106 protein-coding genes and 1 pseudogene (1 of these 107 running past the window's edge) are annotated in these 115343 nt (G+C 45.2%); 45 read left to right on the top strand and 62 right to left on the bottom strand.

Annotated elements, in window-relative coordinates; translation table 11 throughout:
* Positions 1 to 157: 157 nt before the first annotated feature.
* Positions 158 to 1290, top strand: a pseudogene (locus ZX61_RS16695) (helix-turn-helix domain-containing protein); the annotation flags it as partial.
* 273 nt (positions 1291 to 1563) lie between these two features.
* Here the strand turns inward: ZX61_RS16695 and ZX61_RS16700 are convergent.
* The 8 genes from ZX61_RS16700 to ZX61_RS16735 form a co-directional block, all read right to left on the bottom strand.
* Positions 1564 to 2364 (bottom strand): hypothetical protein, encoded by an 801-nt coding sequence (locus tag ZX61_RS16700; RefSeq protein WP_049845737.1) that lies wholly within the window; start codon positions 2362 to 2364, stop codon positions 1564 to 1566.
* Positions 2365 to 2412: 48 nt separating this feature from the next.
* Positions 2413 to 2880 (bottom strand): hypothetical protein, encoded by a 468-nt coding sequence (locus ZX61_RS16705; protein WP_049845738.1) that lies wholly within the window; start codon positions 2878 to 2880, stop codon positions 2413 to 2415.
* A gap of 12 nt (positions 2881 to 2892) precedes the next feature.
* Positions 2893 to 3813, bottom strand: a complete 921-nt coding sequence (locus ZX61_RS16710) for a patatin-like phospholipase family protein (protein WP_049845739.1) — start codon at positions 3811 to 3813, stop codon at positions 2893 to 2895.
* A gap of 251 nt (positions 3814 to 4064) precedes the next feature.
* On the bottom strand, positions 4065 to 4760 hold the full coding sequence (locus tag ZX61_RS16715) for a VC0807 family protein (protein ID WP_049845740.1): 696 nt from the start codon (positions 4758 to 4760) through the stop codon (positions 4065 to 4067).
* Positions 4761 to 4955: 195 nt separating this feature from the next.
* Positions 4956 to 5429 (bottom strand): PaaI family thioesterase, encoded by a 474-nt coding sequence (locus ZX61_RS16720; protein ID WP_049845741.1) that lies wholly within the window; start codon positions 5427 to 5429, stop codon positions 4956 to 4958.
* Between the two features lie 191 nt (positions 5430 to 5620).
* Positions 5621 to 6877 (bottom strand): PTS ascorbate transporter subunit IIC, encoded by a 1257-nt coding sequence (locus tag ZX61_RS16725; protein ID WP_049845742.1) that lies wholly within the window; start codon positions 6875 to 6877, stop codon positions 5621 to 5623.
* Positions 6878 to 6886: 9 nt separating this feature from the next.
* The gene (locus tag ZX61_RS16730; RefSeq protein ID WP_049845743.1) at positions 6887 to 7174 is read right to left on the bottom strand and encodes a PTS sugar transporter subunit IIB; all 288 of its coding nucleotides are present in this window, start codon (positions 7172 to 7174) and stop codon (positions 6887 to 6889) included.
* A 56-nt stretch (positions 7175 to 7230) separates the two neighbouring features.
* Positions 7231 to 7674 (bottom strand): PTS sugar transporter subunit IIA, encoded by a 444-nt coding sequence (locus tag ZX61_RS16735; RefSeq protein ID WP_049845744.1) that lies wholly within the window; start codon positions 7672 to 7674, stop codon positions 7231 to 7233.
* Positions 7675 to 7923: 249 nt separating this feature from the next.
* Here ZX61_RS16735 and ZX61_RS16740 point away from each other — a divergent pair, with 249 nt between their 5' ends.
* Positions 7924 to 8952 carry a LacI family DNA-binding transcriptional regulator gene (locus ZX61_RS16740; RefSeq protein ID WP_004744112.1) on the top strand — a complete coding sequence of 343 codons (1029 nt, stop codon included), beginning with the start codon at positions 7924 to 7926 and terminating at the stop codon, positions 8950 to 8952.
* A 10-nt stretch (positions 8953 to 8962) separates the two neighbouring features.
* Here ZX61_RS16740 and ZX61_RS16745 read toward each other — a convergent pair whose 3' ends face one another.
* Positions 8963 to 9856 carry a LysR family transcriptional regulator gene (locus ZX61_RS16745; protein WP_049845745.1) on the bottom strand — a complete coding sequence of 298 codons (894 nt, stop codon included), beginning with the start codon at positions 9854 to 9856 and terminating at the stop codon, positions 8963 to 8965.
* A 101-nt stretch (positions 9857 to 9957) separates the two neighbouring features.
* On the opposite strand from ZX61_RS16745, the gene ZX61_RS16750 reads away from it, so the two are divergent.
* From ZX61_RS16750 to ZX61_RS16775, 6 genes are all read left to right on the top strand, one after another.
* Positions 9958 to 10569, top strand: coding sequence for a LysE family translocator (locus ZX61_RS16750; protein ID WP_049845746.1), 612 nt, complete (start codon positions 9958 to 9960; stop codon positions 10567 to 10569).
* A gap of 183 nt (positions 10570 to 10752) precedes the next feature.
* Positions 10753 to 11934: a glycosyltransferase family protein gene (locus tag ZX61_RS16755; RefSeq protein ID WP_082173512.1), complete on the top strand. Its 1182-nt coding sequence runs from the start codon at positions 10753 to 10755 to the stop codon at positions 11932 to 11934.
* Between the two features lie 69 nt (positions 11935 to 12003).
* Positions 12004 to 13188, top strand: a complete 1185-nt coding sequence (locus ZX61_RS16760) for a glycosyltransferase family 4 protein (RefSeq protein WP_049845747.1) — start codon at positions 12004 to 12006, stop codon at positions 13186 to 13188.
* Positions 13189 to 13209: 21 nt separating this feature from the next.
* Positions 13210 to 14385 (top strand): glycosyltransferase family 4 protein, encoded by a 1176-nt coding sequence (locus ZX61_RS16765; RefSeq protein ID WP_049845748.1) that lies wholly within the window; start codon positions 13210 to 13212, stop codon positions 14383 to 14385.
* Entirely contained in the window at positions 14372 to 16195 is a 1824-nt protein-coding gene (locus ZX61_RS16770) for an ABC transporter ATP-binding protein (protein ID WP_049845749.1), read from the top strand. The genes ZX61_RS16765 and ZX61_RS16770 overlap by 14 nt, the downstream gene beginning before the upstream one ends.
* Positions 16196 to 18472: a phosphotransferase gene (locus ZX61_RS16775; RefSeq protein ID WP_049845750.1), complete on the top strand. Its 2277-nt coding sequence runs from the start codon at positions 16196 to 16198 to the stop codon at positions 18470 to 18472.
* A 4-nt stretch (positions 18473 to 18476) separates the two neighbouring features.
* Here ZX61_RS16775 and ZX61_RS16780 read toward each other — a convergent pair whose 3' ends face one another.
* The 7 genes from ZX61_RS16780 to ZX61_RS16810 form a co-directional block, all read right to left on the bottom strand.
* Complete coding sequence (locus ZX61_RS16780; RefSeq protein ID WP_049845751.1) at positions 18477 to 19643, bottom strand: nucleotide sugar dehydrogenase; 1167 nt, start codon at positions 19641 to 19643, stop codon at positions 18477 to 18479.
* Between the two features lie 166 nt (positions 19644 to 19809).
* On the bottom strand, positions 19810 to 20541 hold the full coding sequence (locus ZX61_RS16785; protein ID WP_049845752.1) for a DUF3726 domain-containing protein: 732 nt from the start codon (positions 20539 to 20541) through the stop codon (positions 19810 to 19812).
* Positions 20538 to 22274 (bottom strand): hypothetical protein, encoded by a 1737-nt coding sequence (locus ZX61_RS16790; protein WP_049845753.1) that lies wholly within the window; start codon positions 22272 to 22274, stop codon positions 20538 to 20540. The genes ZX61_RS16785 and ZX61_RS16790 overlap by 4 nt, the downstream gene beginning before the upstream one ends.
* A gap of 95 nt (positions 22275 to 22369) precedes the next feature.
* Positions 22370 to 23974 (bottom strand): BCCT family transporter, encoded by a 1605-nt coding sequence (locus tag ZX61_RS16795; protein WP_049845754.1) that lies wholly within the window; start codon positions 23972 to 23974, stop codon positions 22370 to 22372.
* A gap of 103 nt (positions 23975 to 24077) precedes the next feature.
* Positions 24078 to 25073 (bottom strand): membrane dipeptidase, encoded by a 996-nt coding sequence (locus ZX61_RS16800; protein ID WP_049845755.1) that lies wholly within the window; start codon positions 25071 to 25073, stop codon positions 24078 to 24080.
* A gap of 70 nt (positions 25074 to 25143) precedes the next feature.
* Entirely contained in the window at positions 25144 to 26604 is a 1461-nt protein-coding gene (locus ZX61_RS16805) for an aldehyde dehydrogenase family protein (protein WP_049845756.1), read from the bottom strand.
* A gap of 74 nt (positions 26605 to 26678) precedes the next feature.
* On the bottom strand, positions 26679 to 27077 hold the full coding sequence (locus ZX61_RS16810) for a RidA family protein (protein WP_049845757.1): 399 nt from the start codon (positions 27075 to 27077) through the stop codon (positions 26679 to 26681).
* A gap of 155 nt (positions 27078 to 27232) precedes the next feature.
* Between ZX61_RS16810 and ZX61_RS16815 the strand changes: the two genes are divergently transcribed.
* Positions 27233 to 28108: a LysR family transcriptional regulator gene (locus ZX61_RS16815; protein WP_049845758.1), complete on the top strand. Its 876-nt coding sequence runs from the start codon at positions 27233 to 27235 to the stop codon at positions 28106 to 28108.
* Between the two features lie 55 nt (positions 28109 to 28163).
* Here the strand turns inward: ZX61_RS16815 and ZX61_RS16820 are convergent, their stop codons facing one another.
* Genes ZX61_RS16820 through ZX61_RS16840 form a run of 5 tightly spaced genes read right to left on the bottom strand, consistent with a single transcriptional unit; the run spans position 28164 to position 35894 of the window.
* Positions 28164 to 29438 carry a sensor histidine kinase gene (locus ZX61_RS16820; RefSeq protein WP_049845759.1) on the bottom strand — a complete coding sequence of 425 codons (1275 nt, stop codon included), beginning with the start codon at positions 29436 to 29438 and terminating at the stop codon, positions 28164 to 28166.
* On the bottom strand, positions 29435 to 30118 hold the full coding sequence (locus tag ZX61_RS16825; RefSeq protein WP_049845760.1) for a response regulator transcription factor: 684 nt from the start codon (positions 30116 to 30118) through the stop codon (positions 29435 to 29437). Before ZX61_RS16825 ends, ZX61_RS16820 begins: the two co-directional genes overlap by 4 nt.
* Before the next feature lie 40 nt (positions 30119 to 30158).
* On the bottom strand, positions 30159 to 33320 hold the full coding sequence (locus ZX61_RS16830; protein ID WP_049845761.1) for an efflux RND transporter permease subunit: 3162 nt from the start codon (positions 33318 to 33320) through the stop codon (positions 30159 to 30161).
* Position 33321: 1 nt separating this feature from the next.
* Positions 33322 to 34506 carry an efflux RND transporter periplasmic adaptor subunit gene (locus ZX61_RS16835; protein ID WP_049845762.1) on the bottom strand — a complete coding sequence of 395 codons (1185 nt, stop codon included), beginning with the start codon at positions 34504 to 34506 and terminating at the stop codon, positions 33322 to 33324.
* Positions 34503 to 35894, bottom strand: coding sequence for a TolC family protein (locus tag ZX61_RS16840; RefSeq protein ID WP_049845763.1), 1392 nt, complete (start codon positions 35892 to 35894; stop codon positions 34503 to 34505). Before ZX61_RS16840 ends, ZX61_RS16835 begins: the two co-directional genes overlap by 4 nt.
* Positions 35895 to 36089: 195 nt before the next feature.
* On the opposite strand from ZX61_RS16840, the gene ZX61_RS16845 reads away from it, so the two are divergent.
* Positions 36090 to 36584, top strand: a complete 495-nt coding sequence (locus ZX61_RS16845) for a peptidylprolyl isomerase (protein ID WP_049845764.1) — start codon at positions 36090 to 36092, stop codon at positions 36582 to 36584.
* Positions 36585 to 36621: 37 nt separating this feature from the next.
* Here the strand turns inward: ZX61_RS16845 and manA are convergent, their stop codons facing one another.
* The 5 genes from manA to ZX61_RS16870 are packed head-to-tail and all read right to left on the bottom strand — an operon-like array spanning position 36622 to position 44240.
* Positions 36622 to 37809, bottom strand: a complete 1188-nt coding sequence (gene manA, locus ZX61_RS16850) for a mannose-6-phosphate isomerase, class I (RefSeq protein ID WP_049845765.1) — start codon at positions 37807 to 37809, stop codon at positions 36622 to 36624.
* Positions 37810 to 37818: 9 nt separating this feature from the next.
* A complete protein-coding gene (locus tag ZX61_RS16855) occupies positions 37819 to 38427 on the bottom strand; it encodes a fructose PTS transporter subunit IIA (RefSeq protein WP_049845766.1) in 609 nt (202 codons plus the stop codon).
* Between the two features lie 12 nt (positions 38428 to 38439).
* On the bottom strand, positions 38440 to 40140 hold the full coding sequence (locus tag ZX61_RS16860; RefSeq protein ID WP_049845767.1) for an alpha-amylase family glycosyl hydrolase: 1701 nt from the start codon (positions 40138 to 40140) through the stop codon (positions 38440 to 38442).
* 14 nt (positions 40141 to 40154) lie between these two features.
* Positions 40155 to 42776: a glycoside hydrolase family 38 C-terminal domain-containing protein gene (locus tag ZX61_RS16865; protein WP_049845768.1), complete on the bottom strand. Its 2622-nt coding sequence runs from the start codon at positions 42774 to 42776 to the stop codon at positions 40155 to 40157.
* A 60-nt stretch (positions 42777 to 42836) separates the two neighbouring features.
* On the bottom strand, positions 42837 to 44240 hold the full coding sequence (locus tag ZX61_RS16870) for a PTS fructose transporter subunit IIC (protein WP_049845769.1): 1404 nt from the start codon (positions 44238 to 44240) through the stop codon (positions 42837 to 42839).
* Positions 44241 to 44425: 185 nt separating this feature from the next.
* Here ZX61_RS16870 and ZX61_RS16875 point away from each other — a divergent pair, with 185 nt between their 5' ends.
* Positions 44426 to 45073 carry a MurR/RpiR family transcriptional regulator gene (locus tag ZX61_RS16875; RefSeq protein ID WP_049845770.1) on the top strand — a complete coding sequence of 216 codons (648 nt, stop codon included), beginning with the start codon at positions 44426 to 44428 and terminating at the stop codon, positions 45071 to 45073.
* Here the strand turns inward: ZX61_RS16875 and ZX61_RS16880 are convergent.
* Entirely contained in the window at positions 45070 to 45915 is an 846-nt protein-coding gene (locus tag ZX61_RS16880) for a DMT family transporter (protein ID WP_049845771.1), read from the bottom strand. The genes ZX61_RS16875 and ZX61_RS16880 overlap by 4 nt on opposite strands.
* 189 nt (positions 45916 to 46104) lie before the next feature.
* Here ZX61_RS16880 and ZX61_RS16885 point away from each other — a divergent pair, with 189 nt between their 5' ends.
* Complete coding sequence (locus tag ZX61_RS16885; RefSeq protein ID WP_049845772.1) at positions 46105 to 46446, top strand: rhodanese-like domain-containing protein; 342 nt, start codon at positions 46105 to 46107, stop codon at positions 46444 to 46446.
* Positions 46447 to 46461: 15 nt separating this feature from the next.
* Here ZX61_RS16885 and ZX61_RS16890 read toward each other — a convergent pair whose 3' ends face one another.
* The 3 genes from ZX61_RS16890 to ZX61_RS16900 form a co-directional block, all read right to left on the bottom strand.
* Complete coding sequence (locus ZX61_RS16890) at positions 46462 to 46950, bottom strand: DUF1993 family protein (RefSeq protein ID WP_049845773.1); 489 nt, start codon at positions 46948 to 46950, stop codon at positions 46462 to 46464.
* 37 nt (positions 46951 to 46987) lie between these two features.
* Complete coding sequence (locus ZX61_RS16895; RefSeq protein WP_049845774.1) at positions 46988 to 47431, bottom strand: GNAT family N-acetyltransferase; 444 nt, start codon at positions 47429 to 47431, stop codon at positions 46988 to 46990.
* Between the two features lie 97 nt (positions 47432 to 47528).
* A complete protein-coding gene (locus ZX61_RS16900; RefSeq protein WP_049845775.1) occupies positions 47529 to 48614 on the bottom strand; it encodes an AarF/UbiB family protein in 1086 nt (361 codons plus the stop codon).
* A gap of 452 nt (positions 48615 to 49066) precedes the next feature.
* Between ZX61_RS16900 and ZX61_RS16905 the strand changes: the two genes are divergently transcribed.
* Positions 49067 to 50794, top strand: a complete 1728-nt coding sequence (locus tag ZX61_RS16905) for an ABC-F family ATP-binding cassette domain-containing protein (RefSeq protein WP_049845776.1) — start codon at positions 49067 to 49069, stop codon at positions 50792 to 50794.
* Between the two features lie 58 nt (positions 50795 to 50852).
* Here ZX61_RS16905 and ZX61_RS16910 read toward each other — a convergent pair whose 3' ends face one another.
* Together ZX61_RS16910 and ZX61_RS16915 are read right to left on the bottom strand one after the other, a co-directional pair.
* Positions 50853 to 51641 (bottom strand): MBL fold metallo-hydrolase, encoded by a 789-nt coding sequence (locus ZX61_RS16910; protein WP_049845777.1) that lies wholly within the window; start codon positions 51639 to 51641, stop codon positions 50853 to 50855.
* A gap of 150 nt (positions 51642 to 51791) precedes the next feature.
* Entirely contained in the window at positions 51792 to 53408 is a 1617-nt protein-coding gene (locus ZX61_RS16915; protein WP_049845778.1) for an NAD(P)/FAD-dependent oxidoreductase, read from the bottom strand.
* Positions 53409 to 53604: 196 nt separating this feature from the next.
* Here ZX61_RS16915 and fdxA point away from each other — a divergent pair, with 196 nt between their 5' ends.
* Positions 53605 to 53928, top strand: coding sequence for a ferredoxin FdxA (fdxA, locus tag ZX61_RS16920; protein ID WP_049845779.1), 324 nt, complete (start codon positions 53605 to 53607; stop codon positions 53926 to 53928).
* Between the two features lie 265 nt (positions 53929 to 54193).
* Here fdxA and ZX61_RS16925 read toward each other — a convergent pair whose 3' ends face one another.
* The 6 genes from ZX61_RS16925 to ZX61_RS16950 form a co-directional block, all read right to left on the bottom strand.
* Positions 54194 to 55345 (bottom strand): M20 aminoacylase family protein, encoded by a 1152-nt coding sequence (locus tag ZX61_RS16925; protein ID WP_049845780.1) that lies wholly within the window; start codon positions 55343 to 55345, stop codon positions 54194 to 54196.
* Positions 55346 to 55369: 24 nt separating this feature from the next.
* Positions 55370 to 56332, bottom strand: a complete 963-nt coding sequence (locus ZX61_RS16930; RefSeq protein ID WP_049845781.1) for a DMT family transporter — start codon at positions 56330 to 56332, stop codon at positions 55370 to 55372.
* Between the two features lie 3 nt (positions 56333 to 56335).
* Positions 56336 to 57331 (bottom strand): DMT family transporter, encoded by a 996-nt coding sequence (locus ZX61_RS16935; protein ID WP_049845939.1) that lies wholly within the window; start codon positions 57329 to 57331, stop codon positions 56336 to 56338.
* 80 nt (positions 57332 to 57411) lie between these two features.
* Positions 57412 to 58374 (bottom strand): DMT family transporter, encoded by a 963-nt coding sequence (locus ZX61_RS16940; protein ID WP_049845782.1) that lies wholly within the window; start codon positions 58372 to 58374, stop codon positions 57412 to 57414.
* A 13-nt stretch (positions 58375 to 58387) separates the two neighbouring features.
* Positions 58388 to 59164 (bottom strand): maleate cis-trans isomerase family protein, encoded by a 777-nt coding sequence (locus ZX61_RS16945; protein WP_049845783.1) that lies wholly within the window; start codon positions 59162 to 59164, stop codon positions 58388 to 58390.
* Between the two features lie 78 nt (positions 59165 to 59242).
* Entirely contained in the window at positions 59243 to 60406 is a 1164-nt protein-coding gene (locus tag ZX61_RS16950) for a M24 family metallopeptidase (RefSeq protein WP_049845784.1), read from the bottom strand.
* 326 nt (positions 60407 to 60732) lie between these two features.
* Here ZX61_RS16950 and ZX61_RS16955 point away from each other — a divergent pair, with 326 nt between their 5' ends.
* The 3 genes from ZX61_RS16955 (at position 60733) to dpaL (ending at position 63120) form a co-directional block, all read left to right on the top strand.
* On the top strand, positions 60733 to 61410 hold the full coding sequence (locus tag ZX61_RS16955; RefSeq protein ID WP_049845785.1) for a helix-turn-helix transcriptional regulator: 678 nt from the start codon (positions 60733 to 60735) through the stop codon (positions 61408 to 61410).
* Positions 61411 to 61431: 21 nt separating this feature from the next.
* Entirely contained in the window at positions 61432 to 61815 is a 384-nt protein-coding gene (locus ZX61_RS16960; RefSeq protein ID WP_049845786.1) for a RidA family protein, read from the top strand.
* A 126-nt stretch (positions 61816 to 61941) separates the two neighbouring features.
* Positions 61942 to 63120: a diaminopropionate ammonia-lyase gene (gene dpaL, locus ZX61_RS16965; protein WP_049845787.1), complete on the top strand. Its 1179-nt coding sequence runs from the start codon at positions 61942 to 61944 to the stop codon at positions 63118 to 63120.
* A 340-nt stretch (positions 63121 to 63460) separates the two neighbouring features.
* Here dpaL and trmY read toward each other — a convergent pair whose 3' ends face one another.
* Together trmY and ZX61_RS16975 are read right to left on the bottom strand one after the other, a co-directional pair.
* The gene (trmY, locus tag ZX61_RS16970; protein WP_049845788.1) at positions 63461 to 64060 is read right to left on the bottom strand and encodes a tRNA (pseudouridine(54)-N(1))-methyltransferase TrmY; all 600 of its coding nucleotides are present in this window, start codon (positions 64058 to 64060) and stop codon (positions 63461 to 63463) included.
* Positions 64061 to 64243: 183 nt separating this feature from the next.
* Positions 64244 to 64978 carry an RNA methyltransferase gene (locus ZX61_RS16975; RefSeq protein WP_049845789.1) on the bottom strand — a complete coding sequence of 245 codons (735 nt, stop codon included), beginning with the start codon at positions 64976 to 64978 and terminating at the stop codon, positions 64244 to 64246.
* Positions 64979 to 65275: 297 nt separating this feature from the next.
* On the opposite strand from ZX61_RS16975, the gene ZX61_RS16980 reads away from it, so the two are divergent.
* On the top strand, positions 65276 to 65878 hold the full coding sequence (locus ZX61_RS16980; protein ID WP_235431353.1) for an HD domain-containing protein: 603 nt from the start codon (positions 65276 to 65278) through the stop codon (positions 65876 to 65878).
* On the opposite strand, the gene ZX61_RS16985 is transcribed toward ZX61_RS16980, so the two are convergent.
* From ZX61_RS16985 to ZX61_RS17000, 4 genes are all read right to left on the bottom strand, one after another.
* The gene (locus ZX61_RS16985) at positions 65875 to 66192 is read right to left on the bottom strand and encodes a cupin domain-containing protein (RefSeq protein WP_049845791.1); all 318 of its coding nucleotides are present in this window, start codon (positions 66190 to 66192) and stop codon (positions 65875 to 65877) included. The genes ZX61_RS16980 and ZX61_RS16985 overlap by 4 nt on opposite strands.
* A 39-nt stretch (positions 66193 to 66231) precedes the next feature.
* Complete coding sequence (yidZ, locus tag ZX61_RS16990; RefSeq protein WP_049845792.1) at positions 66232 to 67185, bottom strand: HTH-type transcriptional regulator YidZ; 954 nt, start codon at positions 67183 to 67185, stop codon at positions 66232 to 66234.
* Positions 67160 to 68482, bottom strand: coding sequence for an MFS transporter (locus tag ZX61_RS16995; RefSeq protein WP_150115023.1), 1323 nt, complete (start codon positions 68480 to 68482; stop codon positions 67160 to 67162). The genes yidZ and ZX61_RS16995 overlap by 26 nt, the downstream gene beginning before the upstream one ends.
* A 309-nt stretch (positions 68483 to 68791) precedes the next feature.
* A complete protein-coding gene (locus ZX61_RS17000) occupies positions 68792 to 68986 on the bottom strand; it encodes a hypothetical protein (RefSeq protein ID WP_049845793.1) in 195 nt (64 codons plus the stop codon).
* A gap of 193 nt (positions 68987 to 69179) precedes the next feature.
* Here ZX61_RS17000 and ZX61_RS17005 point away from each other — a divergent pair, with 193 nt between their 5' ends.
* From ZX61_RS17005 to ZX61_RS17015, 4 genes are all read left to right on the top strand, one after another.
* Complete coding sequence (locus ZX61_RS17005) at positions 69180 to 70124, top strand: NmrA family NAD(P)-binding protein (protein WP_049845794.1); 945 nt, start codon at positions 69180 to 69182, stop codon at positions 70122 to 70124.
* On the top strand, positions 70117 to 71484 hold the full coding sequence (locus tag ZX61_RS17010; protein ID WP_049845795.1) for a Na+/H+ antiporter NhaC family protein: 1368 nt from the start codon (positions 70117 to 70119) through the stop codon (positions 71482 to 71484). Before ZX61_RS17005 ends, ZX61_RS17010 begins: the two co-directional genes overlap by 8 nt.
* 106 nt (positions 71485 to 71590) lie before the next feature.
* Positions 71591 to 71767, top strand: coding sequence for a hypothetical protein (locus tag ZX61_RS24375; RefSeq protein WP_167350320.1), 177 nt, complete (start codon positions 71591 to 71593; stop codon positions 71765 to 71767).
* 19 nt (positions 71768 to 71786) lie between these two features.
* The gene (locus ZX61_RS17015; RefSeq protein WP_049845796.1) at positions 71787 to 72320 is read left to right on the top strand and encodes a hypothetical protein; all 534 of its coding nucleotides are present in this window, start codon (positions 71787 to 71789) and stop codon (positions 72318 to 72320) included.
* An 86-nt stretch (positions 72321 to 72406) separates the two neighbouring features.
* On the opposite strand, the gene ZX61_RS17020 is transcribed toward ZX61_RS17015, so the two are convergent.
* Entirely contained in the window at positions 72407 to 73618 is a 1212-nt protein-coding gene (locus ZX61_RS17020) for a glycerophosphodiester phosphodiesterase family protein (protein WP_049845797.1), read from the bottom strand.
* Positions 73619 to 73949: 331 nt separating this feature from the next.
* Here ZX61_RS17020 and def point away from each other — a divergent pair, with 331 nt between their 5' ends.
* Complete coding sequence (gene def, locus ZX61_RS17025) at positions 73950 to 74462, top strand: peptide deformylase (RefSeq protein ID WP_049845798.1); 513 nt, start codon at positions 73950 to 73952, stop codon at positions 74460 to 74462.
* Between the two features lie 104 nt (positions 74463 to 74566).
* Here the strand turns inward: def and ZX61_RS17030 are convergent, their stop codons facing one another.
* A complete protein-coding gene (locus tag ZX61_RS17030) occupies positions 74567 to 75169 on the bottom strand; it encodes a short chain dehydrogenase (protein ID WP_049845799.1) in 603 nt (200 codons plus the stop codon).
* Positions 75166 to 76155 (bottom strand): haloalkane dehalogenase, encoded by a 990-nt coding sequence (locus ZX61_RS17035; RefSeq protein ID WP_049845800.1) that lies wholly within the window; start codon positions 76153 to 76155, stop codon positions 75166 to 75168. The genes ZX61_RS17030 and ZX61_RS17035 overlap by 4 nt, the downstream gene beginning before the upstream one ends.
* A 160-nt stretch (positions 76156 to 76315) precedes the next feature.
* Between ZX61_RS17035 and ZX61_RS17040 the strand changes: the two genes are divergently transcribed.
* A complete protein-coding gene (locus ZX61_RS17040; RefSeq protein ID WP_049845801.1) occupies positions 76316 to 77173 on the top strand; it encodes a LysR family transcriptional regulator in 858 nt (285 codons plus the stop codon).
* A 157-nt stretch (positions 77174 to 77330) separates the two neighbouring features.
* On the top strand, positions 77331 to 78923 hold the full coding sequence (locus tag ZX61_RS17045; protein WP_049845802.1) for a bacteriohemerythrin: 1593 nt from the start codon (positions 77331 to 77333) through the stop codon (positions 78921 to 78923).
* A 218-nt stretch (positions 78924 to 79141) separates the two neighbouring features.
* Here the strand turns inward: ZX61_RS17045 and ZX61_RS17050 are convergent, their stop codons facing one another.
* The 3 genes from ZX61_RS17050 to ZX61_RS17060 are packed head-to-tail and all read right to left on the bottom strand — an operon-like array spanning position 79142 to position 81209.
* Positions 79142 to 79972 carry a hypothetical protein gene (locus tag ZX61_RS17050; protein ID WP_049845803.1) on the bottom strand — a complete coding sequence of 277 codons (831 nt, stop codon included), beginning with the start codon at positions 79970 to 79972 and terminating at the stop codon, positions 79142 to 79144.
* Positions 79972 to 80841, bottom strand: coding sequence for an ABC transporter ATP-binding protein (locus ZX61_RS17055; RefSeq protein WP_049845804.1), 870 nt, complete (start codon positions 80839 to 80841; stop codon positions 79972 to 79974). Before ZX61_RS17055 ends, ZX61_RS17050 begins: the two co-directional genes overlap by 1 nt.
* Positions 80838 to 81209, bottom strand: coding sequence for a GntR family transcriptional regulator (locus ZX61_RS17060; RefSeq protein ID WP_004746441.1), 372 nt, complete (start codon positions 81207 to 81209; stop codon positions 80838 to 80840). Before ZX61_RS17060 ends, ZX61_RS17055 begins: the two co-directional genes overlap by 4 nt.
* Positions 81210 to 81411: 202 nt before the next feature.
* Here ZX61_RS17060 and ZX61_RS17065 point away from each other — a divergent pair, with 202 nt between their 5' ends.
* From ZX61_RS17065 to ZX61_RS17090, 6 genes are all read left to right on the top strand, one after another.
* Entirely contained in the window at positions 81412 to 83403 is a 1992-nt protein-coding gene (locus ZX61_RS17065) for a peptidase U32 family protein (protein ID WP_049845805.1), read from the top strand.
* Between the two features lie 107 nt (positions 83404 to 83510).
* Positions 83511 to 83756 (top strand): DUF3297 family protein, encoded by a 246-nt coding sequence (locus ZX61_RS17070; RefSeq protein WP_004746437.1) that lies wholly within the window; start codon positions 83511 to 83513, stop codon positions 83754 to 83756.
* Between the two features lie 141 nt (positions 83757 to 83897).
* Positions 83898 to 84335 (top strand): GNAT family N-acetyltransferase, encoded by a 438-nt coding sequence (locus ZX61_RS17075; protein ID WP_049845806.1) that lies wholly within the window; start codon positions 83898 to 83900, stop codon positions 84333 to 84335.
* A 20-nt stretch (positions 84336 to 84355) separates the two neighbouring features.
* Positions 84356 to 85075 (top strand): ABC transporter ATP-binding protein, encoded by a 720-nt coding sequence (locus tag ZX61_RS17080; protein ID WP_049845807.1) that lies wholly within the window; start codon positions 84356 to 84358, stop codon positions 85073 to 85075.
* A gap of 4 nt (positions 85076 to 85079) precedes the next feature.
* On the top strand, positions 85080 to 87608 hold the full coding sequence (locus ZX61_RS17085) for an ABC transporter permease (RefSeq protein WP_049845808.1): 2529 nt from the start codon (positions 85080 to 85082) through the stop codon (positions 87606 to 87608).
* The gene (locus ZX61_RS17090; protein WP_049845809.1) at positions 87608 to 88717 is read left to right on the top strand and encodes a lipocalin-like domain-containing protein; all 1110 of its coding nucleotides are present in this window, start codon (positions 87608 to 87610) and stop codon (positions 88715 to 88717) included. The genes ZX61_RS17085 and ZX61_RS17090 overlap by 1 nt, the downstream gene beginning before the upstream one ends.
* Before the next feature lie 44 nt (positions 88718 to 88761).
* Here the strand turns inward: ZX61_RS17090 and ZX61_RS17095 are convergent, their stop codons facing one another.
* Together ZX61_RS17095 and ZX61_RS17100 are read right to left on the bottom strand one after the other, a co-directional pair.
* Positions 88762 to 90156, bottom strand: coding sequence for an MATE family efflux transporter (locus tag ZX61_RS17095; protein WP_049845810.1), 1395 nt, complete (start codon positions 90154 to 90156; stop codon positions 88762 to 88764).
* The gene (locus tag ZX61_RS17100; RefSeq protein WP_049845811.1) at positions 90146 to 91225 is read right to left on the bottom strand and encodes a phosphotransferase enzyme family protein; all 1080 of its coding nucleotides are present in this window, start codon (positions 91223 to 91225) and stop codon (positions 90146 to 90148) included. Before ZX61_RS17100 ends, ZX61_RS17095 begins: the two co-directional genes overlap by 11 nt.
* A gap of 273 nt (positions 91226 to 91498) precedes the next feature.
* Here ZX61_RS17100 and ZX61_RS17105 point away from each other — a divergent pair, with 273 nt between their 5' ends.
* A complete protein-coding gene (locus ZX61_RS17105; RefSeq protein ID WP_049845812.1) occupies positions 91499 to 91765 on the top strand; it encodes a DUF2999 family protein in 267 nt (88 codons plus the stop codon).
* Between the two features lie 92 nt (positions 91766 to 91857).
* Here ZX61_RS17105 and ZX61_RS17110 read toward each other — a convergent pair whose 3' ends face one another.
* On the bottom strand, positions 91858 to 92445 hold the full coding sequence (locus ZX61_RS17110) for a GNAT family N-acetyltransferase (RefSeq protein ID WP_049845813.1): 588 nt from the start codon (positions 92443 to 92445) through the stop codon (positions 91858 to 91860).
* A gap of 95 nt (positions 92446 to 92540) precedes the next feature.
* The gene (locus tag ZX61_RS17115; protein WP_049845814.1) at positions 92541 to 93392 is read right to left on the bottom strand and encodes a helix-turn-helix transcriptional regulator; all 852 of its coding nucleotides are present in this window, start codon (positions 93390 to 93392) and stop codon (positions 92541 to 92543) included.
* A gap of 144 nt (positions 93393 to 93536) precedes the next feature.
* Between ZX61_RS17115 and ZX61_RS17120 the strand changes: the two genes are divergently transcribed.
* The 3 genes from ZX61_RS17120 (at position 93537) to ZX61_RS17130 (ending at position 97596) form a co-directional block, all read left to right on the top strand.
* A complete protein-coding gene (locus ZX61_RS17120; RefSeq protein ID WP_049845815.1) occupies positions 93537 to 94436 on the top strand; it encodes an AraC family transcriptional regulator in 900 nt (299 codons plus the stop codon).
* A 239-nt stretch (positions 94437 to 94675) separates the two neighbouring features.
* A complete protein-coding gene (locus tag ZX61_RS17125; RefSeq protein ID WP_049845816.1) occupies positions 94676 to 95773 on the top strand; it encodes a YdcF family protein in 1098 nt (365 codons plus the stop codon).
* A 362-nt stretch (positions 95774 to 96135) separates the two neighbouring features.
* Positions 96136 to 97596: a hypothetical protein gene (locus ZX61_RS17130; RefSeq protein ID WP_200904253.1), complete on the top strand. Its 1461-nt coding sequence runs from the start codon at positions 96136 to 96138 to the stop codon at positions 97594 to 97596.
* A gap of 160 nt (positions 97597 to 97756) precedes the next feature.
* On the opposite strand, the gene ZX61_RS17135 is transcribed toward ZX61_RS17130, so the two are convergent.
* Complete coding sequence (locus ZX61_RS17135; RefSeq protein WP_049845817.1) at positions 97757 to 98515, bottom strand: isocitrate lyase/PEP mutase family protein; 759 nt, start codon at positions 98513 to 98515, stop codon at positions 97757 to 97759.
* Positions 98516 to 98851: 336 nt separating this feature from the next.
* Here ZX61_RS17135 and ZX61_RS17140 point away from each other — a divergent pair, with 336 nt between their 5' ends.
* The 5 genes from ZX61_RS17140 to ZX61_RS17155 all read left to right on the top strand — a co-directional run bounded on the left by ZX61_RS17140 (position 98852) and on the right by ZX61_RS17155 (position 104081).
* Positions 98852 to 99211, top strand: coding sequence for a YciI family protein (locus tag ZX61_RS17140; protein WP_049845818.1), 360 nt, complete (start codon positions 98852 to 98854; stop codon positions 99209 to 99211).
* A 3-nt stretch (positions 99212 to 99214) separates the two neighbouring features.
* Positions 99215 to 100444 (top strand): RNA polymerase sigma factor, encoded by a 1230-nt coding sequence (locus tag ZX61_RS17145; protein ID WP_049845819.1) that lies wholly within the window; start codon positions 99215 to 99217, stop codon positions 100442 to 100444.
* A 374-nt stretch (positions 100445 to 100818) separates the two neighbouring features.
* The gene (locus tag ZX61_RS24590) at positions 100819 to 101061 is read left to right on the top strand and encodes a hypothetical protein (protein ID WP_235431347.1); all 243 of its coding nucleotides are present in this window, start codon (positions 100819 to 100821) and stop codon (positions 101059 to 101061) included.
* 170 nt (positions 101062 to 101231) lie between these two features.
* On the top strand, positions 101232 to 102155 hold the full coding sequence (locus tag ZX61_RS17150; RefSeq protein ID WP_235431348.1) for a Tat pathway signal protein: 924 nt from the start codon (positions 101232 to 101234) through the stop codon (positions 102153 to 102155).
* A gap of 84 nt (positions 102156 to 102239) precedes the next feature.
* Positions 102240 to 104081 (top strand): phospholipase, encoded by a 1842-nt coding sequence (locus ZX61_RS17155; protein ID WP_049845820.1) that lies wholly within the window; start codon positions 102240 to 102242, stop codon positions 104079 to 104081.
* Between the two features lie 307 nt (positions 104082 to 104388).
* On the opposite strand, the gene ZX61_RS17160 is transcribed toward ZX61_RS17155, so the two are convergent.
* The 5 genes from ZX61_RS17160 to ZX61_RS17180 form a co-directional block, all read right to left on the bottom strand.
* Entirely contained in the window at positions 104389 to 105816 is a 1428-nt protein-coding gene (locus ZX61_RS17160) for an aspartate kinase (RefSeq protein ID WP_049845821.1), read from the bottom strand.
* A gap of 71 nt (positions 105817 to 105887) precedes the next feature.
* Positions 105888 to 106274, bottom strand: a complete 387-nt coding sequence (locus tag ZX61_RS17165) for an ectoine synthase (RefSeq protein ID WP_049845822.1) — start codon at positions 106272 to 106274, stop codon at positions 105888 to 105890.
* A gap of 14 nt (positions 106275 to 106288) precedes the next feature.
* On the bottom strand, positions 106289 to 107557 hold the full coding sequence (gene ectB / locus ZX61_RS17170; protein WP_049845823.1) for a diaminobutyrate--2-oxoglutarate transaminase: 1269 nt from the start codon (positions 107555 to 107557) through the stop codon (positions 106289 to 106291).
* Positions 107558 to 107568: 11 nt separating this feature from the next.
* Positions 107569 to 108114, bottom strand: a complete 546-nt coding sequence (ectA, locus tag ZX61_RS17175; protein WP_049845942.1) for a diaminobutyrate acetyltransferase — start codon at positions 108112 to 108114, stop codon at positions 107569 to 107571.
* A gap of 644 nt (positions 108115 to 108758) precedes the next feature.
* Positions 108759 to 109706, bottom strand: a complete 948-nt coding sequence (locus tag ZX61_RS17180; RefSeq protein WP_049845824.1) for an alpha/beta fold hydrolase — start codon at positions 109704 to 109706, stop codon at positions 108759 to 108761.
* 182 nt (positions 109707 to 109888) lie between these two features.
* Here ZX61_RS17180 and ZX61_RS17185 point away from each other — a divergent pair, with 182 nt between their 5' ends.
* Positions 109889 to 110608, top strand: a complete 720-nt coding sequence (locus ZX61_RS17185) for a helix-turn-helix transcriptional regulator (protein WP_049845825.1) — start codon at positions 109889 to 109891, stop codon at positions 110606 to 110608.
* Between the two features lie 113 nt (positions 110609 to 110721).
* Here the strand turns inward: ZX61_RS17185 and ZX61_RS17190 are convergent, their stop codons facing one another.
* Positions 110722 to 111324, bottom strand: coding sequence for a LysE family translocator (locus tag ZX61_RS17190; protein ID WP_049845826.1), 603 nt, complete (start codon positions 111322 to 111324; stop codon positions 110722 to 110724).
* 121 nt (positions 111325 to 111445) lie between these two features.
* On the opposite strand from ZX61_RS17190, the gene ZX61_RS17195 reads away from it, so the two are divergent.
* Positions 111446 to 111928, top strand: a complete 483-nt coding sequence (locus tag ZX61_RS17195; protein WP_004749350.1) for an Lrp/AsnC family transcriptional regulator — start codon at positions 111446 to 111448, stop codon at positions 111926 to 111928.
* Here ZX61_RS17195 and ZX61_RS17200 read toward each other — a convergent pair.
* Complete coding sequence (locus tag ZX61_RS17200) at positions 111925 to 112731, bottom strand: AraC family transcriptional regulator (protein ID WP_049845827.1); 807 nt, start codon at positions 112729 to 112731, stop codon at positions 111925 to 111927. The genes ZX61_RS17195 and ZX61_RS17200 overlap by 4 nt on opposite strands.
* A gap of 88 nt (positions 112732 to 112819) precedes the next feature.
* On the opposite strand from ZX61_RS17200, the gene ZX61_RS17205 reads away from it, so the two are divergent.
* The 3 genes from ZX61_RS17205 to nhaC all read left to right on the top strand — a co-directional run.
* Positions 112820 to 113512, top strand: coding sequence for an MOSC domain-containing protein (locus ZX61_RS17205; RefSeq protein ID WP_049845828.1), 693 nt, complete (start codon positions 112820 to 112822; stop codon positions 113510 to 113512).
* Between the two features lie 215 nt (positions 113513 to 113727).
* Positions 113728 to 114738: a LacI family DNA-binding transcriptional regulator gene (locus tag ZX61_RS17210; RefSeq protein WP_049845829.1), complete on the top strand. Its 1011-nt coding sequence runs from the start codon at positions 113728 to 113730 to the stop codon at positions 114736 to 114738.
* A 137-nt stretch (positions 114739 to 114875) separates the two neighbouring features.
* A protein-coding gene (gene nhaC / locus ZX61_RS17215) for a Na+/H+ antiporter NhaC (RefSeq protein ID WP_049845830.1) crosses the window boundary here: on the top strand, positions 114876 to 115343 show its 5' portion. It continues 1008 nt past the right edge of the window; the window shows 468 of its 1476 coding nt (coding positions 1–468); it begins with the start codon at positions 114876 to 114878; its stop codon lies beyond the right edge, outside the window.

Here is a 115343-nt window from a genome sequence, read left to right on the forward strand (position 1 = left end):
ATAAGCCTTAATAGACTCAATCCCGTAGAATAGCGACTAACAGACCGCAGTTCTCCCTCCAGTTGCACAAATTGATACCGATTTCACCCTTAATTTATGCCAGGAGTATTAGTATCATTTTATGGTGTCTGTCCTTTTAATGCTTAATAATGCTTAAGGACTCTCGATTAAGCGCGAGACGCTGCGCTCTTGGGCACATGACATTCATCATGTGAAACGCTCAAAGCGACGTAGAAGTCTTGCTTGATTGCCATCATTGATGATGCGACCAGTGATATTCATGCGCAGTTCTTCCAGTCAGAGACCACTGAGGGCTGCATGAAAGTGATGAGAGCCTATATCGAAAAGCGAGGGATATTCAAAACTCTCTACGTGGATCGAGCTGGTATCTTTGGTGGGCCGAAACGCAGCAACTTCTCGCAAATGCAGCGAGCTTGTGATGAACTCGGTATCGAAATTATCTTCGCCAACTCACCTCAAGGTAAGGGGCGGATAGAGCGCTCCTTCGATACCTTCCAAGATAGACTGGTGCCAGAACTTCGATTGCACAACATCACCGATATGGAAAATGCGAATCGGTATTTACAAGAAGAGTTCATACCAAACTACTGGGTGGAAAACGTCATGGTTAAACCTACAAGCTTGCGCTCGGCCTTTAAGCGTATACCTGATGATTTAGATCTAAATACTATCTGTGTGCAGAAAGAGTATCGCAAGATACGCAGAGACCATACGTTCAGCTTTGACAATAAAATGTATGTCATCGACTCGCCCGTTCGTTATTCAATCGTTAACCAGCAAGTGGAAATCCGTTGTCAGTTCGATGGTACATTCTCTGCCTACTTTGGTTACCGTCGGCTCGACATCACAGAACTCGTTGAGCCTCGCAAATGCAGCGAATACGGCAAAGAGGTTCAACGTAAAATAGAAGCACTAGAGCTTGTTGAACAGTTAGGAAGTATAACTAAAGCCGCTCGTATCCTTGGTTGCTCCCGTCAATCCCTCTACACCTATCAGAAAATAATGGCAGAGGAAGGGCCGATGGGGTTAAAACGGATCAATAAGCCTCTCAAACGCAGTAAGAACCGCATACCAGAGCACGCAGAAGATAAGATCATCGAGCTGACATTACAGAATCCTCACCTCACATTGATGCAACTGATGGTGGCATTAAAAGAGCACAATATCACTGTGAGTATCGGTACGATTAAAAACATCTGGAAGGAAGAAAAGCTCAACACCAGAGAACTTAGGATTAAAAGATCACAGTCCCTGAACATCGAGGTGTAAGGTGAAAAGCACTAATCCTGACTAAAATGTAAGAGCATGACCGAATCGGTTGTTACTTATCCCGTCATGCTCCCTCAGTAATGACAAAAGCATTTTTCATATGTGATACTGATGGTCAGGAAAAATCACAAATCCTTAGCGAGTAATAAGCAGGACTAGCGTGAAGAGCGACCTTGTTTTTTACTTAACCATCATTCTCATAAATACCCTTTTGACAGGGTGATGGTTTCACGCACTAAGGCCATCTCCTCACTAGGCCCTGCTAAATCAATATTACGCAATTGCCTGATGATAGATGTGGTCTGCTACCACACCAAAACCTTCTGACGTAGGGTGAATTTCATTGCGCCATTGATCACTATTGAGCAAGCCTTGCGTATCAACTACCGTCAGTATCTCGTAGTCATTGGCTACCTCGATTAACCGCTGTTTAAATCGCGTTATTAGGTGATTAATGATCTTTTCTTGATCACTTGCATCAGTAATCTTCTTAGCTTTTAGGTACGGGTAAACCCAAGACTTGCCCACCGGAATGATATCGAACAGTTCAAACCCCGTCGGATTAGGCTGAACAAAATCATAAGTATGTGTGACAATTTTAATATCTGGATTCTTTGAGTACTCCATCGTTAGCTCGCACAGCACGCGATAAGCATTTTCTATTTGCTTGAGCTTCATCTCTACGCGATGTTCGAGTATGCATTGTTGCCAATCCATACCTGGCTGCTTTTCTCTAATAAAGAACCCAAAGTCATACCGACCTACGATGTCATTCCCACCACCAGAAAAGAGTAGTAGATCAAACTCATTGTGCGAGAGGCGCTTTAACAGAGATAGCTTTTCATCACCGGAGATCATATCAATTGCCTCATCTCCGTTAGACGATGTGTTATAAATTAGCAAGTTGTTCCTATCTGCTAAATGGTCGACAACATTGGCATCTTTACCGAAGATAAAATAGCGTCTTGGGTAGTTAAGCCAAGAATCACCTTCGGAAAGAATACGTATTTTATCAGGTGTGTAACGATCCTGAATTAGTTGCTTGTAGGCTCTTGAATCGGATGTCGCTGGCATAATCTTGCCTCCTACTATGATTAAGCACTAAGTGCACTTGTCCCATTTCTAAGCTGGCAATATCTTGTCAGACTCCATTGCTTCGCTAGCCTTGAAGAAATCCCAATGTTTGCGAGCGGAGTTAACAATGACACCAATAACAAATTTGATTGCAAAATATTCCCCGACTTCCGGAATGTAAGGGATATCAATTTTATCATTCGCAAGCGAGGTCAAACGTTTCACTAGCCTCTCTGCTTCTTGATCGTCAATGCCTTGATCAAGGCTTCTCACCAAGTCATAGAACTCATTAGGCAAGTTGTCGTATAGAAAGGTGTCTACTTTAATCACCACCTTCAGCAGTATTTTCTCCTCTTTAGTCTCACTCACTAGTGGAACATTAATTTCAGTATTCAGCTTCTGAGCGAGAATTTTTGCTTCATCAGCCGTGAGTTTCATACGCTTTTCTGGTGGCGCAAAGTAGTCATCCAGTAAATCTCTAAACTCATCCTTGGTTAAATCTTTGATCGTATTCATATTCGCCTCCTACTATGACAAGAACTCTAAAAGAGTATTTACTTGTTGATCGATAAGTTGCTCTGCCAAGCGACTTAAAGCACTGATGTTGCTCTTGCTTACGTTGTCCATATCATCATCCGCATCCGTTAAGACGGTTTGTAAACGTAAGTAGTCTTGGCCTAGCAATACCTTCAATTGGTGATCAGCAGCATCAGATACGCCATCGAACATGCAGCTCATTACAGGCAGAGCCCAGCCGACTTTGCCCCAATCTTTGGCTTGATTGAATGGAATAGATCTTACTAGCTCTCCGGTGCCCAAAGAGAGCAGCTTGATTTCATCATTTGGGAAAAGTTTTTTTGCCTCTACATAGGCTGAAACCGCAGGGTTGTTAATAAATACACCACCATCGACTAGTGCTCTGCGCTTGTTATTAACCTTGACCAAAGCAGGTTCAAAATAAGTTGGTGCCGCACTCGTTGCTCTGGCCGCTAAGCGCATAGATACTTGCTGAGTATTTGAGTTCCAACTTTTTAGAAAGAAGGGTTCGCGCGCTTCAATATCATAGCTTGTAACCATGACCTTAGTTTGGGCGCTCTCTAACGGCTCTGAACGAAAATACTTCATCAGCACGGATTCGATGCCATCTGAAGGATATTTTTCATCGCTTAAACCACCGACAGACGTCACACCTTTCCATCGACTGCGTGGAAAGATATCTGATCCATGCTCACGATAAATCTCAACCAGCTCTGCGGCACTGTAAGGTTCGTTAGTTCCAGGAACATTGATACTTAAGCCCATAGATAAAATGCCGCCAGTTGAAGTGCCACACATTAAATCAAAGAGCTGGCAGCATGGTTTACCCGTTTCTTGTTCCAATTTAGTAAGAACTAACGCAGGGATGATGCCCCGAATACCACCTCCGTCAATCGATAAGACTCGTCTCATTTTGATCTCCTTTTCATCGAGTTTATAAAATCCGATATAAACATAGATGCTATAAGTGCATATGCATCTGGCAGGGATCACAAATATCCATTTGGTTGAGTATCAATTCTAAGATATGAAATGCTGGTGAACGAACAATGTGATGAAGAGCAGCTAAAGCGGAACAAGGTGAAACAGACAAGATGATTGGCAGCGGAAAGTTGCCCATAAAAAAGGGACGTTATCCGTCCCCTTCTATTGTTCAACTATTTCTATCTAGTATGGAAAATCTGCTCGGTCTCAAGTGACGTCATGGTGCGAATTTGACGCCAAACGTAGTAGAAGATACCAAACATCATCAACATGCTAGGGATTGCGATAATTGGGTAGCTGTATAGGGTGAGTTTACCTAGCTCTTCATTGAACTCTGCGGTTCCGGCTGGGCTAGTCACAATCCAAGTTGCAAGGAAATAATTCATCGCTGAAGAAAATGCAAACGTACTAGCAAACAAATAGTTCGATGACATCAGGCAACGTTCAAACGCGTCCGTCTTACCGTTTTCTTTTAAACGCTCAGTGATCACCGCGAGGTTTAGTACTGTATCGTTAAGAATCATCTTCTGCATAAATGGATAACGGGTAAAGGTAGAACCTAAAACCGCTAATCCAATAAGGCCGGGAATCAAAGCTTCTTTCAAGGCTAGCCAACGCGTATCAAGTTCAAGCAAGCCAATACCACCAGTCAGTAGCACACTGACAAAGCCAAGCGCAGCAATGAAATTGAACTTCTTATTACGGATAAGATCCATACCGCCGTAGACAATAGGGAATGCCAATGCCACCACAAGTGCCATGACAGTACCAAGGTGCTCTTCGCCACTAAACTTCATCAGGATGAAGGAAGGAATAAATACGTTAAACAGGATCTCAAATAGGGGGTTCGACTTTTTCGTCGTGGTGTTACTCATAATTGTTACTGGCTCTACTCTGTCATCTTTGTTTTAGTTTCAAAGCGAAGTGTTCAATGCTTAGCTTAAGATGTAAAGCGTTTAAACCCCGAGTTGTGTAACGACTTATGAAATAGAAAGCTTGTGAGTATTTTTTCGTCTATAAGTCTCGCCTTGCCATTCTTACGCGATGCGTAATATTGTAAGGAGCGAGTATCAACCAGAAAACCACTCATTTGGCACTTTGACGGCAATCACCTCTGCTCGGCAACAAACGCTGTCTTGTGAGTGAAGCTCGCACTCCAGCACTATCTTTTTCTCAAATGCTTCGACAACCTTGGCTTTCAATGTAACGGTAGAATCCATAGCGACAGGTTTAAGGAATGAGATATTTAAACTCCCCGTGGCAAACCAAACGGGTTCTCCTTTGCCGACTTCTTGCCCGCTGAGTTGATATCCCTTCGCGATAGCCATACACACACAATGGCAATCGATTATGGTTGATATGATGCCACCATTTAGGAAATGAGTTGGTCCCGCGCAATGATGTTTGTGAGGAACAAACTCACAGCTCGCCTCACTGTCTGATTGCCAATAGCTCTTAATTTGCAGTCCGTGTTCATTTTCAGCGCCACATCCATAGCAGTGGTTGTTCGGTATTTGGTCTTGAATCGCAATAGAATGAGTCATTTCATACTCCCATAGCCAAGCTTGTCTTAATTCGAATAAGTGAATAGTTATCTTATAGTTATAGCTTACTTCCTCGATTTAATATCTACACCGAACTGAGTGGGTACTCGTCGATTCAGCTTGATTGTTCTCTCGCTATCAAAAAAGCCTCCACTTCAACAGGGAGGCTTTTATGTTTCTGAAGTTTGATATTAGCGAACAATCAAACCAAGTAAGATACCAACTGCACCGAAGTCTGCGTCGCTGAATGTTGTGTTAGCAAAGCCTAGGTCGCCTAATACTGGCATTAGGAATACTGGTAGGAAGGTAATCAGTAGACCTTGTGCAAAAGCACCTAAGATTGCACCACGGCGGCCACCTGTTGCGTTACCAAATACACCCGCTGCTGCACCGACGAAGAAGTGCGGTACCACACCCGGAATAATCACAGTTAAGCCCATCACGTAAAGTAGGAACATACCTAGCAAACCCGCAGAAAAACTGGATAAGAAACCAACCAGTACGGCATTTGGCGCATACGGGAATACCACAGGACAATCGAGAGCCGGTTTAGCGTTTGGCACAAGCTTGTCTGAAATACCTTTAAATGCAGGAACGATTTCAGCGATAACCATACGCACACCTTGCAAGATAACGTAAACACCACCAGCAAACGTAATCGACTGCATCAGCGCAAACATAAACCAGTGTTTACCACCACTCACTTCGCGAACAAAGTCACCGCCAGCGAAAATACAGGTCACCATAAAGATGATGCCCATAGTGAAAGAGATAGCGACTGGCGTATCACGCAAGAACAACAAACTCTTTGGTACGTTCATCTCTTCTGTCGAGTGCTCTTTGTTGCCAAACTTGCTGCCAATAAAGCCAGCTAGCACGTAGGAGAGTGTCGAGAAGTGACCAATAGCCACATCATCAGAACCTGTCACTTGCTTCATGTAACGGTGCGCGATGGCTGGGAAAAACACCATCACTGAGCCAACAACTAAAGAACCTAATGCAATAAGAGGAACACCACTCATTCCACTTGAAGATAGGATCGCTGCCACCATCATCGACATAAATAACGTGTGGTGACCTGTCAGGAAGATAAATTTCCATGGCGTTAGACGAGCGATCAGAATGTTCACCAGCATCGCAAAGAACATGATCATCGCCATCTCTTTACCAAATGCTTCTTGAGCAATTGACACAATCGCTTCGTTGTTTGGTACAACACCTGTAATACCAAACGCTTGTTGGAAGATAGTCGCAAAATCACCTAGAGAGGTAACAACTAAGCCAGCACCAGCGCCCAAGATGATAAAACCGAGAATGGTTTTTACTGTGCCTTTAATACATTCTGTCACCGACTTTTTCTGAGCGATTAGGCCGATAAGAGCGATAAGACCGACCAGAACCGCAGGTTCTGATAGGACATCGTTCATTAAGAAACTAAAGAATTCCATAATGGCTCCCTATAGTGCGCCAAGTTCTTGTAAAGCCGCAGATAAACGCTCTTTCATTGCCACTTTATCAACCATGTTGTCTAGGCTGACGATTTTCGGTTCAACATCGAGTGCTTGCAATTGGTCAGTAATATCGTTAGTACCAATAAAGATGTCACAATCTGTGCCTTTTGCACTGCCTAAATCAATGTGATCAACCGCTGCATTAATCTCAAGCTCTTTGACGATGCCCTTGATGCTCATTTCCATCATTAGGCTCGTGCCAAGACCATGTCCACAAACAACCATAATTTTCATAGTTCAGTACCTTTTTATTCTTGATATCTATAGGGGTGATAGTCAGGAGTTATGTTTTAGTAATTCTTGATGACGGCTAAAATGTCATCGACAGATTGAGCGTTGCAGATTTGCTCTACATGCTCTTCATTCATAAACAGCTCAGCCAGTTTTGAAATAGCACCGACATGGCTATCGCTATCCGTTGCCGCTAGCGTCACCAACATCTGCACAGGGTCATTACCTTCAGAGTCAAAGTTAACGCCGTTTTGAATCACAGTGATCGCAAGTGATAAACGATTAACGCCATCTTCTGGTCTTGCATGTGGCATCGCCATACCAGGGCCAACGACATAGTACGGGCCTAGCTCTTGATGCGAGCGAAAAATCGCCTCTACGTAGCTTGGATCAACAGCGCCATTATCAAGCAATGCCTGACACGATTTTTGAACAGCGTCTTTCCAATCGCTGGCTTCAGCATGGACTCGAATCACGTCAGAGGTAATCAGTTCACTTAGCATTGGATCTTTCCGATTTGTTGTTTTGATGGCGCTACTCTAACGATGATTCCTGTGGAAAAACCGGACAATGATCACAAATGATAGCGCTACCTGGTAGCGCTATCATAAACTGTGATAGCGCTACCATTTATTAATCTTAATGCGGTTTCATATGCTTGTGATCACCATCTAATGCGCTAATATCATTTCAACCTAAGGGCTGTGATAAGATGTCGCGGCGAATTAATAGATAAAAAACGAAAATAAAAAATGAGCGAACCGCGAAAACGCAGAAGCACTGGAAAAGTCACACTTGCCGATGTAGCCAAAAAGGCCGGTGTGGGTTCGATGACCGTTTCGCGAGCATTAAGAACGCCAGACTTGGTGTCTGATAAATTGCGAGAAAAGATTCAACAAGTCGTTGATGAGCTAGGTTATATTCCCAATAAAGCGGCGGGCGCATTGGCCTCAGCTGAAAGCTATTCAATTGCTTTGATCCTGCCTTCATTGATCGATAAATCTTGTGCCTTGTTTCTACCTAGCTTCCAACAAACCCTAAACAAAGCGGGCTACCAACTGATTCTCGGCTACAGCGACTACTCGGTAGATCAAGAAGAAAAACTGCTTTCAACCTTTCTCGAAAGTCGCCCTGCGGGGGTGGTACTGTTTGGTGGAGAACACAGCAAACGCACCCATCAGTTGTTGGAGGCAGCAAATACGCCAGTACTTGAGATAGCCGAACTTACCTCTACCGCCCAATATTTGAACATTGGTGTGGATCATTTCGACATCGGGAAATCTTGTACCAAGCATATTATCGAACAAGGCTTTAATAATGTTGGCTTTATCGGTGCACGTGGTGAGCATTCAACTCTCCAGCGCAAACTCCATGGTTGGCAAAGCGCGATGATAGAAAACTATCTAACACCAGATCACTTTCTAACCACGCACGAAGCCCCTTCTTCACAACTCGGAGCCGAAGGTTTAGCGAAGTTACTGCTACGCGATTCCACTCTCAATGCACTAGTATGTAGCCATGAAGAGATTGCCATCGGCGCTTTATTTGAATGTCACCGCAGAGTGCTCAAGGTGCCAACCGATATTGCTATCATCTGTTTAGAGGGATCGTCAATGGCAGAGCATGCCTACCCGAGCCTAACTTGCGCAGAAGTCGACTACGAGCGAATGGGAACCAAAGCGGCAGAAAAACTGCTCCACCAGATCAAAGGCGACCGAGTAGAAGCCGTAACAGATATCGGCTTTAAGCTGACGCGCAGGGCTAGCACTGCGATCAATTAAGTTTGCTCAGTCAACGTCGGATATTTATAAGCTGTTGAGCGATCTCGGGTTCACAATCTTTAAAGGATTCCAGTAGCCACAAACGAAACTGCTCTTCCAATTTTGTGGCTGACTGATTTTTGCTGAGTAAGATGTAGCTATGCCCCGACGGGACAAAACCAAACGGGGCGATGAGGCTACCACGTTTCAAGTCATCAGCAACCAAGGGGTAAGAACCTATCGTTGCCCCTAGCCCATCAACACTGGCTTGAAGTGAGAAGTAAAAATGAGCAAAAGTCTGTTGCTCATTGGCTAGCAGTTTCGGTTTGTTTCGCTCGTTGCACCAATTTTCCCAAGCCAATGGACGTGTCTGACTGTGCAGCAGTTTCATGGTGCTCAAATCCTGTTCGACTTGTTGCCAGTACTCTGGTGACATCACAGGTCCAACCCACTCTTCAATTAAAGGAGTTTGCTGATAGTCATGGGGAATAGCAAAGTCATCTCGTCGTATCGCCATAGATAATCCAGATCGATCCAGATTGATTGCTCCGCCTGCGGTTGATAAGCGCACATCCGTAGCGAAGTCGTCGTTAAACGTAGACAACCTAGGCATTAACCAACGCATAGTTAGTGTCGGCTCACAAGAGACTTCTAGTACGTTTTGATTTTGTGTTTCTAACTTAGCTACACCCGTTTCAAGCGCTTGAAAAGCCTGCTCTGTATAGGTTTTCAGCAGCTCACCTTGCGGACTCAAACAGACATTTCTCCCCTGCTTCACAAACAAGGTCTGGTCGAGATAGTTTTCCAGCACTTTAATCTGCTTGCTGACTGCACCGTGCGTAATGTTCAGTTGCTCTGCAGCCTCGCTGTAATTTGAGCACTGCGCTGCAACATGAAAAACATGGAAGGATTTAAGATGCCTCATTAGTGAACTTTTCTCACATAAAACTAGAATTCATTTCGATTATAGGCACAACCAGATTTACCTACAATGCCAGCCACAATCCAATCAAACTGGGAATAAATATGGAGTTAGTAAGTTTAGCGCTATTGGGCATCTTAATCGTGATTAGTCCGGGAGCTGATTTTGTTCTGGTACTTAAAAACAGTCTTAATCATGGCCGTAAAGCGGGTGTCATGAGTGCAGTGGGGATCAGTCTTGCCATCGGTGTTCACATTGCTTACTCGATGCTCGGTATTAGTTACTTAATCTCACAAAATGAATGGTTGTTTAATCTGGTTCGATATCTAGGTGCCGGATACTTAATATACTTAGGATTAAGGGGCCTTTTGGCACAATCCTCAGCGCCGTCTAATCCAATCGAGCCGAGCGCAGCCAAATCCGCTTGGCGCTATCTAAGTGAAGGCTTTCTTTGCAATGTGCTTAATCCTAAAACCATGCTGTTTTTCTTGAGTATTTTCAGTCAGGTAATGACCAACGACGCATCAAGTAACAACAACGCCCTTATCTATGGTGGCTATATGATGCTTCTACACGGCCTGTGGTTTGTACTAGTCGCACTGCTGTTCTCCTCCAATAAGCTGCAAACCTTACTGAGTAAAGCCAAGCATCGACTTAATCAATTATGTGGCGCAGGGCTACTGCTATTCGGATTAGCACTAGGGTTAAAAAACTAAAAATTAGAATAGGCATCAATAACATAACTAAGTCTCTCTAAAACGGTAGCTCGCCGCATTGATACTTTTCAAGCAATCCGAACTCAAAGAAAGGAAACTCACGACTATACTTCAGAGAGTTCTAAACTTAAGTATTAACAAACTCACATTATTCAGAAGATAGTCAGAGAAGCAAAAGCTCACATGAAAAAGCTGCTGTTTTATTCACATGATAGTTATGGCCTAGGGAATATTCGCCGTATGGTGGCTATTGCCAATGAGCTGGTTAGTCGACACAGTGATCTGTATATTTTGCTGATCACTGGCTCTCCCATGTTGCACGCATTCCGCACGCATCCACAGATCGACTATGTCAAACTACCTTGTCTGCAACGTTCAAAATCGGGCCGCTACTCAGCAAAGCTGGCTTGTTATAGCGCAGAGCAACTTGTGCAATCTAGATCAGCAGTCATACATCAGATTGTGGCCTCTTATAAACCCGATCTACTTTTAGTCGATAAAAAGCCCGAAGGGCTCAATGGTGAGCTTAAACAAACGCTATTATTTCTTTCCTCACAGCATAAATCACCACGGTGTGTACTGCTGCTAAGAGATATATTGGATTCACCACAGGTGACGCAGCATATCTGGCAAAAAAATGGCTATTACCAACTAGTAGAGAAGTACTATGATCAAGTGTTAGTTGTTGGTGAACAAAAGATCTTTGATGTCACCACTGAGTATCGCTTCCCTTCTAGCATCGCACAAAAAACCCAATTTTGTGGCTATCTACAACGCACTGAACAGCCTGATGAAAGAAATCAAGTTCAAAACGGCTTAGCCTCAACAGATCGCAAGCTTATCGTTGCTGCAGCAGGTGGAGGGGACGATGGAAGTCTTGTGCTTACAACCTACTTGCAAGCATTAGCTCAAAGTACTTGGGGTAACCAAGTCAACACAGTCGTATTTTATGGGCCGGAGATGAATGATGCTGGTGTGGAACAACTACATCATCTCGCGAGTTCAATGCCACATGTTACTCTGTTGGAGTTCACTCCCCACTTTATTAGCTACCTTTCTGCCGCAGATTTGGTCGTAGCAATGGGAGGTTACAACACCATTTGTGAAATTTTATCGGTTAAAAAGCCGGCAATCATAGTCCCAAGAGTCACTCCTGTCGCCGAACAACTGCTTCGCGCGCAGTGTTTTAGTCGATTGGAAATATTTGAATGTATTCACCCAAATGAACTTACGCCTAGTGTGTTAGATAAGAAAATTGCCAACAAACTCTTTTCTCAGGAGGCACTATTGCCATTTCCTGACAAGATCCGTTTGAACGGGATGGAAAAGCTAGACAGATTGCTTGTTGAGCAAAAAACAAACTGATAAAAAACAATAGAAACATAGCGTTGGTTAAGGCTTAGCGAAAACTTACTCAATGGAAGGAATAGTCCTATGTATGTCGCCTACGTCGTCAAACGATATCCGCGCTACTCAGAGACCTTTATCGTCAATGAGATATTGGCTCACGAACGAGCCGGGGTAAACATCCATATCTTCGCTTTGTTACCCCCTCAAGATACCCATTTTCAAGATATTATTGCGCGTGTTAAGGCGCCAGTAACCTATTTGCCAGCAAAAGCCGACCGAGCAAGTAACTTTTGGGAAAGACAGAAAAAAGTATCGCGCCGCTTTCCAGAGGTGTGGAATATTCTCGGCCAGTATCCAAATGCTAGTGCTAGGGAAATACTTCAAGCATTAGAGCTGTCTCTTCATATCAGCCGTATGGGCATTACTCACCTGCACGCTCACTTTGCGACCACGTCAACATCTGTGGCTCAAATTGCTTCAGCTATAACTCATGTTCCCTTCACATTTACCGCTCACGCAAAAGATATATTTCACCAAGATAATGACTTTGCAGCACTCACGGTTAAATTTTCTCAAGCACAGCGAGCCATCACGGTGAGCAACTTCAATCAAAGCTATTTAACTGAGGAACTAGGCGTAGGCGCGAGCAAAGTTATTCGAATTTATAACGGCTTAGATCTGAACGATTTCCCCTATACTTCTCCTAACCAGCGTGAACCTCGAATTTGCGCTATTGGCCGTTTAGTTGAAAAAAAAGGTTTCTGCGATCTTGTTGCTGCTTGTCACTTGCTAAAACAGCAGGGTGTTGTGTTTCAGTGCGAGCTAATTGGTGACGGGGAACTAAAGCCAGAGATCGAGAAACAAATTCACTCACTTGGTATCCAAGATGTAGTCACGATGCAAGGTTCTTTACCGCAGAAGGAGGTGAAAGCTCGGCTACGTCAAGCTGCAGTATTCGCTGCGCCGTGCGTAATCGGAGAGGATGGGAACCGTGACGGTTTACCGACTGTATTACTCGAAGCTATGGCGTTAGGAACACCATGCGTTTCCACTGCTGTTACAGGTATTCCAGAAGTCATCTTCAATGGAAAAACAGGTCTGATGGTAGAGCAACATAACCCGAACTCTCTGGCAGAAGCGTTGAAGCAGATGCTTGAGAACTCAGAGCTGAGAGTTCGTTTAGCTGAACAAGCGCGCTTACTCATAGAGCGTGAGTTCGACATTCATGAAAATTGTAAAAAGATACGAACTCAATTTCAGCACACGTAATACAAGAATTATGGAGGCATTATGAAAGCAGCCTATGTTTGTTCCGATCGCGGTGTTCCTATTTTTGGCAGTAAAGGCTGTTCATTACACGTACAAGAGGTCGCACGCGCCTTTACTCAAACAGATATCGATGTTGATTTTCATGTCGCAACCATTGGAGGTGAGTGCCCTAAAGACTTACATCAGCTCGATGTTCATAGAATTAAACACGCAAAAATATCCGATAGAGCATTAAGAGAACAAGCAGATATTCAAGATAACGCCGCCATAATGTCACAGCTCATCCAGTGTGAACCTTACGATTTTATCTATGAGCGCTACTCGTTGTGGAGCCATGCCGGCATGTCTTATGCCGCGAGTAAAGGTATACCGGCAATATTAGAGGTGAACGCACCTCTCGTCGAAGAGCAACAAAAATACCGAGGCTTAGTTGATGAACAAGCAGCAAGAGACATTACTCAACAATGCTTCTCATCAGCAAGCTTAATACTTGCTGTGTCGGAACAGGTCGCTGACTATGTTGATACCTACCCCCAAGCACATGGTAAAGTGAAGGTTCTTCCCAATGGCGTCAATACTGAACGTTTTATTTGCTCTAGTGCCGAGCGTTCAATTACCGACCACCTTTTCACTTTTGGCTTTGTCGGAACGCTAAAGCCTTGGCATGGGGTAGACAGGCTCATTGAAGCTTTCGCAATTGTGCACACACACTTTCCAAACACACGACTTATGATCATTGGTGATGGCCCAATGCGGCAAACACTAGAGTTGCAAGTAGCACACTTAAACTTAGAGAGCAGTGTAGAGATAGTTGGAATGGTCGCCCCATCTGACATGGCAGAAATGTATACCCAAATGGATGTAGGCGTCGCCCCATATCCTAGTGCAGAGAACTTCTATTTTTCACCACTGAAAATTTATGAGTACATGGCCGCAGGGCTGGCTGTTATTGCGAGTGATATAGGTCAGATACCACAGATAGTCACTGACCATAAAACTGGGCTTACTTGCTCATCGTCAAGCATTACGAGCCTTATCGAAGCCATGGAGTTCTTAGCGGACAATCACACAATGGCAATGATATGGGGCAAAATCGGACAGGATGAAGCCCAGCGATACCATAGCTGGCAAAGTCGTGTCGAAAATATTCTAAATTGGTCAGGACTGACGGTGGAGCGAAGCAATGGCGAGACCTAAAGGATTAAAGCAAAGCTTACCCGGTCTACTGCGCTTTTATGATTACGTGCGGCCCTACATTAAACAGAGAAAATGGCTCATTGCCGGAGCGTTTGCGTGTTTATTTGGCCAAACATTAATGCGCTTGATAGAACCTTGGCCACTGAAATACATCATTGATCGCTTAGCCTCGCCAGAGTTCAACGCGGCGCAAGATCTACAAATACTGTCGACACTGCCAATTTCATCCTATTTTGCAATATTAGCTGCGACTTTAGTCATCATTATTTTAGGTCGCGCAGTTCTGACTTATGCGACCACGGTACTAATGGCTCTGGCAGGCAACCACATCATCATTAGCCTGCGTAGCAAAGTGTTCAATCATATCCAAGGGTTGTCTACAATTTACCATCAGCAACAACGTAGTGGCGACCTAGTCGTTCGCATCATTAGTGACATGGGGCTAATGAAAGAAATCGCCATAACTGCAGCGGTACCATTGATAGGCAACAGCCTGATCTTCCTTTGTATTATTGGCGTCATGTTTTGGCTGAATTGGCAACTCGCACTGGTTTCATTGTGCACCTTACCACTGCTCTGGTTTGTCACGTTAAACAAAAGCAAAAAAATCCACAAAGTCGCACGCAAAAATCGTCAACGCGAGGGAGTAATGGCAGCCACAGCATCAGAATCCATTCACTCCATTAAATCCGTACAGGCATTAACGTTAGAAGACCGATTTTCTAATATTTTCAGTGAAGCCAATAGTAAAAGCCTCAAGGAGGGAGTCCAAGGAAAAAGACTTGCCGCGTCACTACAGAGAAACGTCGAAATACTTATGGCGATATCTACCGCCTTGGTACTTTGGTATGGCGCCTTGCTGGTTATCAAAGAACAATTAAGCCTTGGTGAGCTACTCGTATTCACCTATTACTTACGACGAGTATTTCGCCCCATACGAGATTTTACCAAATATACCGCGAGACTTGCCAAGGCGTCTGCGGCGGGAGAGAGAGTATTAGATATTCTTGAGCACCAAAAAGATATCGAGAATCTACCGAATGCAGTTGAAGCACCTTCTTTCAACGGAAATATCCAGTTCCGAAATATTGAATTCTCCTATTTAGATGATGAGGTAACCAACCTCGAAAACATTACTGTAAATATTCCTAAAGGAAAAAAAGTCGCAGTTATCGGCTCTTCAGGCAGTGGAAAATCTACCCTAATTGCATTACTCCTGCGCTTACATGACCCTCAACGCGGAGGTGTATACATTGATGGTGTCGATATCCGTGAATACACCTTTGAAAGTGTCCGTCAGCAAATCTCGGTAGTGATGCAAGAAACCGCCTTATTCGCGACTTCGATTCTCAATAACATAACGATTGGTCAAGGTGACGTGAAGATAGAGCGTGTATATGAGTCAGCAAAGCAAGCAGAGATACATGATTTCATTATGTCGTTACCAAACGGCTATGACACACTCGTCGGTGAACGAGGGGTAACCTTATCCGCTGGGCAAAGACAGCGAATAGCCATTGCGCGAGCAGCACTTCGACAAGCCCCCATCTTAATTCTAGATGAACCTACAACTGGCTTAGATCCAGCAACTGAGAGTCAAGTAAGTCGTGCGCTAATGAGGCTAGCGAATGATTGCACAGCATTGATTATTACCCATAGGAGAGAGCTCGCTGAACAATGTGATTATGTGGTTTGTATGCGCAAAGGTAAGGTTATTGAGCAGGGCACTCAGGCGGAACTCACCGATAAAGCCGGAATGTACTTAACACATTTTACCTCGCCTGAAACACAATCAGCTCAAGGAGGGTAAATGCAACCTGAAGACCAACCATTGATTGGCCGAGAGTCAGAAATATTAGGTTTGCATATCATGCTAGATGAATCCAAGATGCTAGCATTGATGCGCCAGTACATGCAGGACGTAGACATATTCGCACTGACAAAAGTCTATATACGTTACAAACCAGAGACGAATTGTTTAGTTAAATACCTTATTGAGAGTGGAAGCGGATCTACTACTTGCTACGTAAAAGCCTACACTGCTAAAGACTCCGCTAAGCTTGAGAGTATAAAAACCGCTCAAAACGCCAATCAAATAATTCCGATAATAGTTAAAAAACATTTGATGATTATTTACCCGTTTCCACTCGATGCAAAACTAAAAGTGCTTCCCCGTTTATTATCACCAGAATCTTTGCCAAATTTACTAGCTCGCGCGCTCTACCCCAAGGCTCAAGTCCAACCACATATCCAGAGTAGTGAAATTCTACAATACAAACCTGAAAGACGTCTGGTACTCAAACTCCAATTAACTTCAGGTGAAGTACTGGTTGCTAAAGCCTATACAGATCAAAGGTACAAACTCGCTAACCTCTCTCGTCGAAGAAAGCTCCATTCTCAACACCTGCTTGATGTAGTAGGGCGCAGCAGCAAGCATAAATTGTTAGTTTTTCGCTGGATTGAAGGACGCAACCTAACTCACTGGTACCATATTAACCAGAACGATCTCGCGCCTTTTTATGAATGTGGTCAATACCTTAGATGTTTTCATCAAAAATCAAAACCTAAGCGTGTGATCCATAAAAACACAGCAAATTTCTTACGGAGTTTGCAAAGTCGAACAGAAGATCTGGCGCACCTTATGCCTAAGCTAAAGAGCAGGCTGACTCACCTAACCTCTCAATTATTAGAACGATTACAAGACCTAAAGGCCGATAAAACCGTTATCCACGGTGATTTCTATGCCTCACAAGTGTTAGTGACACCCAATGGAAACCGGCTGATAGATTTTGATGATGTATGCTATTGGTATTCAGCCTATGACATCGGGACATTTATCGCTCACCTAGAGTTTGATTCTCTAGGTGGCGATGTTTCTTTTGCTAGGTCACAAAGTTATCGTCGGGCTTTACTACAAGGGTATGGCGAACTCAAAAAAAACCATAGTTATGAAATTGAACTATTTACAGCTTTAGCGTTACTGCAGCTTGCACATCAGCCTTTTCGTGATGCCCACCCTCAATGGGCAGCTTCCATTTACCATCTGATTGAACGCTGTGAACAACATTTACAAAGTTTCAAATTACTATCCGAAGTCAATAACTTAGAGGGAAGGCTGACGTTTTCCTCCGAGCTGTTTGACCTACCCTATGCCAGGCAATTGCTGCTAAGGAGCATCAAGGATTTATCGAGCGCGGATCGCCTAATTTGCATTGCAGTTACACGGTATAAAGCCAATAAGCGAGTCATGATTGAATATACGCTAGAGCGTGCGAACGGAGAACGAATTTCAATACTCGGTAAGGTCAGAATCAAAGGCTTTGATAAACGGACTTGGCATGCCAATAAAGCCCTTTATAACGCTCAATTTGGCCCCAATGGCAATGATGGGATTCAGGTCCCCAAACCTTTAGGATGTTCATCCGATCATCATATTTGGTTCCAAAGCAAAGTGGCAGGTAAAAGCTGCTTTGATCTATTTTGCCAACAAAAAAGTCATTCTCTTTCACAACGAATTGCCCAAGCACTCCACAAGCTTCATTTCAATCACATTGAAACCGATCGTCATCATAGCAACCAAGATGAAATTCGATTGCTTGAAGAGTATTTGACTCTCGCCGCCAATCAATTGCCAACCAAGGCTCCAGTCATCCAAAATATTTTACACAATTGCAAGACACTGGCTGACGAGCTTTGCACAGCAACCCAGCCAACGCTTATTCATCGTGATTTTTACCATGACCAAATCTTAGTGGCAGATTCTGAAGTCTATCTTTTGGACCTAGACCTTCTCTGCTATGGTTCCCCTGCACTGGATGTCGGTAACTTTGTCGCTCATATTGAAGAACAATGCTTACGTGAATTCGGCCAAGTTAACTATGCACAGCAACAAACATCCAAATTTGTCGAGCATTACCTAGAACTCTCTGGCCTAAATTTAAACAGAGATATCGAGATATATACATTACTAAGCTGGGCAAGGCACATATATATAAGTCAGAGGATCGCTCAACGGAACGATTGGACAGAACAAATTATCGAGCTTTGCGAACAACGGATTACCCGGCTTCGCTACCGTTATCTATAATAGCTCAATCAGTACCATAGATGTCTCGTGAATAAATTTTATTCGAGACATCTAATAGCTCATCAGTTAGTCGGTTGGCTAGAATCACGCTCGAAACTTGCTTAAATTCATCGAGCTGATGGATAACTTCGCATTGGTGATAGACCGAGTCTGGATAAGTTGGCTCATAGATAACGACACGAACACCTCGGGCTTGAAGCCTGTCGACCACACCAATGATCGACGAGGAGCGGAAGTTATCCGACCCGGATTTCATCACTAACCGATACACACCAACCACTTCTGGCTCTCGCGCTAATATCACTTGGGCAATATGATCTTTACGGATTGAATTAGACTCCACAATGCCGCAGATCATTCGATTTGGGATATTTTCAAAGTTAGAGGAAAGCTGTTTGGTATCTTTCGGTAAACAATAACCACCATAGCCGAAAGAGGGATTATTGTAGTGCTGACCGATCCGAGGATCGTAACAAACGCCTTCAATAATATCTTTGCTGATCAAGTGGTTAAGCTCTGCATAAGTATCAAGTTCATTAAAAAACGCAACGCGCATGGCTAAAAACGTATTGGCAAACAGCTTTATTGATTCGGCCTCACAAGAGTGAGTATAGATGAGAGGCGGGTTCGGCGTTTTCGCACCTTGTTGAAGCAAAGCCCCGAAAACCTTCGCACTTTCATTCTGCCCCCCAACAATAATCCGAGCTGGAAATAAGCAGTCATACAATGCTCTACCTTCCCTAAGGAACTCTGGCGAAAAAAGAATATTGCTATGCTGATAGCGCTTACGGGCTTGGTGAGTAAAATTCACCGGTACAGTACTCTTAATGACGATGGTTGCGGCAGGATTTATGCTAATCGCACGTTGCATGACAGCTTCAACAATGGCGGTGTTGAATGAACGCGATTCTGTGTCGTAATCCGTCGGGGTAGCGATGACGATAAACTGAGCTTCGCAATAAGCAATATGCTCTTCCGTCGTCGCCATTAAGTTTAGTGTATGACTGGTAAGGTAATGCTGGATGTCACTGTCATCGATGGGGGAGATCCGCTGATTAATCTTGGCAACTTTTCCCTTGTCGATATCTAGTAATGTCACATCGTTGTGCTGTGCTAACAAAATAGCATTGGCTAGACCAACATAACCGATTCCTACCACTGCAATTTTCATATTCTACCTACAGAATAAATATAATTGATGAGGATTAGAAAAGAGTTCTTGTTATTACCTAGCCTGACTAGAGTATAGCTAAACTTCCGTACCAACTAACGCAATATAAAAACAAACAGCCTCATTCGAGGCTGTTTCATGTAGTATTTAAACAATGGGCAGGCTGTTAGACCAGCTCACCAGCTCCGTGAATCGAACGGGCACTGTTTTCAACCAAGAACACCGTGGCCGCTTGTTTGAGCGTCTCCCACTCATCATCCTCAACAAAGATACCCTCTTGCCATGATGTTTGTTGGGCGCGGCTTAACTCTGCACTGTCAACATGGATAGAGTAACCTTTCGCACTTTGGTTAACATCAAAGTCGCTGACCGAAAGTTCAATCGTCATCGAGTGAACATCATCGCTGCCGTCAACATAGGTATCGGAAAAGAACACCTCAGGCGCTACGCGGCCTCGATTTAGCACATACAAGACGCGTTGCGGGCTACTGCCATTGACCCATTGCGCACGACAGGCGATACCTTTTGCCGCCAAGCGAACCAGCTCACTGTAGGCTAACCAACGGTTATGACATTGTTTTAGTGTGATCGTGATGGCTTTGTTATCCACCATTTTCTCTAAGGCAAAATCGAGTACCGCAGGCAACTGACACGCGATACTGCTGTTATGAAAATCAACCTCGAAACTCGATTCGCTTTGATTAGAAATTGATACGGCACAATCTGAATCTAGGCTGAGATACTGACTGGCATTGTTAAAATGCCTCACGCCACTAAGCCCCACCATTTGCAAATCCGCCACCATGTTGGCGATGACATCCGCTTCACCACAATGACGACGCATACCCAAAAACGCCTTGTTCACCGCGGCAACCAATTCATTGTGTGAAACGATCATGATGCCAATCCTCCTTTGATCTTTTGTGTCTCCGCGCTGGTAATCTCTTGGCTACTTGGCATGGTTGGGAAAATCCATGTGTCGCCATACTCTGGGTCACATACTTCATCTAACAATGGTGCACCTTGGAAGAAAGTCACGCGAACCCAGCGATCAGAACGCGGATCAAATTTAGTAGCGCCGAAGATTGCCAACTTGCAGCGTAGCAGGTGCATTGGTAGCGCATCTTGACGTAATACGTTCATCTGGATGTCACCCATAGCGCGATTACCTAAAGTCCAGACCCGTCGGGTGATAGCACGATATTGAGGGCACTGGAGCAGAAACTCCGCCACGCTCGTTTCAGCAGAGTAGTCATCCAGCGCATGGAACAACTGATTGGCCTGACGACCAATATCGAGTGGCAGTTCACGATCTTCACCCGCTTCTTCACCGCGGACACCGAGTCTTGGCTCTTCTTTGTCTTGAGAGCGATACCAGAACCAGTATTTGTTTTCTGCCAGCGAGTAGTCTGCTTCGACAGCCCACTGGTATTTGTCGCTGAGCAACTGGCGCAGCTGTTGGACGGTTTTACCACTCGGAATCGATAGTGCTTCGCTGGTGTTCATTTGGTTTTCAAACTGATCAACCACACTCGGATAGAGCTCAAGCAGGCAAGAGGTAAGGATTTCTTGGGCTTCCAAACTCATGCTTTCAGCCTGCTTAACAACATCACACCAGTGCGAATGCGACGCGATAACTTGCGGTAGCTGCTCTATAAGCTGGGCAATGTCGGTGATAGCCAGTTGATTTAAACTATCTTGCTGTTCGTTAATGGTGATGACTTGTTCTAAATGGCACTTGGCCTTAACCAATAAATCTCGCAATTGATCATGCATCTGGCTGTCACACGGCAACGCCAATACTTGCCCAATCGCGCGCTCTCTTGACGTCATCCACTGATTAACGATGCACGGATGATTGATTAGATAAGGCGCCATACCTAAGCCCGTTGCGTTACCTACTCCTAAATAGCGCTGCAAGCCTTTGTGTAGCAAGACAGCCTTGTCGCCACCTTTCTGCTCTGCAAGATAATGCACCCAATCTAGGCTAAACTCACGCAGCATGTACACGGCACACATTTGCGCGCTAAAGGACTGATTAAAATCAGGATTCGTTTCAAGCAGCTTAAAATCGGCAATGCCAAATTTACCATTGCCATACACCGCCGTAGTGCGCAGTATGTAGCCAACCTCTGCCAACTCGTCAGGGTGTGGCTGCTGACCTTTGGCTAAAGCGCCGACAATATGCTCAAATACTCGCACGCTCTTATTTGCACGCGCCAACACAAGCACCTTGTTAGGGTTTCGTCCTGCTTCTTGCAGGGGTACATTGGCACGCAACTGCTCTAACAGTTCAACATCAACATCGCCATGAACCAAAGCGAATGTGACATCCCACTTTTCCGCAATGACACGATCATTACGCTCTACATCGGCAATCTCATCGCAAAAGACGACTAAGTGATAAGTTTGTGTCGGAGTCGCCAGTTGGTAAATAACATGACCATAGCCCTGCGGACATAATTGCCACTCATGCTTGGTTACACGCCAGTTTTGTGTCGCCATTTTACGAATCAAACTTCTCACAAAGCTGATTCGATTTTGGTGCATAGCGCCTAGCCTTTCCGGAGCCATGACGAGGGCTGCATTGCGCAGCTGGGTTTCAGTGTAATTAGAACGATGTGCATCCATTTTGCTCACCACCTATTTTTTATTGTAAGAATAATAGGAGTTTGCGCGGGCGTAGGGTACAGCCTACGCAAACTCATCGGTATCGGATTAATAAATTAAAGCCCTTGCTCCTTGGCCATTTTCATTGCGATCTGAGGGGCATTCCACAGCGAAGGCAGCAGTATTAGAGAGACAGGCACCGCCGTAATAACAATGAAAGATTGCAGTGCTGAAATACCTCCGGAGCCCAGTGAGATGAGTATCAGCGCAGTGACCCCCATCGCAACGCCCCAGAAAGTACGAACGATAGCGTTAGGCTCCGTTTCACCACTGATCACGACACTAATGGTGTAAGTCATCGAGTCACCTGTCGTAACAATGAAAATCGTGGTCAAGATGAGGAACAGAATCGAGACGAGCATTGGCAGAGGCAGTTGCTGTGTAACGGCAAGCAATGCACCTGGTAAGTTGAAGCCTTCAAACGCTTTACTCACACTGCCCGGTTCTGCAATTTCAAACGCCAGACCTGAACCACCAACAATGGTGAACCAAAAACAGGTCGTCAGTGGCGCAATGATGCTAATTGTAGAAATGATCTGGCGAATGCTGCGTCCACGTGAGATTCGAGCAATGAAGATCGCCATCATTGGACCATAGCCTAGGAACCAGCCCCAGAAGAACACCGTCCACCAGCTCAACCAACCTTCATCTCCGCGGTAGGTCGCCATTGGGATGAAGTTATCAAGCATGCTACCGACACCTTGAATGTAACCATTGAAGATAAAGTCTGTTGGCCCAAACAGTAGGATGTAGATCATTAAGGCAATCGCTAGAATCACGTTGTAGCGACTGAGCATTTGCATGCCACGATTAAGGCCACTCAATGCAGATAGGGTATACAGAGCAATCGCAAACAGAATGATAATAAGTTGCGTGGTAAAGCCATCAGGAATATCAAACAGCGCATTTAACGCGTAGCTAACCTGTAGGCCGAGGAAGCCAATTGGCCCAATGGTGCCAGCCGCCACAGCGATAATACAACACGCATCAATCAATGCACCAGTATGGCCTTTGAGGGCACGCTCACCGATCACAGGGTAAAGCAAAATGCGTGGCTTTAGAGGTAAGCCTTTGTCGTAATGCAGGTGCATGACAACGATTGACGTTAAGCTGCCAACAATTGCCCACGCGAGGAATCCCCAGTGCATGAAAGATTGCGATAGTGCATTGACCGCGCCTTGCTGTGGATTTTCCTGCGCGCCATATAATGGTGGTGGGCTCACGTAATGAGCGATAGGCTCTGCCGCTGCCCAGAATACGCCACCACCAGCAAGCAGAGTACAGAAGATGATCGCCATCCAGCGAAAGCCATCCATCTCCGGTTTGGCCGAACCACCAAGAATCACCTTGCCTGTTCGCCCTGCAGCGAGACCAAGACCAATAAGAAAGGTGAGAAGAAGCAGTATTTGCCAATATGGTCCAAAGACCTGCACTGACCAGCCAAATCCAGCGTTGACAAGGCTTGATAGCAGCTCACCATCATAGAGCGCGAGTGCAACGAAAAGTGCGATAAAACCGCCACTGTACCAAAAGGCTGGGTTACTCAAACCCAGCTTATCTGGAGAGTTTTCGGTGGCAGGCGTAGTGTTGTGTTTTGCTTGTGGCTTACCCGATGACACGTTCATAGGGTTCGCTTTCATGCTATTGGTTAAATCAGACATACTCTGACTCCAGACTGTTTTGCGGCAGCCGACGACTGGCAGCAAAAGTTAAATTAACACCTGCCTTATTATTGTTGTGTTGGCAGGCTGTTCCTTGTTTGGGTTACTGCTCTGAAATAGGCTCGAGTCCTTGTTTGAGGAAATTAAACCAGTTATCACCCAGTATTTGTCCCGCCTCAGATTCACTGAATCCATGGCGCATTAATCCGTTGTAGATGTTCTCCATCCCCTTACTGCCACTAAACCAAGGCAGCGCATCTGGCCAACCTGAGTTACTGGCCGAGCCTTCGCCGTAATCCATCGCTTTCGACCAGCGACCATTGCGCATCCACTCCAGAACTTGCTGTGGTTGGTTAAGGCACAAATCACTGCCAATACCCAAGTGGTCAACACCAAACAGATCAGCCGTTTTCGCCACCATTTGGCAAAAATCATCCAACGTGCACTGGCTGCCATTTGGCAAATGGAAGGGGTACAAACTAAAACCAAGTAAGCCGCCACGTTGTGTAAGTGCTTTGAGCACGGTGTTGGATTTGTTTCGCAGTGCATCATGAGCAAACGTCGGGTTAGCGTGGCTAATGCAGATTGGTCTTGAAGAGAGGTCGATGGCTTCTAGCGTTGAGCGCTCTGCACTGTGAGACATGTCGATGATCATACCAACGCGATTCATCTCTTCGATCGCTTGTTTGCCAAAGCGAGTAACGCCTGAGTCATTCTGCTCATAGCAACCTGTCGCCAATAAGCTCTGGTTGTTATATGTCAGTTGCATGATTAGCAAACCTTGGCGGCGCATTACTTCTATCAGGCCAATCTCATCATCAATAGGCGAGCAATTCTGAGCGCCGAAGAAGACGCCGACTTTGCCCTGCTGTTTCGCCTTTTCCACATCTGCCATGGAATAAATCGGCATGATGAGGTCTGCGTTTTGCTCGAAGCGAAGGTTCCATTCGGCAAAGCGAGTTAGGGTCTCACGTGCATTTTCGTGATAGACGATAGTGGCATGAACAGCAGTGATGCCACTCGCCTTAAGGGTTTGGAAATATTCACGATCCCAATTGCAGTATTGCAATCCATCTATCACAATCCGTTGTTGGTACATAACCACTCCTTAAACGTTGAATCGCCTTTAATTGGGAAGCAGATAATGTTCTGCCTCCCACGGTCAGAGCCTAATAAGGGCGTTGGTAAGCGGTTTTCACCACGGTGTAGAATTCTTTCGCGTATTGACCTTGTTCGCGCGGGCCAAAGCTAGACTCTTTGCGGCCACCAAACGGTACGTGGTAGTCGGTGCCTGCGGTCGGTAGGTTCACCATCACACAACCGGTCTGAGCTTGCTGCTTGAAGATGGCGCTAGTACGCAGGCTTTGAGTTATAATGCCGCCCGTCAAACCAAAACGAGTATCGTTGGTAACGGCGATGGCTTCATCAAGATCTCCCACTCGAATCACACTCGCCATCGGTGCAAACACTTCTTCTTGGTTAACTTCCCAACTGTTTTGGGTGTTGAGGAATAAGGTTGGCGACATGTAGTAACCGTCGTGCGCTAAGTTAAGGCGCTCGCCACCAAAGGCCAGCTCAGCACCACTTTGACGCGCCTTTTCAATCCACTCGAAGTTTGCTTCAAGCTGATTAGCGTCTACAACTGGCCCCATGAAGATACCTTCATCCAGTGCATGACCCACTTTCAGCTCGCTCATGCGTTTGATAAGCGCTTCAACGTAGGCATCATGAATCCCATCCATAACCACAAGACGAGATGAAGCGGTACATTTCTGTCCGGCTCCAGAGAAAGAGCCCGCAATGGTCGCTTCTACTGCGATTTGAATGTCTGCATCATCGGCAACCACCAAGGCATTTTTACTGCCCATTTCTAGTTGGCAGCGTACAAAGTTTGGTGCCGTTGCGGCGGCTACTTTACGTCCCGTGTCCACAGAGCCGGTAAAGCTCACTCCATTGACCTCTTTCGAGTTAATTAAGGTGTTGCCCACCTGTGAGCCACTGCCGAGCACTAGGTTGAACGTGCCTGCTGGCAGACCTTGACGATGAATGATTTCTGTCAGCGCCACAGCACTTGCTGGTGTTAGATTGGCAGGTTTCCAAACCACACTGTTACCAAACGCGAGCGCCGGAGCAATCTTCCACGCCGCCGTTGCCGTCGGGAAGTTCCAAGGAGAGATAATGGCAATAACGCCAACCGCTTCGCGAGTTACTTCAACGGAGACGCCTGGACGGACAGAGGCAGCGTTATCACCAATTTGGCGCAGCACTTCCGCCGCAAAATATTGAAAGAACTGACCTGCGCGGTAGATTTCTCCGCGTCCTTCAGCAAAGGGTTTACCTTCTTCACGTGAAAGCAGTCTGCCTAGCTCATCGCAGCGCTCAATCAGCTCATCACCAATCGCTTGAAGCACCGCTTGCTTGCGCTCCATTGGCGTGTTTTCCCACTCGGGCTGCGCGTGCTTGGCAACTTGAATCGCTTGCTCGACTTGAGCCTGACTCGCTTGAGCAAAATTGCCCAGATTTTCATTGATGTCCGACGGGTTGATGTTGGCTACGGTATCGACGCCTGCTTGCCATTCGCCGCCAATATAAAGGGCCTTTTCTGCTTGAACATTGTTAATAAAAGTCATTGCTCTTTCCTTGTTCTTGTTTGACTGACGAGATCAATCAGTTTCAATGATTAGGGTCTGTTGCCCTTAGACAGTTACTCTGGCTGACTTGCCGACGCGTACACCACAAACTCCACCAGCATTTCTTCGCGTGCTAAACCCGCAACTACCATGGCAGCGCGATTTGGATAAGGAGCTTCAAAATACTCGGCATAGACCTGATTAACGGTTTTGAGGTATTCGCGATCAGTCACGTAGATAAGTACCTGCAGCACCGAATCAAGCGACTCACCTGCGCACTCTAGGGTATGCACGAGATTGTTAAATGTCTGTCGAGCTTGCGCTTCAATGCCGCCCTCGACCACCGCACCAGTGTCATCGATAGGGATCTGCGCCGTGTATAGGGTTCCGTTGTTAACAATCGCCCATTCGAGGGGAGCCTTAGAGGCAAACAGAGCGGTTTTTACTGGGTGTTTTTTCGTTTGAGTATTCACGTGCCTTTCAACCTTTGTAACAACTTTGTTTCAAGATAGTTAAATCATGCCCATTGACAGGTGATAAATCTAACGGTAAATTTTTTACATTCGATAAGTTTTATTTATCACTTTCTATAACATCAGACATACTAAGGGATTGAAAAGGTGGTCAGATGAGTATCAAGCTTCAACAATTAAAGCATTTTGTGATGGTGGTCGAAGAAGGCGGTTTTCGCGCTGCGTCTCATCGCGCCAATCGCTCTCAGGCAGCATTATCCACATCAATAAAAGAGCTGGAAAAGATACTCGGGCAAGTATTATTTGAACCGGGAAACAAAGCCAAATTAACGCCATTCGGCGAAATATGTTTACCTAAGATCATTCAGTTTCTCAATATCTACAATGCACTCGACAATGACTTACGTGCCGCAGCGGCAGGTCAACAAGGCAGAGTAAGAATTGCCAGTGTCCCCTCTGTAGCGGCGAAACTTATCCCAAGTGTGCTAGGTGCGTTTTGCGAGCAGTACCCGAATGTGGAAGTGAGCCTAATTGACGACAACGCGGCTGGCGTAGAAGAACGCCTGTTATCTGGTGAAGTAGATCTGGCGCTAGGTAATCCTTCCCACCTTGATGAAGGCGGGATTAACTTTACCCCACTACTGTCTGACCCAATTGGCGTGGTCTGTTTACACGACAACCCTATCGCTCAACAGCCAGAAGGCATCGCATGGCAAACCCTACTGGAGCAGCCGTTCATTCGCAACGGAACCTGTACCCTACTCGACCCAACTCCTGCGCGTGCTTTGAGCCAACAAGCGCTCTATTCGGTAGAAAACATTACCTCACTGTTCTCTGTATTGGAACTTGGGATAGGTGTAACGACTCTGCCTAAACTGGCCTTTCCAACCAATGAAACCCGCTTAGTGTGGATTCCTCTTATCGATCCACCACTGGAAAGACAGATTGGTATCTTCACCCTGAGTGATCGCACCATCTCGCCGCAAGCCAAAGCTTTTCATGATTTGTGTATTGAGTATTTAAACTACTAGTTAAATAGACGCTAAGCTTTATCCTAGGTCACGGCTGAGGGGCTCATGATCCAACTTATCGCAATTTATCCGGTGCTGAGTCGCGCTCAGTAAGGACAAGTTCAACCCGGTAACCTGAGTCCATCACGCGATTCTCATAATACCAACCATACTGCTTGATCAATCTTTCAGTTAATTCCAGCCCTAACCCGAAACCAAGCTCATCTTTTATGTCTCCGGGCGATATATTGTGGTTTGTGATAATCACTCGAGTGCCAGATTGCTCAATGGTAACTTCACCTTGATAGGTATGTTGAAACGCATTGCGGATCAGATTAGTAATGATGATTCGACAAAGTCCATGTGGTAACGAGAACATAGCTTCATCAACATTGATACTGACACTAACCTCTTTTCCTTGTAGCAAATATTCCAGTTCATGATCAATCTGAACAATGAGTTCACCAATAACCAGATCATCAAATGGCAGCGTTTTATCATCTTGCCGATTTAGCCAAAGCAACGTTTCGGTCAGGTCTGTCATGGTATACCCGGCTCGCTCAATTCGCTCCAATACTTCAAGCTGCTTTTCCTGCTCTAGCCGTCTGACAATCATTTTTCTCAGAAGCTCCGCGTTAGTTCGGGTAACCGCAATCGGTGTCCTCAATTCATGGCTGGCATAGCCCAAAAAGCGCTGCTCTCGCTCCAGCCCCTCCTGTACAGAGCTCAAGCTAGATTTAATGATTTCAGCCAATGTATTCAGTTCACTGTAATCAAATTCCGGAATGGGCTGACTAAGTTTTTCGTTGTCTAGCGATTTGGCCCAACCTTTAAGTTCTTCGACAGGTGTCGATACACTGCGAATAAAAGCGACAATTATCAGAGAAAATGCGGCAATGGCAGTCAATGCGGTAAAAATGATGTAGACAAACTGGGGCATTTCACCGGGGGAAAACTCATTATTGACTAGCAGCATTGAGGCATAACGCACGTCTCCATGATGTTCCATTTTCATTGCAAAGTAGCCCGCTTTAGGCGGTTCAATTAAAGGGATGCCAACTATTTTTTTGAGTACTTCATTAATGACCAAATCATCTGGGTTTAGGTTATCTTGAATTGGTTGTGGTAAGTCTTGCCAATGTCTGGCAACGGTGAGGTCATTGAATTTCACCGGATTGTCATCCACCAGTTGGATTTGATAGGCTTGGGTTCGCATGAATCCGTTCATTGCCAAGTCCAGCCCCGAGAAGAAATAACTCACAGCGACACCAGACATAGCCAGAATGGTCAAAGTTCCGGTCAGCAACATGGCAAACAAAAAATAGAGCCTCAAGCTACGCCTAATTTTCATTGGAAAGACTCTTTTTTCAAGGCAAAGCCACGACCAGCTATCGTCTGGATCAGTTTTGTCTCGAAGCTGTTGTCCACCGCCTTCCTAAGATTAAACATGTGAACCTTTAGGCTGTTACTATCTGGCTGTTCATCCCCCCAAACGCACTGCATCAGTTTTTCACGGGAAACCGTATTGGGACTCGCTCGAACTAAAGTTTCAAGTAGCTTGAAGCCGATGGGAGAGAGCTTTAGCGGTGTATTCGCCCGGGTTACGGTCTGGGTTTGTAAATTAACTTCCAGATCCGCAACACAAAGCTTACTTACCTGTCCGCTACGTCGACGGGATAATACCTGAGCACGAATGATCAGCTCTTCCATAGCAAATGGTTTCACTAAATAATCATCGGCTCCTTTCGAAAACCCCGTTAACTTGTCATCTAGAGTATCTTTTGCCGTTAGCATAAGAACAGGTACATCAACACCCTGCTCTCGTAGTTTCGCGCATACTTCCAGGCCATTCATTTTAGGCAGATTAAGATCAAGAATCACTGCGTCATATCGTCCTTGCTCGGCGAAACTAAGGCCTGACAGCCCATTTGAAGCATGGTCACATTGAATGTCTTCTAGGGCGAGGTAGTCTACTATCGCCTTTGCCAAATCCAGATCATCTTCAACCAGTAACAACTGCAAATTACCCATGACTACCTCTTACTCTATGAAACTACTATTAACTTAGACGCTATAAACTCTGAGCGAGTTTTTTCTCGCCAAATATTGTTGTCTTTATATTGTTCACGCCATTGTTAATGTCACATTGGATCATTAACAGTGATGGGGTAAGGACCAACGTGATCATGGTGGCAAACAAAATACCGTAACCCAATGCTGCTGCCGCAGGAATCAGGAATTGAGCCTGCATCGATGTTTCACTAAGCAATGGTGCCAAACCAGCAAATGTAGTCACTGAAGTCAGTAATACGGCTCTTAGTCGACTGCTGCATGACTGGACAATCGCGTCAGCCACTGGAATTTTATGATTTCGCGTCAGTTCATTAAACCTTGATACCAATAGCAGGCTGTCATTTACAACGACACCGCTTAAAGCGAGAATACCATTCAACGACAAAATACTAATAGTCAGATCATTCCACCAGTGACCCAAGATTGCTCCTACAATACCAAACGGAATCGCAACCATAATAATCAGTGGCTGAGCGTACGACTTGAGTGGAATCGCCAATAAAGCAAAGATCACCACCAGAGCTATACGGAACGTTGATTCCATAGACTCCGTTGATTCCTGCTGCTGTTCCGCTTCACCAGTAAAGTCGATTTTCAATGTCGGATAATCCGCCTTAAGCATGGGTACAAATGTTTTTTCTAACTGAGCAACCAGTTCATTCGAAGACACCACATCTTTATCGACCACTGCGGTTAGATATACCGCACGAAGATTATCTATACGTGTTATTTCTGCTTGCTGATAGTCCGAATAGACATTAGCAACCGACAGCATAGGCACAACTCTGCCTTCAGGAGTACGAACACTCGATTGCTGAATGTCAGCCAACGTTTGACGGTCACCTTCTGGATAACGGACACGAACTTTAACTTCATCCTTCCCGCGCTGGTAACGCTGGACAATATCACCACCGAAGGATTGCAGTACCTGCTTCGCGAGGCTAGAGGTATTCATGCCTAATGCACGTCCCTGCTCTGTCAGTTCAAAGCGATACTGAGGCTCCCCAAGATCTAGGTTGTCATCAATACCACTTACACCAGGTGTGTTTTCCAGAGTCTGTTTAAAGATATTGCCTGCTTGCGTGAGAATGGTATCGTCACTAGCTTTCAGTTCCACTTTAAAGTTATCCACCATTTCCTTTGAAGAGAGCACTTTAAGCTTCTTCATGCCTTCCATTTCTCCAGACATCTGCAACCATAAGTCAGCAAACTCCCCAGAGCTGTAACTGGCATCGGAAGACAGCTCTACCTGTACGGTACCTGTACGATCTTCATCGGCAATCACCTGAACACTGGAAATATACGACGTATTCTGACCACTGGATTCAGCTTCTCCCTTCAGTTGCTGATCGGCCTTCACAGCATTGGCTTCCAGTTCAAGAAGATTTTTTTGAGTCTGACCAAAGCTAGTATCATTGTACATACTGATTTCAGCGCTTACAGTATCACCAGCGATATCAGGGAAGAACGCGATTCTTACCGCCCCTGTTATCGGCATACCAATCACCAGAATAAACAGCGCTACAAACCCCATAACTACCGCATAGCGGAACTTTAACGCCAGCTTAATTACCTGTTTGTAAACCTTGTGGTTAAACCACTCCAATCCGCTGTCCGCACCTTGCTGAATTCGGTTCCAAATGCCCTTCTTTTCACTCCTATGCGTGTTGATATGAGCAAGGTGTGACGGAAGAATAAATTTTGACTCCACTAAGGAAAGCAACAAACAGATAGTCACTACAGTCGCAAATTGAGCATATATTTGGCCCATTTTTCCATCAACCGCGGCAATAGAAAGAAATGCGACAACCGTCGTCAGCACGCCGAAAACAGTCGGCGCAGCAACTTTCAATGTCCCGGAGATCGTATTGTTGAGAGTATCCCCCTGAGCTCGCCGGGTTGAATAAATACTTTCCCCCACCACAACTGCATCATCGACGACTATTCCCAAAGCCATGATAAAACCAAAGGTGGTCATCTCATTGATGGTTAAACCCGTAAAGGAGTCTGTCATAAAGAACAAGGTGCCGAAGAATACGAACGGTAAGCTCGCCGCAACCCAAAACGCCACACGAATATTCAGAAACAGCGCCAGTACAATAAAGACCAAAGCAATACCGGTGAGAGCATTCTTAGCCAGCAATGACAGTCGGTCTTTGATCAGAGTGCTCTTGTCATACCAAGTTTCAATGCTGATGTTTTCAGGTAACAAATTGCCGCTTCGCCACTGCTCAACGACCTTTTTAGCCTGGTCCACAATTTGCACTACATCGCTGTACTCATCCATCACGATCTGGATGCCCATTGCATTACTTTGGTTATAACGAGACAGGCTGAACGTATCTTCCTCAAATGTATCCGTTACACGTGCTATATCGCCCAGTGTGATTTGACTTCCATCAGCATTGGTCACAACCGGAATCGCTTTAAAGTCTTCGATTTCGTAGGCCTGCTCAGACACCTTTAGTCGTACCGTCTTCTCGTCATTGCGCAAACTGGTTGAAATACTGGTAGACGATTCCGCATTGATCGCATCTGACACGTCGGTCAGTGTCAGGCCATACGCTTGTAAGCGACTTTCGTTGACCTCGACAGAAATCATAGGATCAACTTCAGCTTTAATTTCCAGATCGCGAATGGCACTTTCTGCGAGCAAATCTGCTTTGAGTTGTTGTGCCAAATCTTGCAGTGTACCTCGATCAGCATCACCATAAAGTTGAACCCATAAAGCGTGATCTTGCATTCGAGCCTTATCAATCACTGGGTTGTCAGCTTCTGTCGGCAGGTTGTTGATGGCGTCCACTTTCGTTTTCACGTCAGTCAGCAAAGCATCGAGACTGTAGCTGGTCTCTTTCTCGATTGAGACATGGCTACCAGAGGCACTTGAAGTAGAGGTAATACGCTTAATACCCGCGACCGTCTCCAAAGCCTCTTCAATCTTTATCGATATCCCCTCTTCTGCTTGAATAGGGTCACCACTATCATAGTTAACAGACACAGTCACGATGTCCGGTTCCATACTTGGGAAGGCTTCCTTACGCAGTGAGTTCACCGAAAGCAGACCGACGATAATAACTCCTAGCATAAGTAGGTTTGCCGCAACCGGATTCTGTGCGAACCAAGCGATCATACCCTTGGGAGTACTTGGTTGTTGCTCCATATTACCCTTCCTCACTTGGCGTCACTTTCATACCTGGCTTGAAGTTACTCAGTGGTCTCAGCACCACCAAAGCCGCTTCTTCAGCCGAAATTGGAGTTACATACACTTTGCCATCACGGCCAAACTGTTTGCTGACGTTCGACTTTTGCAGCAGACCTTGCTCATCTACTGTCCAGATTTCACTTTGTTGGGAAATCGCTGATGCTGGCACTTCCCACAGCTCGTTCTTTTCTGCACCACTTAATGTCGCTTTAACGAAGGTGCCCGGATAAAGGGGGGTGCCCGCTTCAAGAGGGTTATCGACTACAACTACCAGAGAACGCTGGCGAGTTTCCTGAGTCACATGCTGGAACGACCTATCAACCTTACCAAGCCATTGATGTGCACCACTACTATCAGTCAGCGTCACCTGCCAGTCACTGATGTCATTTGAGGTCGGCAAATTCCCCCACTGTTGCTCCGAAAGCGGTACTTCCACTTCAACTCGTTCCACACTGTACAAGGTGGCAACAGCGCCACCAGCGCTCAGATAACTTCCCGGCTGGACATCTCTGCTCACGACAATCGCGGTAAATGGAGCGCGTATCACTGTATCTTTTAGGTCTTTCTCTGCGCTCTTTAATGCCTGTCTTGCATTAGCCAATTTAGCTTCGGCACTGGCGAGTTGAGGCTCTCTGAGCACCAATGGTGAGTTCGGCTCTCCACTTAGACCTGAACGCTGCCACTCTGATTTCGCCTGCTCTCCCTCACGCTGTTCTTCTAAAAGCTCAAGCTCAGCCGTCGCTACGTCAGATTTGGCTTGAGCCAACGCCTGTTGATACCCAGTATCATCCAGCTTTGCCAATATCGCACCTTTGGTCACCACTTTGCCTGTCTCAAACGCACCCGACAATGTTGCCACTCGACCACTGACTTCACTGGCGTAGTTGAGTTGATATCGAGAACGGGTTTCGCCATAACCGACAACCTCGGCCTGATAGCTGCCACTACTTGTTGTCTGCACCGCAACTTGCTGAAGTTTTAGACTTTCCTCTATGGATGGTAGCGGCGCAACGTCAGTCAATTGCTGTTCAGATGGACTGCTCTCGCTCGCTTGCGCCATGTGACTACCGATGTAGCCAATAGCTGCGAAGATACTTCCTGCAGCGGCAAGCGTAACCGCTAAGGGGATGGCATTTTTCTTCATGATGGTACTCCTAGGCCCAGAGCTAGGCCTAAATCAATTCGGTTTAATAGACGTTGATAGGTGGCTTCAACTAGCTGTGCTTCTGTGTTGTAGGTCTGCTGCTGAACGGTCAGTAAATCAAAGATGTCGACCAAGCCTGTACGATACTTCTCTTCGTAACTGACAAAGCTACGCTTCGAGCTTGTGAATGCCTGATTGAGGTGCAACTGCTGCTTTTCGAGCGAATACTCTTGCCCCACTGCGTTCTCAACTTCATTGATCGCCTTCAGTAGAGTTTCCTGATAAGTCCAATAGTTTTTCTCTGTGGTGAATTGAGCAATTTCAGCCTGAGATTTGAGCTTTCCCCCCTGGAAAAGTGGTGCCGATAGTTGCCCGAGCAAACTCCATAATGGGTTAGTCAACAAAGCTTCACTTGGTGACTGCGCAATATCAGTCAGGCTTGCTGTCAAACTAAAAGACGGCAGCATAGCTTTGTAAGCCGCATCGGTGCGAAGGGCTTCAGCCTCGATATTGTAGAAGGCTTGCTGCAAGTCAGGGCGACCAGCCATGTTCTGCAGAGCAAGAGAATCAAGAGGGTTCACGACTTCTGGAAATGTCATGGCTACCTCTAGCTGCTGCAACTCGGATTGCCACTGGCCGGTAAGTAATTGAAGGCTACGTTTGCTTTGTGCAAGGTTTTCCTGATACTTCGCCACTGTAGAGCGGCTAGACGCGGTACTGGTTTTGGCATTATCTAAATCTTCCAGACTGCCTAACCCCACCTGATACCGTTCTAACACCAGCACTTCATTGTTTTGCTGCACACCAAGCCTTCTCTGCTCTATATCAAGTAATTGCTGGTTAACGCTGATTTCCAACCAACCACGCATGATATTAGCGGCTAATAGATCTTTCGCGGACTGCAGGCTTGCCTGAGAGGCCGCGACATCTTTTCGTGCAGCCTCGCTACTATCTGCGAGTTTCTGCCACAGATCTAGTTCCCAGCTTACTGTCACTTCTCCTGTATAACTGTCATCTGCATCTTGTTTGGATTGACCTTTAAAGCTCGCATTAGCCGTCGGTAACTGGTCAGCAACGGTCACGCCCTGCTGCGCATAAGCAATTTTTAACGCAATAACACTTTGTTGCAGGCTTGGGCTATGCGCGAAAGCGGCATCAAGGTACTTCTCTAGTTCAGGTATTTGAATTAAATCGGTTAGCAGAGTCGCCTGCTCGGCTTCGTCAACTGCTGCATCGAGTTGTCTATCTGCTACCACTTGTTCGAGCAGCTGCTCTATCGACTGAGTGCTATTCAGTTGCGCTTGTCCGGCATAATTGGCATCGGTCCCTGTCGCACAGCCCATAACACCAGCCAGCATCAGAGCAAGGATGGAATATCGCAATGTCATTGTTGTCTTCTCCCACTATTGTGCAAGAAAAGTAACAAACACGGGGGTTAAGGCTCGGTTAAGGCTTCAAGGAAAAGTTGAAACCTTGAGTTAATGGCACGCTTCTTGGGAATACACCTGGTTGAAACTGATTAATATTCTCTATAAGCGAACCTTGCTATAATTGTGCGGTTTCTTTCCAACTGAGTAATAACAATGATTATTTTATCAACCACTTATGGCGATATTGAAATTGAACTAAACATGGAGAAAGCTCCTGTCAGTTCTAAGAATTTTTTACGTTACTGCCAAGAAGGATTTTATGAAGGCACGATTTTTCACCGTGTGATTGACGGTTTTATGATTCAAGGTGGCGGTCATATCGAAGACATGACTGAGAAAGAAACACATGCACCTATCGCCAACGAAGCAAACCGCGGCTTAAAGAATAAAACGGGAACCATCGCTTTCGCTCGCACTGACGCCCCGCACTCTGCTACAGCGCAGTTTTTTATCAATCTAGACGACAATGACTTTCTTGATCACACCGCTAAGACCAACCAAGGCTGGGGCTATGCTGTGTTTGGTAAAGTTACCGCAGGGATGGATGTGGTAAACAACATAAGTAAAGCAATGACTGGCAGTAAGAAAGGCCACGATGACGTGCCTTTAGATACAATTAAGATCAACAAAGTGACTGTCTCTGAGTAAAAAAATCCCCAAGCTGAAACTTGGGGATTTTATAACCTTAATTGTAGGCGCGTGCTAGAGTACCGTTGCCTTGGTAACTGTACATACCCGAGTCATTGCTAATAAACACTGATTCTCCTGGTTTTAGTCGCAACAATTGCTGATTCACTTCAACCTGAACATCCCCCTCAACACAGAACAGAATCTCAGCACTACGAAGGTATTGACGCTTGATCGCGTCATTGGCAGTCAAGATATCAAAACCAAAGTCATCGACTGGAATTGGGTAACTCAACTTTCCTTCTTTGTAGATCGGTGCCAGCTTGATTTGCTCCGGATTGGTAGAGACAAACAAGGTGTTATCAATTAACTCATCCACATCAATATGCTTGGGTGTTAAGCCTGCACGCAGCACATTGTCTGAGTTGGCCATGATCTCTAGCCCAGTGCCTTGAACATAGGCATGCGGCGTTTCAGCGTGAAGGAACATAGCCTCACCCGGCGCTAATTCAATCGTGTTAAGAAACAGCGGAGAGAACAATCCAATATCACCCGGATAGTGCTTGTTAAACTCCGCCACATACTCAAACACTTCACGCATTAAGGCTGTCTTAGGACCACGAATCAAAGCTTGATCAAGCTGCTTTAAAGCGCTGGTTTTTCTCTGTTCACCCAAAGACATTATGGCAGTGAAAAACTCACGTAAGCCATCGCTGTTTGGCCTCGCTTCAAGCGCGCTCACCTCAGCATCTAAGCTTGCAATAGCCGCCTGTTGAAACAGATCGATGATCTGACTAATAGGCCGAAAGCCATTCATCGCTTTGTAAAAGGTTAACGCATACACCAGCTCAGGCTTGTGGTTCGGGTCCTTGTAATTACGATGGGCAGCGTTAAGTGCAATCCCCTGTTCATTTTCACGAGTGAATCCTGCTTCCGCTTTGTGTTTACTGGGATGAACCTGAATCGATAACGGCGCTTCTGCCGCAAGCACCTTAAATAGATATGGCAGCTCACCAAAACGCATCGCAGTGTAGTCCCCAAATATACTCTTGCTGTCTTGGGCAATCACTTCAGAAAGCAGCTCTCCCGTCGCTGCGACACGCGAACATCCATTGGGGTGTGCGCCCATCCAAATCTCCGCTTGCGGTTGGCAGTCCGAGTTATCGATTCCAAACATTTTAGAAATCGACTCTTTACTGCCCCACGCGTAGTTTTGAATAACGTTATCCAGTTTAAAAACAGACATAACGCACCATTAAAGTAATAGGAACAGGAATGCTGAAATCAGTACGCCCGCACCAAGCACCAACGGATAAGCAAAGCGACTAAGATCTTGCGCCAGCTCTTCGGTTGAATTTGGCTCTTCTTGAGCTAACTCAGGTGACTGCTCTGCGTAACTTTCTGCCTCTTGTCCTGCACCAAATAGCGCCATCACTTGTTGCGGAGAGTTTGCTGCTTGCAGTTGGTCACGAAAATCATCATCCACCAGTGAAGAAGTCAGCGTGGTAAGCACTTCCATATGGGTCGAACCCGCTTCTGCTGGCGGAATAGCCAACAGGAAGATCATGGTCACCGGCTCATCGCCATCTAGACCTTTCCACTGCATCTCATCTTTAACAAACGCGCAGGCAAACACTGGCTCTTTTACGGCTGGCGACTTACCATGTGGCACCGCTAAGTATTCACCAAGAGCCGTCGGGCCTTCGTCTTCACGTTTAAGCACGGCTTCGAGGAACTGGTCACGGTCGGTTAACTTGCCCGCTTGATTAATTTTGTCGACCAAGGCATTGATCGCCGCGAAGCGCCCATCAAAGGTAGCATCGAGCATGATTAGATTTTCAGACGTTAAGTTAGCTAGTTTCATCATAAACTCCTGCTACTGGGCTTGCGGCTTAGTCAGCCAGACAAATTGATATGGTTTAAGTGTAAATTGTGCATTGAACTCGCGCTGTGAAATCAGATCTAAACCGCCTACTTCTAGCGATACTTCCGCAGCTTGTTGCGATAGGTTGACCACAAATTGAATCGCACTTTCCCCTTCGCCGCGTTTAAGTCCAAACAGTCCATGACCTAGCTCTAGCACTTGCTGAGATGAGCTTGGTGAGAACGCTTTTTGCCCTTTACGCAGTTGGAGAAGATGCGTCATTTCACTGTAAACACGTTGACGTAAAGAGCCCTCTTGGGCCAGCTCAGTTTCTAGCTGAGCAAAGTCAAACTTCTCACGGTTAATGCGGCGATTAATGCCCGAATCCAACATGCCTTGTACATCATTTTCACTGCCAAGTAAGCTGTGATAGTAAACCGCAGGCACACCGATGAACGAGAGCAAAATAGATTGCGCAGCTAGGAACTTGCTCGCTTTTAACTCGTCACTATCGTTAGGCTCCGTCACCGCACTCAGATAGTTAATATTCAGTTCGTAAGGCGATTGAGTACCGTCACCGTTATTCTTGTAGTTAACTCGTCCACCTTTGCGTTCGACGTGCTGACACATCATCAGACGATCTTCATCGCTCAAGATCCCTTCTGTTGGGCGCACGCCAATCCCATCGTGGCTAGCTAGGAAGTTGAAGTAAGTTGTCTTGCGTCCCGAATTGAGAGACTCCATCGCCTCTGCCGTTAAACCTTTAGCCCAAGTTGTTAATACTTGGCTATCTTGGCTCAAGAACGCGTGCAAGGTTAATGGTGGCAGTGGGAACTGATACACCATGTGCGCTTCATCGCCTTGACCAAAGTAAGAGATGTTCTCTTTGTGCGGCACATTAGTTTCTGTGATCAGCAGAGAACCCGGCATCACCTCGTCGAGCACAATGCGCCACAGCTTAATGATCTCATGAGCCTGCTCTAAGTGGATACAGGTCGAGTTCAGCACTTTCCAAATAAAACCAATCGCATCTAAGCGAATCGAGCGACCACCATTTGCCGCGTACATCAGCAAAATATCAATGCTTTCGAGCAGGACTTGTGGGCTTTGAAAGTTAATGTCGATCTGGTCTTCTGAGAAGGTGGTCCACACATGAGTTGTCTCACCCGAAGCCTTAGTAAACGGTGTTAGGAGCGGTAACGCGCGGGGGCGCGTAACACTCGAATAATCCAGGCTTGGGTCAGACTCAACAAAGTAATCTTGATAAGCTTCATCACCGACTAAAAAGCGCTGAAACCAGTCACTGCTTTTAGAGATGTGATTAATCACGCAGTCATACATCAAGTCGAAATTTTCAGCTAATGCGTTAAGCTCGCTCCAGTCGCCTAAGTTAGGATCAACTTTGCGATAATCAACCACACTAAAACCATCGTCTGAGGTGTATGGGAACATTGGCAAAATATGAATATTGCTTAATGCCCCTTTAAGGTACTTGTCAGCAAAGGTTTTCATCGTCGCTAAGGTTGGCTGGCCTTGCTCTTGTACGCTGTCTCCGTAAGTGATGAGATAAGATGTCGTCTCATCGACCCAGTTGGCGTACTGCGGTGCTTTGCCTTGCCATTTCTCAACTAGAGCAAGAATATCTTGGCTAATAGTATCAGCTTGCTCATCACCATAGAGCAAAGCGACTTTTTGATAAATTTTCTCGTTCATTGTGCTCTACTCCACTAGATTCTAAAGCCAATTCGCAGGTCGATTGAGTTGTTTGGTTTGACTGACCATTCTTGTTCAACGCTCTGCTCGCAGTAGTTCACACGCTCCACCTGAGCAAAATGGGCAAGCGCCGTGGTATCAAGTTGCTGTGCTTCCTTTGTCGCGTTAAACAGGCGCACAATAACGGCATTATCTTGATAAAAGGAGTGACCAATACTTGAAAGCGTCAGTGGCTGATTGACTTCAAATAGGCTGAATGACTTAATCGCTGAACGCGCATCAAAGCGAACTTGGAAACGTTCGAGACGATTTTCAAAGCTGTTGAGTGACTGCTTCTGGTAGCTAAATGGCATATCGAGATATTGGCTTTCTAGGGCTCGCAGAGTTTGATGGCTGGCATCGGCTGGCATCGCAATCGAGAAAGCAAAGCTCATCGATTTTTGCAGCTGAGCATCTGGCGTATACACAACAGTATTGTTGATGCCGGAAGCACGCCCCGGGCGCCACAACAGATCATCTTTACCTAGCTTGCCCGTTGCTTTAAACAGCGTTAGCGCAATCACATCACTCTGTTCACCTGGCAAAACTTGGAACTCTTTCAGGCCGCGACCATTAATCACCACCGCTTTACCTGCTTGCTCAATCGCAACCGCACCATCTGTGGTTTCAATATCAACCGGACACTCACGGAAGCGCGCTTGCCAGCCTTCAACACTCGGGGCAATTGGACGCGTCATCACAGCGAATGGCTGAGTGGCCACTGATTCCTGGCTTTGTACATCGGAGTTAATCAGTACACGAACGCGGTGGTCACACGCCTGATTTACAGTGTCAATTGCCACTTTTAGCTGCTCGTCGTTGGCATCTAGTGTCAGTGTAATTTCAAAACTGGCTTGAATCAGCTCATTGCCTGCTTGACGCGACTCTAAATCTGAAGGCACTGGCATTGTTGCCAGCAGCGTCATTGTCTGCTCAGTCTCACCTACTTGGCTAGATAACCAAGTAAACTCATTGAGGAAACGTGGCGCGTCCCCTTCTAAAGGTGAGAAATCGTAAGAGTCACCATCATCTGCTTGCTCTTCAAAGCGCAATAGTTGCTCGATCACGCGACCTGTCACCTTGTTGGCTAAGCTCAGTTCACCATCTTTCAGCGAGACGGTTAACGCTGAGTTTTCAATCATTTGAACGTCACTGTTCTGCGTAAGCATGGCTGAGTCTGACTCAACCACTTGGAAAACTTGGTAACCCATAGCAGCTAGGTTGGACACCTTCACGTTCAGCTCAAATCGGTAGTAAGGCGGCACAGCGACTTCTTTCTCACCATCTTTGGTCACTTCAATGACCTTGCCACCATCTAAGGTTTCGCGCGCTAGAATTTCGGTCGCAAGCAGAATTTTACCATCAGACAGAGCAATAGACGGATGCTTAGAGAAAGCGATGATTTTAGCAACACCGTTAAATGGTGTGATTTGGCCGTTAAAGATCATCACTTCATTGTCGTCACATGCGCTGCTGCCGATCTCTTTCACGACGAGGTTATATAAGCCGTGACAGATTTCTTCAGCTTGCTTTAGACGGTGCATAATGTCTGCGTTAGTGGCATCGCTATTGCACCCGCCCATGCTGTCATGCGCGTGACATTCAAGGATCTTCTTCCAAGCCATGTCCACCAGCTCAGTGTGAACTGTGATGCCTTGCGCCTTGGCAATCGCAATCACGACTTCAAGTTTCTTGAGTAAGAACTGCTCAATCTCGAAGTTGAGTTTTTTAATGTCGTAGCGAACAGAGCCAATGGTCTTATGGATACGGGTGTATCGCGGCGCTTTGAATTCACCTTGGTAAGTCTCAAATTCATTGCTGTTGCGGCGAAGAAAATCAACAAAGTGTTCCATCGATGAGATGGTGTAGACGTCTCCTGCAGGCGAACGTTCGCTGGCTGCTTGCAAAGTTTCCGGTAGGTTCGGGTCAATGTTGACCTGATCGCCACCTGATGGGATCAGCACTTCATCGAGACCTGACAGCGACTTAATCTTGTCAATCATCGGGAAGATTTTTTTGTCTAGGTGCTCTGCATCTGGAACGATGTTTTTCGCCGCGCCGTAACCATGAACTAGATTGTAAGCGTAGATTGAATCTCCACCTTGCGACTTCCAGAAGAAGTGCGATTTTTCTACGTGTTGGTCGTAATCAATACCACGCCAAAATACGATGTTATCGATCCCCATTCCCTTGAACAGTGTTGGCATTTGCGCGTTGTGGCCAAAAGTATCCGGCAGGTAACCGACCTTCATACTATGGCCTAGCTCTTCCGCGATATGCATTCCGTATTTCAAGTTGCGGATAATCGATTCGCCAGCCACATTGTAAGTGTCGGTCTGAGTATACCAAGGACCAATAAAGAGCTTTTTATCGCTAACTAGCTTGGCCATGCGCTCACGCATATTCGGCAGCACTTTCAGGTAATCTTCAACAATCGCAGATTGACCATCTAGGTGGTAGCAGCTGTAGCTTGGTTGATTCTCCAAAGTCTCAATCACTTTAGTGAAGTTATAAGTTGCCAGAACGTCACTGTCTTGCTGAGTAAAATACCACTCACGATCCCAGTGAGTGTGAGGAATGACATGTACTTTTGCCATGGGGAAACTCTCGATAAATTCTTGATAGTTTGGGGAGGCGAACCTCCCCGCTAGACGTGTTTAGGCTTTTGCGTGGTCTGGTTTAGTGCACAGCAGTAGAGCGATTGCAATAAACATAGAACCCGCGATAACAGAAATGGTGTAGCTGATTGGGTCAGAAGATAGGAACCATCCCCAAACGGCTGGTAGTGGTAGGCTTTGCCATACGTTGAGAACGACAGCCAGTTGCGTACCGATAATTGAACCCAGAATCATGATTGGAATCATCTTCGGATTTTTCAGAATGAATGGAATCGCACCTTCTGAGATTCCGATTAGGCCCAGCATCAGAGAAGTTTTACCGACCGTGCGCTCTTCACTTGAGAAAACTGGTTTGCGGAACTTGCCATCCAGCAGCGCCGCGATACCCACGCCAATTGGTGGAATAACAATACCCAACTCACGAGCAATCAAGTCAAAACCTTCTCCCATGCCATTTAAGCCAAGTGCGACCGAACCTGCGGCTTTGTTGATTGGTCCGCCCAAATCAAAGGCTGTACCAGCTGCAATCACCATTGAGTAGACACCTCGACCTGCATCTCCAGCTTGAGTAAACAGGTCGATCATCGCCAAATTCAACGCTCCGAAGAATGGGTTAATCGCATATTCCATGGTCAGCACCATGACGACTCCCGTCACTGCAGGAACAAGCAGCATGGTCTTAAGCGTGGTCAGTTCGGTTTTGACCTTAATCACATCGTTAAGGTAGCGAACCAGATAACCAACGAGGAAACCAATCGCAATTGCGCCGAAGAAGCCTGATGGCGCCCAGCCTTCTAAATCAAAGAAACGCTTGTAAGGCTCATCAGTCATTAACCCACCGATAAAGGCAGGGATCAGCGCAGGTTTACCAGCAATCGAATACGCTAGGTAACCCGCAAAGATTGGATACATAAACTTGATGGTCATGAAACCAAGTTTATCTAGAGTTTGGATAGGTGTACCTGAGATATCGATGAACTCACCAGTGATTTTCGCCACCGCCATCAGCAGGCCACCAAGAACCACGACTGGCAGCATGTAGCTGATACCCGTCATAATATGGCCGATAGCGACTTGGTAAGCAGAGCGCTTTTCATCATGCACTTCTACATCTGCATCTGATTTCTCTTTGCCGCGCAAAAATACTGTTGGCAGCAAATCATCTACGCGCTTGATCAGCTCTTGAGTACGAACCTGAAGTGGATTGGTGTTGTCGAAACGTTCCATATCCATGATTGGTACATCAACCGCCAGCACAACGCCGTCTGCGGTTGCAATATCATGAGCAGTGAGTTTATTTTTGACACCATCACTTCCCTGCGTTTCGACTTTTACTTCATAACCCTGCTTTTCAGCCCAGGCTTTGATTTTTTTAGCCGCCATAAAGGTGTGTGCAATGCCAGTAGGGCAAGCGGTCACTGCAACGAGTTTTTTCTTACTCATGGTTGTTCACCGTTATACTTATCAACTGCGGCAAGTATATTTATCGATGATGTACCAAGGTACAGTTTCCTCGTACTACCCATGTATGACGATACTTTTGTGATAACTATCAAGGTAATTTCCCGTATTTTAACGCCTAATAATAACCATTCTGTCATTACGTCTTTGTTAGGTAAGTGTAAGCGATGAATACCTTTAAAGGGATCGAACGAGTCATATATGAGTACCTGATCAGTCACGCCAAAGAGCTAGATTCAGTTTCGGCCAAGACGATAGCCAATAAGGCCTTGACTACAACAACATCGGTAAATCGGGTGTGCAAAAAGATGGGCTATGCGAGCTACACCGAGCTCAGATATAAGCTCGCCGACGACCTGAATAAAGATGTCTCCCCAACAACTCAGGGAGATGACCAAGCTCAGCGAATCGATAAAGTTGCCAAATCACTAACTAACTCACCCGTGGTGTATTTATATTCTCGCGGCGCTTCCATCGTTAGTGTTTCATACCTGTCACGCTTTCTTTCCCTCGCAAACATTCCTCACCTAGTCATTACCGATATTCATCAACTGGCTCGGGCAGAGTCAGGAACAGTCATCCTAATAAGTAAATCAGGAGAGACTCAAGCTGTGGTCGATATGGCCCACAATGCAAAGCGCAAAGGACTAAAGGTTTTTGCGATCAGTCATTTGGGCTCAACATTGGCGGGCATAGCGGGTATCAACCTTGATTTGGAAGAACAGGTTGATGGCATTTCTCCGTATCATCGCGAATCTCAAATCCATATCTTAGAGCTAGTCGATTTGATCGGACGAGAGCTGTTAGCGGGCTAATTCTTTGCTCCTGCAGTGAAGATAAGGGCAATCCCACCCAAAACTAGCAATGATGAGATAGCAGCGATCAGCGTTATCGGCTCACCTAATCCTATACTTCCCGCGGCAAAGGCTATAACGGGCACCGCTAACTGAGAGACAGACGCCTGGAGGACTGAGATATGCTTGACAACTTGGTACCATAAGATGTAGCCAAACCCAGAAGCAAAGACACCCGACAGTAACGCCCATACAACACCATCAGCTGTGATAGTCTCTATTGAGACCAGTAGTGGGCTGACAGCAAAAGCAAGCACACTTGCGAGCATAAAACCTTGAGTAATAGACACTGAAGCAACGCTATTTTGGCGCCCTAACAGGGTAAAAATGCCCCAACAGATGCCAGAAACAAGCATTAAAGCAGCGGCACTCAAACTCGGAGTCTCAGCCGACGGTAGCATCAAAACAGTAAATCCAGATAGAGCCACCCCGATACCCAGCATCTCTTTCGCACTTAAGCGATTTCCAGAAACAACGTGAAACGCCACTAAAGTCAGCTGCACCATACCAAACAGAATCAAAGCGCCGGTCCCCGTACTGAGCTGGGTGTAAGCATACGAAAAGCAAACTGCATAACCAAAAAGAGAGATGCCTGACCACCAGCTGTGTTTATCAGTAAAGAAGCAATAGCTCATTTGACCACGCCAACTTTGAATAAGCAGCAGTGTTACCGCTCCGGAGACCAATCGTAGCCAAGTGAAAGAACCCGGATCAATAGCGTGATTCGCCAATGCTAGGCGACAAAAAAATGAGTTGGCAGCGAAGGCAATTAACGCGACGACAAGTAGTGAAATAGTATGCATGAGTATCCCTTTTAGCTAGAAGAGTGTAGTGGGTAATCAAGCGCTTGTAATAGCTTTTATCATTCTGGTTAAGACGGATTGGCTATAAAGAATCAGACATAAAAAAGCCAGCCAGGGATTGTGACTTATCTCGCGGCGAAAAAAGACGAATCAGATATGCTGAGTTAATCAAAGCAAAAGGGAATCGCCATGAAGCGCCTAACACTACTTTTTACGTTAATGGCTGCGCTAAGCCTTCCAGCTTTCGCCTCTGAGCGAGCAGAGATAGGCTGGCAATGGATAGAACAAGGTGCAGTGATTGTTGATGTAAGAACGCCACAAGAGTTCGCAGGCGGACATTTGCCACAAGCCGTAAACTATCCGCTCTCAGCGTTAAACATTCACTTTGCCGATATCGCTAAAGAGACTCAGATAGTACTGTATTGTCGTAGTGGCAATCGTTCAGGGAAGGCCTATCAGTACCTAAAAGCGAAAGGCTTTACCAAGTTACATAACGCTGGCGGCTTGATAGAGATGCAACGCGCTAAGTAGTAAAGGGATTTGACGCTATTTCACAAAACTAAACCCTTCAGGGTAAGAGTGGAGCCCATCAAAATCTCCCTTACTTAAAGGGACATCATGCGTTTTTGCTATCGCATAAACCATGCTCATATGAAATAAAATGTTGGGCACAATATAAACGTGGATAAACTCCGACTCAGGAAGCTCAACCTCAGAAAATCCCGCCTTGTCCCTTAAAATCTTAGTGTCATCATAGCTTGCTCTACCCTCAACACCACTAAGATAGCTTAACGTCGCATCTATTTGCTCTATGACTGGCAGCTTGCCACTCTCTTCACGAAACAAAGAAACCGTTTCAACACCAAGCAAAGGGCAGCAACCGCGCAAAGTAAAGTTAGCCGCTATTTTGGCGTGCATTTCCAATGAAAACATACCCTCTTCCAATGAAGTATCAAATACTTCAGACGGTACTTTTACAACCATCTGCCTTAACTGAGTCAGATAGCGCTGAAAAAGTATATAAGTGTTGATCATGTGACCTCTTTGGTTGAAACTACCTCTGCTGAGCAAATTAATTGGCTAAAGGTATCGCCATAACGTGATGATGTGGTTTGCATTCAATGTCTACAACAAACCAACCTATCGAAATGTAAAGAGGCGATACGTTGGTGTTTGCATATAGATACGCTTGCTCTTTCGCTGAGACTTGCTCGACAGCACGATTGATAAGTTGGCGGGCTATCCCTTTACCGCGCCACTTAGGAGCTATAAACACGGCATTTATCCAGATAACTTGTTCTGTGCCATTCGGCTCTTGATATCGAGAGAAAGCCAAACCACCAATAAGTTCCTCATCCTCCATCGCGACAATTACTGGAGGAAGATTAACGTCATCACGATAATGTTCATCGAGCACCAAGTCTGGCCACATAGATTGGAACAGCCTTTCAACTTCCCTCCACTCTGCAGCACATTTTCTGATGTTTTTGAGACCAACTTGCAACGTATTATCCATTGTAGCTTCAACCTCTATAATTGATCATTACTAACTGAAGTACTTGTATTCGTGCCATCATAAAGCCTCGTGGCAAAATGGCGTGACGTATTTAAACTTACTTAATTTGATATCGTTTCACCAATTCTCGCTTGTGATTGTATGATTCAATAAGCTCCTGCTGGGTTTTCCCTTCATTGTGATAGAAAAGTCCACCTTGCTGCTTGAGCTTATTGTAGTGATCGCGGATCATCGACAGAACTAAATCCACTCGCTTAATAGTAGTCGGTGTACAACTTTGACCATCAAGATCATCCTCAATATCGAGTACATGCGAGCGAAACATTTCTACTTGGAACAAAGAATCGAGCTCGTGATCATTCTCCAGTGCTTGCTGGTAGCGTTTAGCAAGATTCTCTTTCTCGGTAAGAACACCTAGATCTGCATCGTTATTTCTCAGCCAATTTATCTGTTCTACTAAGGTATTGAGCGCTTCGTACTTAACATTTTTAAAGACCTCAATAGAGTCGTTGTAAGATAAATCACTCTCTAACAACCAACCGGATAAGAAGCGAGTTTCAAATCGCTCACAGAAGTTGAACATAGGTGCTTCTAGCCCATTGCTGTTGAGTTCTTTAAGTGGATTGAACGAGTACATGTAGCCAAAATCGAACAGCCATAATTTATGCTGCTCATCAACAAGCAAATTGCCTGCGCATAAATCCCATTCAAACAGACCGATCTTTTCGCACGCTGATAAAGTGGAAAACAACTGCGAGAGCATTGAACTCGTTACCTGTTTAACGGGCTCCCCTTCAATCCAGTCAGACAGAATAATGCCTAAGCGATAATCAGCATAAATCGTAGACACTATGCACTCGAAATCCTGTGAAGTTTTTGTATTATCTTTTTGCTGCTGAATATCAAAACGGCGCTGGACTTCGTTAAGGAAGGAATACTGGCCGTCGAGGTTTTTCACTTTCGCCTCTGGCCTCTTTTTCTTAAGGGTGTAATCCTTGCCATCAAATCGAACTCGAAAGACTTCTGCGGTGAGTCCACTTTGGAAGGTGCCAACAACGTAATCAGAGTCAGCAGTGGTAGCTGCCAGTAACTCGGGACCGATAGGGCATTGCTTAGCGCAACCGACAATTAGGTTGCGTTCACTTAGGTCAAACTCTTGCTGTTGTAACTGACGTTGATTCACTGGAGACTCCTTGTCTAGTATGTGTATTTGGTGATTTTATCAACAGCAACATGATGTAAATCCTCCCAAATTTATAAATTTAGGGTTGAGAGACGAGGCGTAAGCCAAAAGTATAAGCCTATGATTGCTATCACGAAGCTATCTTGAACACTGATAGTTTTCTGTACATTGGTGACAATGCCGCTAGAATACTCATCACTGAATAACCAAAAGTGGCAACACTTTTACAACTAACTTAAGGAGGAATTTATGTCTTTGTGGTGTTCAATCAACCCACGCTTTTATGGCATGAAGGCTCGCTCAAGAGTTTTAGATATCGCGCTGCGATAATCTCGACTTGAGCGAAATATCAACTATAGACGAGTAACGTCCCCGAGTACTTTCCCTCAAGCTCGAAGAATTATTGTCAGCACAGACAACGGCCTTTTGCGCCCTAAATTCTTGAGAAAATTATGAGTACTTATTTAACTGCACAATCACTGACTCTTTCTTACACCTTAAACCCTCTGTTTAAAGCACTTTCCTTCACCCTTAATCGTGGTGATAAAATTGGCCTCATCGGTCATAACGGCTGTGGCAAAAGCTCGCTATTAAAGCTACTCAATGGTCAATACGAACCAACTGAAGGTCACATAGCCAAAGCAACTCATTGCCTTATGAGCTATGTAGAGCAACATATTCCAGAGCACCTTTATAGTCAAAGCATCCGTGAAGCCTTAGCGGAAATGTTAAGCATGGATGACGACTGGCGCGCAGAGTTGGTGCTAGCCGAGCTTGGTTTTTCTGACTCTGAGCAAGATATGCCTGTCGCCAATTGCAGTGGCGGTCAGCAGATGCGATTACTCATCGCGAGAGCCATTATCAATCAGCCAGACCTACTACTGCTCGATGAGCCAAGTAACCACTTGGACTTACCTTCGTTGCTGTGGCTAGAGCAATTTCTTTCCAATTGGAAAGGCTCTTTTGTGTTGGTTTCACACGACCAAACTTTGCTGGATCGAGTGACAAATACGACTTGGGTCATGCGAGATCAATCTCTTCATCATTTTGCCCTACCTTGCTCTCTAGCAAGAGCCGCACTGTTTGAGAAAGATCAGCAAGACCAAGCCCGACATGCCAACGAGCAAAAAGAAATAGACCGCATTGAAAAAAGTGCTAAACGACTCGCAACCTGGGGCAAGGTTTATGACAACGAAGATCTCGCCCGTAAAGCAAAAACCATGTTCGCGAGAAAAGAACGCTTAGAGGAAGCTCAAACGGAGTTGACAGAAGGCACACCTTGGCAGCTGATATTGCAAGGTGAAGCTCTGCCTGCCAATCGACTGCTTGAAACCAGCGAGTTTGGCGTTACACCACCTGATAGCCATTTTCATTTATTTGAAATGGTAGAAATGCGCGTAAAAAGTGGTGACAGGATAGCGATTTTAGGAAGTAATGGCTGTGGTAAATCGACCCTGCTTAACCAACTTTACCAATGCTATCTTGCTGAGATAAACCCATTGAGTTCACAGGCTGTCACTTTCCATGACAGGTGTCGCTTAGGTTACTACGACCAGTCTCTTAAGCAACTGAAAGACTCTGATACCCTAAGCGACGCCTTACAGTCCTTTTCATCAGTGAGTAGTGAAATAGCTAAGCGTTCGCTGATTGGTGCAGGCTTCGAGTATGCGCGGCATAGCCAAGATGTGGCGTCACTCAGTGGCGGTGAACGAGCACGCTTATTGTTTATTGGATTAACCTTAGCGAAGTACCATCTGTTGTTTCTTGATGAGCCAACCAACCACTTGGATATGGAAGGAAAAGAAGAACTGATTGCGACTTTGAATGAGTTTAATGGTGCGGCTCTCATTGTCAGCCACGACCGTAGCCTCATTGAGCAAAGCTGCAATCGTTTCTGGCTAATTAATAATGGAACATTAATTGAGTACCTGAGCGCTGAAGAGGTCTATCAACAGATAGCCGAACATCCTCACACCGCGTTGGCTGTTCAAGCATCAGATAATCAACAGGAATTGAACCCCTTAGATAGAAAGCCAATTGGCGAAGAGCAATTATTGGAGCGTTTGATAGAGCTAGAGACTTTACTTGCAGAAGATCTAGTGCGTAAACCCAAGCATCAAAAGCCCAACCTGCAGCAAGATTGGCGTGAGGAAATAGATAAGATTAGTAGCCAACTTTAACTTAACGAATATGGCACCGTAGGTTACGGTGCCATATTGACTAGCCATACTTCTCAATCTATGTGTGATGAGCAGTTAAATTAAACTCTAATGCAGGTTTGATGAGCTTTGGTGGCGCCAGTTGATGATCTCGTCCTTCCCTTTTCTCTACGAATTGATCACACGAGGTATTCTCGTCAACTAGGATGTTGTCATGCTTTTCTTCGCCTATCGTGGTTCTAAAATGTAGGTTCTCTTCTTGATCAGGGTAATCATGACAAAGGTACACTTCTGTACTGTCATTTAACTCATAAAGCTTACGTATAGACTCAAACATCTTCTCTGCGCTGCCACCAGGAAAGTCTGCTCGCCCCGTACCATTAAAAAATAAAGAATCCCCAACAAACAATGCATCGCCAATCTTAAACGTTAAGTCAGATTGAGTGTGACCTGGCGTAGCAATCACCTCTAAATGCGAGTTGCCAAAATCCATCTCTTCATTTTCCAATAAGAAATGTTCAAAGTGATAAAGCTCACTGAGGCAAAGCTCGTCCTTCCACTGCGCGTAGACCTCTTTAACCCCTTCTGAGACGTAAATAGGTGCTTGGAGTTCTTTGCTCAAATAAAAAGAACCCGACAAATGATCAGCATGAATGTGCGTCTCTAAGATCGCGACAATATGAAGTTGATTATTCTGGATATGAGCCATAATCTCTTGCGCCGACTCATAGCTAATTTCATCACTTTTCACATCATAGTCAGCAACAGGATCAATGATAATCGCTTCTTTTGTTTCATGATCAGCCACGACATAGCTTATGGTTCCAGAATCAGGGTGGAAGAAATGTTGAATATTTTGAGATGCCATTTTGCCTCCTGTACAGGGTCAGATCCGCTGTATAAATCGAGAGGCGGATAGTACTCAGTGTAGACTCATATCAGTCATATTGAGGAACTAAGAAATAAAAAAGGCCCTTCTGCCTTAAAACAGAAGAGCCTAAATATTTGCTTAGTTAGCTTAAGCGTTTTCTAGGTCAGCAACCATTGCCTTAGACAAGGCTTCAGCCACCTTGATACCGTCAATACCTGCAGAAAGGATACCACCTGCATAACCCGCCCCTTCACCCGCTGGGTAAAAGCCTTTTAGGTTGATGCTCTGGAAGTCTTTACCACGCTTGATACAAACCGGAGAAGAAGTACGTGTCTCTACACCAGTCAATAGGCCGTCATCAGACGCAAAGCCTTTGATCTTCTTATCAAACGCTGGAATCGCTTCTCGAATCGCTTCAATGGCAAAATCTGGTAGTGCTTTAGAGATATCCGTTAAGTGGATACCTGGTGTAAATGATGGTTGAACGTCGCCGATCTCACTTGGATCGCGACCTTTAAGGAAATCACCAATCTTCTGTGCAGGCGCATCATAGTTTTCACCGCCTAGTACGTACGCACCAGATTCAAGCTCACGTTGGAAGCGGATACCAGCCAGTGGGTCTCCTGGGTAATCACGCTCTGGGTCGATACCCACCACGATTGCACTGTTTGCATTACGCTCTGAACGAGAGTATTGGCTCATACCATTGGTAACAACACGACCTTCTTCTGACGTAGCCGCTACGACAGTACCACCCGGACACATACAGAAGCTGTACACAGTGCGGCCATTCTTACAGTGGTGAACCAGTTTGTAGTCAGCCGCACCAAGAATTGGATTGCCCGCATTTTTACCAAAACGTGCTTCGTCGATCATCGACTGCTTATGCTCGATTCGGAAACCAACAGAGAAAGGCTTCGCTTCCATGTAAACGCCGCGTTCGTGCAGCATTTCAAAGGTATCGCGCGCACTGTGACCCACTGCTAGAACGACATAACGAGATTTGATCTCGTCACCGTTAGACAGGGTTAGACCTGTGATTTGGTCACCATCCATGTGGATGTCATCGACGCGAGTGCTAAAACGGATTTCACCACCCAGTTCGATGATTTTCGCACGCATTTTCTCGATCATAGTAACCAACTTAAAGGTACCGATATGCGGCTTACTGACATACATGATCTCTTCAGGGGCACCTGCGGCTACAAACTCAGTAGTGACCTTACGACCGTAGAAGTTTGGATCTTTTACCTGGCTGTATAGCTTACCGTCAGAGAACGTACCTGCACCACCTTCACCAAACTGTACGTTTGATTCCGTGTTTAGAGTGCGCTTACGCCAAAAACCGAAGGTATCTTTTGTACGCTCACGAACCTCTTTACCACGCTCAACAACGATAGGTTTAAAACCCGCTTGGGCAAGAATCAGAGCAGCGAACAGACCACATGGGCCAAAGCCGATAACCACAGGACGTTCCGTCACATTCTCAGGCGCTTTCGCAACGAACTTGTACTCCATGTCTGGAGTTTCTTTTACGTGTGGATCGCTAACGAACTGCTCTAGAAGCGCAGCTTCGTTTTCAGCTACCACATCTAGCGTGTAGATAAGTAGGATGTTGGCTTTTTTACGAGCATCATAGCCACGTCTAAATACATTGTAAGAGATAACTTGGTCTTCAGAGATGCCAAGCTTCTTGGTAATGGCAGCAGTCAGCGCCTCTTCCTCATGATCGAGAGGAAGTTTAATTTCATTTAAACGTATCATGTTGATGTCTCGTATAGATAGGTGTCTTAGCCAAAACCGTTTGACGAACGGTCAGCTCACAATGGCGCGCATTTTACGAGAAATTGAATTGTCTGTCATACTAAATCAAACATATTGAATTTTGCCTTGGGATGAGTATTATCCCCTTTCTCCAAATTCATTAGGTCTGTAGACCCTAAACTCAAGAGCATTCATCATGGCGTTTGTCGTAACTGATAACTGTATCCAATGTAAATACACTGACTGTGTCGCTGTATGTCCGGCAGATGCGTTTCATGAAGGCCCAAACTTTATGGTCATCAATCCAATCGAATGTATTGATTGTGGTCTGTGCGTTGATGAATGCGATGCGCACGCGATCTTCCAAGAAGATGAAGTGCCTGGAGATCAAAAGATCTATGTTGAGCTAAATGCTGAGCTTGCTGAACTTTGGCCAGTGCAAACCGAAGTAAAGCCAGCCATGGATGAAGCCGAAAAATGGAATGGCGTACCAGATAAACTAGGCATGTTAGAGAAGTAGCGAGAAAGCGAAGATTTTGAAGGGTTGGCATTTTATGCCAACCCTTTTTATTTACAATGACTTACATTGCCCCCAAAAATGGAGGTGGGGAGTTCCAAATAAGTGCTAATTTAGCAAACCATGAATAGCTTCAGGGATTATAACGCTTAATTGTTGAAGGTTAATGCTAGTAGTGAAATCGTGCATGCATAAGTAACTACTGGTTATACTGATACTGAATCTAGTTGTAACAGCAAGTACCTCTGGCATGCTCGATGGTATCTACTTATTGTGACAGTTGTTGTTCTACAAGCGTGTTCCAGAACCTAATACCATGTTCCAGAATATTGTCATTAAAATCGTAATGTGGATTGTGAAGCGCTGTACCACCGCACTCACCAACGCCATTACCGACTAATACGTAACAACCTTTCACTTCACGCAGCATGAACGAGAAATCTTCACTAATAGTAAAACGTTCGCAGCTACCGTCGACATTCTCTTCCCCTACTACCGCTTGCGCCGCTTTCACCGCATGAGCACACTCTTCTGGAGAATTAATTGTAGATAAGAAACTGTTGTTAAAGTGGTATTGATAATCAACACCTGCAGACATGCATTGACCCGCAACAACACGCTCAATAGCTTTCTCAATCTTATGTAACGCTTGATCGGTGAAACTACGAGTATCACCTGAAATCGTCACTTGGGAAGGAATCACATTCACTGTGCCATTAGTAACAAAGTTAGTGACTGAGATAACGGCTGTCTCGTCAATTGCACTCAAATGACGTGAAACTATGGTTTGCAGCGCAGTAACAACCTGTGCACCAACTACAATAGGATCGGTTCCCATATGTGGCATCGCCGCATGTCCACCAGCAGCTTTAATTACAATCTCAAAGCTACTTTCACTTGCCATCAATGAATGTGGACGAGTGACAAACTTACCCTCAGGAATTCCAGGCAAATTGTGCATCGCGTAAATCGCATCCATATTCCAACGAGTAAACAAACCATCAGCGATCATCGCTTTGGCACCTGTGCCTCGCTCTTCGTCTGGTTGGAAAATGAAATAGACAGTACCATCAAATTTCTTACTCTTTGCTAAAGTTTGTGCCGCACCCAACAACATCGCTGTATGGCCGTCGTGGCCACAAGCATGCATAGCACCTTCATGTTTAGAGGCGTGACAGAAAGTATTCTGTTCATGGATACGTAACGCATCCATATCAGCACGCAAACCAATCGAACGGTCACTTGTTCCATTTTTTAAAATACCCAAAACACCAGTTCCACCAATACCCCGGTGAACTTCAACACCAAACTCTTCGAGTTTATTCGCAACAAATTCCGATGTTTTGAACTCTTCAGTACCAAATTCAGGGTACTGATGTAAATGGCGACGCCATTCTGTAACCGTGGCAATGTTAGTCATGGAAACTCCAATAAATACTTAAAATTAGTTTGTTGAAACTGTTTTTGACGTCGTCTCGCGAGATCTGTTGGAGGTTGCAAACAACATCATAGCAACAATAATCAAGACAACTGCCATCGACCTTAAAGGGGTGATGGGCTCTCCGAAAACCAAAACAGCAATGATAAACGCTGACATAGGAATGAGGTTTAAAACCATACTACTGCCTTCAACACCAACACGTTCTATGCCATAGATATACGCGATATAGCCCAGCCCAGATACCACACCTCCTAGCACCATAATGCATAGAAGTGGCCAAGAAGGCTGAATCACTAGTAGCAAGCCAGGTACATCTAAACCTGAAGCCAATAAATAAATAAAAAAGCCAACAGCAGCGAAACCAAACTGATAGTGCATGGTGCGGGTTGCACCGTACTTTTCTGCTAGATGAGCACGTAGGTGCGTGACCGACGCAAAGCTCAGCACACTCAATAAACAAATAAGATAGCCAATATTCACACCTCTATCTTCAGAAGTTAATGGCGGAGCAAGGACCAATATACTCACTCCAATAAGAGCGATACCACTTGAGGCAATTTGTATACGTGTAAAGCACGCACCATAGAAAATCTGACCTATTACCAGTATTGCAATGGGAACAAGACCTTGAATCACCCCGTTTTCCGATAACGAAATATAATCGAGTGATAGAAATGACAAGAAGCTAAATAGACCTTGGCCAAATACACCGCACACGAATAGCTTAAATAAGTCATTTCGATTCGCCCAATTGAACATCAGTTTCGGTTTCATTTGACATTGGTGCTGGCGCATCGCTCCCAAAACAAGGACTAAAGATAAAACCATGAATGCCATCATGTAACGCAGCCACACTAACAGTCGCGCATCAATAATTTGTAGTGGCAAAGTCGCTAGGGCTGCCTCAGCCCCCCACAGTAAACCAACACTAATAGCAGCCACCCAACCTTTAGTCGTGGATTTCATCACTTAGTTGGCTTCTAGTGTCGCTTTCTTGTCGCAAGGTGAACTCTTGGCTGCTTGTTCTCCTTGCTTCGTTTCAAACTTGGTGAACACGTATAGTGCTACGACAATCAATGAAACAATGATAGTTTTACCCATTGCCATTTGTTCACCAAGTGTTAGAACAGCAACCAAGTAGCCGACGAGTGGCATTAGGTTAAGCGCCATTGTCGCTTTCTCTACACCGATACGTTTAAAGGCATACAGTTGAACAAGATAACTACCTCCAGAAATACCAGTACCTAAAAAAATAAGCAGAGCAATCAGCAGTGGGCTAGAGAAAATAATGTAGATCTGAGACAGATCTAAGCCCATGGTTATCACAACAATGATGCCCATGACAGCAACCGAAATGTATTGGTACAGCATAGAAACAACCGAACCATACTTGTCTGCTAAACTAGCGCGCAGGTGAGCCGTCCATGCTAACGCTAGCATTGAACAAGTTACATATACGTAGCCCAAAAAAGGAGTTCCGCCTTCAATGTTATTTGTTGGTCCTACGCTCATTGCATAAATACAAACTGCAGACGCGATAAAAGCGCCCCACTGGATCTTATTCATGCGAAAGTTCATAAACATCATCCCAAAGAATACTGTTGCGAACGGCTGCATACCTTGGATAACACCGTTTTCAGTCGCACCAATGTGAGAAAGAGATAGGAAATTAAACAACGAGAAAACCCCTTGGCCCACGATGCCACATAGCGCAATGCGACCAATATCTTTGGTGTCGATTTTTAATGAAGAGCCTAAATCTGCGCTCAAACTTTTACTGCGAGATGTAAAAAAGAAAATGATTGAGAGGCCAATCACAGCTGTGACATAGCGGAAAAATACCAATGTCATTGGGTCTACAGCCATGGAAAGAGGCTTAGACACAACCCCTGTTACGCCCCAAATAAAAGCGACAGCAATAGCTGCAACCCAACCAAAAAATGTATTTCTACTTGTTGTGTTCATCTGTTTATCGTCCATAGTTTTTCGATAGTGGCGGTACCGCGCACCGCCAGATTACATACAATTTGTATCGTGTCAGACAGCTAGTTTGCGTCTGTGACAGTTTGCAGTTGAGGCACTTCTTTCTTCGTCTTACCAAACTTCATAAACAGCATCATCGAGCCAATTACTATCGCAATCGCTAATAATCGAATTGGCGTTACTGCCTCTCCCAAAGCAAACACAGCTAACACAAATGAAGACAGAGGCATTAGGTTTAGCGCCATACCAGTTCCGTCTACACCTACACGCTCCATTGCATAGATGTAAATGAGGTAGCTGATACCTGAAATACCTACACCTAAAATCACAATACAAAGAACACGAAGTGGAGAACTAAAGATTCCTAGCGCTGAAGAGAAATCCGCTCCAACAACCATTAGATAAAGACCAAAACCAATTGCGGCAAAAACGAACTGGTGATACATCGTTGCTACTGAACCGTATTTCTCAGCCAGTTTTGCACGGGCGTAAGCCATTGTTGAGAAGCTCGCCGCACTACCAAAGCAGATCAAGTGGCCAATATTAAACCCACTGCCCTCAACAGATGGGTCCATTACCAATACTGCAACACCGACAAACGCACCAACAGCCGCAAAAATTTGTAGTGGTGTAAAACGCTCACCGTGGCGAAAAAAACCTACGCACAAGATAATGATAGGGATAAGCCCTTGGATTACACCGTTTTCTGAAGCGGTAATGTAGTCAAGAGACAGGAACGATAGAAAACTGAAAGCGCCTTGACCAATAATGCCGCAACATGCTGCCCAAAAGATATCGTGTCGATTTGTCCAGTTAAGTTTAAAGTCGACTTTTTTTTGTGGTTTACCCATCGCATTACTGACTTGGATAATCACAAATAAAGTAATAAAAGCGACGGTATAACGAACCCATACCAAGACTTGCGCATCCATTACTTCTAGAATTGGTGTTCCAACGATCCATGGAATACCCCATAACAGGCCAATGAAAATGGCCGCAATCCAACCTTTTACTGTGTTACTCATCTTTAAATTCCTTTCAATGGTTGCTATTTAGCAATTGTCCGTAACCTGGACATTGAGCTTTGTTGCCGACTAAGTGCATGCAGTGCCAGAACATCGCAGAGTTACTGCATACGACTGGAACACCAAATCGGTCTTCTATCTCTTGAATGTGGTCAAGAACACGAAGGTTGGTGCAAGACATAAACACCACATCAGCCCCAGAATCAGGTAGCATTTCGCTTAATGCTTCCATCATCGATTCCTTTGAAACCGTCGTGATATCAGTGTCTTTATCAATACCCAGTGAACCTAAAACAGGGACTTCGAAACCAGCGGAAGTCAGTTGTTGATAAAGAGGGAAGTTCACTTCTGTCGGATAAGGAGAAAAAACAGCAACTTTTTTAGCACCTAAGTGCTTAAACGCAGCTTGAGCTGCTGTCCATGGGTTCGTTGCGGGAATATCGCCGCGGCTTTGTGTAAGAAGCTTGGCTATTTTTTCTTCGCCAATAATGATTGAAGCTGATGTACAACCAAAGGCCATAACATCCATCGCTAAGCCCGACGCTATCAAATCAGATGCTTCACTGATCCCAACTGCAATTTGGTCGAGCGCTTCTGGTGTCATTTCGCTGCTGTAGTAAACACGGGAGCTAAATACACCAGCTTGCGTACCCAGTAGCTTGGCCCAGTCCATCTCTAGAGAGTGATCTGTACTTAGCTGTACTAAACCGATATGAACTCGGCCAATTCTTGGGGCCTGAATGTGCTGCAATGGCATTTCAAATTGACGAAACTGTTCTATTGTCTGCATGAGAAACTCGTATTTTAATAGTTTTTATGTGCCGACTCTGGAGTCCAGAGCCAGCTTTGTAGGGTGTTAAATCTGGAGTTAAATAATGATTAGCTCTGGCTCAGCGCGTTCACTCAGCCATTCAGCGCCGTCTTCAGTAATCACGATATTCTCTTCGTGAACCATAGACTTACCAGGGGCGTAAACCATGCCAGGCTCCAGTGTCATTACCATACCGGGCTTTAGAACCGTATTATCGGTAGCTGTATTCGATGGGCGCTCTGTTAGCTCCATACCTAGACCATGGCCAAGTCGGCCCACATCGTTGCCCAATGCACCGTTTGCTTCTAATACTTTCCACATTGCGTTGTAGATATCTGTAGTGGTTGCACCAGGTTTTGCAGCCTCGAACCCTTTGGTAGTCGCCTCGTATGTCGCACGGTATGCCGCTTTGGTTTGTTCACTTGCATAACCAAACGCCCAGTTGCGGTCAAAATCTGAGAAGTAACCATCACGCACAGCACCGGTATCGATGATCAACACATCTCCCGGCTCGATGATGCGATCAGTTGGGCCCATGATAATGCTGTCATAACCATCAGGTCCCGAGCCCGCAATGATATAAGGACATTCATCCGCACCTTCCAGCAACATATCAATACGGAATTGCTTACATATTTCTCGCTCTGTCATGCCTGTTTTTGCGTACTCAGGAATCTTGCTAAAACCCACGTTAGTAATTCGGCAAATCTCGCGAGTTTTCTCAATTTCAGCTTGCGATTTGATCTGACGAAGTTCATGCATAGCTAAAGACACATCAACAAAGTCTTTCTTAACCATGGTGGTTAATTTGAGGTAGTTGTTCACTGGCATACGTAGGTGAGACTCAATGCCTAACGTCGCCCCCACTCGACCATGGCGACAAGGTAAAGAGTTCAAGGTACTTGCGACTAGGCTGATGCCGTCATCTTCCGGTCTTGGTGACGGCCAAGTGATGATGCTTTCAACCCAAGTGCCCGCCATACCACTCGCTCCAATCTCCGGAATTATCGCAATTGGCTTACCCTCTGCAGGGATAACAACAAACCAAGGTCGAGTTGGGCTGTGCCAAAATTGAGTATGAAAGCCAGTAAAGTAGCGGACGTTTGGTTCTGTTGTAAAAATCATCGCATCTAGCTTCATATCATGCATGACTTTCTGAGCGCGTGATGTTCTGTTTTCAAACTCAGCTTGTTCAAAGCCGCGGTTTAGATAGTTTGTCATTGGGACCTCTTATTATTATTTTTTGGAGTTAGCCGTTATGAACCAACCCTAAAGTTCAATTTTGTTTACGTTACGGCGAGCATATTACTGACATTTCAGTTAAATAATGTGACCCAGATCCTACAGTTAACTATAGTGACCTGTAAGCTCTAAAAACTGCAATGCTTGTTGATTTCGATCAATCACAGGCACTTATGTGTAACTTTTGGGTTGTGCGGTGAACGGATATATAGTTTTATAGTTACATAAAGTTAATTGTAAACTTGAAAGTCGTTGCGTAACCCAAGATAATGACTGGCAATTAAAGTTAACAACAATGGTCTAAAATGAAAGCATCAGCATATAAATCGTTTAACGTAGAATTCACCAACAGTGATAGAGAGCGCCTCGTACTCAACTTTCGCTTAGCGGAAACGATCGCTGACTTTATTGGTCCGCACTGTGAGGTAGTGATTCACTCTTTCGAGAGCTTTGAAAAATCGGTAGTGAAGATAGTGAACGGCCATCACACCGGTCGAAAGGTAGGATCACCGATCACCGATCTGGGGTTGAAGATGCTAAGTGTTTTTGAGAGCACTGGAGAAATCACACCTAAAAGCTATTTCACTACTAGCAAGGATGGCTCACTACTCAAGTCCACTACTTGTGTCTTAGCTGGTGAAGGTGGCAAGCCGATTGGACTATTCTGCATCAATATGAATTTGTCTCATCCGTTTCCTGAGATCATAAAAACTTTAATGCCAGACATTGCTCATGCCCCTGTGGGTGTACATGAGAATTTTGGCGCTTCAACAACAGAAGTGATCGAGCAAGCACTTGAACACGCTATTTTTGAAGTCGACAACGATGAGTCAGTTAACTTGAAAGGTCGAAACAAAGCCATTACCAAGCTATTGCTTGAGAACGGTATTTTCGAATTGAAAGAGGCGACAGCATTCGTATCTGAACGTCTTGGTATAACTCGCCACGCTATTTACAAATACATTCGCGAGTTTAGAGCTTAAAAACCTATATAGAGAAACAAAATGAAAACAAAAATTCATACAGATCTAGCACCAGCAGCAATCGGTCCATATTCTCAAGGCATGGCATTCAAAGATCTTATCTTTACGTCTGGTCAGCTGCCTCTTGATGCAAAAACAATGGCATTTGTTGAAGGCGGTATTAAAGAACAAGCTCGAATGTCACTAGAAAATTTAAAGGCCGTGTTAGAGCAAAGTGGTGGCTCATTAAACACCGTTATTAAGACCACATGCTTTCTCTCTGATATGGAAAACTTCGTTGCATTTAACGAAGTGTACACGGAAATATTTGGTACAGAGAACGCACCGGCACGTTCTTGTGTGGAAGCGGCTCGTCTACCAAAAGACGCGTTAGTTGAAGTCGAAGCGATCGCTTACATCAAGTAATCACGAAACGCTTTAATTTAAGATGTATAGCTAAATCCAATATGGTGAAGCTATTAACGATAAAGTAAGGCCATTGCACATTGCTTAATGGCCTCCAATTCTTCAGCCGGAATCTAAGTGTGCCCTATGTTAAAACTATTAAAAAATTCATTCTATACTGGTCAAGTCAGCCATCTATTCACTGAATCTCATGCGCAACAAGCGCGTGAGTTTCATAGTCAGATCGAAGGTTACCAGCCAACGCCGCTTGTCTCTCTTCCTCACCTAGCTAAACAGTTGGGTGTTAGAGCAATTTTGGTAAAAGACGAATCTAAGCGCTTTGGTTTGAATGCCTTTAAAGTACTAGGTGGGTCTTACGCGCTTGGTCGCCAACTGGCGAAACACCTCGGCATCGACATCTCTGAAATCAACCTTAAAACGGTAGCTTCAAAACTAGAAAAACCACTGGTTTTCACTACGGCAACAGCAGGTAACCATGGTACAGGGGTTGCTTGGGCAGCTCGTGAAATGGGGCAAAAAGCGGTCGTTTACATGCCAAAAGGCTCATCTCAAGCAAGCGTTACCCGAATTCAAGGCTTAGGCGCTGAATGTATCGTGACCGAAGTAAACTACGATGACACTGTACGTTTGGCAAACCAAACAGCTCGAGACAACGGTTGGATGCTAGTTCAAGACACCGCATGGGATGGCTATGAAGAGATTCCAACATGGATCTCCCAGGGTTACATGACAATGGCCGACGAAGCCGTTGAACAAGCTCAAGCACTAGAGTTTGGAGCGCCAACTCATGTGTTTTTGCAAGCAGGAGTGGGGGCAATGGCCGGCGGAATATTAGGCTATCTTGCAGACAAGCTGGGCCCAGATACCTTTGAAACCATCATTGCAGAACCAGCTGCCGCTGATTGCATTTACCATTCTGGTGAGAAAGGCGAAATGGTTAACGTAACGGGCGAGCTGAACTCGATCATGGCAGGCCTTGCGTGTGGAGAGCCGAATCCGGTCACATGGCCAGTACTACGTGATTGCAGCAATCACTTTGTTTCTGTTGAGGACAATGTATCAGCAACTGGTATGCGCGTTTTAGGTAGTCCATTGAAAGGTGACAGCCAAATCATCAGCGGCGAGTCTGGCGCTATCACTCTTGGTTTGTTGTACACGCTATGCCAAGAAGGCGCAGACCAAACAACTAGAGATGAATTAGGTTTGAACCAAGACGCTACCATCATGATTTTTAGCACCGAAGGTGACACCAACCAAGCTCGCTATCGCGATATTGTTTGGAACGGATTCCAGCATTCCCGCTAACATTTAACTAACGAATACTCCACAACTCTAGTCAAAAAGCCACAGTATCCAATGTGGCTTTTTGTTAAAACTGAGTCTTGTCCTAGGGTCGAACCAACGTCCATGCAATTGCAATCCGTTTTTCCCCTTATGGCTTCGCTAACTTTGTAACTGTACCTATCAAGGTATTGGCAAATACCGAGACTTTCTTAGCTCAATTGTTCGATGAGAAAACGGCTAAAAATAGGAACAAGACATCACTCACGCTGCAGATACGAAACATCGAATCAAGATAATCGAGTTGTTTCTTCTGAGTAAGCTCAATAAACAGACGATGGTTGATAATATCGTCAAACCAACACTAGCCTCGTCGATCAAACTCATTATGTATAAGCACAATGCATTGAGACGCAAATAACATTTGAGGCCCAAGGCTGACCTTGCGCGTACCTAAACGCTTTAGGCTATTCCAACTCTTCTTCGGCATCGGTATATGGTCAGTTAATATAAAACACGCGTCACCATCAAACGGCTCGTCATGAATATCAGCCCCTTTTTTATCCAGCAAATAGAGCGTATAGTCTTCTGCTAGGCGCTGAACCAGCTTTTCAAAACTGATGGTTTCGACGCTTAATCCGTCACTCACATTCCGCCTTTCTTCTTTTTTCATACCAACTGAGTGTTCTAGCGCTTTTGCAATTAAAGCGATCAATGCCGATTCATGAAAACCACCAATATTGCGAAGCTGTGAGGATTCAAAGCATAGAGTGCGCGAAAAGTCTGAGGTACTTTCAATGACTAGGTAGACCGTAACATCATCACGATGAGACTGAGCAGTGAAAATTGCATTCATCAATACATGAGCAAGAATTTCGGAATGAGCGTCAGCACCGACTCCAGCAACGAAAGTTTTAGGGTCAGTAGAAGCGGCGCGTGCACGGATTACAAAAGCTTTATTCATAGATAACCATTAGAGCGAAAATTGCCCTCTATATTAACGATGTACAACGCCCTGTCTATCTGCAGTTTTGATTATCTGGCTCGCGTGTTGGGTTTGTTACGAAATACGCTCATAAAGCAACCAACTATTTGAAATAGTATATCGATTAGCTCATGAACTGATACTTATCGGGATTTACTGCTGTTACCCGTGCTGACGACGCAAGTTATCCAAAATAATACCAGTTGCCATCGCCACGTTAAGTGACTCTGCACCACCAAAGGCAGGAATCGTAATCTTGTCGGTCACACATTTAGCCGCTTGCTCGCGAATACCATGCGATTCGCTGCCCATCAGTAAAATACCCTGTGCGGCAAATTGCGTTTTGTGCACGCTTTCACCTTCAAGGAATGCGCCATAAACAGGTAAATTTGATTGCTCTAGGTAGCTTGGAAGATCCAGCAGGCTTACAGTTACACGGCCAAAACTGCCCATTGTGGCACTGATGGTTTTTGGATTGTATGGATCAGCGCAGTCAGTACTTGCGACAATGTGTTTAATGCCGTACCAGTCAGCGACACGGATAATCGTTCCGAGGTTGCCCGGATCAGACACACCATCTAACGCGATCATTAATCCTTGTGCTTTTGGTGTTTCAATACTTGGAATTTCAACCACCGCAATCGCGGCATTGTTGCTGACTAGCGTGCTCGCCTTAGTTAGCTCATCTAATGACGCCTCAATGCACTCAAAGCTACCAAGTTCACGGCGATGCTCAGCAATAAACTCAGCCGTTGCAAAGACTTGCTTTACCGTTAGCGCGCTATTAGCCAACTCAAGTACATTCTTCTCTCCTTGCACCAAAAATAGGCCGTGCGCTTTGCGCTGCTTCTTCTGGCCAAGAGCTCGAAGTAGTTTAAGTTGGTTCTTTGAAATCATAATCTTTCCACAATGAAGGGCTAACCCAAATAAAAGCGCGGCAATTATAGAGTAAAGCGATACAGAGCTAAAGAGGCTAGTCTATATCTCTGTTCCGCTTCATATATAAAACCGCTAACGCTCGCTTCTCCGCACTCACTCAAATCCAATGCGAGACAGATGAAAAGAAAGCTCGTCCCACATATAAATAAACGTTCCCACTAATGGCCGAAAGTGACAGTCACTATGTTAAGCTCTAGCAAATCAACCTCTATAGTAGGAACTCGTGTGGAAACTGTTGAAAAGTACACTCAAGCAATGTTTGAGTTTATTGAAAAGGAAATGGTTCAAGATCCCGCGCACGACATCAATCATGTAACTCGTGTCGTCAAAACAGCGAACAACCTATGTGAGCAAGAAAACGCAAAACTAGAAGTGGTTCTGCCAGCCGCTTATCTGCATGATTGTTTCACCTTCGCTAAGAACCATCCCGAGCGCAGTAAAAGCTCTGTGGTCGCAGCCGACAAAGCAATCGAATTCCTTACCTCCATCCGCTACCCAGCTCAATACTTAGATGCAATCCATCATGCGATTGTTGCGCACAGTTACAGCGCAAATATCACGCCGCAAACGTTGGAAGCGCAAATTGTGCAGGATGCAGACCGCCTTGATGCCTTAGGGGCGGTAGGGATTGCTCGCTGCCTACAAGTAAGTACTAACTTTGGTGCAAGCTTATACAATTCAGACGATCCATTTTGTGAAACTCGAGAGTTTGATGATAAAAACTACACTGTCGATCACTTCTACAACAAGCTGTTTAAACTCGAGCAGATGATGAACACTGACGCCGCTAAAAAAGAGGCAAGAATCAGAACTCAGTACATGCGCGCGTATTTAGCCCAACTCGCGAGTGAAATTTAGCCTTTGTAGAAAACCGCTAGCCAGACCGTTATCTCGTCTTGAGCGGTCTGTTTCACTTTATGTTTGCAGTGTGCGGGGATATTGGCATGATCGCCCTGCTCAAGCTTAACGATACGACCATCTTCAAACTCAATCACACCAAACCCAGACAAAACCATCACCCACTCGCTCTCATCTTGATCATACCAACCAGACTCCGGTGAGCTTTGACCATGAGAGAGGATTCGTTCGATCCGTACATCCTTACCCTTAACGATATCTTCAAATTGCTCTTCATTAAGAGAGTCAGGCAAGTTCGCAAGCAAATTAGTCATCGTCGCTCCTTGTAAAGTTTTATCGTTTCTAATTTAAATCTATTGGCCGTAGAGGTTTTTAATCGTATCTCGCAGCCACTTTATCTTTGGATTGCGATTATTGCGTTTATGCCAAATCATAGTGAATGGGATCTTAAGTTTCTGTTGCTGCTCCTCATCTAATGGAATCGGCATGGCAACCAGATCTGGGTGGAGTTGCTGGCAATATTTCTGACAGTATTTTGGGGCGGTGGTGATCATCTCATGGCCTGCTTTTTCAGCAACAAACAGTGCCTGCTCAAACCCCGACATGGTCAAGTTGACGTTGCGGCTCAACCCTAACTCTATCAATATTTCATCCAGTGCCCAGCTCTCACTTTTCTCCCACGTCACATTAATGTGTGGGTAGCTGAGAAACGTCTCCAAGTTCCACTCCTGCTCAAGCGCGGGGTGATCTTTACGTAGATAAACCAAGGGCAAGTCAGTAAAGAGTACTTCAAAATTGATGTAGTAAGGCAGCAGTTCAAGAGACTCTTTTGAACGAGGGTGGCTCTCTCTACCCGTAAAACCAATATCGACATCACCACGGGCAATAGCCTCTAGAGAGTCATAGTCCCAATTGGTAAATTTTATCTTAGAGTCTGGGTATGTTTGGTGAATTCGCTTGGTCAATTCATCAACCATGATCAAAGATAAGGGAGACTCTACCCCAAGATTAAACCGCACACCTATTGGTGCTTCATCACCACGTCTTGAGACGATTTGGCTGCCAATAAGTAGCCAGTCAGAGAGGCTCTCTTCCATGCTACTCGCGAGTGGCGTGGGTCTTAAACCCTGCGGAGTATTGACGAACAATGGATCATCAAACCAATCACGCAACTTGCCCAATGCCTTGCTTACCGTTGAAGGCGTGACATTGAGCTTCTTTGCCGTTTTGGTCACACTCTGCTCTTGTAGCAACAATTGCAGAGTGAGCAAGAGATTCAGATCAAGGCGTGCAAGTGATTTCTTCATGAAGATCGCTACGTGGTTGATTTGCCCCTAATAATATTAAAGCGATGCCGATAACGCCACCAGCAACCAATGCAATTAGCAACATATTTACCGCAGACACACCAATCCATGCCATAAACCATATATATAAGGCGGAACAACACACTTGCGAAATACCCAGTACCGAACTGGCTAAACCGGCTTTGTTGGAAAAAGGGCTAAGTGCTTGACTCATCGCGACACCAAATCCCATAGAGAACCCCATACTAACCAATCCAAAACCTAGCATGTAAAGCGTCGAGCTATCGCCATTCAAGTGAGCCGCGAGGATGACGATAGCCGACGTCAAAGTAATGATTTGTGAGCCTAGTAACAAGGTTCCTTGCTTAAAGTAAGACAGGGCAATGGGTGCTGAGAATGAAGTTGACATCCCCACCATAGCCAAGAGCGCCATTGCCGTTGAGTATTCACCGCGGCTGAAGTTCAGTGTTTCCATGACAATCATTGGAGACGTATTTACATAGGTAAGAATTGCCGTCACACCAAGCGAGGTAAACAAAACTCTTGAGAGGAAATAACGATCCCATAGCGTCTCGTTAGAACCAGACTCTTCGCTGCTAGGAAAATCATTTGGCTGTTTTGAGAGAGTTTCTTTCAAAACAAATGTCGCAATCAAGCAGACTAAGATGCCCATTGCCGCCATCGCACTAAACAGGACAGGCCAAGGGAATTTCAGCATGATTAAGTGCCCAATTACAGGTGCCAAAACTGGGATCATGCAGGTGATGCCGTTCAACATAGAAAGCACTTTAGCGCGCTTTTGATCGTCTAGTGTGTCGCGCAAAATAGCAAAGGCTACCACATAACAACAGCCCGCCCCAACGCCTTGGAAAAAACGCATCATCAGGAAAGCATCACTGGTTTGAGATGCCCCACCGAGCCAGGAAGAAATAGCAAAAACAATGGCACCAGCAATAGCAACAGGCTTACGTCCGAAATGGTCAGCAAGTCGACCAACAAACAGCATCGTCATTGCCATACCTGACAAGTAGATAGAAAACGCCATATGAAGCTGCGACTGCGTTGCGGCTAGATCGGCGGCTATTTGAGGTAATCCAACAAGATAGAGGTCAATGGCCGTAGGATAAAGAAGCACAAAGGAAAATGCGCATAAAAGGAATCGGGACATAGCTACCTCACTTATATAGTAATCGTTTGCGAGGATAATATTCGATAGTCCACCGTTTGGCGCGTTGCCATTGTGACAACAAGCATTTCCAATTACGACATCGATAAAAACGGCTGTCTTCTCTCTCATCGGGTATTGATTAACCTAAGCCACTGCACTGAAATAAAGAGTTAATTTTCATAAGATAAACAGTTATTTAAACAGCATTAGACAATCAATATGGAAAACTTACTTTCAAAGGAATGGAAGCCTATCGCCAGTGTTGAGTCGCCATGGATATTGGCCAAAATCGGAAACCACTAAGCAGTATCATCGTAGAGCAGATAGTCGCTAGTTATGGCTCAACCAGAGGTTATGGATTTGCTGAGTTTGCTCGCCAATTGATCGTTCAAAAAAAGACGTAGTAGGGAAACCAACTACGTCTTCGATATGAATCTTTTACTCTTCCCCTTGAGAGATAGGCAGTCGCTTATCTTTTAAGTTGGTGTATATGTGGGCTTGATTTCGTTCGATCATGACCATGGCAAGAAGAGGATTTAGCGCACGCACTTCCCCTTTCATATAGTGAACTGGGACGTCCCACGGGTTGTTCTGGTATAAACCATTTTCGTCAAATTGGACAAGAAACTCCATGCTTACCTCCTAACACATCGAGCATCCCTTAAGTTTAGCCCTTAGTCATGATTTTATCATTAAATGAGGCAGGGTTTTACTCCCCCCTCTTTCGTAGTTCAACATTTACCATTTTTAGGCTCATGTTGACCAAGACAAACATTCACCGCACCAATAAGATTCTGCTCTACAAGTCGCTGTAAGGAGCCAGAATATGTATCAGTTTGAAAAACAACGCGTCGCTGTAATAGGTGCAGCTGGTCAAGTTGGTAAGCCATTGACCCAAGGATTATTGTCATTGGGGCACGATGTGGTTTTACTTTGTCGAACTAAGCCATCAGGACTTAATCCTCAGTTGCTAGAGTTTCAAAAGCAAGGTGCTGAACTGATCGTCCTAGAAACACTGAACGATAAATCCACGTTACGCAGGGCGTTGGCAGAGTGTGACACCTTAATCTGTGCCGTCCCTGGATCGAAGTCCATCATCACTCATGACGAACCATTGTGGTTAGAAGCCGCGGTAGAAGCAGGTGTTGACCGCTTTGTTCCCACCGAGTTTGGGGCACATACCCAAGCAATCGAATACGGTGAGGGAGAAATTTTTGATCATAAAAAAGCGCTTCACCAAAAGATATTCGATAGCGGAATTGGTTGGACTTTCTTCTACAACGGGGGAATTTTCGACTACTTTTTGCCGAACCTGCGCTTTTTCGACAGCATTACGACTTTTGGTGATATGAGCTTCCCAATCTACACCCATCATATCAATGATATTGGCTATTGCGCCGCGCTCGCTCTGACAGATAAACGTACACTTAACCACTGCGTTCAAATGGATTTCTCCAGCTTGAGTCAAACAAAGATGCTTCAACTGCTTGAGTCTAATTTCCCGAACCATCCATTTGAATATCATCACTACAGCACAGCGTACATTACTCATGCTAACTTAACTTCAGGTAATGAGGTATCGGCAAAGAAGGGGGCCGAAACTGATAAAGAACGCTGGGGGATCAACAACGTGATTTACGTACTCAACAAACTGGCGGCTTTCAACGAAGGTACACTTCGAACCAGTGATTTGTTTCCTGATTTCGAGCTAAGTTATACCGTCGAGCAAGCGCTTTCAGATCCTCAATTCGTCTTTGAAGACCATGACTAACTGGCTTCCCTTACTGCCGCCTTTGGTGGCAGTTACGCTTGCGATTGCCACTCGACAGGTCTTTCTAGCTATCGCCACAGGATTGTTAACAGCTAGCATCATTCTTCAGCACAATCTATTCTCAGGCGTCACGGCTAGTTTCGATGCTATTGCGATGGTTTTCTCCTCTCGCTATGCGGTGAAAAGCCTGCTGTTTATTGCCATGATAGGCGCACTGAGCAATGTGATGAATCAATCTGGCGGGCTTAACAACTTACTCCAATTCTTAAGTGAGAAACGGGGAATTGTGCGCTCTCCTGCCTCGGCTCAATTATTCACTTTCTTTATGGGATTATTGATGTGTCTTGAAGGAATAGGCTCTATGATGATGGTCGGCATGGTAGGTAAACCGCTTTTCGCCCGTCACGGTCTTTCAAAAACTAGGTTGGCTTACTTTGCCAACAGCACTGGCTCGCCAATAGCTTGGCTGAACCCAGCCAGTGGCGCTGGTGTTATGTTAGCAGGCCTAATAGCAGCCCAGTCGGGAGGCCACTTACAAGCAGTAAAGCCTATTAGCACACTAGTGGCGGCTGTGCCTTATCAATTCTATTCTCTACTTGTATTGCTTTCAGTCCCTGTGCTCGCTTTGACAAAACAAAAGACTCAAGACAATACGCAGCTAAAACACCAAGACAGGCAACCTCAATCACCTGAATCAATCAACCACTGGAAGCTAATTGGTGGTGCACTCCCTATCACGCTGCTGCTTGCTTCTGTCATTGCTATTTGCTGGACAACTGGCAGCGGTAACGTCATGAAAGGTGATGTCAGTGATGCAGTCTACTGGGGCGGCTATATTGCCCTAATTGGCAGCGGGATCTACTACTCACTAATTGGGATAAAGGTGGCACAATACATTGAATGGTGCATTGATGGCATAAAAGGCATGGTTCCGGCACTAGTCATACTGATCCTGGCAATGGCTTTAAGTCAGGTCATTGGCAAACTGGGGACTGGAGCACTCCTATCTAAGCTGCTTTCTGATACTCTGCCATTGTGGCTTATCCCTGCTGCCGTGTTCTCTGTAGGTATATTTATCTCCTTTTCCACGGGTAGCTCGGGAGCTACTGTGAGTATTCTCGCTCCTCTCGCAATCGGCCTTGCTCTTCATTTACATTTACCTGTCGCCATAGTATTGGGTGCCGTTCTTTCTGGCGCAGTGTTCGGTGATCAAAACTCACCTATTTCTGATTCAGTCATTGTCGCTGCAAGCGCCGCGGGATGCGAACCACAGCAGCACTTTATGACTCAATTACCCATAACCTGTTCATTAGCGGGTTTTGCCATGGGAGGCTACCTATTACTAGGAGTGACTCTGTAGTCGCTATTTGAGTCACATTCTGACAACTCTTATACAGATGACGTCTATTAAGATCGTCGTGCTAGCTATACTTAAAGCAGATGGTTAATCTGATGAGGTAGCTGACATGGACTTTACAGAAAAACTTCGGTTGCGCGGCAAAGCGGAAGAAGATCTCTACTTCGCCAAGCTAGATCGACAACTAATTGAAGCGATGCATGAAAAGCAGAAACACGAATATGACCATTTAAGCTCTGAAGAACTCGATACACCGAGAGTAGACAGTATACTGGACAGCAAGTAGCCCTCATACTGAAATACTTATGGAAAATATTGAATATATCAGAGCTTTAATACCCCTGCTAATGCTTGCATTTTTTGCAGTTTTGAAAAGCCATAAGGAGAGCACACGTGAGCGCTTTCCTGATATGAAAGGAGTACAAATTTCCTTTCTGGGCTTGGTCATTTCTTGGTTCACAATACTCATCGCCCTATTTCTATTCACACAACTCGTTATTGACCCACCCGCGTCGTTCTACATGGCTTTGTTTATGTTTGTATTGGTTTTCGCTATGGTCGTGATAGCCCTACAGCAACTTAGTTATCAACTACTGTTCGATGATCAAGGGCTGGTTATTAGTCGCGTTTTAGGAAAAACAAAACAATGTCGCTTTGCGTCAGTTATCGAAGCGAAAGAGAAGTGGTATGCGAGCGAAGGAGGGAGCAACCGAGTTGTGTTTCTCAAACTCGCCACAGGAAAGGTGAGAATACCTATTTCCATGCTAGGCGGTTTACATCATCACGAGTTAGAAAGTCTATTGACAGAACTGCTAGATAACTCAAAAATTGACGCGTAGCAAAATACCTTCGAGATCATGAAAAAAGGGCTCGAAAGCCCTTCAATTCCTATCCAAAGTATCTTGCTCTAAGACAGAGTGTTCCCTTAGATGTCCATACAGTTCGCGTAGTAGGTTACTGTTGATGGCCAATCACTGAATACACCCAGAACACCAACATCTTTCGCCAATACATCCAACACTTTCATCATGTCCCCATCTTGGTTGATTTGCTCAGTCACACTTTGGTAATACCAACCGCCGCCTTGTGCCAGTGGCCCCGAGCGCTCAAGTGTCCATGCAATAATATCTAGATCTGCTTGTTTGGCTAGCTTCGCGTATTCTGATGCAACAATCGCATTCTTATTGTCCAACTGAATAAGCGCGTATAGAGGAGGAGCAATGATCTGTACACCGTCTTTAGATAGCGCTTTCATGTTCTCTAGTGTCGCGGTAAAGCCTTCTAGGTTGTATACGCGATCGTCGAGGTAAACGGCTTGCTGACCAAACTCAGGTTCGTTTTTAATCCAGTATTTCACGTCATCTAGGTTGAATGACTGAACATAAGCGTCTTTTGCTGTAAACCCTGCCGCTTTCAGCTCATCAATTAACTTCTGCGCATAATTCTCTTGGCTGAAGCCTTGGTAAGGCATCTCAACTTTTGCCGACTTTAGCTCTGGTGTCACCTTCACACCATACTTTTTGAACAGTGCTGCACTTTCAGCGTGGGTCATCAAAGTACCGGTTTGTGAGTATAAATCGGTGCGCCAACCAGGCGTCCCATTCATGTACTCTTCAATTGTTGTCGCTTTTGGGTTGGCGCCATCCATTTTGCCTTTCAAAGTTTTGAACTCAGCCAATGTAAAGTCTGAAGTGCGGCACTCTACTTGAGCATCCTCGCCAGTCTCAGGATTCGCTGGTTTAAACGGCACTGAACATTTCCTAGCAAGTTCAGGATGAGCGAGAACGTCGGTTGTGGTGTGGAGATCGCTTTGCGAATGACGACATACCAGTTGTTTATCTTTGGTAAAAGTCACATCACATTCCAGTATCCCAGCTCCCATCGCAATCGCAGCAAGGTACGACTCTTTGGTGTGCTCGGGAAATTGCATGGCTGCACCGCGGTGACCAATCGAAAAATCACTACGATAAAATGGGCCGTCACTGCAGCTTTCTAGCTTGGTTTTAAGTGGGCTCTCTTTCATATCGCTAACGAGATAAAGAGGGCGAGGGCCGACTTGTGCGGGTTCACTGCCTGCCATAACAACTGAACTCACACCTAATAATAAAGTAATACCACTGGTTAATATTTGCTTCATCGGTTTCTCCTTGCAGCAAATTGTTTTATTGATTTTTAATCTACTCTGCCGACAACGGTTTACGTCCGTTTTACAGATTTGTGTCCAATAGACTAAATCAGACCAGTTGCTCTATTGCACTCGCTATACCAAACTTTTTAGCTTTAAAATTCAATAACATAAAAACCATCACACTATTGGCTCTTTGTATTGAGTTATTTATACCTATCACCTTAAAAAGACTGTTTGTCGCAGCAGATGTCACCCATAAAGAAGAGAATTAAGACTCACATCGTTTGGGTATTTTCAGTTAGAATTCAGAGTTTTGATACCTCGAGAGGAAACATAGTACGTGGCAATATTAGAAGTTCTTACTGCACCAAACCCACGCCTTAAGATTCAAGCCGAGAAAGTTCAAGACATTACATCGGTTCAAACTCTTATCGATGATATGCTCGAAACTCTCTACGCTACAGACAATGGTATTGGCTTGGCTGCTACTCAAGTTGGCCGCAAAGAAGCAGTAGTGATCATTGATCTTTCGGATAATAGAGATGACCCGCTAATCTTAGTTAACCCCGAAGTCATCAGTGGTGAAAACAAAGCTCTCGGCCAAGAAGGTTGCCTGTCGGTGCCTGACTACTACGCGGAAGTTGAACGTTTTACTTCTGTGGTTGTTTCTGCACTGGATCGAGAAGGAAATCCGATCACAATTGAAAGTAATGAGTTCCTAGCCATTGTGATGCAACACGAAATAGACCACCTCTCTGGTAATCTATTTATCGACTATCTGTCCCCCTTGAAGCGTCAAATGGCGATGAAGAAAGTCAAGAAATACGTTAAAGCCCAAACCAAAGCATCTTAATGCTATTCGATAAAGCAGTGATGTTAACTCAGCTTAAGTGCATGCTTTATAGCTAACAATACCCAGTAAAACAACTTTTGCTGGGTATTACCGCTTTCGCAAAACTACTGAGATAAAACAGCATCAAAGATTTGTCCGTTGTCATTCCCTTCAATACTTTGTTGATAGAATTTAGCCACTTCACATGCGGGAATTCCTGTGCTGCTGTCAACACCCCACTGCTCCAGTGTCTCTTTAACAACAGCTGGACTGACCGCATTGATACGTTTGCCCCCTTCAAGCTCTAAAGCAGCAACGCCGACAAACGCGTTGATACCAGCCACACCGATAGAAATAGCTGCTGTTCCCACCATTGGGTAGTTAGCAGCCTGACCAGAAGTTAAGGTAATAGAGCCGCCATCCTTCAAATATTCCAGACCTATACGAACTAGGTTAACCTGTCCCATAAGCTTACCCTTTAGGACTTGCGCATAACCTGAGCTTGGCATGTCTGCGATGCTGCCCATTTCACCGTTACCCGCCATTGAAACAATCGCATCAACCTGACCAACTTGCTCAAACAAAGCTCTGATAGAGGCTTGGTCTTCAATGTCGACTGTAACCTCTCCACGGCTATGCCCAACCGCTATCACTTGATGATTCTGACTTAGTTGGTTGACGACTGCTTGTCCAATGACACCATTTGCTCCGATTGCTAATACTTTCATGCTGTTACCTTCTCTTGTTTATATTGTGTTTGCTCTAACCAATCGACCATTTTTTTTGCTAGCTGGACAGATTGATCTTCTTGTAAAAAGTGGGATGCGTTGTTTATCGTGATATGTGGTTGACCTGAAGCTCCAGAGAAATTGTTCTGGAATTTCTCGTCGTAACCTTGTCCGGCAAGGAATGGGTCTTGATCGCTAAATAGCGTCAACACAGGCTTGCGCCACTGCTTAAGTTTTATCCAATCCTTATTCACTTCATCAAGTTCAGCCGCAACGATTTCAGGCATTTTGCGTGGTGCTGCATAGAACTCAGGTGACGGGAACGGTGCATCGTAGGCTCGCATTTCTTCACTACTCAGCTCTTTAGTCGTCAGTATTTGGATGACCTTGCCAATCTCGAGTTGTTCGCTATGTCTAAAGTAGCCAGCCCAATTGCCGTAGTTGATCTTGTTTGCCAATTTATCTAGCGTCGCTTTACCTGCCGCAGCAGCCATTACCTTCAACACTTTTGGCACCATAAACTTTTCTAAGCCGTTCATTTCAGCGAGAGCAGTATTGGCAACCACAAGCCGATCTAACCATTGAGGTTCGTTCGCTAAAGCGCGTAAGCCAATCATCCCACCCCAATCCTGCATGAATGCCGCACCATGGCGAACACCAGTTTGACGAATAAAACTTGTCATCCAACGAACATGGTTTGCGTAGGTGTGCACGTCACTTGTCGCTGGCTTATCAGACTTACCAAAGCCTATTAGGTCAGGGGCAATGACGCGATATCCTGCCTTTACTAGCACGGGCACCATATGACGATAGAGATAGCTCCACGAAGGCTGACCATGAAGCAAAAAAATAACTTGTGCGTCCTTCTCTCCCTCGTCAATAAAGTGCATTTTCATTCCCTCAACCTCGACATAGTTAGGGGCAAATGGGTAGTCAGGTAGGTCGACAAATGCGCTATCTGGGGTCGTTAAAATCTGGAAAGTCATAGTCTCACTCCTTAATGTTCAAAATAATTGGCCATCTTCTACCTGTGCAAACAAACCGCTTGGTTGAACCGAGTGTTTGCTGGCGATGGAGTTACTTTAGAAGAGAAACATGAACGAAAAAAGCATAGCTTTTAGACCAAAATGGTCATATTATTAGATCATGATTGCTTTAGAACATTTGCACGTTGTTAACGTGATTCATCAGGAAGGGAGTTTTCGCCAAGCAAGTGAGAAACTCTTCAAGGCACGTTCTGCGGTGTCTTATTCTGTTAAGCAGGTTGAAGAACACTATCAAATAGAGATTTTTGATCGTGACACTTACCGCCCGACTCTTACCCGAGAAGGTAAAGTGCTGCTGCAAAAAATACAGCGGCTATTAGATGCGGCTAATGAGTTCGATTTATTTGCCCGTCAGATGAACAGTGAAACTGAGACTGAACTAAGAATCAGTATCAGCGCTATTTTCCCAACAGACAAAGTTACCGCTCTGCTAAAACAACTAAAGCAATCCTACCCCGATACTGTTATCCACCTAGACGTTGAAACTGCATCTGGCGAGCGGATGTTACTAGATGATAAAGTCGACATTGGCATCTATGCCGCGATGGAGTTGAATCAAGAGATCGTTGAGTATCGCCGTGTTGATACTCTGATACTGCCAGTCTACGTGTCCGATCAGTTCCCGTTATCGAACCAAGCAAGGCTCAACCCAAACCACCTCTATGACTATCCACAAGTGATCGTAAAATCATCATATAAAACCAGCCCTGACTCAGGAATAGTGAAACAGGCTCTACAATGGTATGTATCTGATCATCATACGAAAAAATCACTGATAAAGAGTGGCCTAGGATGGGGAAGACTGACCACTCATGAAGCCGAGCACGAACCAACTTTGACCTTAGTTCCTAGCTTCGAGCCACTCAATGTGCCTATTTATGTCGCGCGCAAGAAGACTACCGCGCTAGGGCCCGTCGGTTTGTTGGTCTGGGAGTACTTTAAAACCATCGACAAGTAGGGTAACTCATCATCTAGAACTACAATTGCTAGCTTCGCCATCTAAACCTTTGAAATTAATTTGCATCAATTTATTGTCTAATTCCAATAGGTCATTCCGTATCTATCGCCTAAATTTAATGAAGTAAACAACAGATTTCCGGCCAAGGAGCTGGCATATGTTTAGATCTTTATTTTCTGGCTTAAATCGACTTTCTTCGATGCAGTGGTCATTGCTGCTAAGCTTACTAATTTTTCCAGTTGCGATTGAGCTATTCATTGAACAATCTTGGTTATGGCTCATATTATTGCTGCTTTATCACTTAGTGGTTGTATCTGTCGTTACTTCTATGACCGGATTGCTGGAGCGGCTTAAACAAATCGCGATCCACCTTTCAGAAGGTGATCTTACGGTAAGAATTGACACCAGTGATACCCTCAATGCTCCATTACTGAATACCTTCAACCGAATTGGAGAGGATATCTCTCGGACCGTACATGCACTTCGTAAGTCGACCGCACGCTTAGTCGAAGTCGCGGAAACTGTACAAGAAGACTCTGGCATTTCGAAAACAGGTGCTATGGGACAAAAGCAAGACGTCGACAACGCCAAAGAGATCATCACCCAGTTGTCAGAAATCACGCAAAATGTTTCTAGCTACTGTGAATCAACCGCGACACTTTCTAATCAAGCTAAAGCTAAAGCAGATCAAGGCACCCGAGATATGATCGCCTTAGAAGAGGCTTTGGAAAACGCTAATCATCATATCGACAATTCTAATGAACACTTTCAGTCACTGATGGAAGAGACTGCACAAATTAGCCAAGTGATGGAGACAATTAGCGGAATAGCCGAACAAACTAACTTGCTTGCACTTAATGCTGCCATCGAGAGTGCTCGCGCCGGAGAACAAGGCCGAGGCTTTGCTGTCGTCGCGGATGAAGTTCGTTCGCTGTCACTAAGAACTCAAGAGGCCACCGAAGAGATTCGTGGAAAAATTACCAACCTTCAAGCCAAGACCGATGACGTTTTGGAAACCATGAAAGAAAATAAATCCAGCATGGAACGGTCTTTGGAGATTGCATCAACAGCCGAGCACACATTTAAAGAACTTAACCAACAAATCGACGAGGTCCGTACTTACGGCCAACATATTGCTCAATCATCCGAGCAGCAGCTCGTGCAAACACAAAGCTTACAAGACAGCTTAGCGCTAATCGCAACTGAATCCGACAATAACGTTCGCGCTACTAAAGAAACCTTAATTGCCAGTATTACGGTACGTAACTTGTCAGGCGAAATCGATTCTCTACTCCATCGCTTCGCTACAGATTCGAAACAGGTCGAAGCCGATGAAGCTAAGCGGGGAAAACTGATGGAATGGAGTAATCAACTCGATATCGGGTTAGACGAAATCAATCGTCAGCACCAAACGCTGCTCCATTTAATTAATGAGCTCTATTACCTGCTTAAACACAATTATGGTCTCTCTTCTATCAAGCGGGTTGTACAGGGCTTGATTGATTACACGGCCAACCACTTTGCCTATGAAGAGATTTTGTTTGAACAGATCGATTATGCTCAAACCAAAGACCATATCGAAAAACACCAACATTTAGTTAAGCAAGTCTTGGAGTTTCAAAGTCGCGTAGAAAGAGGTGAAGAGATAGGAGACGAATTGATGGAGTTTTTGAAGAACTGGCTACGTCAACACATTATGGGAGAAGATAAAGCTTATGTTGAAGCATTTAAAAACAATAACTTAAACTAAAAGCATAGCCAAGTTGCAAGAGTACCCTATGAGTAATTTGTCTTATTGTGACGACAACGAAGGTGGCGATTTCGCTACCTTCTTTCAACTGTATTATGCGTTTTGTAGTGCTTACCTTTTCATCCACACGTACAGTCTTTGTTCATACTGGAGCAAGAATCAAAAAAGGCGCTAACCAACCATAAGCGCCTTCTTTAATTTTAAACCGTCAGAAAAGTCTAGTCGACAGAGCGGCTCAATCTTAAGCTTGCCAGCAAGCCCAAAACGCCTAACGAAAAGTAAACCACCAGATTAACTGTTCCTACATTTGCAAACGCGGCTAGTGGGTTGCTCTCAGCCAGTAAGTCAAATGGCAAGATAGTTACTGCCTGCAAGAAATGACTCACAGCAGAAGTACCTAACAGGTTTGTCGAAAGTAGTTTAATCACGTAAAAACCAATCACCATGACTAACAATGGAGAGTTAACTTTCTGAGAAATTGCCATGGCTAATGTTGCAAGCGGCAGTAATGCCAAGCCCACTAACCACATGCGACCAATAAACTCAAACCAATGCGTAAAGACATATAAGATTGACTCACCAGTGAAGAACAGTGGAAATTTCTCCGACATGACAAGATTAATCACCCACATTAGGAAGTCAGCGGACACAACCAACATCGAGCAAATGATAGGTGTCACCAGCAAACCAAAACCAAGCTTCACTAAATGCGTCGTCATATCAGAGACAGGCATGCTGCGCCAAAACATCACACTACCCTCTTGGCGCTCTTTACGTAATGTCTTCGGGAAATAAAGGCTGGTCAATAGAATCGACAAAAAGCCAGTAAAGCCAAAAGCCAAGCCACTTAACTGCTTACCTAATTCATAACCAGATTCAAAGCCATTCACATCATAAGTTAGCTCGTAAGTGACATTGCTTTGAATGGTCGAATTCATCAAGATCGAAAGTAGAAGTACTACACCACACACTAGCAACACCAAAGGAATACGCGTGATCACTTTATGTTCTAGCCACTCTTTCTCTAGCATATAAAAATAGGGATTCATTACGCTGCCTCCTTCTGTAGAGCCAAGAACAGATCTGCCAGTTTTACATTGTAAATTTTGTCTACGTCGTCGAGCTGTTGCGCTTGTTCACTGCGAATCAGCCAACGCGTACTGCCGAGCGCTCGCTCACTAGAAAGCGGCTTCAGTGCTTCCATTTGTGCGCGTAGTTCATCGGTGGTTTCTACAATCACGTAGTCTTCGGCAATGTTCTCCATCGATGATTGCAGCACAGCTTGACCATGCTTAAGGATCAACACATCGGTTAACAAATGTTCAATCTCAGATACCTCATGGCTAGCAATAATCAGAGCACGATCTCCATCATGAAACCATTCAAGGAGATGTCGATAAAAGGTATCTCTGTAAACAAGATCCAAGCCAAGGGTCGGCTCATCGAGAATCAATACTTTGGTATCGGTCGAAATCACAATCGCAAGGTGTAGCTGTACCTTCATGCCTTTTGAGAGCGATTTGATTTTGCTATTGAGCTTGATGTCGGTTTTCTCGAGTACGGCGCGCGCTTTGTTCACATCGAAACTTGGGTGAACACCGGCGGTATAACGAAGAATTTGTCTTACCGTCATCCAGTCAGGCAGCACGTTAACATCTGAAATATAAGACAGGTGCTCCATCACTTTGGCGCGCTGTGAGATAGGCTCAAAACCCAAAACCTGAATATCACCCTGATAGTCGTGAGCACCGAGCAGGCTTTTAATCAAAGTCGATTTACCGGCACCATTGTGACCAAGCAAACCGAGGACTTGTCCCGCTTTGAGTTCAAAGCTAATGTTCTTAATCGCTTCACCTTGCTCTTTGGCTCGACCTGAGTAGTGCTTGGTTACCTGCCGAGCTTCAATTAATACGCTCATTGTTTGCCCTCAACGTGCAGTGTTAACTGCTCAATAAATTCTTGAAGTGGAATGTCTAGCTGCTGCAGTTTCACCGCGATTGACGGGATCTGCTGCTGAATAAAATCCTGTTTTTGCGACGCTTTTAACTGACTCAGTGCGCCTTGTGCCACGAACATTCCCTGACCGCGTTTTTTTTCTACGAGACCTTCATCCACCAGTAGCTGATAACCTTTCATCACAGTGATGTGGTTGATTTTCAAATCTCCTGCGACGGCTCGAACCGAAGGTAATGCCTCTCCTTCGTTCCAAATGCCTTGCAGGATTTGCTCTGTAATTCGATCCGCTAGTTGACGAAAGATAGGCTGCGTTTCGTTCCAATCTGTCATGAAGCTTGCCTTATCAATTGCGCTTTAGTGTTATACATAGGTATAACACTAAAGCAATTCGCAGTGATTGCAACCATTAATTGAAATCTCGCCTTAGATAACAAATTAATTGATGCAGATTAACAAAGCCTTAATCAGCGCTAGATCACACTTTTTATCCCCGTAAAATACCGCTCCTATTTTATTGAGTAAGAGATAAGTAGTGACACGCGATCAATTTGAGTTATTAGCACCGGGCGGAGATTTAGATTCGATTAAGGCAGCCATTGCCGCTGGGGCGGATGCTATCTATTGTGGTTTAGACCGTTTCAATGCGCGTAACCGAGCCACCAACCTCACCTTAGATAACTTGAATGGCGTATTGCAGCTTGCGCATCAGCACAACTGTAAGATCTTCCTGACTCTTAACGTGTTGATTCTAGAAAGCGAAATTCCAGCCATTGTGCGCTTGCTTAGTCAATTGAACACTACAGCAATTGATGGCGTGATCGTGCAAGACCTTGGTTTGGCCTACATTCTCAAAAACCATTTTCCTGATTTAGATGTACACGCCTCAACTCAGCTCAACACCCACAATGAGGGGCAGATTCTGTTTCTCAATCGCTTGACGGCAAGTCGCGTCAATCTATCGCGCGAGCTGAACATCAGTGAGATTAAGCATTTGGCTCAGTTTGGTCGTGAGCATGATGTGATGATGGAAGTGTTTGTCCACGGCTCTTACTGCATCGGGTTCTCGGGTATTTGCTACATCAGCTCTGCGCGTAATGGCGCGTCAGGCAACCGTGGTCGATGCAGTCAACCTTGTCGTGAAGAGTACCAAACCACCAAAACCGGTAACAACTACCCACTCAATATGAAAGACAACTCGGCCTTTGGCGATTTGGCAGCGCTTGCGGATGCCGGCGTGTATTCGTTGAAAGTGGAAGGCCGCATCAAGAAATCTCACTACGTTTACACCGTGGTCGACAACTGGCGTAAGCAGATTGACCGCTTGTGCGATGGCGTGGAACTGTCGAATGACACCACGGAACTGTACACCGTCTTCAACCGTGATTTCTCCAATGCATTCTTGCAAGGTGACTTCGGTAAAGCGATGTACATCGACAACCCCCGCGACCATGCGGTGAAACACTTTTCGAAAATCTACAAATGTGAATCCGCCGACGATGTAAAAGTAGTGAAGAAAAAGCTCTACGACGACAAAACAGCAATCATCGAGAAAGTCGCTGAAAAGACCCAAGACTTTGACGTCACTACAACACAAGCTTCTGCTAGCAGCCTAAAAGGGGCGATTGATGTACCTACTTTGCCCCTGCTACCTCAGCCAGAAATGCGTCAAGGAGCGCCAAGGTTATCGGTATTGTTCTCATCACCACAAGACGTCGCACTGCTCAAATACACTGACGTAGACGTCTATTTTCAGCTGCCGATGGGACTGGCGGCTGAACTGAACGCAATGATCGAGCTGTTCCAAGCAAATCCGCAGTTAAAACCTTGGTTTCCTGCAATTTTGATTGGTGACGATTACCAAGCTGCACGCACACTGTTAGAGGCAGTAAAGCCAGCGCTCTCGATCACTAACAACTCCGGAGTAGGCATTTTAGCTCAAGAGCTTGGATTGGGTTGGATCGCGGGCCCGCTGATGAACACGGTCAACTCTTACTCATTCAAATGTTTACAACAAGAGTTTGCCGCAAGCGGCGCATTTGTCTCCAACGAGTTGAACATGAAGCAGATGCGCCATATTAAACGTCCGCAAAACATGCGCAGCTTTTACAGCATCTACCACCCAAATACACTGCTGACGAGCCGCCAATGTTTGTTCCAACAGACCGAAGGCTGCCGCAAGATCAAAGTCAATAAAGGTTGTTTGAAGCGTTGTGACAAGCGTACATCTATCATTAATCTCAAAGACAACCCGTACGTAGTGCAAAAACAAAAGGGCAGCCACAACTCAATCTACAGTGAACACAACGTATTGAATCTGCAAGTATTGCAAGATTTACCGCAACTGTTCACTGATGTGTTGATCGATCTGCGTGATATTCAAACCGAAACACAAGTAACAGCCAGTAAACCAGAACTGATTGATGCTTTCTTAGTGCTCCTAGCACAACACAATAACGACAACGTAAGTAACATCAATCGCATGATTCAGCCAACGGCCAATGCCCAGTATTTGAAGGGGTTGTAGATTCAAACTTAGATCGTTTGTGATAACTGTCATTAGATGTCTTGAACCTATAGCAATCTGTGAATTACAATGGCGCACTTTTTTTACGGACTTCAAGGTCGAAAAACATGACAGATACAGCTAAACCAGCTCTACCAGATCGCCTATCAGGTAACCCACGTAGCCCTTTCTTTGTAAAAGAGTGCTTCGATCACCAAATCGGTATTCGTTTTAAAGGTCAAGAGCGCACAGACGTTGAAGAATATTGCGTTAGCGAAGGTTGGGTAAAAATAGCATCACCAAAAGCGAAAGACCGCTTTGGTAACCCAATGCTTATCCAACTAAAAGGCGAAGTTGAAGCGTACTACGTTTAATCGCATAAGACTGTAAACTAAACCACCGCTTCAGGTGGTTTTTTTGTTTTTAATCTGAAGCTTAATAGAACGATTTGTCTCGACCTTGAATAAGTGTCATGCTTCATTGCATATGAAGCCTTCACATCTCACGGACGAAAGATGAACATTTCCCTAAGACCTGCACTCGAATCAGACATAGATTTTTTAGTCGACCTACGCAATGCCACAATGCGTGACTACCTTGAACAAGTCGGCATGCCAATTAGCCTCGACGACTATTTGAATCGCATTCAATACAAGTTCGACTGTGCTCAAATCATTACCTTAGATCAAGTGCCTATTGGTTTGTTTAAAGCTGAATACCAAGCTGATCAAAACCTCTGGTATCTCATCCAAATTCAGATTCACCCGGGTTACCAAAACGCGAGTATTGGCAGCACACTAGTAAAAAACCTGATCGAAAAAGCTCAAGCTAGCCAATCACGAGTTGGTTTAAGTGTGATAAAAACCAATCCTGCTTGTCAGTTATACCAACGTCTTGGATTTAAAAAGATCTCGGAAACGGAATACGAGTACAACTTAGAACTCAAGGCCTAAAAAGTAGCAAGGAGTCGCGCATGGATTTGCCGTTAGTGTCACTAAAACGCGCCAACAAAAGTTTCGTCGATGGCAAAGAAACCCATCGCGTATTGGAAGGGGTCGACTTCACTTTGGTGGCAGGTGCAAGTGTGGCCTTGACGGGGGCAAGTGGGAGCGGCAAAAGTACCCTGCTTAATGTCATTGCTGGCTTTGAGCCGCTTTCCGGTGGTGAATTGTGGTTAGATGGCGATAACACAGCAGCTTGGAAGGACCCGCAATGGAGCCAATTTCGCCATCAAAAGCTTGGCGTTATATTCCAACAATTCAACCTATTAACACCGCTCAACGTAAAACAAAACATCGCCTTTCCTCTGTATCTAAACCAACAACAATGGAACGATTGGTGCGATTATCTCATCGAGACATTGGGCATCAGTCAGCTTCTCGATAGACACGTTTCTGCCCTGTCTGGCGGCCAGCAGCAAAGAGTCGCCATAGCACGCGCTTTGGCTCATAGGCCTAAGCTTCTGCTTGCCGATGAACCTACAGGTAATCTCGACCAAAAAGCGGGATTGGAGGTGATGAAGCTACTGAATGAAATCACCACACAAGGCAACACTGCGGTGCTCTTAGTGACCCACAGCCCAGACTGCGCTGAGTTTATGCAGACTCGTTTGCGGCTAGAAAACGGTCAATTACGCAGTGGTGATTTGCAGCAACCCCTCCCTACTTTGCAAGAGCAAAACAACCGAGGGTAAGACCATGACTCAGGTTAGATTCTCGCGTATCAGACTCACACATATTCGACTCGCATTAAATCTGTTCGCGGCGCATTATCGCCAAGCTCCCCTTCAGGCAGCCGCAATTCTGATTGGTATCGTGCTGGCGGTAACCTTGTTTGTAGCCGTGCAATCAATCAACCTCAATGCTAAGCGCAGCTATGCGGAATCCACCGAGCAACTGAGTGCTCAAGCGCAAAATCTGATTATTCCACCAGCGGGGCAAAACTATTTGCCTGAATCGCTCTACTTCAGCCTCAGACAAAACGGACTCAGTGCAGCCTTACCCGTAATTGAAGGGCGAGTTCGGGACAAGCAAGGTCGCCGCTGGTCAGTACAAGGTAGCGAGTTGATCGCTGCTATCTCGTCACGCTCTCGCTATTCAACCCACAACGGACAATCACCACACAGCGAGCAAAACGTTTCTCTATTCGACAGCGCATTACCACTCGCTGAACTTTTAGCTGGCGAACCCATAGTGATGATGAGCCTGTCGCAACATCAGAACTTAGGCGAAGTAGCAACGCTGACTCTGGATGAAGTCCCGACCCGTGTCGTCGTATTACCCGATGAGTGGCAATTAGGCAGCCGAATGTTGATGGATATTGGCTTTGCCCAGCAGTTGCTCAACAAACAAGGGCAGCTCAGTTACATTGCCGTTTTCGACGTAGGTTTCAATACAGCTAATAACACGCAAGTAAAATGGCTAAACCTCATCGGCGAGCAAGGGCAATGGATCGCCAACAATCAAAATGCTGACCTTGGTTCACTCACTGATAGCTTCCACCTCAACCTTACCGCGATGAGCCTGTTAGCATTTCTGGTTGGTCTGTTTATCGCTTACAACGGCGTGAAGTACAGCTTACTCAAACGCAATCGACTGTTAGTCCAAATCCAACAAGCGGGGGTTGGGCAAAACATGGTGTTCACCGCACTGCTGATTGAACTGACCATTCTGGTTACCCTCGGCGCTTCACTCGGTTTTGTATTGGGCATGCAGCTCAGCCATTGGCTGCACCCAACCATTGCGCTCACGCTTGAACAACTTTACGGAGCAACACTGCTTCCTGGCACTTGGCAGTGGCAATGGTGGGCGCAAGCGCTGCTGCTAACCCTAGCTGCAACACTATTGGCGTGTTGGCAGCACTTTAAACAACGCGTGAACCAGCCGCTCTCTTCTCATGGCGGTTTTTATCAAGCCCCAGAAACGTCTAGCGAAAACCAATTGTTCATGGTTGGCATAATGTTGACTGCTGCGGCGCTCGCTGGATTATGGCTGAGTGAGCATCACCGTTTTACTATGGCTTGGCTCGGCGTACTTGTCGTGTCGATTCCTCTGTATCTACCTAAAACACTCAGCGTATTAGCCAACGAGTGTGAAAGGCGTACCCGTTCAGGCTTGATGCACTACCTGTTCGCTGAGCTGCGCGAGCTAATCTCTCCGCTTTCTCTTGCCATGATGGCAATGCTGCTTGCGGTCACAGCCAATATAGGAATGAACACCTTGGTTGGCAGCTTTGAATCGACGTTAAAACAGTGGCTCGAACAAAGGCTTCATGCTGACATTTACGTTAGTCCTGCACAAGGTGAGATTGCCAATGTAGAAAGCGCATTAGAGCAATTTGTCGGGATTGAGACGGTCTACAAGCAATACTATGTCGATGAGAGTCTACAAGGCTTACCCACTTTGCTCGGCACCAAAGACAAGGATACCTTAGAGCAAACCATGGTGTTCAAGTCTCACCTTGATAACTTCTGGCAACGTTTTTACCAAGGTGAGTTGGTCGCCATCAGTGAGCCGACTGCGGTCAAGCTCGGCTTATCGCTCGATAGCGAACTTGAGCTCGATGCAGTTCCAAACAAAACTCTGCGTGTCGGGGCGATATTCCATGATTACGGTTCACCCAATGGTGAAGTTTTATTGGCCCCAAAGTTGTGGCGTGAAAGTGGTTTTACCAACTTGCCCACCAGCCTTGGCGTCAAAGTCTCTGGCGACCCAGATCTCGTCTATGACCAACTGCGTAAGCAACTAAACCTGCACCCAAGTCAGCTTTATGATCAGGCACAAATAAAATCCATCGCGCTCGATATTTTCTCGCAGACCTTCGCCATTACGCGCGCTCTCAATGGTGTAACCCTGATGGTCGCAGTGATTGGCTTATTTAGTGCTTGTTTTATGTTGCTCGACGCACGCAAAGCCGCCATTGCGAGACTGTACGCGCTTGGCGTCAGTCGCCGCAAACTAATGACCATGGTCATCGGGCAAATCGTCGCTTTGGTCAGCTTTACTTTGGTTATCGCTCTACCACTCGGCGCTATGGTCGGTTATGTACTAACAGACATCGTTACCCTGCGCGCCTTTGGTTGGAGCCTAAGTTACCTGTGGAGTTGGAGTGATGCCCTCAGCATTGTGGCAATCACTATCTTTGTCGCGGTAGTTGCGACCCTGATTCCGCTGTGGCGATTGGTCAGTAAACCTGTCGTGTCTAGTTTGCAAAGCGAGGTGCTGTAATGAATCAATTTGCACGCAATCTCACTTGGCTAATGAGCTGCTCGTTGCTGCTTGGTTGTGAAAAGCCTCAGGAGCAAAATATGGCAATGCTATTAGGCAGTGGAGAGACTCAAAGCGAGAGCAATCCATTCACTCCTGTAGTTAAGGGCGTTGAACTCAACTTCCCTGCCGATCATCAAGCACACCCAAGTTTTCGTCATGAATGGTGGTATTTAACGGCGAATTTAATCGATGAAAGTGGCAATCCACTCGGTGTTCAGTGGACACAGTTTCGCTTTGCTGCCGCGCCAGAAGATGGGAAAAACAAAGCGCAAAAAACCGTATGGCAGAGCCAACAAATTTATATGGCGCATAGCGCAGTAACCACGCCAGACAAGCATTTTGCCGATGAGAAATGGTCACGCGACCAAGCTTCGCTAGCAGGCGTTGATGTGTCGCCATTTCGGGTTTATCTCGACGATTGGCAGTGGCAATCTTCAACCGACGACCTTTTCCCCGCCACACTCAATGCCAGTTCAGAGCAGTTTGGCTTATCTCTGACACTCACTAGCGGTGCACCTTATCAGAAACAGGGCGAGCAAGGTTACAGCACCAAAAGTGCCGATGGTCAGGTGGCTTCGTATTACTATAGCCAACCGTTTATTGAGGTTTCTGGCAAAGTCATTATTGATGGCCACACTCATCAGGTAACGGGTAAAGGTTGGATAGACAGAGAGTGGAGCTCGCAGTTCTTGCTCGACTCACAACAAGGTTGGGACTGGTTTGCCTTAAGACTAAGTGACGAAACCAGCTTGGTAGTGTTCCAGTTGCGAGATTCCAATACCGGAAAAGCCAGTTACTCTAGCGCCAGACTGATGCGACAAGACGGCTCGGGTATTGCCATTTCATCCAATGAGATTCAATTGAACGCAACCAAACAAACTGAAATCCAAGGGCGTAATTATCCAACCGAGTGGCAAGTGGCTATTCCGAGTCAGCAAATCGAGCTTGTGGTTTCAGCGCTCAACCCCAACGCTAACATGCCCCTTTCAGTCCCCTATTGGGAAGGCCCAGTGCGTATCGAGGGGACTCATTCGGGTACGGGGTATATGGAGTTAACGGGTTATTAAGCCGAAAAAATCGCCGCACTTAAGCGGCGACTTTGTACCAATTGCTAGCCTGCAGCGACTTGAGTTTTACTCCGCTCCGCAAGATTGTTTAGCCAATCATCTTTTTGTAGCTGACGGATAAACAGATATGACTTAAAGATCTCTTCGAGCGAAATGCCAATAAAAGCGCCTATGAGTCCTAGATCAAAACCAACCCCCAGTAGAAGACTGGCAGGAGCCCCCATAAAAGCAAAACTTTTCAAAGTGATATTCATCACCGATTTAGTATCACCGCCCGCGCGAAGTATTCCCGGAATAACCGAATTTACCGCAGTAAAAAATAGCGATCCCGCGAGAATCCACAGACACCAATAAGCTTGTTGATAAGTTTCCGCTTGGATCTGATACAAACCCAGCAACGGATGAGCGAGTAAGACCAATAATGTCACCGGTATCGACATCAAAATAACGCCTGCCCAAATAGCTGCTCTCGCTGTGATCTTGGCTTGCTCAAGTTCCCCAGCACCCAATAACTTACCGATATAAATACCCGTCGCCTGCTGCAAGCCTCCTACTGGCAACATGAATAGGCCTTTAAAGGTTCTGACAATCGCATATCCTGCGTACGCTATCGCGCCAATACTGTTCATCAGCACGGTATAAAATACGCGCGCGCCTTGCCAATAAAAACCATCAATACTGTTGGGGTAGCCAAGCTGGATGATCTGTTTTAGCTCTGACCACTGACCCCACTTGAAACCGCCAAGACGACGATAGATCATAACGAAGAGAACCAACGCTTGTCCGAGACTGGCGATTAAAGTGGCAAATGCCGCCCCCAAAAGCCCTAGAGGGGTAAACATGGGCCCCGCACTTCCAGGAAGGTCCAAGCCAAATATCAGTACATAGTTACCAATAAAGTTGACGATGTTAAAGGCCACCGAAACCTTAACCGGGGTTTTGGTATCTCCCGTCGCATTAAATACCGCCGCAATCACCTGTGACAACAGCATAGCGGGAACAGCAAAAGCAACAATGTGTAGATAACCCGATGCAACCTCGGGTACTTGTGACCATTGCTCTACTGGCAAAAACAGATCTGTAGTGAGAAGCGCCACCAACGGTTTAGCTAACACATAGAAAATGCCACCAAGGAGCAAACCACAGCCCCCACCAGCGACAATCATAGTATGGGCTATCTGTTCAACTTTTCGCTCCTGCTGCGCCCCACTAAACTGGGAGATTAAAATACTTCCCCCTGTTGTCAGCGCTGCAAAGAGAAGAAAGCTAAACGAGAGTAGTTGACCGACGTTACCTTGCGCTGAAATAGCTAGCTCACCCAGCTGTCCTATCATCAAGGAGTCAACAAAGCCCATCAATGAAAATAAAACGCCTTGCAGCATGATGGGTAGTGCCAGCCCGACAATAGGGGCAACCAGTGCATATCGACTACGCCACATCACTCAGTACCTTTTCTATCGCCAGCATATTCAGTCGCACATTACGTTCCACTTGAGACAACTCCCATTCGAACCATTTCACATGCTCTAGACACTCTTGCTCGCTATTGGTGAAGTCGAAGAAGTGAAAGATATACAAGGGGACCGCTTGAGCAAAGAGAGGCACTAACGCTAGCTCGCTGTCATTTAAGCTTGATACTTGACGATATTGGCGAATAATTATTTGCCAAACTTGAACCAGAAGATTCAACAAGAGATCTTCAGGAATTACGTGATCCCAAGCTTCCAACTGCTCGATGCTGTAATGACGACGCACCAACTTAAAGCCAAGTATTCGGCTAGTCCAAAAGATGTCTGCCAGACGATAATCTAGGCGGCTAAAGTCAAAATCGATTAGCTTGGTGTACCCCCCGTCTTGGTCATAGAAGAGGTTATAACAGTGTAAGTCGCCATGAATAAAGCACTGCTTGGCTTTGTCTAACTCCGATTGATTAATTTCACTCTCAAGTTGGTTAAGCAGTGATTTCAGCTTTGGCAAATACTCACTCATTTGCTTAAATGATTCACGTCCCTCTACCACACACGCTTCAATTTGTGCCAGTTTATCTCTATGCGTAGCCATACCTAAAAAGGTGGTACGCGAATTAGGATACGGCGGCGTAAATTGCTCCGTTGCGTGGTGAAAGTTCGCCATTGCACGAATGGTTTCTTGATGCGCTTTGTCAGGGATTTCACTTGACCAGTTGTACGTCATATCAGAGCAATATTTGGTCATGACATAGATTTCGCCATCAAAATCCACATACAAGTTGCCCTCTTTATCTGGGACAATTTCTGGTGTCGAACATCCATTACTATTGAGCTGTTCTATCAACGCAACTTCGTTACTAATCAACTCTTTGGTGTTACTTTTAAAGCACTTCTTTAGTACATAACGACCATGTTCCGTCGGCACAATATAGACTTCATTAGCCATACCGAAATAACACAGTGTGAGGTTGTCATTAGGGAAAATTTGGTATTGATCGAATACGAACTGTATTCGTCGCTGCACAGGTTCTGCTGCCATGCGTATTGCTACTCCATAAGTAACCGCTCACGCGGTGAAATTAAAATACAAAGATGAGTAGAGGATGTGGGGAGCGCAAAGACTACCAATACAACACACATACACACAGTGCGCCGAGTCACATATACACAAGTTAAATAGATAAAACAACAGATGATTCACTGAACTTATAAGGCATCGCCATAAGCACAAACAGTGTTAGAGCTATTCAATCTTAGCGGCCAAGTGATAAACTGCTGCGCAAAGTCATCAATAGATTGAAAAGGAAATATGATGAACCCGATTATTGCACTGCTGAAAGAGAACAACATCAGCGACGAACAGATCAACGAAATCTTCCAAACTCTGACGCAAAACCCTCTTGCAGCAATGGCAACAATCAGCCAACTAGGTCTGCCACAAGACAAGCTACAAATGCTGATGGCGCAAGTAATGCAAAACCCTGCGCTAATCAAAGAAGCCGTCGATGAGTTGGGCTTAGATTTCTCAAAAGTTGAAGAAGCAAAAAAGAAGCTTCAAAGCCAAAATCAAGGCAACTAAGACCTAGGGTCTGTTAATATAGAAAAGGCCGCTAACCCGATCATGGGCATAGCGGCCTTTTTGTTTGCTGCTTAAACGCGCAGTTTGATCACTTAACGACTGAAAGAGGCGAATTGCTCTGCGGTCATACCGTAGTAAAGTTTGTCTTCCAAGCCTTGCTCTAGCTTGTAATAGTCTTTCTGACGCCCTTCTTGGCTAAAGCCGCATTTCTCTAACGTTTTGTATGAACCCACATTCGATGAGTAGCAATCTGCACTGACTTTATGCGCCTTAAGCTCGGTAAAGCCAATCTCCGTCATCATTTGGCACGCGCGAGTCGCAATACCTTTGCCCCATGCGCAAGTCGGTAGCTGATAACCTACCTCGTAATTACCCGTTAGGAACATTACCGACGTCACGGCACACATTCCCATGTATTTACCTTGCTGATCACGAATGACAAACGTCGGACTCTCTGGCCAAACGTCATCTTTGATGGCTTGAGCTGTGTTCTCAATGATTGGGCCAAAGAAACCTTCATAAAGGCTATCGTCAGCCGGGGCGAAGAACAGATACTTGTTGACCTTATCGTCATTGAGCATTTCGATAATATCTTGCAGATCAGACGCTTGAATCAGTTGAATATTCAACGACTCATTAAATGGAATGGTTTGGCCTTGTTTTAGTTTTTGATATGACATGTGTTACCTCGTTATCTGGCAACTATCTTAGTGGAGCCAACCAGAAAATAATTGGACTTTTGCGACAACTTGCTTGTCTTGGTCGCCGCAAGTTCCTATTCGAAGTCACCGTAGATATCTATCGTCAGGTCGCGTTTTTGCAAATACTTGTTCGGCGTTTTTCTAAGCTGCTGCTTGAGTGTGCGTATCAAGTGCGACTGATCACTAAAGCCAAATTGCTGCGAAAAACTCACCCAATCGATCGCCTCTTGTTGTTTGTAGAGGGCCAAAATCATCTGCTCAAGACGGGCCATTTGCTGATACTGCTTAACGCTCAGACCAACCACCTGCTTGAAACTGCGCTCTAAGGTTCTTCGAGAACACGCGCACTGCGCGGCAATCTGTTCCATATCTATCGCGAGCTCCGGTGAACTCAATGCTTGCGCGTCCATCACCAAAATTGCCTTCTGCGATACTAAAAACGGCTTGGCTCGACAGGGTTCAATCCTTAAAAAGTCTAAGTGACGTTTTATCGAATCTAACAAGGCTTCTGGTGAGTCTTGTTGCCATAGCGTTTGTTGAAAATCCTCATCAAATAAAGGGCTCAGCCAATCAAACCACTGACACTGGTTAAGCGCATTGACTTGGGCATCATCGTAACAAGCAGATTGGAGAGCATAGAGCCCTTCAGGTCGAAAGGTAATACCGATGCGTTTTATCGGAGCCTCATCCTCTAATAGAAGGAGGTTTTCATTCGCAGTCAGTAAGTGACTGCCTTTACCACGAAGTAAGGTTTCACCGTTGTCATAGCTGTAGGCTTGATGCTTGGGAGTGAACAGCAAATGAGCGCGTGGATTGGGAATAAGGTGAGGTTTTGGATCAATCGCTTCACCATGTTCAACCTCCAAGTACCAGACTTGGTGAATAAGCCACTCGTAACCTGCTAAGTGCTGCTTCCAAGCGATCATGGTTGTCCTTGCTTGCGGAGAAAGAGCAATAAGTGTGACTCAATTCGTCACTGTGCGCTACGCATTTATCAAAACTCCATTTTTAAATCGAGCCTATTTACTGTACGCTTATACAGTCATTTTAAAGCAAGGGTGAGCTCAGTAATGCGCGTTGATTATCAAAAGAGGCTGATTCCAGTGATTCGTTATCTGGAAAAGAACTTCAACCAACCCCTCAATTTGCCAGAAGTCGCAGCCCTAGCGAACCTGTCGCCATATCACTTCCATCGCACCTTCAAAGCCGTGCAGGGAGAAACCCTCGCTGATTTTGTCAGACGTTTGCGGTTGCAGTCGGCAGCCGACGATTTGTTTAAATCAAAACAACCCGTGCTAAACATCGCATTGGAATACGGTTTTGCCTCTTCACAGAGCCTAGCCAAAGCGTTTCAGCAACATTATGGGGTAACGCCAAGTGCTTTTCGTGATTGCGAAAACTACCAGCAATTTTCTGAATTATCGCGAAACAGCAAGATTGGACACACGCTGCGCAAGAATGGAAACGCAGGCAAACCTAGCGATTCATATACTGGCTCTGAACTAACAACGTGGAGCAACAAAATGGAAACGCAAAACTTTACAGCGACAAAACTGGCTTATGTCCGAGTTACAGGCCCTTACGGTGAAGGTTATCAAGAAGCCAGTGGTCGACTCTATCAGTGGGCTGGCATGAAAGGGTTAGCGGAGAATACTTGTATCTTCATCTATCACGACAACCCTGAAGTTACTCCAAGCGACAAATGTCGTACCGATATCTGTTTGATGGTGCCTGAAGATACAGACGTAATAAATGGCATAGAACTGCAAGACTTTCCCGGTGGCGAATACGCGGTGATGCGCCAGAACATCACACAGCACAGCCAATATGCGCTCGCTTGGGATGATTTGATGAGTAAAGTGATCGAAACAGGGCTAGAAAACGATGACAGACCTTGCTTCGAGCTCTACCACAGCTACGACCCACAAACCCAGCATGCTGATGTCAGTTTTTGTACTGCGATTAAGTAACCATAAAGCCTGCGAGTAAGCAGGCTTTTTCTCCCCCGCCACTTATGTATTAACGACATAATTATCATTTATATCAATAGGTTAAATATCCAGTTCGTGATCTTAGTTCGCAAACCACAACCATATGCTGAGTGTTTCATTTAAAGTGAGAACCAATTCACAGACTATCTGAGAGGTAATTTTACACTGCAAAAAATCCGTCGACTTAGATCAACACATAACAACACTAGGATCTCCTAATGAAGAAGAACATCATTGCCCTCGCTCTAGGTAGCGTTATTGCTTTAACTGCTGCGCCATACTCTCTTGCCGCTAACGACTCTACAGTGCAAGCCTCAACAGATTACGCCCAACTCGTCACTAAAAGACAGGTGGTTGATCAGCTTCTGAGCGATGCTGTGACAGCCTTTAAATCCCCAGCTCGAATCTCTCATGCTGGGTTCACTGCGAAAATGCCAAGTAATATGGAGATTGTTACCGATCGCTTACTAGAGGCATACGAACTGGAGCCATACCGTACTGATCTTCTTATCTCAGCGGCTAATGCTCAGATTTATAACAAAAATGTCGATCGTGCGATTGAGCTATTCGAGCAAGCGCTGACGGTGGCACCGGATGATGTGGATCTACATGCCTACCTTGCGGTATGGCAACGCTTCAAAGGCAACCAAGCTGAGTCAAGCAAACACATGGGTGCTTTATCTAAACTCAATGCGGGCAAAGCGGCTGACATTAAGCGAATTTTCTCGACAGTGGATCGCGTACTAGAGACACCACTAAAAGAGAAAGCAGCGCAAGGTAAGTTAGAAGATAAGGGAGCGATTGTTACTCTGGGTTACGCACTAAACCCAGATGGCTCAATGCACCAGATCTTAGTTGAGCGTCTTGAAACCACTTTGGCAATGGCAAAAGCGAACCCAGATGCGCTTATCGTGCTAACGGGTGGTGTACCAAAGAACCACAAGACCGAAGGCAAGTTGATGGCTGACTGGCTGATCGAGAAAGGCGTCAGCAAAGACAGAATCATTGAAGAAAACTACGCCACCAGCACCGTTGGCAACGCGCTATTTAGCAGCTATGCCCTAGCCCGCCACAACATCAAACATGCGACCATCATTAGCTCTGCAAGCCATGTACGTCGTGGGCAAACACTGTTTGAAATTGCAAGTTGGCAAACAGGCCCACAAGGCATTACGTTCGATACAGTCAGCTACCCAGACAAGCCGCTAAAAGAGCTCACCAAAGCGAGTGACAGTGAGCTACTAGGAATCTACCGCGATGCCCTTCGAACTTACGGTATGTGGAGCTACCGCTCATACCCGTTAGAGTCTCGCTAAGACAAAGAACAAGAAGGTCGCATGATGCGACCTTCTTAATTTTTGGATCAGGGTTCGGTGAAAAACGTTAGTTCCTTTTGAGGTGAAGGCCAAAATGACTTTGAGTACTAGAGTTATTTTTAGAAAGACGTGTTACGCCCACCATCTGTAGCACGTCTCTGGACATAAACGTTTTAGAGCTATTACCCTGCCTCGGGTTATTTTGATTAGAAAAAGTATGCCATTATTCCTGCGATAGCAGACAGAACGCCGTAGTTTCAATTTTTCTAACAACTCACCTGTATGATACAATTTGCTAATCAAGCGAGTCCCTATCTTGCTATTGTTCTGATCATGTAATCAAAGCACTATGAGTAACTACATTGGAAGCAGTTAAAAAGCCCGAAGATAAAATTGAACTAGATCCGAATGAATGGATGAATTGGAATGACGATAAATTCAATGAGTGGAGAAGATCTCATGATTTTCCTCGTATAGTTGAGTTTCTTTACGATAGTTTGCCTAGTTTTGGTGATTGGCTTTCCGAGCAAGATGGTTTGTCTAAAGATGACTTACTTTTCCATGGCCCAGCCAGATTTGTCCGATACTACGGTCAACGAATCAACTATGTAGAACGTGATATCAGCATATCTATATTTTCAAACTCCCCTGTACCACCTGCTATTTGTTATGAATTTATACAGTCAGATGAACTGGAAACTCGACTAACAAAAACTAAATGTATCAAAAGAGTCGAGTTTTTAAGTTATATAGATTGGGCGATTTACAAAAAAGTTACAAACATCGAAAGCATAATTTCTTTTTTGACGCCAGGAGGAAGAACCTCCCAAGACAGACATTATCTAAATAGCCACTCGAACATACAGTTTAATATCCCTCTTCACATGCCCAATCGTTCTGTTAACTCGCCATTCTGGGTAAATAATACGGCACCACCGAAGCTTGAGTTACTAAAACTAGGCGGGAAAAATGTAACAATAGATGATTGTTATATAGGAGAGAAAAATCTTGAGTTCACAAATCTCGATAACTTAACTTTACTCTCTCCAATGATCACAAGCTTCCAACAATTTACATATTGTACATTGCACAACTTCAATGTCGTTGGTGGTATACATGCAGCAACATTCCATCAATGTTCGATAGGAATGGCGGTGAAAAATGGAAGCTTGGCCGAGTGTCGATTTGAATACGGGTCATCGAATATCAATCTCGATAACTCCAGCTTATCTAAATGTACTATTAAGGAGAAAAAGCTCTCATTAAATCTAATCGCTTCTGAAATAGTAGGTTGCCATTTGGAGTACGAAGATATAGTTACTAATTCCCAAAGCCATAAACAAGCTTTTCACAAAACCGCAAAGGTTATCTATTCCCGTTTAGGTTATCCAGACTTAGCGGGGGAGCACTTTCTCCTAGAGCAAACAGCAAAGAGAAAGAAACTATGGCAGAGTTTTTTTGATTTTAAATCTAAGCTTTCAGCTAAAACTAAAATGCTATCGCTATTTTCTTCCATTTGGATGTACGCGCAAGAAGTCTACTGGGGATATGGTGAGAAACCCTTCAACATTATCAGGTTTATTCTTTTCCTTATCACCTCGGTATCATTAATCAATTTTGGTTACTGTGAATCTGACACATACCTTGACATCATAAAATCCTTAACTTTTACATTCCAGTCTTTTACAAACATCACCATTGTCGAGATTGAGCAAAATAATAGACTTCTCAACTTAATGAGCGCTTTCTTGTCGTTCTTTGGATTAGTATCTGTAGGTTTATTGGTTGCCTCGTTGTCAGCCAAAACAAAAAACTACAACTAAATGACTCAAGAAGAGGAATGGTTGGGAGCACTTCTTACACTGTGCTCCCCATCAGTTCTATTATGGCAAATATCGATAACGTAAAGTTGAACGAATCTTTGCTCTAACTCATTTTGGGGCAAAAATGTTTCAGCCAGAATTGGCTGAAACAAATATGGGCCTATATAAACAGTACCTCAAAAGATTGCTCTCTTTTAATTGAAGTCAAGGTAGAGGATAGAGAAGTAAGCATTGCCTCATGTACAAAATTGCCCATGCTTATGCGTTTTACACCTAGTTTTTTAAGTTCTGAAAAACTAGGTAATCCCGGAAGGCACATTACATTTATCGGCAGTGAGGTGCTATCGACAACTGATTTGATATCATCTTTTTTATTGATACATGGTAGGAAAATGCCATCAGCGCCCGCCTGTTGGTATCGATTAATTCTCTCGATGCTAGTTACAAGAGGCTCTTCAACATTAAGTAGGAACGCGTCACTTCTGACATTAATAAAAATTTCAAGGCCTGCTTCGCGAATACATTCTCTAACTTTTTCTAAAGTTTTGCTGAACAGAGCGCTGTCACACAAGCACCTTTCACCGTCTACCACGACACTGTCTTCTATGTTGACTCCAACAACACCAATTTTAACTAACTCAATCATATTCTTTGCTATGATTTCGGGTGTCTCTCCGTAGCCGGACTCAAGATCTACGGTCAAAGGCAGTTCTGTTGACTTCACAATTGCTTTTACAATCGACAAAAGGTCTTCGAAACGGATATTTTCTCCATCTTCCTTTCCAAGATTTTTAGCAATAGCTGCGCTAGAAGTACCAATAACAGAAAACCCGACACTTTCGGCGATTTTCGCGCTTGGTACATCCCATACATTACCAATAACTAGTGGTTCTTCCATTTCATGCATATTCTTGAACATACCTTTTACTCCAGTTTGCTTTTATATTAAATACTTTCAACTAGATACTAACAACAGAAGATAAATAAGATGCGCCATTTTCGGAACTGAATAATAGATATTTGCAAGGCCTATATTCATTTGGCTCTCTGCTGCATTAGATCAAATAGGTCAATAGCCAACGTAATGGCATCTGTCCTTCTATCTAAAGACACCTAGCACAAATCTCGCAATTGATAACTGTTTATTCTCTGTACTATTGTACATTCGCAAGGCAAAAAATTTTTAGTTCATGTCGAAAATGGCAAAGCGAAAACGTCCTTGAGTAGGAAACAACAAACCAGAAGGAAATCCAAGATGAAATATATGCTTTTGCTTTATGCCGCACCAGATAAAGAGCCAGTATTTGGCACGCCTGAATTTGACAAGATGATGGCAGATTTTGCCCTTACCTCTGAGACATTCGAAAAAGATGGCGTGCTTGTTGGTGGCGAGGGATTGGAGGGGGTAGAAACGGCAACTTCACTGAGAATCCACTCCGGTAAGGTGGAAACCATGGACGGTCCCTTTGCAGAAACACGCGAAAACTTGGGGGGATACTACATCGTTGACGTGCCCGACTTGGACGCCGCATTGAAATGTGCAGCAATCATTCCCGTGGCTAAGTTCGGCACCATCGAGGTCCGCCCTTTGCTGAATTACAACGAAGCTGATTAACGTATGAATAACGCCTCTTCAAAAGCGATCCCGGTCAGTCGTATTATTCATGATCTCTTGCATCAAGACAGAGGGCTGCTTTTGGCGGGGCTTATTTCGCGCCTTAATGATTTTCAATTAGCCGAGGATGCCCTACAGGAAGCAACAATATCGGCCTTGAAACACTGGACTCGGTCCGGGCCACCTCATAACCCTATGGCTTGGCTAATGAGAGTCGGCTTAAATAAGGGAATTGACCAGATTCGTCGGGTGCAACGAGAGCAACGTAAGACGGTGGATCTAGCTGACCATTTTACCGCAGACTTAGAGTATGACGTTCATGAAACCATTCCGGATGAGCGTTTACGGCTCATCTTTACCTGCTGTCATCCAGCCTTGGAAGAAAAATCGCGTATCGCGTTGACCCTACGTACGGTCTGCAATTTAACGACCAAGGAAATCGCCGCCGCTTTCCTAGATAACGAAAAAGCCATGGGACAACGACTGTATCGCGCGAAAACATCGATTAAAGCCAAAGGCATTCCGTTCTCTACCCCAGAAACAGACAAATGGGGTGACAGATTGGAAACGGTGCTTAAAACCATCTATTTGATATTCACCACTGGCTATGTAACAGAAGACGAGAGCCCACGTTCCCTATGCCAAGAGGGCATCTTTTTGGCCAGACTTCTGATGACACTGCGACCCAATGAACCAGAAGTAGAAGGTATACTGGCATTAATGTTATTTACCGATGCGAGAAGCGCGGCTCGAATCAATGTTAGTGGTGCCATAGTGCCAGTTGAAGAACAAGACAGCACATTATGGCAGCAAATCAATATTGATGAAGCTCAATGCATCCTTTCCAAGGCTATCGAAAAAAGGCGACCTGGCCCTTTTCAGATCAAGGCAGCAATTGCAGACTGTCATATGATGAAACCCAAGCCCGATTGGATTCAGATGTCTTTGCTTTATCAATCACTATGGCGCTTCGAACCTACTCCAGTTGTCACCTTGAACTGGGCAGTAGTGCTTGCAGAAACAGAACGCGCAGAACTTGCGCTCAAGAAGTTGGACGAGTTAAAAGAAGACCTTAAAGATTACCAACCTTGGTACGCGGCACGTGCGCATATTCTCAGCAAATTAGGGCAAAAAACAGAAGCTAGCATTTTTTATAAACTGGCAATTGAGAAGGCGCCAAGTACCGCGACGCGTGTTTTTTTGCAGTTGAGATTACGAGAATTAACACATTGATTTGGTCTTGCTTAACATGGCTTTGGACAGCGATGAGTCAGTTACAACTATAGTCATAAATTAGCAAAAGCTAAATTAATGCTAGTATGGAGAACTCAGATAGGCAAAATGCAAGACCTAGCCCCGATATTCGCATTCAGATATTAAAACTCCCAGGATTAAATCAATAACGCTCTCGGGCAGTAATATATAAACAGAACCTGATTCCCGTTTAGAAAAAAGTCACCCCCGGAAACTCAACAATAGGCATTGCATTAAATTGCATAGAATTATTTGAACACAATCTATTTACTGTTAGTATCTCGATCTCAGCAAATTATGAATTCACTTCAAACTATAAAACACATTTTCGACTATTTTTTGGACTAGGGCATATGAATATAAGAAGGCGAGATTTCCTTAAATCCGGCCTGATAGGCGGTTCAGGCTTACTTGTAAGCACCTCTCTTCCGGCTCTGCCGAAATTCTCACTGACTGAGAAAACAGGTGTAATGACGGTATCTTTCTCTGGTACAGCCTTACCCGTGACGAAGGGGAAGTATCACGTGAAGCAAGTGATAAGAATATATACCTTCCTTCAACAGGCTATATACCTGTCAGAATCATCAATGAGCTGAAAGGTGTTGGAATAACAGTAAGGGGAGCCGGTGAGAATGACTGGGCACACACCAGAGACACCAGTGAGCCGTTAATGGTAAACGGACCGCTCAATGCACCGGATGACCTGCTGTCAGATATTTCTAACTATATAAGCGGAAATCAGTACAGAAAATATAAAGAATCTCTTATGGGCTGGACTATGCCAGCTTTAGCACTACACGGCGCAAACCTAGCGGCCGCAACTAAAGCGAACGTAATTAATTTCGTTGGCCATAGCCGGGGAGCTTGCGAAGCCATCATGGCGGCTTGGTTCTTGTATGCGTATGGTGATGAAAAGACACGTACCACCCCAGTAAATATTTTTGCCATTGATCCTGTTCCAGGGCCTGGTACATGGTGGAGTATCCTCACTCAACTGCCACCGAATGTTGTCAACTACGTGGGCGTTTATTCCTGGGATCAGTCATACAACTTAAATGTACAGGATCATGCTTTCCAGGCACTGGTGCCGCGGCCAAACGGAAGAATGAGAAACGAAAACAATGAAATAGTTATCCATAACCAGTCTTGGTGGGACTGGATCATGAGATACCCCGGCTGGGCAAGTATGGCAAATCAGGCACAGCAAGCCGATCCCCTCGCCCCTGACAGCAACCGCCCTCAGCCGATTGGTTATGAACTCTATGCATGTCGGGGCCGACACAGCACAGTAGCTGGAAATACTACCAGTGACAGTTACTACTCGGCTGACAAAGCAAGTGATTCGGTAGCTCCCGTTCCAGAGCTGGTCTACAAAATGGCCAGAGGCTATTTAACCAAATGGGGGACGAATTTCGACGTCCCTTGCGCAGTTGAGAAAAGTGTTTTAGAGCTAAGAAAAGAAATTCATACCTTCCATCGTGAATTCGACATTATGGGAGGAGGAGAAACTCGAAACAGTAACACTCTTCCCGGAAGACCATATGTCCGCCGAGTCTCTTCTATATGGGGTCGTAACCCGAACGATACCTATTATATGGACGACGTAGTAGGCGATCCTCCGTATAAGTTGGCTTACCCAGTAACCACTGAGAGAAGAAACAAGGGCTGGGTTGACTGGAAGTTTTTATAACTCTTAGACCAACCGTTGACTAAATTAAGTAAAAGTCCACTTACCGATTGCCGAGCTGTTTATAAACAGCAAGTTAGAGTGAAGATGAGTAAAATAGAATCAATCAAAGCAGAACTATCAAAGAAAGAACTTTTCTATCATGACAGTGATGTGAACTATGTAAGACTACTTGATACCCCTAGTATCTGGGGAATGCCATTTGGCCCAGAAATAATGCCTAGAGCAATTGCGCGCCAAGGGGAATTTGAACGGGCTATTGTTGAGATAGTGCAGAAGACACGTTATCGATGCGATATCTCATCGCTCAATAGTCCCGACCCTGACTGGGCAAGAGCAATACTGGGGGCGATAGATACCGCACTTACCAACCCTATGGATCGAAACGAACCTCCACAATTCAGGTTCATATTTGGTCAGACGCCACTTTACCCTATCAATGAGCCTGACAACCTTATTGATTTTAAAGCCGCTTTGATCCGCTTAATCAGAACACGCTCAGAGTACTGGGAGATCATGCCTGAGTTTGTCGTAGGCAGATTCTATCAGCGGGTCTCTGGCTCTTGGATGTCAGCACAGAAGAAATTTCTTCCCGAATCATTAATTTCTGATTCAGATACGAAGATGACCTGGAACCACACCAAGATCATTGCCTGTGATGGTGTTGAATCCCTAGTTGGAGGCCACAACCTAAATATGGACCTGTTCCGAAGCTATCCGCCTGTTCATGACGTATCAGTCGTAGTCCACGGTGCAGCTAGTTTAGGTGCTCAGCTATTCCTTAACGAGTTATGGACGGCAGATACATTTCTGCTAACCAAAGAGTCATTAGATACCGACAACCTAGTCTGGAACAACAGGGATAACGAGCCTAGTTATCCAAATGACCCTTTCGAGCTTAGTTATGTACAGGACTACATACAGGAAAAGCAGAACAATATTCTCGAGACCCATCGAACTGGCATCCAACCCGGCACTGACTCTGAGATCCCTGTTTTACCTCCTTTGCCTGCCGTCGATGAAATCGAAAAGTTTGACTTACGCTCGGTTTCAGATCTCGATGCCAATGTTTTTGAAGAACGTCTTGTATACAACTCTTACGACAAGCTGGAGAACTATAAAAAAACAGACCGGATTCTGACCGTGGGCAAATACTGGACCGGCCCTAACCGGGATACCGATTTTAAGATAGGCTCAGAGATAATGAAAAAGAGCCTTATCCTGAATGCTAAACATACTATCCGTATGTCACAACAGGATATAATTAGTGCCTGGAAAAAGAACTGGAAAGATCATGTTGTATGCCACTGGATTATAGAGGCATTGCTGAAAAACGAGGAGTTGACTGTTCAGATAGTTGTCTCTCCGTTAGACGCCGGAGCAGGTGCAGAAGGTGATCAATACTCTTTTGGCTCCGGGGCCATACGAACATTTGGGTTGATGGAGTATTACATGACCCATGATGCAAAGACTGATCAACTATTTGACGACAGTGATGGCAAACGTAAAAACGCGCTGTCACGTCTTTTCATCGCACCGTTCTTCTTCACAGACAAAGTACCGGCAGACAAACTAACCGAAGGTGAAACATACAAGTGGCCAAACCTTCCTGAAGAAGGAAAAACAGCGACATTGAAAACCCAGCCACTATCAGAGAGACCACCTAGCCAAGGCATCATCGGACACCCATTCTGGACTACTGTCAGTGCCAGCGGGTACTTCTATGGGCCTGTCAACTCTGCCCCCGGTAATCACGCAAAAGTTATGATTGTAGACGACGAAGTCTGTATCGTTGGTTCAGACAACCTTTACCCAGGCAATTTGGCGGAGGTCAATTACCTTATCGAAGGTGAACCAGTTGACGACTTGCTTGAATCTTACTGGAACCCCCTGTGGAAATACTCAAGTCCGCACGCATACTCAGGTTAATTCTTTCGAACAATGAGGGCGCGTTTAACGCCCTCTTGATGGCCCCATCAAAACAATAAAAATAAAATATTTCACCTACTACATCTATTTGTCATCCATGGTTTCGAATACCCCCGGGGCACACTATTCAAATATGTACAGAGTTGTACGGGCAGACACCTTAGTAACTAGAACTGTACTCATGCATAACTGTCGCGATAAATTACACCAAAAATTTCCACTACTTATTATTTTGAGCTTCATGAATGAATCAAGTGATGGCGAATGGGCTTGGTTTCTTCTTGCAACTGCCGAACGAGCCGAGCATTCACACTGCTAAGCTATGTAGCGAGCGCTTTTTTCGATTAAAAAACACCTCATGCAGTGCGCATATCGAAGGCTGATACTCATTGTCATCAACAACAAACTGCACATTCACATTTCTCATCGATGAATGAACGGCGATAGGAGTAATACTTTGCTCCATTAACGCTAACACACCTTTTGCGAGTGCTTGGTTGGTGTCAAATTGAGATCCTATTGCAGAAATGAGGGCAACCATTCGGCCTTTTATGTTTGCGTTAGGGAATCGCTTCTCTGTTTTGTACAGAACTTTGTTCAATGCATCGCTGCTGCCAGTGAGGTAATGTGTCATTGAGTTAGCATTCATCTCTTTACCCACCAATTTCACTCGTGCGTCTGTGATGATTTGCATTAAGTCGTAGCTGACATTGTCTACACAACCAACCATAGTTTGATCGAACAGATGTAAGGCAAAGACTTTCTCTTTACCAGCAATGATTTCAACCTTGTCCACCGTTGGTCGAAAAGCCCCGGAGATCAGTGTCCCTGGGTGCCGCGGTTCAAAGGTGTTTTTGATCTGCAACTCGATACCACTTTCACGTAGGCCTGCTGCTGCATTAGGGTGAATCGCTTCCATACCCAAATTGGCAAGTTGATCTGCTACGTCATAGTTGGTCTTTCCCAATGGCAGAACTTTATCAGAGCCAACAACGCGAGGGTCAGCCGAGCTAAGGTGGTACTCTTTATGAATGATCGCCAAATCAGCATTGGTTAATGAGGCGATACGACTAAATGTCATTTCACTATAGCCGCGATCATAAGTGGACATTAACCCTTCTTTGCAAGACGCGTATCCGGTGACGATAGGTAACTCTTTGCTTATGTCGATATCTGCAAACGCTTTTAGAATGCAATCATCTAAGCTACTAGGAACCTGTGTATCCCAGCCTGACAAGTCAACAAACCTTGAGTTTGTGCCGATATTTTTGAGTTTGAGTGCAGTGTTATACGCACTGTGCGCTTCACCTATAGAGGAAAGAAACTCTCTAACTTGGGGTAGGTAGTGTCGCAGCGAAAACTGACCATATTGGCAAGTTTCCATGATGTTAGAGATACAGACTTTCGCTTCTGAAATCCGAGAGCGAATAAATTTGTCTGCACGAAGGCGGTTCATTGGGTCGGCAAAGATATTGTCGTTTATGAGTAACATTCTTTGTTCTACGTAGTCTAGCGCCTGTTGCCAACTCGCATCTCGCTGAGCGACTAACTGATACACACCCGGCTTACTGGTTTTTTTACATTCAAGCAAAGCATCAGTGATTCCACTGTAAGCGGAAACCACAAATACTCGGTTGTAAGTTTCTTCATTTCCTTTTTTGATCAGTATGTTATCTAGTACAGCATCGAATGCTGTCATCGAAGTACCGCCGATTTTCTCTACGGTATAAGTCATGATACGGCCTTTGGTTGGTAGGGTTCGTGGCGAAAGAAAGGCTAGCCCTATTGACTAGCCAGAAAGGGCAATCAGTCAATAAGCGGGTAAACACCGTTCTCATCATGGGTTTCTTTACCCGTGATTGGTGGATTAAATACACAAGCCATCACCATCTCTTTCCCTTCGTATGCACGGAGATAATGCTCATCATGCTGATCTAGGATGTAGAGCGTCCCCGGCTTGATTGGGTAGGTTGTTCCACCGACAACTTCTATCTCTCCCTCGCCACTCATACAGTAGACGGACTCCAAATGATTTTGGTAATGGATATGCGTTTCTGTATTCTCAAAAATGGTGGTGATATGGAATGAAAAACCCATATTGTCATCTTTGAGTAACATACGAACGCTTTCCCATGTTTCTGAGGCAACTCTGCGCTCGCTATCGCGGCATTCTTCTAAAGTGCGAACAATCATTATTTTCTTCCTATTTACGATGCTTTCTTAAACTGTTGTTGGATCACGACTTCGACGGCATGTTTAAATATGTCCAAGCCTGTTTCTAACTCAGATTCAGTAATCGTAAGTGGTGCGAAAAACTTCAACACTTCGTCATTTGGTCCAGCTGTCTCAATAATTAAGCCATTGTCAAAGCAAGCTTTCGCGATCTCGCCAGCCAGTTGTCCGTTGCTGCACTCAATGCCGATCATCATCCCACGCCCCTTTTGTTTAACGAACATGCCTGGGTGGCGGGCCAAAATAGAGGCAATCACCTCGGAAACCATGGCTGAGCAGTTCGAAATGTGCTGTTCGAATGGTTTGTTGTCAGCCCAATACATTTCGATTGCTTGAGTGGCAGTAACAAAAGCGTGGTTGTTGCCACGAAAGGTACCGTTATGTTCGCCAGGTTTCCAAATATCAAGTTCAGGCTTGAGTAGCACGATTGCCATAGGCAAACCGTATCCACCAATTGATTTAGATAAGGTCACCATATCAGGCTTAATACCTGCAGGTTCAAAGCTAAAGAACGTACCCGTGCGCCCACATCCGGCTTGAATATCATCGACAATCACTAAAATATCATTCTGTTTGCAGATTTTGCTTAGGCGTTGCAACCACGCGTTTGAAGCAACGTTGAGCCCACCTTCGCCCTGTACAGTTTCAACAAGCACAGCCGCAGGTTTATCGACCCCAGCTGAGTTGTCACTTAACATTGTTTCAAATAGTGTCAGCCCATCAATGCCCGCATAGCCCTCAAAAGGTATACGAGTGACATTGTTTAAACTTACCCCTGCTCCTTGTCGATGGTGCTGATTGCCTGTTGCCGCCAAGGCACCGGATGTACAGCCATGAAAGCCATTGGTGAAGGCGACGATAGAGCTGCGCCCCTTAGCTTTTCTGGCTAACTTAAGTGCCGCTTCAACGGCGTTGGTGCCTGTAGGCCCTGTAAACTGAACTTTGTAGTTAAGGCCTCTTGGTTCTAGTACATGACTCTGCAACGCGTTGAGGAATTCAGCCTTAGCACCAGAATGCATGTCGAGTCCATGCGTAATACCATCAGCTTCGATGTAATTGAGCAGTGCTTGTTTAAATATCGGGTTGTTATGACCGTAATTGAGTGACCCCGCCCCAGCAAGAAAATCTAGGTACTTTTCACCGGATTCAGTCTCTAGCCAACACCCTTTTGCTTTCGTAAAAACAACCGGGAAGCTGTTGCAGTAAGAGCGAACTTGCGATTCTTGCTTGTCAAAAATATCCATGATTAGACCGTTTATCTATCCTGTGATGTGAGTGGGATGCGATACAAATACTCCGTATCGTGTTTACCCTTGAAATGTGTCGTTTGATCGAGAAATGTTGAAACGCTACCTTGTTGACCATTTTGCGCATCGAGCTTTTTGAATAGCGCCCAAGACGCCCCGTTTTCACGGGTAATCGTCGTTTCAATCGCATCAATGCCTTGCAGAGAGTCTTTAGTCAAAAGTACTTGAAGCATCTGATATGCAAGGCCTTTACCTCGGTGCTTGGGGGCAACCGCGACCTGCCAAATAAAAAGCGTACTCGGTTCTTCTGGTTTGCGATAACCGGAAATAAAGCCGGAGATCTCTCCTTCGTAGCGGGCTAAGAGGCATGTTTGGCGAAAGTGAGTGGATTGCAAAAAATTGCAGTAAGAGGAGTTGGTATCTAGTGGTGGACACTGGGCAATAAGATTAAAAATGTCATCTCCATCTTCCGCGTTAGGTTCACTAAATGATCCATACTGCGTGGACTCCTCAACGATTTCTGGGTAAGCCACCCAAGGTGCTGATACGATCATAGGAATGTGCATTTACTTTGTACTCTAAACAAATATACCTCTTATTATCACGCAAATAGTGACCTAAAAAGCAAATTAACCCTCAATAAATGCGCATAAATATGACTTAAGTCACAATTATGACCATATTAATCAAAATGTAATTATATTTGAAGACTAATGTTTTGTACTTAAATGTTTTACTATGACAAAACATGGGGGAGATTTGGTAAATCTATTTCATGATCTGGGCAGTGAAATAAAGACACCAACAGACAAAGAAATAAGCACATAATAAACAATGAGTTACAGTGACAGCAGTTAGATTCCCTCAAAGTAAGTGTAATGACACCTAGATATCACAGAGTTCACTCGATTAAAAATCAGACAAATAGTATTTTGAACACTAACAATTGACACTATGAATGAACACTATTAGTAATTGCTCATTTGGTGTTTTAAGCCTTAACACTCTGTTTTATTGGCTATTGTAAGAAAAAGGGGAGCGGGGTCAGCTCTTGCGTTTTACCACACAATAATTTCTGTATATCAAAGCTAGCTGACTCACTGTAACGTTTTTAGAAACGGAACAAACTTTGGGGCATAACTGAGCCATATCAGATAGCTCAGTGTGGACCATTTCATGCAATGACTCTGGCTTAGGGCTAAGCGCTACTACTTTGGTGTTGCAACCATCTTAAAATTGCTTGGTTGGTTTCTTGCGGCTTTTCTTGCTGAATCCAATGGCCGCAATCTAAGTTAACTACGTCTACATTAGGAACAAACACAGTTAGCCTTTCGGACTTAGGGATCACATCTCGGTCACCATAGATCATGAGCGTCGGCACTTGGATGATGGGATTTACGTCTGCTAATAAATGCCAATTACGGTCAAGGTTTCTGTACCAATTTATACTGCTAGTGAAGCCTGTTGATTTAAAAGCGGATTCGAAAACTGCCAGCTCACTGTCGCTCATTAACGGCTCTCCGAGCGGTGTATCGCCCTTGGCGATATTGATCATCGCCATGCCCGGTTCTGGTTCTCTTAGTGGCTCATTTTTCCGATACAGATTACGCAGAAATCGAGACGTGTTCTCATCCAATACCGCGTCTGCAACACCTTGTTGCCGATTAAAATGGACAAAATAGTGGTCACTGCCGAGTACTTGTTCCATGAATTCGATCCAAGGAGTGTCTCCGCGTTCCTGATAAGGCAAGCTTAGGTTTATGACTTTGTTGACACGATTTGGATACAATAAAGCCAGCCCCCAAACCACCATCGCTCCCCAATCATGACCGACAAAAGTGGCGTCTTCGTATCCGTAGTGATCAAGAAGCGCGATCAAATCACCCGACAAGTGCTCTATATCATAGGCTGTGACTTCTGTCGGACAGGACGAATTGCCGTACCCGCGCTGGTTTGGAACAATGACATGGTATCCCGCCTCTACGAGAGCTGGTATCTGATAACGCCAAGAAAAGGCATGCTCCGGCCAGCCATGACAAAGCACAATGGGGTTTCCAGCATTTTGCGAACCCGCTTCGAAGACTTCAAGTTTCACGTCATTGACTGAAACAAAAATGGGTTTGGGAAAATCGGTTGGATTAAACATTACATTTCTCCTTTATCTGGATGGAATCGTCAGACTACGCCTCCTACCTAGGGTGACGCTTTAGTCCATAAGCATTTACGAGTGTGCGTGGCAACCTCGAAACCTTCTTGCTGACGAGGACAGAGAAACTGTATATGGTAATGGTGCCAAATACTGACACCATTGAATGGTAAGCTTTAGAGATGAATATTCGCCTAAGACAAGACTCTATAGTACGTATCCTTCGCCGCAACGGTACTTCAACCGTCGCTGACCTTGCTCAAGAGGTTGGCGCATCTAGGCGGACAATATTGCGTGATATTAGCGCACTTCGTGATGAGGGTGTTGTCATCCATTCTGAACCAGGTCGCGGAGGTGGTTTACAACTTGATTCACGATCAATTCAAACCACCGTGCGCTTGTCAGTTTCTGAAGTTTTTGCGCTTCTCATCAGCGTTGAATCAATGCGCGCGGCCGGAAACCTACCTTTCTCTGGTCTCGCGGACGTAGGTCTTGCGAAGATAGAGAAAGCACTCCCCTCAGACCAAGTACGCGATCTGCGTCGTTTTCTAGGTTGCTTGTATATCGGAAAGCTTGCTCCGCAGGTGGACATATCTGATATGGGAACGATGGATTCCGAACTGCTTCCCGCATTCGAGCAAGCTTTTCTACAACGGCTACACCTGCGTTTTCAATACCGTGACGCTAAACGAACCATAACCCAACGATATGTTGAGCCACAAGCCATGCTGATTTTACCACCGTTATGGTATTTGGTTGCCTGGGATCCGACACGCAAAGACTTTCGTCATTTTCGAATGGATCGGATCAGCACCCCTGAGCTCGTTGAAGGTACAACATTTCTTCGGCGACAAGTGCCGTTCGAAGATCACGTTTCTCCCATTCGTAATCTAGCTCGCTGACTTTTGCCCAGTTGATGTTTAGTTGCTTGCCTAGCCAGCTAAAAGCGCGTGCTAGCAAAAGAAAGTCAACTCAACACCAACGTACCTAGGTAAGTAAGTACGGCTAAGCCTAATCATAGGCTCGGCTGACTGACCATAAACACCACGACAAGTACTAAGCTGGCACCAAAACCTCGATTTATCCAGGCCATTTTTTGCGGAGATTGGATAAAGCGATTGAGCATCGAACCAAAATAGGCCCATAGCAGCATACCAATGACACCGGTAAACACCATCACGCTAATAATTATCACCACTTGAGTAAGGTAATCGCTAGTTGGGGATATGAACTGAGAGAACACGGTTAATGAAGCGACCCAGCTTTTCGGGTTAAGTATCTGAACCAAAATACCGGACATAAAACCAGATTTCTTGATACTTGAGTTTTCGTCCATCTCCATGTTGGCAATGCCCCAAGCCATGTAGAGCAAGTAACCCGCCCCTAGCCATTTCAAGACGTTATAAAGATCGGGATAAAGAGTAAATAAGCTCACCAAGCCAATACTCGCACCGCCCAAAATCGCGACCACACCGACCGCGTTACCGAGAATAAACGGTAGTGTTGCCCCAATGCCATAGCGGCTCGACAGCCCTACTAAAGCAATATTCCCCGCCCCTGGCGTCAATGAAATCGATATTGCAAACAACATAAAAGCTGTCATCAGTTGAGCACTCATTGCTCTCTCCCATAAAGTGATAATTTCAATATGAGATCCAGTCTAACGATTCGCTCAGGAATAAAATTGCTATTTGGGTTAACATTAAAGCAATTTAAGGCAGACTATTTCCATTTAAGATATGAAAAAGAAAGAATCCACCAACTTTGAACTAGATAGTACAGATTTATCCATCTTAGAACATATACAGAAAGATGGCAGAATGAGTAACTCCAAATTAGCAGAGACAGTGAACCTAAGCGAAACGCCTTGCTGGAGACGATGGAAAAAAATGGAAGAAGAGGGCTATATCGAAGGATATGCCGCTCGACTGAATCGTAAGAAACTCGGCTTTCAGGTTTCGGGTTTTACTCTGGTGACCTTAGGCAGCCATGAGGTCGAAAACACCCAACCATTTGAAGATTATGTCGCAGAATCCGATTGGATACTCATGTGTCATTGTATTGCTGGCGGAGCAGATTACATTGTGCAAGTGGTCGCGAAAGATCTTGATGAGTACTTTGAACGAATCAGCTCGATCCGACGCGTCAAAGGGGTCAGCGCCATTCAATCAAATGTGTCGGTAAAAGAGATCAAGAGTACATTCCAACTGCCCTTAGATTAACGGGTTTGATGACGAAACTGCTGAGGAGTTACATCAAAATACGCCTTAAAAGCTTTGATGTATGAGGAGTCATTTTGATACCCAACACGATCGGCGATGGTTTGAATCGAAAGCGTTTCATCCAGCAATGAGAGTGAGTAGATTAGGCGGATCTGCTGACGCCATAACTGAAATGAGGTATTAAACTCCTTGGCAAACAAGCGCGATAATGTCCGCTCTGACGCGCCAACTTTCTCGCCCCACTCTTTGAGTGAGATTGCCGATGCAGGCGTTTCTGTAAGCTGTTCGAAGATAAGCTTTAAGCGCCTATCTTTGGGCAACAGTAGCTGATAAGTCTGTACGTTATCTCGCAATACTTGGTCATGCAGCACCGCTAACAAACGCACTAACTCATCATCCTCTACATGACGCTCACACTGGCGACGAATCTCTTGCAGTAGTTCATTGAGAAATGGCGTAAGGGAAATAGTGCGCACATCAGACTCGTAAGGCGCACCAAACGCTGGATTGAGATAGATACCAATGAAGGTAGTATGACTTAAGGCGATGGATTCATGCTGGACACCCGCAGGGACAAACAAAACCGATGTATGAGGCACAAGGTGCTGGTACTGCTCTGTTTGAGTTTGTAGCAAGCCCTTTAACGGAAAAATAATCTGGTGCCAAGTATGTTGGTGCAGATGGTCAATATAGCCTTTCGGCATATCTATCGTTTTCACTAAAGCGGGTAAATGAGGGTTTGCAGCCATCATCTCATTGGAAGTGGTCACCCCTGAGTTAGACTCTATTTGGCGAGTTGGCATGGTTAACTGTCTTTATATCCCTATTCCGTCACTACTGAGCTAGGCTATCATGCCAAGTAGATTGATTGAAGAGAGTCTGAGAGGAAGCATGAAAAAGCTCGGTGTTGTAAACGCGGTTCTGACAGGAACAACAAAGCCCTTCGCGCATGGCGCACTAAGTGCCATCAACAAACAGGTTCGCACAGAGCGACAACACGCCAATGAAGTTGGCTTTACCAACGATGAACAAGGTGATCCGCGCTTTCATGGTGGCATTCAAAAAGCCCTTCACATTTACCCAAGTGAGCACTACCCACTTTGGCAAAAAGATCTCGGTGATAAAGCCATTTTGCAATCCGTGGGCGCTTTTGGCGAAAATCTAAGTTCATCCGGAGTGACAGAAGCCAGCATCTGTCTTAAAGATAAAATACGTATTGGTTCAACTCTGCTCGAAGTGTCGCAAGGACGCATGCCGTGTTGGAAGCTCAATGTCCAAATCGACCAACATGATATGGCGAAAAGAGTTCAAGATACGCTAAGAACCGGGTGGTACTTCCGTGTCCTAGAGGCTGGTGACATTGGCGCAGGAGACGAAATTATTCTGTGTGAGAGACCTTATCCAGATTGGTCACTAGCGCGTGTCATGGGTGCCGTTTTTGAAGGTTGCTTAGAGCCGACACTTCTACAAGAGATGTCTACCTTACCCTTGGTTGAATCATGGGGAGCTTTGATTCAACGTCGTTTAGACACAGGTATACTCGAAGACTGGCAGCAAAGACTCGTCGGGCCAACCGCAGGCTGAGCCCAGAAACAACCCAATCAGATAACCAGCCACGTTTATCAATTTATTAGGTGCGTGGCTTTTTTGTTTTTTCTATGTTGTTGAATTACTGAAACAAGCCACCTGCGCGTTTTTCTAAAGTTCTATCCTTTGAGCTTACTAACATAATCAACAATAAATAATCGCTACACTCTGCCCCGTTTCGACTCCCTTTATACCCACCTTGGAGAAAATGAGTGGCAACCATGAAAGAGGTCGCGAGCCTAGCTGGCGTTTCGACAGCAACCGTCTCCCGCGTCATCAACCGAACCAGTTATGTCGAACCTGTGACGCAAGAGCGAGTCGAGCGTGCAATCAAACAGCTCAACTACCGAAGAGATGCACGCGCCACTGCACTGGCAAAGCGCAGCAACAACACGTTAGGCTTACTGACAGGAAATTTGGCCGATCCTTTCTTTGCCCTCATCGCTAAAAGCGTTGAAGAAGTTGCACGAGCTAATGGCTGCCAGTTGGTCGTTGTCAGTGGCGGGCACAATGCTCAGCGAGAAAAAGAGGGGCTCGACTTTCTCATCAGCCAAGGTTGTGAAGCTATGGTCGTCCACTCCAAGATGCTCGATGATGCTACGCTAATGCAATACGCAGCTCAGCTTCCGGCAATGGTATTGCTCAACCGCACCATTGCACAAATCTCCAATCGCTCTGTCTGGGTAGACAATCGAGCAGGCGCACGAAAATCAGTCGAATATTTGATTCAGCAAGGTCACCGCAAAATTGCATGTGTCACCAGTGACCTACCGATTGAAGACCGCACCGATCGCCTTGAAGGCTATCGAGATGCGATGAATGCAGCTAACTTAGCCATTCCAACGGGTTGGGTCATCAACCAAAACTTCAGTGAATCTGGTGGTGAAGAAGCGGGGCGTCAGCTTCTTCAATCGTGCCCAGGCGTCACTGCTGTAGTGACATTTAACGATGTGATGGCTGCTGGCTTAATGGCGAGTTTGCATGAGCAAGGACTGTCGGTCCCGGAAGACATTTCCATTGTTGGGTTTGATGATGTGTTGCTAGCGCGATACCTCTACCCACGATTAACCACTATGCATAACCCAATTGATAAAATGTCAACATATGCAGCGAAACTGGCGCTAAATTTAAGTAAAGATGGCTATTCTCCACCGAATCAGCATCAATTCGAAGCGAGCTTAGTTAGCCGTCAAACCGTCAATGCAATACAAAAGATTGGATAAAACTGTGATGAATCTTACATTCGCGCACCTCATGTATGCGCTTACATGAAAACAACACACCGCTCTCATTTTGCCTATTATATGACCGTTACTATCCACTGCGAACAAACCCTACATCGATCCTGAGGATAAATAACATGACAAATTCTAAGCCTCTGCCGTCGTTCGGAATCGCACTCGCCCCTATCGCGGTGATGTTTGCACTTCTGGTTGTCGGATACGGAATACTCGGACTTCGCATTGAAGTTCTATTGCTGATTTCAGCTGCCTTTACTGGCCTTATCGCGTGGAAAATTGGTTACAACTGGGATGACATTATCAATGCCATCGTAGAAAAACTGGCAAAAGCGATGCCTGTCATTCTGATTTTGGTCTCCGTTGGTGGCCTTATTGGTAGCTGGATGGTCAGCGGCACAATCCCTTACATGGTGTACTGGGGACTTAAAGTCATCAGCCCTGAATACATTCTTATTGCCGCTTTCTTTGTCACAAGTGTCGTTTCCGTGTGTACGGGTACGTCTTGGGGCTCTGCGGGGACGGTTGGCGTCGCACTAATGGGCGTTGCAGCAGGGCTAGACGTCTCGCTCGCTGCAGCGGCTGGTGCT

It is taken from the genome of Vibrio sp. VPAP30, assembly GCF_001188205.1.
GTDB classification, from domain to species: Bacteria; Pseudomonadota; Gammaproteobacteria; order Enterobacterales; family Vibrionaceae; genus Vibrio; species Vibrio bivalvicida.

Bases quoted from the DNA above. Each gene is read 5' to 3' on its own strand.
- ZX61_RS16770 (WP_049845749.1), top strand. From the start codon at position 14,372: ATGGCGAGACCTAAAGGATTAAAGCAAAGCTTACCCGGTCTACTGCGC.
- ZX61_RS16995 (WP_150115023.1), bottom strand. From the start codon at position 68,482: ATGAGAGAGAAGACAGCCGTTTTTATCGATGTCGTAATTGGAAATGCT.
- ZX61_RS17155 (WP_049845820.1), top strand. From the start codon at position 102,240: ATGAGTAAAATAGAATCAATCAAAGCAGAACTATCAAAGAAAGAACTT.
- ZX61_RS16800 (WP_049845755.1), bottom strand. From the start codon at position 25,073: ATGTACCAACAACGGATTGTGATAGATGGATTGCAATACTGCAATTGG.
- ZX61_RS16795 (WP_049845754.1), bottom strand. From the start codon at position 23,974: ATGTCTGATTTAACCAATAGCATGAAAGCGAACCCTATGAACGTGTCA.
- ZX61_RS16985 (WP_049845791.1), bottom strand. From the start codon at position 66,192: ATGACTAATTTGCTTGCGAACTTGCCTGACTCTCTTAATGAAGAGCAA.
- fdxA (WP_049845779.1), top strand. From the start codon at position 53,605: ATGGCGTTTGTCGTAACTGATAACTGTATCCAATGTAAATACACTGAC.
- ZX61_RS16820 (WP_049845759.1), bottom strand. From the start codon at position 29,438: ATGAAAATTAGGCGTAGCTTGAGGCTCTATTTTTTGTTTGCCATGTTG.
- ZX61_RS16815 (WP_049845758.1), top strand. From the start codon at position 27,233: ATGAGTATCAAGCTTCAACAATTAAAGCATTTTGTGATGGTGGTCGAA.
- ZX61_RS17200 (WP_049845827.1), bottom strand. From the start codon at position 112,731: ATGCCAACTCGCCAAATAGAGTCTAACTCAGGGGTGACCACTTCCAAT.
- ZX61_RS16805 (WP_049845756.1), bottom strand. From the start codon at position 26,604: ATGACTTTTATTAACAATGTTCAAGCAGAAAAGGCCCTTTATATTGGC.
- ZX61_RS17140 (WP_049845818.1), top strand. From the start codon at position 98,852: ATGAAATATATGCTTTTGCTTTATGCCGCACCAGATAAAGAGCCAGTA.
- ZX61_RS17110 (WP_049845813.1), bottom strand. From the start codon at position 92,445: ATGTCATATCAAAAACTAAAACAAGGCCAAACCATTCCATTTAATGAG.
- ZX61_RS17070 (WP_004746437.1), top strand. From the start codon at position 83,511: ATGACAGATACAGCTAAACCAGCTCTACCAGATCGCCTATCAGGTAAC.
- ZX61_RS16705 (WP_049845738.1), bottom strand. From the start codon at position 2,880: ATGAATACGATCAAAGATTTAACCAAGGATGAGTTTAGAGATTTACTG.
- ZX61_RS16945 (WP_049845783.1), bottom strand. From the start codon at position 59,164: ATGCAGACAATAGAACAGTTTCGTCAATTTGAAATGCCATTGCAGCAC.
- ZX61_RS16845 (WP_049845764.1), top strand. From the start codon at position 36,090: ATGATTATTTTATCAACCACTTATGGCGATATTGAAATTGAACTAAAC.
- ZX61_RS17105 (WP_049845812.1), top strand. From the start codon at position 91,499: ATGAACCCGATTATTGCACTGCTGAAAGAGAACAACATCAGCGACGAA.
- ZX61_RS16740 (WP_004744112.1), top strand. From the start codon at position 7,924: ATGAGCGAACCGCGAAAACGCAGAAGCACTGGAAAAGTCACACTTGCC.
- manA (WP_049845765.1), bottom strand. From the start codon at position 37,809: ATGTCTGTTTTTAAACTGGATAACGTTATTCAAAACTACGCGTGGGGC.
- ZX61_RS17010 (WP_049845795.1), top strand. From the start codon at position 70,117: ATGACTAACTGGCTTCCCTTACTGCCGCCTTTGGTGGCAGTTACGCTT.
- ZX61_RS17055 (WP_049845804.1), bottom strand. From the start codon at position 80,841: ATGAGCGTATTAATTGAAGCTCGGCAGGTAACCAAGCACTACTCAGGT.
- ZX61_RS17090 (WP_049845809.1), top strand. From the start codon at position 87,608: ATGAATCAATTTGCACGCAATCTCACTTGGCTAATGAGCTGCTCGTTG.
- ZX61_RS16730 (WP_049845743.1), bottom strand. From the start codon at position 7,174: ATGAAAATTATGGTTGTTTGTGGACATGGTCTTGGCACGAGCCTAATG.
- ZX61_RS16785 (WP_049845752.1), bottom strand. From the start codon at position 20,541: ATGATCGTTTCACACAATGAATTGGTTGCCGCGGTGAACAAGGCGTTT.
- ZX61_RS16745 (WP_049845745.1), bottom strand. From the start codon at position 9,856: ATGAGGCATCTTAAATCCTTCCATGTTTTTCATGTTGCAGCGCAGTGC.
- ZX61_RS16700 (WP_049845737.1), bottom strand. From the start codon at position 2,364: ATGCCAGCGACATCCGATTCAAGAGCCTACAAGCAACTAATTCAGGAT.
- ZX61_RS17100 (WP_049845811.1), bottom strand. From the start codon at position 91,225: ATGGCAGCAGAACCTGTGCAGCGACGAATACAGTTCGTATTCGATCAA.
- ZX61_RS16765 (WP_049845748.1), top strand. From the start codon at position 13,210: ATGAAAGCAGCCTATGTTTGTTCCGATCGCGGTGTTCCTATTTTTGGC.
- ZX61_RS16830 (WP_049845761.1), bottom strand. From the start codon at position 33,320: ATGGAGCAACAACCAAGTACTCCCAAGGGTATGATCGCTTGGTTCGCA.
- ZX61_RS16720 (WP_049845741.1), bottom strand. From the start codon at position 5,429: ATGACTCATTCTATTGCGATTCAAGACCAAATACCGAACAACCACTGC.
- ZX61_RS16975 (WP_049845789.1), bottom strand. From the start codon at position 64,978: ATGATTTCAAAGAACCAACTTAAACTACTTCGAGCTCTTGGCCAGAAG.
- ZX61_RS16865 (WP_049845768.1), bottom strand. From the start codon at position 42,776: ATGGCAAAAGTACATGTCATTCCTCACACTCACTGGGATCGTGAGTGG.
- ZX61_RS16715 (WP_049845740.1), bottom strand. From the start codon at position 4,760: ATGAGTAACACCACGACGAAAAAGTCGAACCCCCTATTTGAGATCCTG.
- ZX61_RS17060 (WP_004746441.1), bottom strand. From the start codon at position 81,209: ATGACAGATTGGAACGAAACGCAGCCTATCTTTCGTCAACTAGCGGAT.
- ZX61_RS17030 (WP_049845799.1), bottom strand. From the start codon at position 75,169: ATGAAAGTATTAGCAATCGGAGCAAATGGTGTCATTGGACAAGCAGTC.
- ZX61_RS16910 (WP_049845777.1), bottom strand. From the start codon at position 51,641: ATGGCATCTCAAAATATTCAACATTTCTTCCACCCTGATTCTGGAACC.
- ZX61_RS16790 (WP_049845753.1), bottom strand. From the start codon at position 22,274: ATGGATGCACATCGTTCTAATTACACTGAAACCCAGCTGCGCAATGCA.
- ZX61_RS16880 (WP_049845771.1), bottom strand. From the start codon at position 45,915: ATGCATACTATTTCACTACTTGTCGTCGCGTTAATTGCCTTCGCTGCC.
- ZX61_RS16935 (WP_049845939.1), bottom strand. From the start codon at position 57,331: ATGAACACAACAAGTAGAAATACATTTTTTGGTTGGGTTGCAGCTATT.
- ZX61_RS16980 (WP_235431353.1), top strand. From the start codon at position 65,276: ATGTTTGAGTTTATTGAAAAGGAAATGGTTCAAGATCCCGCGCACGAC.
- ZX61_RS17095 (WP_049845810.1), bottom strand. From the start codon at position 90,156: ATGTGGCGTAGTCGATATGCACTGGTTGCCCCTATTGTCGGGCTGGCA.
- ZX61_RS16895 (WP_049845774.1), bottom strand. From the start codon at position 47,431: ATGGATAATACGTTGCAAGTTGGTCTCAAAAACATCAGAAAATGTGCT.
- ZX61_RS24590 (WP_235431347.1), top strand. From the start codon at position 100,819: ATGAATATAAGAAGGCGAGATTTCCTTAAATCCGGCCTGATAGGCGGT.
- ZX61_RS16835 (WP_049845762.1), bottom strand. From the start codon at position 34,506: ATGAAGAAAAATGCCATCCCCTTAGCGGTTACGCTTGCCGCTGCAGGA.
- ZX61_RS16890 (WP_049845773.1), bottom strand. From the start codon at position 46,950: ATGATCAACACTTATATACTTTTTCAGCGCTATCTGACTCAGTTAAGG.
- trmY (WP_049845788.1), bottom strand. From the start codon at position 64,060: ATGAATAAAGCTTTTGTAATCCGTGCACGCGCCGCTTCTACTGACCCT.
- ZX61_RS16960 (WP_049845786.1), top strand. From the start codon at position 61,432: ATGAAAACAAAAATTCATACAGATCTAGCACCAGCAGCAATCGGTCCA.
- ZX61_RS17135 (WP_049845817.1), bottom strand. From the start codon at position 98,515: ATGTTCAAGAATATGCATGAAATGGAAGAACCACTAGTTATTGGTAAT.
- ZX61_RS17085 (WP_049845808.1), top strand. From the start codon at position 85,080: ATGACTCAGGTTAGATTCTCGCGTATCAGACTCACACATATTCGACTC.
- ZX61_RS17050 (WP_049845803.1), bottom strand. From the start codon at position 79,972: ATGAATCCCTATTTTTATATGCTAGAGAAAGAGTGGCTAGAACATAAA.
- ZX61_RS16915 (WP_049845778.1), bottom strand. From the start codon at position 53,408: ATGATACGTTTAAATGAAATTAAACTTCCTCTCGATCATGAGGAAGAG.
- ZX61_RS16905 (WP_049845776.1), top strand. From the start codon at position 49,067: ATGAGTACTTATTTAACTGCACAATCACTGACTCTTTCTTACACCTTA.
- ZX61_RS17125 (WP_049845816.1), top strand. From the start codon at position 94,676: ATGAAGAAGAACATCATTGCCCTCGCTCTAGGTAGCGTTATTGCTTTA.
- ZX61_RS16760 (WP_049845747.1), top strand. From the start codon at position 12,004: ATGTATGTCGCCTACGTCGTCAAACGATATCCGCGCTACTCAGAGACC.
- yidZ (WP_049845792.1), bottom strand. From the start codon at position 67,185: ATGAAGAAATCACTTGCACGCCTTGATCTGAATCTCTTGCTCACTCTG.
- ZX61_RS17120 (WP_049845815.1), top strand. From the start codon at position 93,537: ATGCGCGTTGATTATCAAAAGAGGCTGATTCCAGTGATTCGTTATCTG.
- ZX61_RS16775 (WP_049845750.1), top strand. From the start codon at position 16,196: ATGCAACCTGAAGACCAACCATTGATTGGCCGAGAGTCAGAAATATTA.
- ZX61_RS17190 (WP_049845826.1), bottom strand. From the start codon at position 111,324: ATGAGTGCTCAACTGATGACAGCTTTTATGTTGTTTGCAATATCGATT.
- ZX61_RS17080 (WP_049845807.1), top strand. From the start codon at position 84,356: ATGGATTTGCCGTTAGTGTCACTAAAACGCGCCAACAAAAGTTTCGTC.
- ZX61_RS16875 (WP_049845770.1), top strand. From the start codon at position 44,426: ATGAATACCTTTAAAGGGATCGAACGAGTCATATATGAGTACCTGATC.
- ZX61_RS17145 (WP_049845819.1), top strand. From the start codon at position 99,215: ATGAATAACGCCTCTTCAAAAGCGATCCCGGTCAGTCGTATTATTCAT.
- ZX61_RS16750 (WP_049845746.1), top strand. From the start codon at position 9,958: ATGGAGTTAGTAAGTTTAGCGCTATTGGGCATCTTAATCGTGATTAGT.
- ZX61_RS17115 (WP_049845814.1), bottom strand. From the start codon at position 93,392: ATGATCGCTTGGAAGCAGCACTTAGCAGGTTACGAGTGGCTTATTCAC.
- ZX61_RS17160 (WP_049845821.1), bottom strand. From the start codon at position 105,816: ATGACTTATACCGTAGAGAAAATCGGCGGTACTTCGATGACAGCATTC.
- ZX61_RS16755 (WP_082173512.1), top strand. From the start codon at position 10,753: ATGAAAAAGCTGCTGTTTTATTCACATGATAGTTATGGCCTAGGGAAT.
- ZX61_RS16710 (WP_049845739.1), bottom strand. From the start codon at position 3,813: ATGAGACGAGTCTTATCGATTGACGGAGGTGGTATTCGGGGCATCATC.
- ZX61_RS16855 (WP_049845766.1), bottom strand. From the start codon at position 38,427: ATGAAACTAGCTAACTTAACGTCTGAAAATCTAATCATGCTCGATGCT.
- ZX61_RS16950 (WP_049845784.1), bottom strand. From the start codon at position 60,406: ATGACAAACTATCTAAACCGCGGCTTTGAACAAGCTGAGTTTGAAAAC.
- ZX61_RS17000 (WP_049845793.1), bottom strand. From the start codon at position 68,986: ATGGAGTTTCTTGTCCAATTTGACGAAAATGGTTTATACCAGAACAAC.
- ZX61_RS16825 (WP_049845760.1), bottom strand. From the start codon at position 30,118: ATGGGTAATTTGCAGTTGTTACTGGTTGAAGATGATCTGGATTTGGCA.
- ZX61_RS16870 (WP_049845769.1), bottom strand. From the start codon at position 44,240: ATGAGTAAGAAAAAACTCGTTGCAGTGACCGCTTGCCCTACTGGCATT.
- ZX61_RS16735 (WP_049845744.1), bottom strand. From the start codon at position 7,674: ATGCTAAGTGAACTGATTACCTCTGACGTGATTCGAGTCCATGCTGAA.
- ZX61_RS17195 (WP_004749350.1), top strand. From the start codon at position 111,446: ATGAAAAAGAAAGAATCCACCAACTTTGAACTAGATAGTACAGATTTA.
- ectB (WP_049845823.1), bottom strand. From the start codon at position 107,557: ATGGATATTTTTGACAAGCAAGAATCGCAAGTTCGCTCTTACTGCAAC.
- ZX61_RS16860 (WP_049845767.1), bottom strand. From the start codon at position 40,140: ATGAACGAGAAAATTTATCAAAAAGTCGCTTTGCTCTATGGTGATGAG.
- ectA (WP_049845942.1), bottom strand. From the start codon at position 108,114: ATGATCGTATCAGCACCTTGGGTGGCTTACCCAGAAATCGTTGAGGAG.
- ZX61_RS16725 (WP_049845742.1), bottom strand. From the start codon at position 6,877: ATGGAATTCTTTAGTTTCTTAATGAACGATGTCCTATCAGAACCTGCG.
- ZX61_RS17005 (WP_049845794.1), top strand. From the start codon at position 69,180: ATGTATCAGTTTGAAAAACAACGCGTCGCTGTAATAGGTGCAGCTGGT.
- ZX61_RS16885 (WP_049845772.1), top strand. From the start codon at position 46,105: ATGAAGCGCCTAACACTACTTTTTACGTTAATGGCTGCGCTAAGCCTT.
- ZX61_RS17150 (WP_235431348.1), top strand. From the start codon at position 101,232: ATGGGCTGGACTATGCCAGCTTTAGCACTACACGGCGCAAACCTAGCG.
- ZX61_RS17185 (WP_049845825.1), top strand. From the start codon at position 109,889: ATGAATATTCGCCTAAGACAAGACTCTATAGTACGTATCCTTCGCCGC.
- ZX61_RS24375 (WP_167350320.1), top strand. From the start codon at position 71,591: ATGGACTTTACAGAAAAACTTCGGTTGCGCGGCAAAGCGGAAGAAGAT.
- ZX61_RS17045 (WP_049845802.1), top strand. From the start codon at position 77,331: ATGTTTAGATCTTTATTTTCTGGCTTAAATCGACTTTCTTCGATGCAG.
- ZX61_RS17015 (WP_049845796.1), top strand. From the start codon at position 71,787: ATGGAAAATATTGAATATATCAGAGCTTTAATACCCCTGCTAATGCTT.
- ZX61_RS17180 (WP_049845824.1), bottom strand. From the start codon at position 109,706: ATGTTTAATCCAACCGATTTTCCCAAACCCATTTTTGTTTCAGTCAAT.
- ZX61_RS16780 (WP_049845751.1), bottom strand. From the start codon at position 19,643: ATGAAAATTGCAGTGGTAGGAATCGGTTATGTTGGTCTAGCCAATGCT.
- ZX61_RS17020 (WP_049845797.1), bottom strand. From the start codon at position 73,618: ATGAAGCAAATATTAACCAGTGGTATTACTTTATTATTAGGTGTGAGT.
- ZX61_RS16925 (WP_049845780.1), bottom strand. From the start codon at position 55,345: ATGACTAACATTGCCACGGTTACAGAATGGCGTCGCCATTTACATCAG.
- ZX61_RS16955 (WP_049845785.1), top strand. From the start codon at position 60,733: ATGAAAGCATCAGCATATAAATCGTTTAACGTAGAATTCACCAACAGT.
- ZX61_RS16840 (WP_049845763.1), bottom strand. From the start codon at position 35,894: ATGACATTGCGATATTCCATCCTTGCTCTGATGCTGGCTGGTGTTATG.
- ZX61_RS17040 (WP_049845801.1), top strand. From the start codon at position 76,316: ATGATTGCTTTAGAACATTTGCACGTTGTTAACGTGATTCATCAGGAA.
- dpaL (WP_049845787.1), top strand. From the start codon at position 61,942: ATGTTAAAACTATTAAAAAATTCATTCTATACTGGTCAAGTCAGCCAT.
- ZX61_RS16940 (WP_049845782.1), bottom strand. From the start codon at position 58,374: ATGAGTAACACAGTAAAAGGTTGGATTGCGGCCATTTTCATTGGCCTG.
- ZX61_RS17035 (WP_049845800.1), bottom strand. From the start codon at position 76,155: ATGACTTTCCAGATTTTAACGACCCCAGATAGCGCATTTGTCGACCTA.
- ZX61_RS16930 (WP_049845781.1), bottom strand. From the start codon at position 56,332: ATGAAATCCACGACTAAAGGTTGGGTGGCTGCTATTAGTGTTGGTTTA.
- ZX61_RS17205 (WP_049845828.1), top strand. From the start codon at position 112,820: ATGAAAAAGCTCGGTGTTGTAAACGCGGTTCTGACAGGAACAACAAAG.
- ZX61_RS17075 (WP_049845806.1), top strand. From the start codon at position 83,898: ATGAACATTTCCCTAAGACCTGCACTCGAATCAGACATAGATTTTTTA.
- ZX61_RS17165 (WP_049845822.1), bottom strand. From the start codon at position 106,274: ATGATTGTTCGCACTTTAGAAGAATGCCGCGATAGCGAGCGCAGAGTT.